This window comes from Kitasatospora sp. NPDC058046 (assembly GCF_042885595.1).
In the GTDB taxonomy this organism is placed as follows: domain Bacteria; phylum Actinomycetota; class Actinomycetes; order Streptomycetales; family Streptomycetaceae; genus Kitasatospora.
The window spans coordinates 60,407-154,311 of record NZ_JBHVRS010000025.1 but is presented as its reverse complement, the minus strand read 5'-3'; the positions used below and the strand labels follow the sequence as shown (position 1 = coordinate 154,311).

The following is a 93,905-nucleotide window of genomic DNA, read 5'->3' as shown; positions in this document are numbered from 1 at the left end:
ACGGCGCAATGCGGCGGCCGGGCGCCGCCACCCGGTCCGCCCAGCCGGAGCGTCCCCTTTTGGACCGTACGGCCCGTCCCCGCACGTCAACCGGGCGCCGCCGGACGACCCCTCCGGCCCGTCGCCGCATTGGCCGGTTCCCCCGGATAGGTGAATTCGGCGGCCCGTCCCCGCCGCCCCGGAAACCCGTTGCCGCCCCGCGCGGGACGCCCCCAGCCTGGCCCCGTCCGTACCCGCACCACCCAGCCGAGGAGCCACCCGTGACCGTCCGGTACAGCGCCCACCCCACCGCCCGCCCGTACCGCCGTCCGCGTGACACCGGCGGCTGCGACCCGGCCGGCCGCCGCCCGCGCCACCCGCGCGCCGCCTGCACCGGCACCCCCGCGCCGCACTCGGGGCCGCACCCCGGGCCGGCCGCCGGGGCACTGGCCGCCCGGTTCGCCCGCCAGCTGGTCGAGGTGCTCACCGGCGCCCGGCCCTCCGGGAAGCGCCTGCGTCCACGGGGTTCACGGTGTCTCCAGAGGGTGGTCGCCGCCCTGGATCAGCCGGGCACTGCTGCGGATGACAGCCAGGGCCTGATCCAGGTGTTCGGGACGGAGGCGCTGATCGAGCAGGCACAGGCGCAGGACGTAGCGACCGTCGAGTTCGGCGCCGCTGAGGAATAGGTCGCCGGTGGCGTTGATGTGCTCCAGCAGAGCCCGGTTGGCTGTGTCGTCCGCGTCGCGGAGGCGGAAGGGGACGACGGTCAGGTCCGGGGCGTACGGGAGGGTCTCTGTCAGTGAGTCCCGGGCAAGGGCCTGGTGGGCGTACAGAGCAAGGTCGAGCATCCGGTCCAGGACGGTGCGGAAGGCCGCCAGGCCATGGAGGTGCAGTGGGAACCACAGGCGCAGGCCGCGATACTCGCGGGTGAGCTCGGGGCCCAGGTCGCTGTAGGTGGGTAGGTCCGCGACGGGGTGCAGGTCGACCAGGCAGTCGCCGTACAGGGAGAAAGCGGCGTGCAGGGAAGCGACGTCGCGGACGAGCAGGACGCCGGAGCCGTGGGGCAGGAAGAAGCCCTTGTGCGGGTCCAAGGTGATGCTGTCGGCGCGGTGGACGCCGTCGAGGCGGCGTCGGCCTCGGTCTGTGAGTTGGAAGGCGCCGCCGTAGGCAGCGTCGACGTGGAGCCAGAGCTCTTCGCGGGACGCGAGGTCGGCAAGCTCGGCAAGAGGGTCGATAGTGCCGGTGAGGGTGGTGCCCGCGTTGGCGATCAGCAGGAAGGGGCGGCGTCCGGCGCGGCGGTCCTCCCGGACGACAGCGGCGGCGGCGTCCGGGTCCATGCGCAGGTCGGCGGTGGTGGGGATGGTCCGGACGGCGTCGGCCGGCAGCCCGGTGATGCGCAGGGCCCGCAGGACGACGGGGTGGGTATGGCGGGTGGTGTAGGCGGTGGCGTTCGCGAGGTCGTCACCGAGGCGGTCCTGGCGGGCGGCGGTCAGCGCAGTCAGGGTCGCCAGCGAAGTACCCGTGTGGGTGGTGCCGACGGCACTGGGGGGCAAGGAGAAGAGGTGACACAGCCAGGCCATCACGCCCTGCTCGACGGCGACCATGGCCGGGTTCAGGTCGGGAACCCAGGTCACCCGGTTGAAGCCGGTGGTGAGCATGGCGGCCGCCATAGCACTGGGCAGGCCGCCACTCGGGACGTAGGCCATGTTCCGGGGCGACAACGGCTCCACCGAGGTGCGGGCGGCCCTCGCCGCGAGGTTCAGCAGGGCGTCGGCATCCCCCGGCTCCTCCGGCGGTGCGCCACTCAGCAGGTCCATCAGCTCGGGACCGGCCGCGGGGTAGACCGGGGCCCGGTCGGGTAGGTCCCTCTGGAAGTCTTCCAGGATCTCCGCAGCGCGCGCCAGCCAGTGCGCGTACTCCCGCGCGTTCGGGACCAGAGCGCCAGTGTCGTGAACGGGAGCGCCCCTTCCCGCGCCGACGTCCGTGCGCCGAGCGCGAACAGAACGGTGTCTGACGGACGACATGTCTCACCACCCGGTCGACGGTCCGGGGCATGCGCACCTCGCGCCCGCGTGGGGATGTCCAGCGGTACCAACAACCATGCTCATACGCTTGCGGTCCCCCCGCCATCGCAGGCCCGCCGTCCCTGCTCCGGAGTTCGGGGCCTTCACTGGCAGGACCGGTGAGGAGGGGCGGCCGCACGCCTCGCATCGAAGCCCGGCCAGCGGCCTTCTCGTGGGCCGCGCCGCCGCCGTCTCGGCCCGTCCGGAAACGATGTGGATCGCTGACTCGTGTCCGGTGTGCAGACGCGGTCGCCCACATGTCCTGGCGGGGATCAAGAGGCGGCGCAAGCACAGGCCCCAGGATCCGGCGAACCGGGCGGAAACCCCGGATGCGACAATGCCGCCCCGCTTCCCACTGTGGGAGTCGGATCGCACGACGACACAACTCAGATCACTCGTATCACTGACCAACCGCCTTTCACGACCGTCTTTCAGAGGCGCCCGCCTGCTTCTGCACCTCGCCCATGGAGAGGCCGTCTGCCGACGCCCACGAGCATCTCGCGACCAGAACGGCGGGGCCTGCGGCCTGAAGCGATTCGAATGCATACAGTGATAGTTAGCGCTTCCGTACCATCCGGTGCGGGGCAGTCGTGAGGCGCGGGCCCGCCCAGCCATAGACGCGTCGAGGGGCCGCGATCGCGCCGCATCCCGGTGTGAGAACGACGTACTCGCCGACCACAGTGAGGTCGCCTGGGCCCTGCAGGTCCGTGGGCCGTGTCATGACGGTTCCTGACCTGTGAGGACGGCGCCGGGCCGGGCGACGACGGTAGTGCCGTCCGAGGCCGCATCGGGCAGGACGCCAGCCGCGCCAAGGTCCGCGTCCTGATGCCGTCGCTCGGCCGGCCCAGACGGGCCCATCAACGGACGCGGCATCGGGTGCCGGCGCACGCCTCGCGGCGCGACGAGCGTTCGATAAAATCGATGTGGACCGATGATGACTACATTCAGCTGTTTGTCGTGGCTGCGGGTCACCCGCCGCTGGTTCCGGCATTGCTGCTGGGCCCCGCTGCTGCGGGAGAGGAAGTCCTCATGTCAGGTTCCCGCGCACTCCTCCCCCGTTCGGTCGATCCGTCGGGGCCACACCGGTACCACCCTGACGGACCGGATCTGTGGCCGCCTGACTCGATCGCCGTGATCGGAGTCGGGTGCCGACTGCCCGGAAACGTGGCGTCCCTCGACGCGCTGTGGGAGTTGTTGCTGGCTGGGCGCGACGTCGTCACCGACGCACCCCCCGAGCGGTTCCCGGCCGCCGACTACCTCGCCGCCGACGCTGAGCGGCCAGGGCGGACCTGCACCCTGGCGGGCGGGTTCCTGGACTCGCTGGAGGAGTTCGACGCCGCCTACTTCGGCGTCTCGCCGAAGGAGGCTGCCCAGGTGGACCCGCAGCAGCGCCTGGTGCTGGAGTGCGCTGTCGAGGCGTTGGACGACGCGGGGATCGACCCTGCCTCTCTCGCCGGCGGCGACACGTCGGTGGCCGTGGGTGTCTCGCTGCGCGACTACGGCCACCTGCAAGAGCGCCGCCCGCGCGGTTGGAACGCCTACACCATGAGCGGCACGATGCTGTGCAACAACGCCAACAGGCTCTCCTACGTCCTGGACCTGCACGGCCCCTCGACGATCGTCGACACCGCCTGTTCCTCCTCGCTGACGGCCTTCCACCAGGCCTGCGAGACGGTCCGCAGCGGCCGTAGCGGGCTGGCGCTGGGCGGCGGGGTGAACGTGTTGCTCGACCCGTGCGACTTCGTCGGGTTCGCCAAGGCCTCGATGCTCTCGCCGACCGGGCGCTGCCATCCGTTCTCCGCGCTGGCGGACGGCTTCGCCCGGGGCGAGGGCGCGGGGATCTTCGTCCTGAAACGGCTGGACGCGGCGCTCGCGGACGGCGACCGGGTTCACGCCGTGGTGGTGGGCAGTGCCCTGAACAGCGACGGGCGCACCGCGGGCCTGTTCCTGCCCAGTTTCCATGCCCAAGCGGAGTTGTTGGAGCGGGTCTACACCGCGGCCGGGATCAGCCCCGAGGAGTTGCTCTACCTCGAGGCGCACGGCACCGGTACCCAGGCCGGGGACTCTGTGGAGTGCGCCGCACTCGGGCAGGTGCTGGGCACCCGGCGCTCGCGGCCACTGCCGATCGGCTCGGTGAAGGCGAACCTGGGGCACCTGGAGTCGGCGGCCGGGGCGGCGGGACTGCTCAAGGCTCTATTGGTGCTGCGGCACCGGGTGATCCCGGCGACCCTGCATACGCAGCCGTTGAACGGCGGGATCGACTTCGCCGGACTGGGCCTGGCCCCCGTGGACGCACCGCTGTCGGTCGCCGCAGAGCGGGGCCGGCTGGTTGGGGTGAACTCCTTCGGCTTCGGTGGGTCCAATGCCCATGTGGCCCTCGGCGCGCCGCCCCCGGCGGAAGAGCGCGAGCAGGTGCTGCCCGCCGCGCGGCCGGTGGTCGTCAGCGGCCATACCCCGGCGGCCTGCGCGGCGGCGGCCGAGTTGCTGGCCGAGCGGTTGGGGACGGCGCCCAGTACAGGCTTCTACGACCTCGCCCACACCACCTGCCGCCGTCGCGGATTGCGCGAGTACCGCGCCGCTGTGCTGGCCGACAGCGCCGGGGAGGCGGCCGCCGCGCTGCGGGCGGGCGGCGAGCAGGCCGTGGTGGCGGCGGTGGCGCGCGGCACGGTCGGCTTCGCGTTCTCCGGCAACGGCTCGCAGTGGGCCGGCATGGCCGCCGACCTGCTCCGTCAGGACGCGGCGTTCCGCGCCGAGGTCGCGGCGGTGGACGCCGAGCTCGAACCCCGGCTTGGCTGGTCGGTGCGGGCCGTGCTGCCCCGGGTGTCCGAGGAGGAACTGGCGCGCACCGAGGTGGCACAGCCGCTGCTGTTCGCCGTGCAGGCCGGCCTGGTCGCCTCGCTCGCCGCCTGCGGGATCCGTCCGACGGCCGTGACCGGACACAGCGTCGGCGAGGTGGCGGCGGCATACTGTGCCGGCGCGCTGGACCGGGCCCAGGCCTGCCAGGTGATCGCCGAGCGCAGCCGGGCACAGGCTCGGACCGCGGGGTCCGGGCGGATGGCGGCCGCCGCGGTCCGTCCGGAGGAAGCCGACGCCCTGCTCTCCACCCATCGGGGACGCCTGGTGGTGGCCGGCGTCAACAGCCACCGGGACGTGACGTTCTCCGGGGATCCCGCGGCCATCGCCGAACTGGGCCGGACCCTCGACAGGCGCGGGGTGTTCTTCCGGGAGCTGCCGTTGGACTACGCCTTCCACAGCAGTGCCATGGATCCACTGCGGGGGCCACTGCTCGCCGCACTGGCGGGCCTGAAACCCACCGGGGGCAGGACCACCCTGATCTCCGCCGTGAGCGGTATGCCAGTGGCGGGCAGTGAGCTCGGCCCCGAGTACTGGTGGCGCAACATCCGGGAGCCGGTCCTCTTCGCCCGGGCCGCGCAGGAGTTGCTGCAGCGCTGCGACGTGGTTTTGGAGATCGGGCCGCATCCGGTGCTGGCCCCCTATCTGCGCCAGGTGGCGGCCGACTGCGACGACGAACGAATCGTGCGGGCGACACTGCGCAGGGCCGAGCCCGGAGTGCGGCACCTGCGTGCCTCGGTGGCTGACCTGCTGGCCTGTGGGGCCCAGGTCGATTGGCGGGCCTTCTTCCCGGTGCGCGCCCCGGTGGTCGACCTTCCCGGCTACCCGTGGCAGCGCGAGCGGCACTGGAGCGGCGGGCCCGGCTGGTGGCGGCAGTCGGCCGGTACCGGGGAGCACCCCGTGCTGGGCGGACGGCTGCCCGGTGCCGATCCGCTCTGGCAGCGGGGCTACGACCCGGAGCGTGACGCCTGGCTGGCCGACCACACGGTCGGTTCGGTGCCCGTGATGCCGGCCGCCGCCTTCGTCGACCTCGCCGTCAGCGCCGCCCGGGAGGTATCCACGGGCCCTGTCGAGCTCACCGACCTGGTCGTCGAACGGGCACTGCCGTTGCCGTTCGACGACCCCCGGGCAGAGCTGAGCGTGCAGACCTCCCTCGGCGAGGGCGGCCGGATCCGCGTCTTCGGCCGCGCCCGCGCGCAGGACGAGTGGCAACGGCACGCGACCGGTCGGGCCCGGCGCCTGTTCCGGGAACGGCCCACCGCCTTGGACGCGCACCCGGCGACCGCCGGCGGCGAGCGGTGGTCCTCCGAGAGGCACCACGCGCGGTGCCAACGGCTGCTGCTCGACTTCGGGCCGGCGTTCCGGCCGCTCACCGAGCTGTGGGTCGGCGAGGGCGAGGTCCTGGCCTGGTACAGCGCCCCGGCCGGGATGGCTTCCGGCCCGACGGCCCACCCCGCCCTGCTGGACGGCGCGTTGCAGGCCGGGATCCCGCTGCTGCCGACCGGTGATGCGGAGTCGGCGCCCTACCTGCCGGATCGCTTCGGCCGGGTCCGTTGGTGGCAGCCGCTACCGCCCGACGGACTGATCCGTGTCCGCGCTCGAGGCGGCACCGCACGGGAGCTCCACTGGGATGTCACCATCGCCGACCGGGACGGCACGGTCGCCATGGAACTGACAGACTGCCGACTGGTGCGCTTCGATGGTGCGCGGGCCGCGGCGCAGCCTGTACTGGCCGAAGTCCTACGGGCCGCCCCGCTGCCGTGCTCCGACGGTTCCCCCGCACCGTTGAGCGATCCGGCCTCCGTCGTGTCAGAGGCACTGGCCGTGCTCCCCCCCGGTTGTGAGGACCCTTCACGCTTCCGTGAGTACGCGCTCGACCTGACCGCGCACTGGACCGCCGCAGCACTGCGGGAACTCCTGCCTGGGCACCCGGTCGTGGGACCGGCCGACGCCGTCGCCAAAGGAGGAGTCGACCCCGGACGGCTGGACTGGCTGGCCGTCCTGTTCCGGGTCGCAGAGGAACGCGGCCAGCTGACGCCCGCCGGGCCCGACCGGTGGAGGCTGGGCCCAGAACCGGATCCCGACGCAGTCCTGCGCCGGGCCGTGCGCGATTGTCCGGCACAGGCCGCCCTCCTGCACGCGTACGCGTACTGCGGCGCCCGGTTCGCCGCCGGACTGCGCGGCCGTCAGGATCCGTTCGAACTCCTCTTCTCCGAGCCCGACGCGCTGGCCGCCCGGTTCTACGACCAGTCGCCGTACAGCCAGGCTGGCTACCTCACCGCTCGCCTGCTCCTGCGGACCGTACTCGCCAGCTGGCCGGCCGACCGACCGCTGCGGGTCCTGGAGATCGGTGCCGGCACCGGCGCGCTGGCCGCGCGGCTACTACCCGACCTGTCGGCCGACCGGACCCGCTACACCTTCACCGACGTCTCCGCCGCGTTCTTCCCCGCAGTGCGGGAGCGCCTCGCCTCCTACGACTTCGTCGACTACCGCACCCTGGACCTCGACCTCGGGCCCGAGGAACAGGGCTTCGAAGCCAGCGGTTACGACCTGGTCCTGGCCTCCGAAGCGCTGCACACCGCCACCGACCTGGCCGCCTCGCTCACGTCGGTGGCGCGGCTGCTCGCCCCACGCGGCCACCTGCTCGCCTTCGAGGTCCACGACGAACTGCTCGCCGCACCGCTGTTCGGTGCGCTGCCCAGCTACTGGAACCGGCGTGACCGGACCCTACGCCCCCGCGGGCCACTGCTGGACGCGGAATCCTGGCAGCCGCTGCTGCGCGAATGCGGTTTCGAGAGGACCGCGTGCGTGGACGGTTCGTCCATCGGCGCCCTCCGAGGGCATTCGGTGCTCCTTGCCTCACGGCCGGACGCCGAGGCCGCCGACCGGAGGCCCCCAGCCGCCCGCGACAGTGGCTGGGTGATCAGCTGGGCGGGCACCGCAGGCCCCGGCCCGTTCCCGCACCGCCTCGCCGAACTACTTGAGCCCGCCGCACCGGGCCGGGTCCAGGTCACTGGGCCCGCCGCCGACGTGCCGTGGCGGGAACTGTTCGCGCGGGAGCGCGGCCGTCTCGGCATCGTCCTGTGCACCGACGAACCAGCGGGACAGGACAGTGTACCGGCCCAGCGGCTCACAGAGGAGGCCGTCGTCGGCCTCGCAGGTCTGCGGGCCATCGCACGTGCCTGCGAGGACCGAGACGGGAACATTGAGCCCGCCCTCTGGCTGGCGGCCCGCAGTCCGGCCCTGGCCCCGGCCCTGCCGCCGGGCGGCGTGGTCACCGCCGCCATGTGGGGCGGGGCCCGAAGCCTAGCGAACGAACTGCCGGCCACCCCGCTGCGGCGGATCGCCCTGCTCTGCCCGGACGACGGACCCCGGGCGGCCCCCGGGCAGCCGGACTACGAAGCGCTGGCCCGGCGACTGCTCGACGAACTGCTCACCGAATCGGCCGAGGACGAGGTCCTGCTCACCCCCCCGGGACGGTTCGTGCCCAGGGTCCGCGAGTCGGCCCCACGCCCAACCCTGTACCGGGGCCCCCGGCGGCCACCCTTCACCGCGGAAACCAGCGACATCGGCCGCGCCTTCCGCGTCGCCTGGACAGCTGCCGAGCGGCCCGACCCGGGCCCCGGGCAAGTGCTGATCACGGTCGAAGCGGCCGCCCTCAACTACCGGGACATCATGACCGCCCGCGGGCTGGTCCCCGAAGTACCCGCAGCACCAGGCACCCCCACGGCCGGCGGCGTCGGCTTCGAATGCGCGGGCACGGTCCTGGCTCTCGGATCCGGTACCAACGACGTGCGCATCGGCGACCGCGTGGCCACGATCACCGCCGGTGCGCTGGGGTCGCACGTGCTGGCCCGCGCCGACCGCCTCCTGCCGGTCCCCGAGGGCATGACCTGCACCGAGGCGGTCACCCTCCCGGTCGCCTTCCTCACCGTCCAATATGGCTTGGGCGAACGGGCCCGGCTCTCCCCCGGGGAGACCGTGCTCGTGCACGGCGGCGCGGGCGGTGTGGGACTCGCCGCGCTCCAGTACGCCCACCTGATCGGCGCCCGGGTGATCGCCACCGCCGGCACTGAGGCCAGGCGGGACCTGGTCCGCCGGCTCGGTGCCGCGCACGTCCTGGACTCTCGCAGCCTGGCCTTCGCCGACCGGGTCATGGACCTCACGGACGGGCAGGGCGTCGACGTGGTACTCAACTCGCTAGCAGGCGAAGCCCAGGTCCGCGGTCTCCGGGTACTGCGCCCGTACGGCCGGTTCGTCGAACTGGGCAAGCAGGACTTCCTTGCCGACAACGCGCTGCCGCTCGCCCGCTTCCTCGATAACCTCGCCTTCCACAGTGTGGACGTAGCCGCCCTGATGGCCGGCACCTCCTCGCTCGCGGACCGCCAACTGGCCGAACTCGCGGCAGCGGTCCGCGACGGCTTCTACCGGCCGCTGCCGCACCAGGTGTACCCGGCGACGCGACTAGCAGAGGCGTTCGATAGCCTGCGGTGCTCCCGGCACCTCGGCAAGGTCGTCGTCGACCTGACCGGCCCCGCCCCGGTCCGGCAGCCCATCACCGCCCCACGCCTCGACCCCGAGGCCGTCTACCTGGTCACTGGCGGCCTCGGGGGCTTCGGCGCCGCCACCGCCCGGCACCTCGCCGACCTGGGCGCCCGCCACCTCGAACTAGTCGGCCGCCGGGGCGTCGACGCCCCGGAGGCGGGCGCACTGCTGGCGGATCTGCGCGAGCGGGGTGTGAGCGCGACCGCGCATGCCGCCGATGTCGCCGACGCCGCGGCCATGGAACGGATTCTCCACACGGCCATCGGCTCCGGGCGGCGACTGGCGGGCATCGTCCACGCGGCGATGGTGCTGCAGGACGCCCCGCTCACCCGCCTTGACGACGAGCAGCTGCGCGCGGTACTCGCGCCCAAGATGACCGGCGGCCTGGTCATCGACCGACTGACCCGGGGACGGGACCTCGACTTCCTGCTTCACTACAGCTCGACCAGCGCCCTCGTCGGCAACCTCAGCCAGAGCGCCTACGCGGCCGGCAACCTCGCCCTGGAACAGCTCGCCGGAGCCCGCCGCGCGGCCGGCCGCCAGGCCCTGGCCGTGCAGTGGCCGCAGATCACCGGCACCGGCTACGCCCACCGCACCGGCATCGCCCAGGCACTCGACCACCGAGGCTTGACGGGCATCCCCGCCGAGGACGCCCTGCACCAGCTGGACCGGGTACTCGGACGCGTTCCCGCGTCCTTGCCCGAGCACACTGTGAAGATCGGACCGCTCGACTGGACCACCGCGGCCAGGTCTCTCCCTGCCCTGGCCGCCCCGCGCACCGCCGACCTCCTGAAGGAGGACATCGACCAGGCACCGCCCGACCTTCGGCAACGCATCGCCCAGGCCTCCCCCGAGACCCTGCCGACCGTCGTCGAGGACACCCTGTGCCAACTGCTCGGCCAAGTTCTGCAAGCCGACCCGGACACCCTCCTGCGCGACCGCAGACTGGACCACCTGGGCGTCGACTCGCTGATGGCCACCGAGCTGAGCACCCTCGTCAGGCGGGCCTTCGACTGCGACCTGCCCGCCATCAAAATCACCGCCGCCGCTGGGGTGACCGCGCTGGCGGCCACCATCCTCAGCCGGATCCCGCGCTCCGCCCCTGCTCCGACGCCGCCGCGCGGCGGGCCACCGGACCACGAACGGCGGACCCGGTGAGCAGCGGGGCCATCCTGCTCACCGGTGCCACCGGCTTCCTCGGACGGCGGCTGTGCCGCGAACTCCTCGTCGCCTCCGAGGCCGATGTCCATTGCCTGCTGCGCGACTCCGACACCGCACCAGCCAGCGAACGGCTGCGCCGCGTCGCACCGGCCCGGTCTCGCCGCCTCATCGCCGTCCCCGGCGACCTGACCGCGCCGCTGCTCGGCCTGACCCCCGACCGCTACGACGAACTCGCCACCACCGTGAACGCCGTTTACCACTGCGCGGCCTCGGTCAATCTGGCCGCCGCGTACGGCCGCACCGCCCCCGTCAACGTGAGCGGCACCGAAAGGCTGCTCACGCTGCTCGACCGGCGGGCCGAACTGGGCCGACCGCCGGCCCGACTGCACTTCGTCTCCAGCGCCGGAGTCTTCGTCACCGCACTCGCCACCGGAACCATCACCGTGAGCGAAGGCACCGTCCCCACCCGCGCGACGGCGGGCCCCTCCGGATACCTACTCAGCAAGGCCGACGCCGAACAACGCGTCGACCAGGCCCTCGACAGAGGCACCGATATCACCATCCACCGCCCGGGAATCATCACCGGCGACTCCGCCACCGGCGCCACCTCACCCGACACCGACCTGCTGGGCTGCCTCCTGCGCGCCGCGGTCGCGCTGCACAGCATCCCGGTCGGCCCCGGCCACCTCCCCATGGAAACCGTGGACACCGTCGCCCGCGGCATCGTACGGCTGAGCCAGACGGCACCACGCGGCTCCGTCTTCCACCTCACGCGGCCCGTACGGATCGACGTGCCCTTCATCGCCCTCCAACGGGCCGGCTACCCGCTGCTTCCCGTCCCCGAGGCCGGCTGGTACCACCAGGTGTGGCAGCATGCCTGGGAGCCAGAGGTCTACCCGGCCTACGTAGTCTCGACCGCCAGCGGCCTCACCGAACACACCGCCCCCCGGCTGCCGGTCATCGACTCCACCGCCACCTACGCGGCCGCCCGCTCCGTCGGGATCGACGCACCGCCCCTCGACGCCCCGTACTTCGACCGCCTTGTCGCCAACCTGATCGCCGCCGGGGCGCTGCTCCCGCCCTGACGTCAACCTGCCGGCTCCCGGACTGGGCCCGTCCGCGGTCGGTCCCGTCATGGCCGAGGCTGTGGGCGCTGCCTCGTCGTACGGCCTGCGAGGTCCTGCGTGTCAGTCAGCGGCGCCCGGACGGGGCGCGAGGAGGGCCTCGGGGGCTCGTGGGGGATCCGGGCGCGCTTAACAGTGCGCCGAGCCGCAACGGGCCGGACCTCGCGTCGTTCGCAGGCCATGGCGTCGCTCGGAGTTCCCGTGACCACACTGTCTGACGGCGGTCAGAGGCGGGAAGGCACGTGCGGTGCCTGGTGGGACCGGGCCGGGAGCAGGGCGCCGGACTGGGCACGGCACCGGGGCCTGGTGCAGGGGGAAATGGAGGTGCGGCGGCTGTCGTCCTGTGTCCAAGGATGGATGGCCGGCTACATCGCGCCGTCCGCAGCCCCCAGGCGGGGTCGAACTGCTCGCCGATTGAGGTGCTCACCACGCGCTGGGGCCGTAGGTCTCGCCGTTGATGGTGACGGTCCCCTTGGTCGAAGGGACGCTCGGCGGCGGGATGGGGCCGGTGGTGGGCGGCGGTGGGGTGGGGGTGCGGGTGGTGATGTAGACGGGACGGCCTACTCCGAGCACCAGCGAGCGGGGGCGGGTCTTGCGGGCGACGCAGCCGCCGCAGCCCTGGCCGTAGGCGGTCACGCGGCGGCCTCCAGTTCGCCCTTCACCCAGTCGTCCACGCGCTCGAAGATCGTGACGGGGACGAGGGCGAGGGTGGTCTCCTCGCCGCTGCGGGAGACCTTGGTGTTGATCTCCTGGATGACGTACTCGGCGTCGACGCCGGGCCAGCGGGCCGTCCCTCGCTCGAACGCGGATCCTGTGGCCGACGCGCAGCTCGGCGGCGGAGTGCTCGCCGCCCGAGTGCAGCGTGACCTAAGGCACGACGATCGGGAACGCGCCGACGGCGACCAAGCGTCGGCCTGCGCGGTCAGCGTCTCGACCCGCACGACGGAGGTGTTGGTGGCGATGGCCGCCAGACGGGGGATGCGGCGGCCATCGCCGGTCTCCAGGACACCGTTGTACCACCGCGACTTCAGCTGTGACCAGCCTTCGCCCGCGCCGTTGACGCCGGTCTCGGTGCACATCTGGTCGCCGTCGGATGTCACGCTGGTGACGGTGCAGTTGGCCCCGTGCTCCAGGACGATGCCGGTGTCCTGGCCTCCGGCGGGGTAGAGGAAGCGGAAGTGGTTGCGGATCACGCGGGCGTCGATGTCCCAGTCGTGGTCGATCCGGAAGTCGAAGCCCTTGATCACCGCGCCGAGCTGTTCGACGGCCTCACCGCCCGACTTCCAGGCGAACCAGTCGTAGGTGCGTTCGCGCTTCATGGTGTCCAGGTCGGGGCCGAAGGTGAGCGCGCCGGGGCAGTTGCTGCCCCAGTAGCCGTACTCGCCGGGGGCGACGGGCGAGGGGTTGTCGGCGAACTGCTGGATCAACTCGCGGGCGATGGTGGTCTGTTCGCGCGGCGCCATGCCGGTGGAGTAGCCGAGGTTGATCGTATTCCTGCGGTAGCACTCCCACAGGCCAACGCAGTCGAGCGTCATCTCCTCGGCGGCCAGTCCACGTTCCAGGCCATCAGCGGGCCGCCCCACAGGACGCGGCTGCCGCGCTGGACGTGGGCGGTGATCCGCCACGGCGAGATCAGCGACCAGTCGAGTCCGGCGAGGGGTTCGGCGGCCAGCGGCACAGTGAAGCTCGCGGCTCCGCGGGCGTTGAGGATGGAGCGGTAGTTCAGGGCCGAGACGGGCAGCTCGGCGAGCAGAGCGCCGCCCTTGAACTCGGAGAGGATCACGCGGTAGCCATTGTCGTCCGTCATCAGGCCGCCTAGACGACGACGGCTTCGGCGTAGGACGTCCACGCGGTGGTGAGCCGGACATTGTTGTCCGAGTTGTCGGTGAAGACCATGGTGGAGACGTTGAGCGGGGTGCCGGCCGGCCAATGTCGCGGAGTTAGGGTTCGTCCGGGTCCGTCAAGAGAGTGATACTGGCCCGAACTGCGGGCATGAGGACGGGACCTCCCGTATAGCAAGTGATCGACCAAGATCTACTTGCTGAAGAGGTCCCGTTGGCTGACCAGTCTGCCATCGCTCGGCCGGATTGCCTTGCAAGAGAGGGAGATTCCGCTCTTGCGCCGGGTCATCTGGGCGAGCTCACCCGCTACCTTCCTGTTGAACTCGTTGACGCGGTGCTCGATGAAAAACCGCGCAGTGGAGCGTCGCCGGCGGCTCCTGCCCTCTCGTGTCGGGGTGTACTTCGTACTGGCCCTGTCACTGTTCCCCGCCCTGGGCTATCTGCGGGTCTGGGGCAAGCTGACGGCCGGACTCGCCGGGCCGGGCATCGCCCGTCCCAGCGAGAAGGCCTTGCGATGCCTGCGGCGGCGCGTGGGCACCGCCCCGCTCAAGGCATTGTTCGAGGTGGTCGCCGGACCGCTCGCCCAACCCACGACGCCGGGCGTCCGCTACCGGCGCTGGCGGACGGTGGCCTTCGACGGGTGCGCCTCCGTGAAGGTGCCCGACTCCGGGCGCAACCGGACCTGGCTCGGCAGGATCCAGACACAGTGGGGCTGGGCCGGCTACCCGGTCCTGCGACTGATGACGCTCTGCGAGACCGGCTCCCGCGGCCTGCTCGGGGCGGTGTTCGGGCCGACAGAGGAGTACGAGACCGCCTACGCGCGACGTCTCCTGCCGCTGGTGAACGCCGACATGCTCGTGCTTGCCGACCGGGGCTTCGACGGGGACGCCTTCCTCGCGGATATCGCAGCCACCGGGGCCCAGTTCGTCATCCGCGTCGGCGCCCACCGTCGCCCGGCCGTCCTTGCCCCGCTCGCGGACGGCTCGTATCTGACCCGGCTGGGCGGACTCAGAGTACGTGTGATCGATGCCGTGATCACACTGGGCACGGACAGCGGCCGGACACTGTGCGAGCGCTACCGCATCGCCACCACCTTGCTCGATCCTCGTAATGACCCCGCCGAAGCGCTGGTCCGCCTCTACCACGAGCGCTGGGAGATCGAGTCCGCCTACTACGCACTGCGACACACACTGCAGAACGGCCGCGTGCTCAGGTCGCAGGATCGTGCGGGCCTGGAACAGGAACTATGGGCTCAGTTGATCGTCTATCAACTTCTGCGGACCGCGATGGTCGACGCCGTGGAGTCGCGTCCGGGCACCGACCCGGACCGCGCCAGTTTCACCATCGCCCTTGAAACCGCACGTGACCAGGTCATCCTCGTCGGCACGATCACAGGAGAAAGCGCTCACGACCCACTGGTCGCCACCATCGGCCTGGCAGTCCTGGGCGGCCTCCTACCACCGAGACGGCCGCGCACCAGCGCCCGCTCGGCCAAGATCGGACGCACCCGATACGCGCACGGCTCGGCAGACCCCCGCCCGCGGCAACCCGAGACGATCACCAGCCTCGCAGTGACGCTCCGCCCGGCTCCCCGGACCCCACCCCTGCCCTCGGACGGCCACGAGGACCAGCACAAGGCCGTCACCAGGAACGGGTCCACGCGCACCGGCCTGCGAAACCGAGTCTTCCAACTCATGGCAGTCAATCCCGAACGATCCTGGCGGCCCCGCGAAGCATCCACCGCCCTGGGCATCCAAAACCACGCGAGCTTCGCGAGTCAGATGACCATGTGGGCCAATGAAGGCCTTCTCAAGAAGATTGCCTACGGGACCTACACGCTCGCCGACGCATGGAAACAGACCGCGTTGACAAGCGCGGAAAGCCCCTAACTCCGCGGCATTGCCCGGCCGGCACGCGGACGGTGGCGCTGCACCGGGCGTCGTGGGAGCCGCCGGCCCGCACGACAGCGCTCGCCGTGCCCGGAGACCACGGGCGTGATCCAGCCCTCGCCGAAATCGCCTCGGTAGGAGAATTCGAAGGAGACGGTCACCAGGCGCGGGTAGGGGGCGACCAGCTGCTCGGCAGGCTGGCAGACGGCCGCCTCGCCGCCCTGGACGAGGGCGGCGAGGACCGGCGGCAGCGCGTACTCGGCGGCGATCCGGTCCCGTATCGCCTGCTCCTGGAGCCGGGCGACCTCCGCGCGCAGTTCGTCCGCCTCGATACCGGTCTCGTCCGAGCGCTCGCGTGTCGCGTCCAGGTCGGCCTGCATCCTCTCGTACAGTTCCTTGTAGTCCGGCCCGTCCAGCGCACGGGCCGGGCCCGCCCCGCTGTCCACGGTTGACTGCCCGGAATCTGCAACATTCGGCAGGACGGACGGCGGGGCATCAGGCACAGTGGCGGGCTCGGTGTCCGGACGGGCCACCCCGCCCGGATCACCTCGGCGGCGGTTGGAGTATCGGGCGTCGGGGTGTCGGGCATTGCTCTCCCAGGGGGTGCGACAAGGGAGTTGTCGTACTAGTCGTGGATGAATCGTTTCGGCTTGGCCCGTGTGTGTGACACACCGGTGACGGCGGGCATGGCACTGAGTACCGTGCTGCACCTGACCTCCCTCGGAAGGACCTCTGATGACCAGGATCCGCAGTCTGGCCGCCTCCACCCTCGTGACCATCGCGCTGTCGGCCGGCAGAGTCGCCATCTCGGCGGGCACTGCCCCGGGCTGGAGCGTGGGTGTCCGGCGAAAGCAGGTCTTCGCATCCCGTACCGCACGAACATGGGCTGTACGGGGCCGGGTCGCACGGCGGCTGCACCAGGTCGCATCCGCCCTCGGAGGCGAGCGGTGAGACTTCACCCGGCAGTCGGCATTCACCTGACCGACCTGCTTTAACAGGCACGCCAGTCTGCCAGCCACCCGCCACCGAAGTCCCGCCAGATACGCGCGTACTTCGGGTTCTCGGCGGGGAGTTGGTAACAGCGGGAGAAGATTGGGACCGGCTGGCAGTGGCAGTGCGGGTACGCGCCGAACGCGGCCGTGCGCTTCGACTTGTAGACCGCGCCCCTGCCGGCCATGAGCGCAGAAGTTGCAGGGCGAGCTGTCGGTCTTGCGGTGGTAGCCGTTTGCCCCGGGATCGTCCTGGATCGCGGCATGGCTCATGTCCCGGCCACCGTCCTGGACGAGCATCGCGCCGGCCCCGGAGCTGCCGGTGCGCAGCGACTCCAGAAACTCCTTCTGCCAAGCGACCAGCTCGGCGTCGTCCAGCGCGGCCGAGCCCCGGCCAGCGCGTTCGCGGCGCTCAACGTGGTCGGCGACCTGGGGCCTGTGTGAGGTTGTGATTAATCTTCGGGTTCTGCCCCGCTCCGGGGCAGAACCCGGTAGGACTGTTGGATGTGACGCGCAGGCAACTCACCGACGAGCAGTGAAGTTTGATCGAGCCCTATCTGCCGATCGGCAGGTTCGGGCCCTACCCCGAACGGCTTCGTGACCAGTTCGAGGGTGTGATCTGGCGGTTCCGCTCCAGTGCCCAGTGGCGGGAGATGCCCGAGGAGTTCGGCCCCTGGTCCACGGTCTTCGGCCGGTTCCGGGTCTGGCGGGACGCCGGCGTGTTCAGTGCCCTGCTCGAAGGCCTGATCGCCGCGGCCGCCCGCGAGGGGAAGGCGGACCTGTCGTTGGCCAGCGTCGACTCCACGACCGTCCGGGCCCACCACGACGCCGCCGGGATGCTCGTCGACGACGATGTCATGCAGGCCCTGGAGGAGGCCACGCGCGAGCAGGAAACAACCCGGCAAAAGGGGGCCAGTCGCAGGAACAGAACGGACAGAACGAGCGCAGACGCACCCGACGGCGACGCGAACTCCGCTTGAAGCATGCCCAGCTCGGCAGGTCACGGGGCGGGCCCGCCACAGGCAACGGAAGCAGGCCTTTTGCCCTGTGGCGGGAACACGGCCTCGCCCCCACCCGTCCCCCTTCCGGAACGGGCGGGGCCGTGTTCCCCCGGTCCATCCCTGCCGGTCGCGGCCCGGGGCGACCTCGCACAGAGACCCCCGCTCCGGTGGATCGCGCTGGACGGCCTCACCACCGGGGCGGGGGCACCACAAGCCTCATCCCCCGGTGCCTGCCGGCCGGTAGCCGGTAGATCGCCGGGAGGCACCCCTTCCAATGGACGTCCGGCCGGAGAAAGGGGAAGCGGAAACGGGCCTCCGGACCCCGTCCCGGTGGCAGCGGCACGCAACGCCCACCGGGCGGGGTATCCGAGGCCCCTTCACTCCATGCTCCCGCATCACCCCGGAGCGTGCCACCCGAGCCGCCCGCCCACAACCCACCATCCATCGACGACCCACACATGAGCGGCAGTTCCGGCCGCGACCGTTTCCAGCCCCGCGGCAAGCCGTGGTGCGCCGAGTACGGGTTCCGGGGCCAGGGCCGGCTGGGCCCCCGCCCGGCCTCGGCGACGTCAGCGGCTACGCCGCGCGCGACTCCTTCGAGCGCGTGGCCGCCCACCTGATCGCCATCGCCACCCCTGCGACCAGGCGGCCGTGGACTTCGGCCGGGTGCTGCTGCCCCACGCCCGCCGCGTCGCCCAGGACATCGGCCACCGTCACCATCACCATCACCCGCAGGCCGACCTCGCCGTCACCGTAAACCTGCACCAGACCCGGTGCCGGATCGTGGCCATCGACGGTCACGGCGACGCACACATCAGCGAGCAGGACGCCAGGGACGAGCTGGAGACGAACGTCGAGGACGCCGTCAGGACCGTTCTCGGCGTCCCGCCGCGCGCCCCGCTCATCATCACCATCATCGACGACTGAACACCGGCACGAATACAACGAGGCGGGTACCCGGCACGCCGACATGCCAGGCACCCACCCCTCTCAACTCCCCTCCCCTGCACGGAAGGGATCCCACACCCCTGATGCTCCCGCAGCACCTACACTCCCCACCATCCCCCGCAGGGGTGACAGCCCCCACTCGCCCGTTGCCCACCCGACACCGACGAGGAGCCTCCGATGCCGATGAAGACCCCGTCCGCACCCCGCCCCAGCTCCGACATCCCCGAACCCACCCCCGAGCAGTGGGCGGAGATCGTCTGGTGAGCCGTGCCGTTCGACCACTGTCAGGACGGCTGGGTGGTCCAGTCTTGGGCCCAGGAGCCATTCCAGTGAGGGGTGGATCTGGGTGAGCAGGCCGCGCAAGCGGTTCTTGGTCCTGGTCGACTCGGCGGCCAAGTCGTCGTCGAATCCGACGATCATCTCCAGCTTTGCGACGGTCCTGTCGGACGGCGCCAGGTCGCGCGGTGTCCGCGATGATCGCCGCGTCGCGTGCGTCGGTCCTGGCCTCGCCCGAGTAGAGGTTGGCGATCCTTCGCATCGTCTGGCCGGGCAGGTAGGCAAATTCGGCAGCCCGTACCGCGGGCCACCGCAAGCGGCAGGGCTCCGATCGAGGCGGGCTGCTCGACATCCACCAGCACGGTGCCGTGCTTGGCCTGGAGCTTGCTGAACACCTCGCGTAGTCTCGGCTCGATGTTGGGTAGCCGCTTGTCGAGGACCCATTTCCCGGCCGGGGTCACAGCGGTGGCGTGCTGTTCGCCCTTACCTACGTCCAGGCCCAGGTAGACGTCGATGCCACCCGTGTCGATCACACGCACTCTCACCGCGGCCACGTCGTTCAAGCGGCTGGTGCGCCGCAGGTGGGTCATCGAACGGACGATGTCCTGGCTGACTGGCTACCGCAGACTCAACCACCGCCATGAACGCGACCCCATCAACTACCTGGCCTTCCTAGTACTGCAACGACACTCCGTAACGTTGCGTGTCCTCGCCTCGTTGAGTGTGTTCGTGCTGGAAGACATAACTGACGGATGGTCGGGCGAGTTTGCTGACTTCACGGCGCGGTTCGCCGGCCGCTTCGGTCGGGTGGAACCTCGGCGGCGGATGGTGTCCTACCTGCGGGGACTGCTCGGCGAGGCCGAGCGGAAGAACGGCTGGACCCTGGCCGAGGCCGCAGGCGACGATGGCCCGCAGGGGATGCAGCGCCTGCTGAACCACTACCAGTGGGACGCCGACGCGCTGCGCGACGATGTCCGTGATGCCGTTCTGGAGAACATCGGCGATCCCCATGATGGAGTTCTCATCCTCGACGAGACAGGGTTCCTGAAGAAGGGTGTCCGGTCGGCGGGCGTGGCCCGCCAGTACTCGGGCACAGCGGGCCGGATCGAGGATTCCCAGGTGGCGGTGTTCCTGGCCTACGGATCCAACCGGGGCCGGGCGCTGATCGACCGGGAGCTGTACCTGCCGAAGGCCTGGACCTCGGACCGTGAACGCTGCCGGGCGGCGGGCATCGGAGACGACGTCGAGTTCGCCACCAAACCCGATATCGGACTGCGGATGCTGAAACGCGCGGTGGAATCCGAAGTGCCGTTCGGCTGGGTGACAGCCGATGAACTCTACGGCCAGACCGGGCGCCTGCGGCTCTGGCTGGAGGAGAACGACATCCCCCATGTGCTCGCAGTTCCGAAATCCCAGATGGTCATGACCATGGAGTTCTTCGGCCAGGCCCGCGCGCACGAGCTGATCGGCCGCCTTCCGGACGAGGCGTGGCAGCGCTTGAGCTGCGGTGACGGCGCCCACGGCCCGCGGGAGTACAACTGGGCCGCGGCCCCGATCCGGCCCTGGCGGCGCAAGGGATGGGACCACTGGCTGCTCGCCCGGCGAAGCACCTCCGATCCCACGGAAATCGCCTACTACATCTGCTTCTGCCCGACCGGCACTCCACTTGAAAAGCTCACGGAGATCGCGGGGGCGCGGTGGATGGTGGAGGAGTGCTTCCAGACCGCGAAGAACGAGGCTGGCCTCGACCACTACCAGGTCCGCGGCTACACCCCGTGGTACCGGCACATCACCCTCTCGATGGCCGCTCTCGCTTTCCTCGCTATCCTGCGGGCCGAGACAAAAAAGGGGACGAGAAAACTCGAACTGATGAAGCCCTCGTGCCCGTCAGCATGAACGAGGCACGACGGCTGTTCAACCGCGTCTCCTCTCCGATACGCCACGGAATCCGGCACGCGCTCACCTGGTCCCACTGGCGCAGAAAATCCCAAGCCCGGGCACGCGCCAGCCACTACAAGCGAAGAGGGCATGTCGAAGTGTCGTTGCAGTACTAGACCTGCTTAGGGTGTTCTGCGAGTCTTGGGCGGTTCTCGTAGTCCTTGAAGGCAAGTTGTCCGGTTCCGGTACTTCACGGCGGGCCGTCGGCGCGGTGTGCTGACGGATGTGGGTGAGCGCCCTGCGTACCCGAGCGACCTGTCGGATGAAGCCTGGGAGCTGATCCGGCCGGTCCTCACCGCGTGGAAGGCGAGGCATCCCTCGGTCAGCGGCCATGCCGGCCGGTACGAGATGCGGGAGATCGTTAACGCAATCCTCTACCAGGCCCGCACCGGATGCCAATGGCGCTACCTGCCCCACGACCTGCCACCCAAGAGCGCGGTGTAGTACTACTTCGGCACATGGCGCGACGACGGGACCGCCGAGACCATCCACGACCTGCTGCGCTGGCAGGTCCGCGAAAGCCGCAGGCAACACGAGGACCCCACCGCGGTCGTCCTGGACTCCCAGACCGTGCGGGCCTCGACGAACGCGCCGAAGGAGACGACCGGACTGGATCCCGGCAAGAAGAGCCCGGGGCGCAAGCGGGGCATCGCCACCGATGTACTCGGCCTGGTCATCGCCGTCGTCGTGGTCGCGGCGAGCGTCCACGACAACGCGATCGGCGTCGCGCTGCTGGACAAGGTCGCCCGGAGCGCGCCGACCGTGACCAGGGCGTGGGCGGACGCCGGGTTCAAGAACGCCGTGGTCGAGCACGGCGCCGCCCTTGGCATCGATGTGGAGATCGTCCGGCGTGATCCCGGCGCACGCGGGTTCACACCCGAGCCGAGACGGTGGGTGGTCGAGCAGACCCTGGGCACTCTCATGCTCCATCGCAGGCTCGCACGTGACTACGAGGCGAAGCCGGCCAGCTCGGTGGCGGCGATCCACTGGTCCATGACCGACGTGATGCTCCGGCGACTCACCCGCGCCGCCACCCCGACCTGGCGTGACCCGCCACCGTGGCATCCGCAACCTGTGACCGGCAGGAGCATCGATGAGGGAACTCCTGGACAAAATCGAGTCCCGGCAGCGGCTCGTCCGCGAGACAGTCGAACAACTGCGTGAGCGGATCGCTCGTCTCACCGAACAACTCGCGGCCGCCGAGGACACCTTGAAGCGTCTTGAGATCACCCGGGAGACCATCCTGGAACTGGCGGCCGAGACCGGCACAGAGCCGCCGGAGTCGCTGCCGCCCGGATACCGCGCGATCCTGGCGGTCATCGAGGCATCGGAGGAAGGACTCCGGGCCAAAGACGTCTGCCAGGCGATCGGCCTCGCCCCCGAGCCACGGCATATCGAAGGCACCCGCGCCAAGCTGAAACGCCTGGTCAGCCGCGGCATCCTTACCAAACCCGAGCCCGGCCTGTTTACCCTTACCAACCCGACACCGGCCACCCAGACCTGAACTCCGGCGAAGCTTCACAGAACACCCTCTGAGATCTCCGGGATCGGGGAGCATGCGACGCGGCCGTTCCCCACGCTTCGAGTTGTCGAGTCACGAAGTACGACGGAACAGCCGCTGCTTATGAGTCTTGCAGCCAATGCGCCTGCGAACGGGGCATTGGGTGTCCCGTCCCGCTTTCGGGTCGAGTTCTACGACTGTCTGTACGCCCGTGCGGATTCGTCGCTCGAGCTCACAGATGCGATGCTGTGCACGGGCGGTCCGGTCAAGACTCTGATCGAACTGTCACTCGCCGTCGAGCACCGGCGCGAGCACGGCGCCTTGCATGTGGCGCTGGACTGTGGGCGACGCCCCGAGACGGAGCACCTGCCGACGTGCAGGTGCCCCGCCTGCAGTTCCCGGGTGCCGTCATGGGTGGCGGTGTTCGTGCGCGCTGGGCGTCTTCTGAACGTCCTCCAAGGCGAATCCCGCCAGTGTGGTAGCCCACTCATGAGGACGAGCCCTCAGAGTTACTAGTGTCGTTGCAGCCGGATCAGGGCGAACGCGGCTGGTCATGGCCCACGCACGCCTTGGTGGGTCGATAGGCACCGCACACTGCTGGCAATCGCACGCCGGCTAGGCGGAGTTGGCCGATTCGGGCGTGATAGGCGGCACCGGTGAGGAGTTCGCGGGCAACGGTCGCGGCGTGGCGGTTTCTCGGCTCGGCGAGGTCGGTGCCGGCCGTCCAGGCGTTGAAGGCGCCCATCGCGGGGCCGCACCAGATCTGGAAGTCGGCGACGCGGTCCGGGGTGCCTTCGAGAGCCCACCGGGAGGACTGGCCGAGGTACCAGCGGAAGACGGCCGCCATTCTGAAGCGACGGTCCGCGGCTGCACGCACGGCCATCTCCGGCTGGTTCTCCGCCAGCCAGGCCATCGTGTCGTGTTCGACCTCGGACAGGCTCCGTCGGAACAGCTGCTGTTCCAGCCGGTCTCGTTGGGCGGGTGTCAGGTCGTCGAGGCTGTCATGTCGGTGGTAGAGCCGGTAGAGCTGTCCGGCCCGGCCGGGGAAGAGGCTGCCCCGCTGAAGCACCTGAACATCGATGCCGAGTTCGAACATGTCGGCGGCCGGCGCCGTGGCGCAGTCGGCGATCCCGGCCCGGGCCAGCAGTTCCTTGACGGTGGTAGAGGTTCCGGCCTCGACGCATGCCTGGTTGACGGAACCGGTGACTACGTAGTCGGCGCCGAGGACGAAGGCGGCGTGGGCGGCGGTCGGGGTGCCGATACCGCCAGCCGCGCCGATCCTCACCCGGGGGGCAAGCCGGTCGCGCAGTGCTGTGAAGAGCGGCAGGAGCACGGCCAGCGGCCGGCGGTCGGTGTGCCCCGCCGAGTCAGCTTCGGCGGTGAGGTCGTCGGCGAGCGGCACCCGGCGGGCGAGTTCCGCCTGCTCCGCGCTGATGGCGCCGCGCTGGAGCAATTCGTCCAGGAGCTCGGCAGGCGCGGGCCGGAGGAAGTGCTCGGCCACTTCGCAGCGGGACACCTTGGCCATCACGCGGTGCTCGGAGTGCACGCCACTCCGGGAGTCCTGGCGAAGCCCGAGGGTGCGGAAGCGGACCAGTTCGGCGGTGGGGCGGACAAAGGCGGACGCCTCGATCCGCCGGACGCCATGGGCCAGGAACCGGTCGACGCAGTCGCGTTCGAGCCGGGGTGCAGTCGGCGTGTGAATCAGGTTGGCTGCCCAGGGCCGGCCGGACAGGGCCCGGCCGAGGCGGGCCAGGCCGTCCTCCGCACGGGCGGCGGGGAGACCGGCAGTTCCGAAGGAGGCCAGGTACCCGGCGCGCACCAGAGCCGTGACCAGTTCGACGGAGGAGATGCCAGCGGCCATCGACCCGGCCATGTAGGCGCCGCGCAGGCCTTGCTCGTCGATCAGTGTGGGCGACCCGAGCCGGTCCGGCGCCAGCGGGCCGACGGCGGCTAGCAGTTCGCCTTCGCTGCCGGACGGGAGGGTATGCCGGGCGCCGACCCGTCCGGCGACACGGACGATGTAGCAGGGCTGATCCAGGTGTAGCAGCATCTCGCGGACTGCATCGGCGTCGAAGGCCGTCGTCCGCTCGCGGATTGGTGCCGGTGTCATGGCGTCGGCCTGTGGTCGGTACCGGGCCGGGCAACGATGCTCAGGCCTGTTGCCTGGTACACGCGCAGGCCGTCGCGCCACAGTGCTCCGTCGGCGCGTGCGGTGAGCTTCCCTCCGCCGGAGATGAGGTCGGTCAGGTGCACTTCGGCCTGGACCGTACGATGCGAGGGCAGGATCTGCCCCCGGTAGCCCCAGGCGAGTTCGGTGGCGGTTCCGATGGTGAGGACGGGCGTCGGCATGGCGTCGAGTAGGCCGCTGTGCAGGAGGTACGCGCGCAGTGACTGGTGCATCATCTCGAGGCCGAAGGATCCGGGCATGACCGGATCGTGCAGGAAATGCTGGTCGAAGTACCAGGCGTGGGGGTCGATCCGGGCAGTTCCGAGAGCGTAGCCGAGGCCGTGTGCGCCGCCCTGGAAGACGACCGCTAGGTCATCGAGCAGGGCTAGGCGGCCAGTGCCGAGGCGGGCGTCGGAGGCGACGGCCGGGCGGGCAGTAGGGGGCGGGGCCTGCGGCAGGTGGAGCCAGGGTGACGGGGTGGTACCGGGCCCCGGGGGCCGACCGGGTTCCGCCAGAGAGGCCGCGGCGTAGCAGCCGTATGTGGTCTCTCCGGAGCAGAAGGCTTGGCCGTCCACGCTGAGTTCGAAGGCGTACCGCTGGATCTCGCAGTCGGGCAGGGCTGTATGAGAGAGCAGGGTGGAGCGCTGGGTGACGGTGCGGCCGGCGAGGTCTGGAAGGTGCCGAAGGGTCAGGCGGCCTTCCAGGTTGCGGACCGCCCGGTCCTGGTCCGGGTGTTCCAGGATCAGGCCGTGGGCGATGGCCACGATCGCCGCCCCTTGGAGGGCGATCTCGAGGAGGGCGAGCAGAGGGAAGGCCCTACCTCCGTTGTCCCGGAGGTACCACGGGTCTTTCGGGACGTCGTACTCAGTCGTCATCGCGGCGCCGGGGAGGTACTCGCCGTGGGGCCGTGCCGGGTCTGGGGAGCGGTGGAGCATAAGCAGTTCGCCACGGGGCAGCCGGGTGCGCATGCGGGCCAGTGCGAGGCCGGGAGTCCCTAGGGCCTCATTGATGTCGCCCTCGGCCAGCAGCGCCATGTGGAACTCGTTGACGCGCGCGGGCCGCCCGTCGGCGCAGCGGCGGGTGGCGACCGCGACTCCGCTCGGAGCTTCAGTGGCGGCTAGATGGGTGCCCGGCCCCTCTGTGATTTTGAGGCCAGCTCCGCGCACCTGTCCGATCGGGTGGTCGCCAGCCCGCAGGGTGACGTCGGCGATGAGGTGCGGCCGTGGGGTGAGGGCCACTTTGCGGGGAGCGATCTCGGCCATCACTGTCGTTCCGGGGCGGATGGGGTGGTGCAGTTCGACTCCGAATTCTGGTGCGTCGTGGGGACTGAGGACCGGTTCGGGCAGGTAGCTGGGCAGGCCGAGCTGGGTCGCGTACTCGGCGAGCATCAGGCGGACAGCAGGGAGGGGATCCGGCGCCGTGAGGTGGAGCAGAGCGACGGCCGGGCCGGGGCAGTCGCCCGGGTCGGACGGGTCCGGGCCGGTCAGCCACCGGAGTGCGGCGGGTTCCGGGCGGGGCAGGGTGGCTGGGGTCCGGCGCAGGAGGGTGAGGTAGGCCTGGTGCGCCGAGAGCGTGGCCGCGTGGGCTCGGCGCACTCCGGCAGTGAGGGCGGTGACGGGGTCGGCAGGGCCGGCGGCGTCCGGGAAGGGGGCAGGAACGGAGACAGGAGCGAGCGCAGGGATTTGGGGGTTGAGGGGTAGGAGGGGTGTGAAGGGCGTCCCGTGGAAACTGAGTTCCTCGTCCAGGGGTGTGGTGTCTGTCATTGCCTGGGCTCCTCGTCGGCGTGCGGCCAAGCGGCGCGTGCGGCCAGTTGCGGCACGGCGATGATCGTCTTGAGTCCGGTCCAGCGTTGCAGGACCTTTCCGCTGGGGGTGCAGGCGCTGACGGTGAACGAGATGGAGAGTGGGCTCTGTTCTCCGGCTTCGGCCACGATCACGAACGGTCTGCCGTCGGGCAGCGGCGCGTGCAGGGCGACGTGGTCGACGGCGACGGGCAGGCAGCGGTAACCGACCCTTTCGCGGCCGAGGAGTGCGGCGGCCTGGAGCAGCAGGTCCGCGCTGCCCGGGTTGTAGCGGCGGCCTGCGAAGGTACCGCCGGCTAGGAGGGGTTCGTCCAGTCGTGCGGCGATGACCAGGCGGTCGTCGTCCTGCTCAAAGACCTGGTAGAGCCCCTGGATGGCGGGGCCGTGGAACAGGAAGCCGTCCGCGTAGGCGGGGTGGAGCCGCGTGCGGGAAAGGTTCGCGCACTGTTCCGGGAGAGTAAGCGGACCGGGGGCGGGCGTACGGTCCTCGGTGAGCACCTGCCCCTCGTAGCGGGCTGGCTTTGACGGATTGTCATGGACGCCGATGGTGAGGCCGCCGGTCCTGACGGCCGGCTTCACTAGGTGGTGGAGGTGCTCGGGCTGGGTTCCGTCGAAGAGCAGTCCGCGCTGGATGGTGAAGTCGGTGCAGGCGACTGCACTGCGGCCGTCCTGGAGCTGCTCGGCGAGGTTGAGGCAGCCGCCGACGGCTGCCGTCATGGGCAGGACCGGGACGCCGTCGATCCGGTGGTGGTCCAGCAGCGGCTGGTCGGCCAGGCCAGCCAGGGGGCGGCGTACGGTCAGCGGGTTGGTCAGGACCTGGGGGCGGCGGCGGAGGACAGGCTCGGTCGGTCCGATGACGGTGACCAGATCGCTGGTGTGTGCGGGACTCATCTGTTGGACGAAGTAGTCGCCGCCCTGTTCCCGGGTCAGGAGCGGGACGCCGTGCTGGAGGAAGATGTCCTGCATTCCGGGTGAGGCCATCCCTCCCTGCCAGGGGCCCCAGGCGATCGCGGAGACCCGGCAGCGCGGGTGTGCGGCCTGCCAGGCGCAGGCGAAGCGGTTCAGGGCTTCGTTGGCCAGCGCGTAGTCGGTCTGCCGGGCGTTGCCGAAGATGCCCGCGATCGAGGTGAAGACGACGAGGTGGCGCAGCTGTTCGGGGTCGAGCGTGGCGAGGACGGTGCGCAAGCCGGTGAGTTTGGCGTCGATGACGCGGGCGATGCTGTGCGGGCTCTTGGTGGCGAGCGGCTCGTCCGCCAGGACACCGGCGCCGTGAAGCAGGCCGGTGATGCGCGAGCGGTGGGGCGCGAGGGCGATCCGGACCGCCTCGGGGTCGGCGAGGTCTGCTGCCAGGTATTCGGCGGTGGCGCCGTGGGCCCGCAGGGTGGTGAGGGTTGCCCGGATCTCTTGTCGGCAGGCGAGGTCGGCGGTCTGCTGGTCCAGGGTCGTGCGGGCGGCGGGGAGGTCGGGGTCGCGGCCCTCCTCACGCATCCGTTGGGCCAGCAGTTCGCGCAGCAGCGCCGGGTCCGTGGTGTCGCCGACCCATCCGGGGTCGTCGGTGAGGGGTGTGCGGCCGAGTAGTAGGAAGCCGGCGGGAGTCTGCTGGGCGAGTCGCTCTACGCACCAGGAAGTGATGCCCCGGGCGCCGCCGGTGACCAGGAGTAGATCCTGCGGCCGGACCTCGGTGTCGGGCGGTGTAGGCGTCAGCGGGGCCGGGGCCGGGGTCAACTCCGGTCTGCGCCGGGAGTGGGAGCCCACCGCGACCTCGATGTGGGCGGTGTTCGGGTCGTACAGCTCGGTGAGGAGCGCCTCGGCTGTGGCGGCTTCGTCCAGCTCCGGGTCCAGGTCAACGGCACGGCAGAACAGGGTCGGTTCCTCGAGCGCGAGGGTCTTAACCAGGCCGCCGAGGCCCGCGGCCTGTGCGGCCCACGGGCGAGCGCCTGAGCCGGCCAGGCCGAGCGAGCCGTCCAGGTCGGTGACGGTCACGAACCCCGCTCGGTGGCTCTGCTCGTGTGCAGTGGCGCGCAGTACGGATGCGCAGTGCTTCGCCAGCAGGACGGCATGCCGCAGCCGGGCGATGACATGTTCCGGGTCGGTGAGGGACTCCTGTCCGGCGGGCAGCAGGCACAGGTCGAAGGTGCCTGCCTCGCAGACCGCTGCGGTTACCTCTTCTTCGGACCAGTCTGCCAGTGCTCGGGCGGAGCCGGTCACGGGCACCTCAGGCAGGGCGGCCGTGCGCACCTGCCAGCCTTCCCGGTACAACGCCGCAGAGAGGTTGGCAGCCAGTCCGCTGCCATCGTCGATGAGCAGCGCGGCCGGCTTCGGCCCGTAGGCGTCGAGGAGCCGGTCAGCGACGGGGAGGTCACACAGGGAGAGGAAGGCACGGCCGAGTGGTACGGGGTCGGCGATACTGAGGGCCGTGGTGGTGGTGGTGAGCACTTCGCGCAGCAGGGCCGACAGCTCCCGGATGGTGTGTGCCTCGGCGAAGCGGTAGATCTCCTCGCGGGGGATGACGGGGTAGCGGCGCCAGGCTTCGGCAGCGACCTCGACCTGCTTGAGGGAGTCGATCCCGAGGTCGGCGCGGATTTCCAGGTCGGGGTCGACCATGTCGAAGGCGTAGCCGGTCTTCTCGGCGACGATTTCCCGCAGGACCCGTTCGACCTCTTCGAGGTCGACCACGGCCATCGGAGCGTCGAGGGCGGCTGGGGACGCGCCGGACGGGCCCGTCACTCCGGTCGTGCTGGCCCGCAGCAGGTCGGCGGTGGCCGGGCGGGCTGCTGGTAGCTGCGCGGGCCGAATGCCCGTCTCTCGGGCGGCCCCGGAGGCCGGCGGCCCCTCCTCCCGGGAGGTGTACGGCGGGGTGCCCGGGTACGGGGCGTCGCCGGTTGGGGGGTCCGTGTCACTCGGCCGGGAGGGGGCCGGCGGCGCGGCGACGGCGGCAGCGGCGGCGCGGCTGGGGAACGGCAGGTGCAGCAGTCCGGCAAAGAGCTCGCTCGCACGGGTGTGGGCTTCGCTGAGCGCCAGGCTGTGGCGCTGTACCAGCTCGGCGCGGGCTGCGGCCTGGGGGTCTGGATCGGGGTCCGCAAGGGCGGTGGCCAGTTCCCGGGCGATGTCCAGTTGGCCGCTCAGGAAGCGGTTGTGCATGGTGAGGTGCTCGGTGGCTGCGTCGGCCAGGTGGCGGGGTACCGGTGGGGTCGGTGGCTGTGGAAGGTCTGCGCTCTGGACCGGCCGGACGGCCGACGGCTGCTGGTCAGCCTCGACGGCGGCTGGCACCGGGAGTCCTGCCCGGACCGCGTTGACGGCGAAGTTCGGCCCTCTCAGGACCTGTGCCACGGCGGAGGGCTCGGCCGGCGCCGACGCCTCGTCGGCATCGTAGCGGTTGATGTCCTCGATCGGTAGGCCGAGGACGGCCAGTCGCACCGCCGCCAGTTTCAAGGCCAGGGCAGAGTCGGCGTCCTCGCCGATGTCGGTCGGGACGGCCTCGACCTCCGCTGCCTCGAAGCAGCGCCGTACCAGGCCGCTGAGCACCTGCCGGGGGCCGAACTCGACGAACACCCTCACGCCGTCCTCGTACAGCTCCCGCAGCCGGGCGGCGAAGTTGATTGGCTGGCCGAGCTGCTCGGCCAGCACGCGGCGGTTGTGCTCCGGATCGGGACCGTAGGAGGCGCCGCTGGTGTTCGCCAGGACGGGAACGGTCGGCGGTCCGATCCGCTCCTTCGCGAGGGACTGCGCGAACGCGCCCACGGCCGAGCGGACGTGGCTGGTATGGAAGGCGGCGGCCACCGGCAGGCGGTACGCGGGGATATTACGGCGCTGGCACTCCTCGACGAACGCGACGACGCTCGCGGTGGGACCGCCCAGCACAACATCGTCCTGGGTGTTGCGGTTGCAGACCACCAGCCCGGCGAATTCAAGGGCAAGTTCGACGGCCTGCGGCTCCGGCAGGCGGACGGATACCATCGCCCCGGGGTCGCCGTCCTCGGTGGCGGCCTCCATCGCCCGTCCGCGCGCGGTCGCCAGCCGGGCCATCGCCAGGTCGTCTCGCAGGCTTCCGGCCGCCCACAGCGCGGTCAGCTCGCCAAAGCTGTGGCCGAGCATTGCGTCTGCGGTGAGGCCGAGCTCGGTGAGGTAACGGAACTGGCCCATGCTCAGGGCGGCGATGGCGGGCTGGGCGTAGGCGGTGCGGCGCAGGCGGGCGGTATCGACGGCCCGGTCTCCGCCTGGCGGGGGGAAGACCACCCGGGCCAGCGGTTCGCTGTCGTCCCACTGGGCGTTGACGGAGTCGAAGGCGGTCCGCAGTGGGGGGATCGTCAGCAGTGCTTCCAGGCCCATGTTCACGTACTGGCTGCCCTGGCCCGCGAACAGGGCTGCCACCTTGGTGCCAGCCGGAAGGGCCCGCCGACGGTAGTGGATCCCCTCGGCGTGGTGCCAGTCCTGGTGGCCGGGCTGGGCGCGCAGCTGGGCCACGGCCAGGCTTCGCAGGCGCGCCACGGTGTCGCAGTCGACGGCGACATAGCCGAGGCGCGCGTGGTCGGCCGGGATCGGGCCACTGTCCGGCCCGGCATCGGATTCCAGCAGGCTCAGCAGGGACTCGGGGTCGGGGGCGTGCCAGAGGTGGGCTCGAGGGGCCGGGTGGGCGATCCGGGCGTGGCCATGGCTGGCGGGGTGTTCCTCGAGGACTGCGTGGAAGTTGATGCCGCCGAACCCGAAGGCAGAGACGCCGGCGCGGCGGACCGGGCGGTTCGGGTCCTGGATCCACGGGCGGGCCCGGGTGTTGAGGTAGAGGGGCTGGTCCTCGCCCGGCGCGAACGCCTCGGAAGGGTGGTCAACGCCGATGGTCGGCGGCAGCAGGCGGTGGTGCAGGGCTAGGGCCGCCTTCATCAGCCCTGCGGTGCCGGCTGCGGCCTTGGCATGCCCGATCTGAGACTTGACGCTGCCCACGGCGGCGAAGCGGCGATCTCCGGGCGCTCTGAGGAAGGTGGCCAGCGCGTTCGCCTCGACGGTGTCGCCGACAGAGGTCCCGGTGCCGTGCGCCTCGATCAGCTCGACGCTGCTCGGGGCTACGGCGGCGTCCGCGTAGGCGGCGCGCAGTGCGGCGAGCTGCCCGTCACCGCAGGGGGCGTAGACGCTTCCGGTGCGTCCGTCGCTGGAGGAGCCGAGGCCGCGCAGGACCGCGTAGACGCGATCGCCGTCGCGTTCGGCGTCGGCCAGCCGTTTGAGGGCGAGCATGCCCACTCCCTCGCCCAGCAGGGTGCCGTCGGCGTCCCGGTCGAAGGGCCGGGAGCGGTCACTGGGCGACAGAGCCGGGGTCTTGCTGAAACACAGGTATGTGACGATGGAGTTGTCAGCGTCACAACCGCCGGTGATCATCAAGTCGGCCCGGTGGTCGAGAAGCTCGGCGACGGCGCCGCGCAGAGCGGCCAGCGAGCTGGCGCAGGCCGCGTCCACGGTGTAGTTGGCCGCGCCGAAGCCGAATCGGTTCGCGACCCGGCCGGCGACAATGTTGCCGAGAAGCCCGGGGAACGAGTCCTCTGTCCACTCTGGATGCAGTTCGAGGAAGTGCCGGATGAACGTGTCGATCTGAGGTTCTCTCAGCCCACTGGCTCGGGCCGCCCGCCGCATGTCCGGGGCGAGCAGGCGCGAACCGAGCGGCATCATGCTGGAGTTGGCACCACACACGCCCAGCACCACCCCGGTGCGGGACGGGTCGTACCACGGGGCGCCTGGGCAGCCGGCATCACGCAGGACGTCGCGGGCAACCACCAGGCCGAGCAACTGCACCAGGCCAACCGAGCTGACTGAGGCCGGGGGCATCGCAAACTCGAGCGGGTCGAAGGTCACCGCCGGTAGAAAGCCCCCACGCCGGGAGTAGGTCTTGTCCTGGGCGAACAGATCGGGATCGTAGTGGTGGGCAACGTCCCACCACTGCTTGGGGACGTCGCCTGTGCAGTCCTCGCCGGTGACAACGTTGCTCCAGAACTCGCGGGCGGTACGCGCACGGGGGAAAATTCCCGCCATCCCAACGATGGCAATCGGGGTCCGTGCCATGGCCCGGTCGGGCACCGCATCGACATCAGCGCCTAGATTTGTGGCGGCCGCACCGGCCTGACTGCTCATCCGCATCAATTTCCTCCGGCTGTTTCTCCGTCGCTTTATACTTCGCCCGCCAAACGGTCTTTGCACATACAAGCCGCTATGACCACCCGACTGGTTCAACCGGGGCCTTGCACCGGAGGGACGACTGTGCGCATCCCGCTCCGGACGACCTCGTTACACGAATCAACCCATCCAACCGACGGGAGCGGGCAGTGACGCCGAGAACGGTTCCCGAACACCGGAGGGCGACGGCCGCACACCGGCCGGGCAGCGCCATCGGCCACGACCGATGCCGCGATCCGGCCCCTGCCCGCCCCCATCGTCCGGCTCGCCCGCGGCCGTGCAACCAGCCTCGGCCTGAGCGCGGAGCATGCCCGCCCCGAACACCCGAGCATCTCCACCACCGACACCGGGAGTCCCCTTGTCTTCTCGTAACCGCCGGAGCGTGCTCGGCCTCACCGCTCGGGGAACACTGGCCAGCCTGGGTATGGCTGTCCTCGGTGGGCCCGGCCCCAGGGCCACCGCCGCCGGCACCCGCACCGACTTCCACGCCCTGGTAGTGGGCTCCGGCTTCGGCGGATCGGTAGCGGCCCTGCGGCTGGGACAAGCTGGCGTCGACACCCTCGTCCTGGAACGCGGTCGCGAGTGGCCTGTCCTCCCGCAGGAGCCGGCGTTCGGATCCGCCAACGGCATCACGGATTCGATGTTCTGGTTCCGTCGCTCCACCTACTGGTTCGGGCTCCCGCCCACCCCGGTCAACCCTGCTCCCGGCATCCTGGAGGTCAGCGAGGAACGCGACCTGGCCGTAGCCTGCGGTGCCGCCGTCGGCGGCGGCTCCATGGTCTACACCGGCGTGACCCTGGCTCCCCCACGCCGCTACTTCGAGCGCCTCTACCCCGCCGAGCTGCCCTACCCCGAGTTCGAGCGGGTCTGGTTCCCCAAAGCCCGGACAATGCTGGGCTCATCCCCGATGCCCCGCGACGTGTACGAGTCCGCGCCGTTCACGCATTCCCGCTTGTGGGACCGGCAGCTGGCGAACGCCGGCTGCCGAACGTTCCCCCTGGAGTCCACCTTCGACTGGGAGGTGGTCCGTCGTGAACTGCGCGGTACCGCTCCCCTGTCGGCGACCATCGGCGAATCCGACTTCGGGTGCAGCAACGGCGTGAAGAGGTCCCTGACCCACACATATCTTCCCGCCGCACTGGCCACCGGCAACGTCCAGCTCCGGGCGGAGCACGAAGTCCGCTCTGTCCACCGTCGGCGGGACGGCCGCTACGCCCTGGAAGTGCGCCGCCCCGGCCCGGACGGCACCCTGTCGGACAGCGTCGAGTACACCTGCCGGCTGCTGTTCCTCGCCGCGGGCACCCTGAACACCAACCGCCTGCTGGTGGCCGCGCGCGAACGCGGGGACCTGCCCGAGCTGCCCGCCTCTCTCGGCAGCGGATTCGGCGACAACGGCGACCACGTCAACGTCCGCACCCAACCGCTCGCGTTCCACGGCGGTTCCCAGGGCTCCCCCAGCGCTTCGGCGTCGCTTTTCCCCCACGAGCACGAGATTCCGCTACTCGTGGAGAGCTGGGTCTTGCCCGGCTACCATGCAGCCCCGGCTGTAGTGACGCTGGCCATGACCGTCGACACCGACAACCGGGGCACCTTCCGCTACGACCGCGCCACCCGCCAGGTCCGGCTGGACTGGAGCCCTGACAGGTCCGCCGCCGCCGGGCGCGCCATCCTCGCCCACAGCGACCGGGTCGCCCTCGCCAACCCCGGCTGCCTGCCCGTAACCGTCAACATCCCGCCCGCGATCACCTCCCACCCGCTCGGCGGCTGCACCCTGGGCACCGTCACCGATCTTGAAGGCCGGATCAGGGATTATCCAGGGCTGTATGTCGTTGACGGCTCCCTCCTGCCGGGCAACGTCGGCGGCGCCAACCCGTCGCTCACCATCACTGCCATCGCCGAACGCGCCCTCACCGACATCATCGCCGCCGGCGGATGACGGCACCTGTTCCCCTACAGGCTCACGGATTCCGTGACGCCGTCGTGGATGAGGGCGAAGAGCTCCAGCCCTCGGCGTCGCCGAGGACTTCGTATTCGGCGTGGAGGAGCCAGCAGGCGTGAATGCCGGTGAAGTGGTCGCAAGCCAATCCCTACTTTGCCGATATCTCGCGCAATTTGATGATCCGACAGAGTCTCACAGTGGTCGCAAACCGGCCCATACGTCCCGCGCCGAGCGCTGGGACAACCAGGTCAGCGACCGCAGCACCACTGCCCTCGACGGCATCCTTCCTGTGCTGCCGAACCGTGCTATCCATCCCCGCGCGGAGCACCTGGACAGCCGGACTCCGCACGCCCCTCGGGCGGCACACTGACGAATCGTCAAGTCGTGTCGTGGTGGATTACGAACCTATCGCGACAGGGTCTCTGGACTCAGAACAGCACCCACGCGACGACCTCCCGCCTTCGGCCGAACATGATCGACCCCCGACCGGCCCTTCCCAGCACAGGGCGAAGCGGCCCGCGCTATGCGCGAAAGAAGACGGCCGGAATGTTCATGAAAGCCGGGATATCCGCCATGATCTCGAACCTGCCACCAGTTCGGATCAGCTCACTACCAGGATCGTAGACGAAATCCTGCTCGCCTTCGACGTGGCCCACATACAGCTCTTCGAGCATCCTGTTGAAGCCGTAGGGGCGAACGCACAGGGTGACGTCTGCGGACATCGGCTCTCGATGCTCGCTCGGACCCTGCTGCAGCAGCACTGTCCCCTGAATCCGCTCATCAGGAAGGAAGTAATCGCCGCTCAGCTGCACCTTGGACCGGTACAGCGGGCCCAGCAGCGTGTCGATCGTGTACCGGTTCTCGCCAGTCCCGAACTCGGCGCGTTCACGCAGAAAAGGCTGCCCGTCGTGGTCGGTCACGTAGATATCCGGTTCACCGGACGGCTCCGTACGGCTGGTCACGTAGGCAGCCCAATAGCTGGTCAAAGGGCTCGCCGGGTCATCCTTGACGTCCACCTGCAGCGACTTGCTGAACGGCAGTGCGATGCCCAGGCCCCCGTTCGCTGCTGTCACCTGCGCGTTCGATCCGACCAGCAGATCCGATACGACCTGGGTTCCGTCGATGGTGATCTGGACGTAGTGATAGTTCTTACCGCTCGCGACACCCACCGCGGTCAGAATTCCGTCCACGTCGTTCACATTGACCAGATTCACGTAGGAGGTTGAATTCGGCGTGCTGGTTGCGACTCGCGAACTGGTCATCGTAGGCCTTCCCCTCAGCATCTGAGAAAATACTCCTCGTGGCCCGGTAGATGTCCCGATACTCCGAGGTCTTACAGATCCTTCCGCAGTTGGCAGCACCCTGCACCGGCGATGCCGCTGATCGGGGGATCGCCCGTCATATCCGGCCGCGAACGCGAAGGAGGACACCCATTACACGGGCTCGGTGTCGACGACGCTCGGAAACATGGGTGACGTCAACTAGCACGGCCGCACCCACTTGGCCGCCTCCCTCTCAGCCTTCCTCGCGGGCCAGCCACTCTTCCTCGCACGCGGCTGAGGTGCTTGTCCCTGGCGGCCTGCTCGTACGGCAGCAGCCAACGCCCGCATCCTGTGCATTCGGAGCCGGGAGATCCACGATGCGGACGACACCGGCCCTTCCCCGGCCGTTCCTGTCCGGCGCCTACACATCGGACAGGAACGGTGCCCGAGGTACAAGGTGATCACCATCTGTCAATACCCCCAGGGAAGGTATGTCGCGAGCTCGCGTCCACGCCTCCGGCGGGCCGAGGCAGTTGCCGAGCACACTGGTCCCGCGGCACACAACCAGCTCGAACCGGATGACGCGGCAGCACCGACAGCCAGAGCCAGGTTTGTACACATTCGGGGCATGCGCCATCGTAGGCCCGCCGGCCCGCCACCGAGACGCTCGCGAGCGATGGTGGACGGCCGCTTCATGGGCAAGGTGCAGGATCCCACACCGTTCGCGGGCGGTTGCGAAAGGCGGTTAGCTGGCGATACGAGCGACCTGAGCTGCGTCGTGGTGCGGTCTGATGCCCAGAGTGGGAAGCAGGGCCACATCTTCGCGCTCGGGACCTCCGCCTGGTCCACGGGCTCCCCGGGCCTGTGCTTGTACCGCCTCCTGATTCCAGCCGGGACGCAGGGGCGGCCGTATCTGCACGCCGGACACGAGTCGGCGATCTACATCGTCGCCGGACGCGCCGAAGCCTGGATCGGGCCGGAGCTGCACGAGCACCTGGTGGTGAAGGCGGGCGACTTCCTCGTACGTTCCCCCGGGCGTCCGGCACATGCCGGTGAACACCGACAGTGAGGATGTAATCACCATCGTCGCCCGCACCGACCCCACCGAGCAGGAGGGGCTGGAGCTGATCGACCTGCCCGACCACGTGCGGACCACCGTATGCGCCTTGCCGATGGCTGCCCCGGCCTGAAGCTCCCGTGGCCATGTTGCGATTGCGAGCCGGGCCCGACGGCGAAGGCTCTCCGTGGGGCCGGCCGCCGACCGCAGGTGCCCGATCTCGGGCGATAGCATGTCGCGCACGCACCGGCACCCAAACCGGTCGACACCACCAGCCCCCGCAACGGTCGAGGGACGCCGCACCGGCGAGGATTAAGGCGACGAGTCGGACGGGCCCCGTGCTGGCGCCGGCCGCCGAGGTGACGCCCACCGGCGCGACGCGCCCCGCGGCCTGGTCCGCGATGTCAGCGACCCGCACGCCTTCAAACTGGTGGACACCGACAACGGCGTCGCCGTACGGCTTGACCCCGCAGAGTGGATTTTCCCCAGCGTTGACCTGACGGTCAACTTCCACCGTCGCCCCGAGGACCACTGGGCTGGCCTGGACGTCAGCGTCACTTTCGGCCTGGCCGGTCGCGGCGTCACCAGCACCGTGCTGCACGACATCCACGGCTCGGTCGGCCGGGCCGAGCAGACCCACACCATCCGCCCGTTGAAGGGACGTTAACGTGTGCTCTGCGGCAGACGCCGAGCCGTCAACACCAAGATCATGCTCCTCGGCACCGTCCACAACCTCAGCAAACTCCTTGCTGGCGCCGCAAAATCGCGCTCTTGAATCGCAAACGGGGTAGTCGTGGACAGCCTCGTGGCTGTCGCGCGATGTCGCGAAACCCCCGACGGACGCGGGCAGGGTGAGGCGGAGGGCACCGGACCGAACGCCTTGCTCAACGTTCACGGCCGCCCGAGCCCTATCCCGTCGGCGAGCGGGGTGAGGCCGGCCGGGGAGGGTTCCCGCACCAGTGCTGTCCCGTAAAGGCGACAGCGTTGCGGTGAGCTCCTCCTGGAGGCAGCGCAGGACGTGCTCCGCCGTGGCCGTCGCCCGCTCGGCAGCGGGATGGGCAACGTCGGCCGTCCCTGCCGGCGCCAGCAGCATCAGCAGTTCCATGAGGTACCGAACTGGGTCGGCGAGACATCCACCGGGACGCCGCGCACCACCCGGTACACCAACCCCACCGCTGGGCGGCTCCCGCAGCAGTCACGTCCCGCTCCCGGATTGACGGGGGAAGGAAAGTGCCTGCGGCGGAGGTCCTCCGGCCCGGTGACAGGTTGGGATCCGTCCACGTCGTCGGCCGGCGGCGCGGGCTCGCCCCAGCGGAATGTCCGGTCGGTCTGACGTCTATCGCACCGCAGCAGCCCACCTGGAGGAAGTGTCGGATAGTCGACAGTCGGAGGACTCGGCTGTCCGAAGGCTCGCGGAAGGAAGTCGCCGCGTGTGTCACAGATCGGTGGCCGCCGGTGTGCTTGCCTCTGCGTGTACGCAGCCCCGGCCGGGCGCCACCCCGCCGTCCACGAGGGCGCCCGGGGCACCCCCCGGTATCGGATGCAGCCACCGCTCCGCGCGAAGACCCAGCGCGGACCTCAGCGAGCCGCACCGGCTGTGTTCCCCTCCCACACTGAACAAAGCCGCATGCAGAGGAGTCCTGCGTTGAAGACCAGACGCCGCCTGGGGTCCGCCACTGTGATGGCAAGCGCGATCTTCGTAGTCGGTTGTCCCGCAGTACACGCGGCACCGAGCGATGGCATGCCACCCGAATGGTGCAAGCAGCATCCGATGACCTGCGGCGTGACGGACCCCCCAGTCAGCGCCTCACCGACCAAGCCCCCTGCGGCCACCAGCACGCCAGCCGACCCCGCACCGTGCGCCCGAACAACTGGCCAGACGCTGCTCCTGGACCCTGCCGCGGCCCATCCTGGCGGGAGCGTGCGGCTGGCCGTCCCGTTCACCTGCAACCGCACCGACCCGCCGGTGACCGCGTCCTCACCGGCCTTCGCCGACCCAGTCGCGCTCGCCCTCCTCAGCGAGAACCTCTACGTCGGCGTCGCGCGAGTCGCCGACGGGACGAAGCCGGGAAGCTACCCGGTGACCGTCCGCTATCTGGATCAGGAGATCGCCACCGCCACCCTCACCGTCACCGACTCGGGCCCGATCGCCGCCGGCGGCGGCTGGGCAGCCCGGCAGGCCGCCGTGCTTGGTTCCTCCCACCCCGGCCTCGCCCTGACCGCCTACGGAACCTTGGGGCTCGTCGCGGCGGCCAGCGGCCTCAGAGTCATCAAGTCCACCCGAAACAAGCGGGCGCACCCCAACAGTGAATAGCCACTGCGTGCGCTGGATGTGGCTGATCGCCGCAGCCGCATCCAGCGCGGTGCTGCTCGTCCCGCTCGTCCTGGTACCCGCGCACAGCAGCGCCACCGGCGCCGGGCAGCATCAGGCCGCCCCGGTCAGCAGCGCCGGGTCGGCCGACGACACGCACGACCCCTTGTCCCCCTCCACACCGCTGCGCGTCCACATCGGGGTGGTCAAGCTCGACGCGCCCCTGATCGCGCTCGGCACCGACAGCTCAGGGCAACCCGAACTCCCGCCCTACTCCATGCCGATGACAGCCGCCTGGCTCCGCAGCACCCCCACACCGGGCTCCGCCGGAGCGGCGGTCCTGGCCGGCCACGTCGACACCCCCACCGGACCAGCCGTCTTCTGGGGCCTGTCCGCTGTCCCGAACGGGGCCACTGTCGACATCACCCGCCTCGACGGATCAACCGCCACCTTCACCACCGACCGGGTACAGGTCTTCCCCCGCACCCGGTTCCCCACCGCCCTCGTCTATGGGCCCACCCCCCGCGCCGAACTCCGCATGGTCACCTGCGGCGGGCCCTACGACCATACGCGTCACGAGTACCTGAGCAACGTCGTCCTCTTCGCCCACCTCACGGCGGCCACCGCGGCCGCCTCCGGCGCTCAGGCCGAAGGCTGACCGGTTGCCCGCATGAGGCCGGTCCGGAGCAGCGGCGATGTCCCGGGCGCGTCGGACGATCACCGGCATGCCGGACGTGAAGTAGTACGCCCCACGCTTGAGGTCATCCAGGGCAAAGAGCCGAGGAGGGAATGCCTTCGACTCAACGAGCCTGCTCGTCGGGGGATCCACACGCAGTCCTCCGAACAGGTTGGCGACCGCCATCCCCTGCTCCAGCAGCCCGGCCACCAAGTCCCGTGACTCGGCGCGGATCACATGCGTAGTGCTCGTACCACCGCTGACCACCGTGTCGGCGCGCAGGGCCACGTGCTGTGTACCGTCCCCGGCGCGGGCGGTGATGCCCGCAGGCCCCAGTGCACTTCGAGCCAGCCGGTCTGTGCCGACATCAGCAACCGCTCGCCGGAGACCGAGGGCATCGGGCAGCACAAGCTCGTGATCGTCGTGTGGTGGCGCGGCACCCGCGCCGCCTTGTCCCGCCGGGGCAGCAAACACCACAACTCCTGACCGATGTACGGGACCGCCTGCTGGAGCACACGCAGTGCCACAGGCGGACCATCCCGTGGTGGCCGAGACCGACCAGCCCCGATTCCGCGTCAACAGCCGTCAGCCCGGTGCCGATCACCGTAACCGATGCGTCCTGTGGAACACCGGCCAGCACATCCACGGTCGGGAACGGGTCAGCGATTAAACCAGGCCGGCCTGCCAGCCCGAACGGATTCGTCCGGTGCTGATCTTTGATACACAGCACGACCGCAGTGCTCCGTACTGCCCGGCCGTCGAACATGACCAGCGTGCTTCCGCCGGGCGGCCTCCAGCCGGTGAACCCGCTCCCGCACCACGGTCACCTGCCAGCCGTGCGACAGCAGCATCCGACGGGCCAACGACGCTTCTCCAACGAGGTCGGCCCCGAAGCAGCGTCGGGGGATGAACTCCCGCATCGTCCGGCGCCAGCCGCAGCTGGCCGACCGCCCACCGGCCGGGACGATCGGGCTCGTCGGCGCACACCGACATCGCCCGATCGGACTTGCTGGTGACGATGACATCCTGATCCCGGCCGTAGGCCCGTCCACGCCACAGACGGTCGTCAGGTTCGAACACCGCGATGTACTGCCCGCCCCCCGCGTCGGGCAGTAACGGCGACAACGCCGCCAAAAGGCACACACTGGGCGGTTCCACCACCGGTGACCGCGATCGACACCCGGTCGGCGCGGTCACCGTGGTCGCTGCGGTGGCCCACTACGACCGGGAACGCGCCGCCATGCTGTCCCCATAGGTGTCCGGCTCCGCCTGGCGGGCCTGGTGCCGGCCCGGGCGAAGAGCCCCTGTCTCACAGCAAGGACACCTTCGAGAGCATGTCCTACACGGATGCCGTGGACATGCACGTACGCCACCTGTCCGAGAGATGCTCGCCGGAGTGCTGCACACCGAACCCACCCTCCTGGGCCCCCGCCGCAGGGGCGACGACTACGGCACAGACTCACTGATAGCCGCCGACCTCTTGGTCGGCCTGCACCGGCACTTCGACGTCGACATCCCGCCAATAGAACTCCTGAGCAGCAATGGCACCATCGTAGGCATCATAAAGATCGTACACGCTCGGCTGGAGCTGGGTGGCGACGCCGACGCTCGCCCGTGCCTGCAGGCCCAGGGGCCGCATGGGAACCACCCGCCGATGGCCCGTCCGTACACCTGCCGCACCAAGAGGAGAGTCCCGGCTCGAGTTCCCACACCTGACACGACTCGCCGACCCCGTACCGGCCAGGTGCCCCGCGGTGACGACACCGCCCGGCCGCCCGAACTCAACCGCCCCCGGGCGGTCCGGCACACTGCGATCCCCAGCCCAGGACCATGCCCAGGCCACGCAGTTCGTCTGCGTTCAGCGACACACCCCATCCGCGAACCTGCGTCAGCCGCACGTAGGGCAGCGGAACGGGCGGCAGAGCCCAAGTGGACACGACGACGGGCAGCAGCCCGAGAACGATCCCGCTCGCCCACTCCACCGCGAACCGCACTGACCCTCGGACGACCAGCCGGGCCGCCGCAGTACACAGCCCCGCTGCCTCACCCGAACGCAGGACCACGTCGTCGAGAGTGATCGCGTCGGCGCGACACGTTCCCGGCATCGAATCGGACGCCGGACAGAGCAGACCGGTCACCGTCATGCTCCGGGCCTCAAGAACGACGGGACCGCCACGGCGGCCCACCGTCCGGTCCACAACGTCCTCACCCACCGGGTCCAGGCATCTCGCCAGGGCGGTCGCGGCCCCGACTACATCCGTGTCTCCAGTGGGCAACAACCGGGGATCGCATGATCCGTCCGGCCCCGCCGGCCGCAGCGATGCGTGCGTGCCCTCGGGTAGTGCGTGAGGGAGCTGGACGGGGTAGCCCGACGGGGCCGCCGCCACCAGCGTCGCCGTCTGGGCCAGGATGACCAGCGCCGCGGCCCGCCGGCGATTCATCCGCCCTGCTCCGGGGCAGACGACGGCACGACCCGCCACGCCATCGCGAGCGCGCCACCCAGCGCCGCGAGCACCATGCCCAGCAGGAACCCACCTAGGTTTGCCAATGGCACCGACACCAGGCCCAAACCGACCGCCACGGCCCCCACCGGGCGCGCACGCCTTGGGCGCGCAAGCAAGATCACCGCACAGCCGACCAGGCCACTGCCCAGGAGCAGAGAGGACGTCGCCCCCATCCCCTGCATTGGCAGCAGATCAGGACGTCGCAGGGGAAAATAGGCGATCTCCATGCCGGCACTCGAAATCATCGCCGCAGCGCCCAACGGGCGCTCACGGACTCGAATCCACATCATGGCCCACATCGGGTTCCGGTGACCACCGCGGTTCCGGTTCACGGGCACGACTGATCCCCCAGCCGGATGGACATGGTGGCATTCTTCAGGCTGAACGAGCCCGCCGTAATCGACCACGCGGATACTCGCAGGCCCTCCACCTCCAGTGTCTGGGCCTGCTGCCCGTACTGGCCCCGTTCCCCCCGAGCCCCTTCGATGACGTCGAGCGTCGCGGCGTCACGTCCCATCTGCACCTTCCCGAACGTCAGATTCCCCTCCAGCCGTTCCAGGTCGATGACCATGTCGACCGCTTCCACCGGTGCTGTGCCCGCCGACCGGATGGTCAGCGTGACGTCACCGAGTGGCGTGTGGGCCACCGCCGACTGGCACAGGCCCGTGATCCGGGCATGCTTGATGCCCGCGACCGCAACCGGACGACGAGTTCCGTCCGAGTCGGTGGTGTAAGAGGCGAACTGTGCCGCACCCGTGCCGGACAAATGGTCCCCGCTCACGCGGAACGTACTGCCCGACACCGCGAACGTGGTCGGCACACCAGACGCGACCGTCGCCCACACCGTCGTCGCCGACAACCCCGCTGCCGCCGTACCCAACAGCGCAAAGCTGCCCCAGGCGGTGTGCGAACGTACCCGTCTGCCCGCGCGGGGCCGATGCCCGTATGCCGCCACGACGGAATCCGTCACGCGACCACGCCGAAATGCCGCCATTGAGTCCTCCGTCGAGTCGTTTACACGACCGACCCAACGAATCCAACAGTCATCTGGACACGACTCACCGCCCGTCCGGCTGCAGGACCGGTGACCGCGGCCATCTCGGTGACCATCGGATCCGTGACCGCGCCGGAATCCTGCTGACTCCGCCTATCACACCGGCCTCAGCGAAGGCGGGGGCCACGCCGTTGCAGTGGTCGTCTCAGCTGCGCAGGGACTATCACGATCTAGGTGTACGACACCCGGTTGGCCTAGGTGTTGATCTTCCTGGTGGGTGTGGGCCGGGTTGCCTACGCCCGTCCGGCTGACAGGCGCCCGTCGAAGGCGATGTCGAAGGCGTTGAGGGCGGCCATCCAGCGCTTGCTCCAGCGTTGCCGGCCGCGTCCGGTGGGGTCGAGCGCGAGGGTGGCCAGGTAGAGCCGTTTGAGGGCGGCCTGCTCGTTGGGAAAGTGACCGCACGCACCGGCGGCCCTGCGGTAGCGGGAGTTGAGACTCTCGATGGCGTTGATGGTACAGATGATCTTCCGGATCTCGGCGTCGAAAGCGAGGAAGGGCACCATCTCGGGCCAGGCCTTCTCCCAGAGTTTCACCACGGCCGGGTAAGGTCGCCTCCCAGGCAGCGGCGAAGTCCGCGAACCGCTCCAGGGCCGCGGCCTCGTTCGGCGCGGTGTAGACGGGCTTCAGGTCCCGGGCCACGGCTGCCCAGTCCCGCTCGGAGGTGTAGCGGAAGGAGTTCCCGAGCAGGTGGACGATGCACGTCTGCACCACAGTCTGAGGCCAGACCTGGGCGACGGCGTCGGGCAGCCCGGCCAGGCCGTCGCAGATGAGGATCAGGCAGTCCTTCACTCCGCGGTTCTTGATCTCGGTCAGGACGGACTGCCAGTACTTGGCGCCCTCGCCACCGCTGGAGGTCCACAGGCCCAGGATGTCGCGGCAACCGTCCGCGGTGACGCCAAGGACCACGTAAACGGGCCGGTTGGCGACCTGGCCGTCGCGGACCTTGACGTTCACCGCGTCCACGAACAGGACCGGGTAGACCGCGTCGAGGGGACGCGTGCGCCAGTCGGACATGCCCTCCAGTACCCGGTCGGTGATCGTGGAGACGGTCTCCTTGCTGGTGGCCATGCCGTAGACCTCGGCCAGGAGTGCAACGATCTCACCGCTGGTCAGGCCCTTCGCGGTCAACGAGACCACGAGGTTGTCCAGGCCCTCGGTGCGGCGCGCGTGCCGGGGCACGACCTTCGGCTCGAACGTGCCGGCCCGGTCCCCGGGCACCTCGAGCGTGACCGGGCCGGCCTCGGTCATCACGGTCTTCATCCGGTAGCCGTTGCGCGCGTTGCCGCCCTTGCGCACCGACCGGCCCGGCTCCGCACTGGACGCCAGGTGCTCGTCCGTCTCGGCCTCCAAAGCCTCCTGGAGCAGGTGCCGGGTCAGCTGCTGCAGCAGCCCGCCCTCACCGAGCAGCTGCATCCCGCCGGCCCTGGCCTGCTCGGCCGCCAGCTCGGCGACCGACGCCAACACGTCCGACCCATCGGCTGTTCCCGACTCCGACGAAACCGACCCGTCAGGAACCGACCCGATCTGCTGATCCGTCCGCGAGCTCATCAGTGTCTCCCTTGATCAGGGTGTCCACCTGATTCATGGCACTCCCGCTGCGCACCCTGGTGATATGGAAGCGATTCGGATGTCCGAGGCGACGGCGCGCGTAGTGGGCGGGGCCTTGGCGCTGCCCGTCGAAGCAGTCTTAGAAGACACCCGCAGCACCCGGAGCCGGGCGATGCCGCGAGCGGCGCTCCTGACCGGGGCGACCGATCTCCTGGATGGACACCTCCTGGTGGATCTGCTGCGGGCCTGTTTGTGGCAGGTGCACTGCCTGGTGCGCGGGCAGGACCAGGCGGCGGCGCGTGAGCGGCTGGAGGAGATCCTGGCGGCGCATGGGTCCGGACGCGGAGGTGGGGCGGGCGTCAGCGGTCCGGGGGGGCGTTGGGACAGCCGGGGTTCGGGCTCCGCGAGGCGAAGTACGCGGCGCTGGCCGACGAGGTGGACGTGGTGTACCACTGCGGCGCGATCGTGAGCCTGGGCGCTCCGTACGAGACGGCGCGCGAGGCGAACGTGACCGGGACGGTCAACGTGCTGGCCTCCGCGACACAGGCGGGCGGCGCACCGGTGAACCACGTATCGACTCTGGGAACGCTGGTCCGGCGGTTCAGGGAGGGAGCCACCGGCCCGATCAGGGAGGACGAGCCGTTACCGGACCGATCGAAATCGGATACTGCCAGAGCAAGTTCGTCACCGAGGTACTGGCGGGCGAGGCGGTACGGCCGGGACTTCCGGTCACCGTGTACCCGCCGGGAGTGATCCTGCCGTCCACCCGCGGGCACGTCGCGCCGGGCGACTGGTTCATGCGGCTGACCAAGGCGAGCGTCCTGGCCGGACGCTTCTCTGCGCACGCGTTTCCGATGCCGGTGGCGGCCGTGGACCGGGTCAGCCAGATGATCACCCAGCTCTCCCTCGTGGCGCCCGCCCGGAGCGAGGCCCACGTGGTCGATCCGCAGCCGCTGGAACTAGACGAGCACTTCGGCCGGGGGGTCGGACTCGGCTTCCCGATGATGCCCCTGCCGCACGCTGGCTGGGAGGTGCATCGCGGAGTTGCCGGACGAACGGGGGGAAATGATACGGCTGGCCCAGTTGCGGCCGCAGCTCTTCCCGGTGACGAACCGCAAGTTCCTCCTCCTGCTGCTGGACAAGGAGGTCCTCGAGGGCCTGGACGTCCATCTGGTACTGGACAACTACGCCACCCACAAGACGCCAGCAATCAAGCCCTGGCTGGTGGCACACTCTCGCTTCCGCCTGCACTTCACCCCGACCGGTTCCTCATGGCTCAACCTGGTCGAGCGCTGGTTCGCCGAGCTGACGAACAAACAGATACGGCGAGGCGTCCACAAGTCCGTTCAGGCCCTCGAAGCCGACATCAAGGACTCGATCGCCACATGGAACACCGACCCGAAGCCCTACCCGCCGACGAGATCCTCGAACGCCTCGCCGGATATCTGAAGTGAATTCCAGACTCAGGACACTAGACATGCGGCTGATGTACGCGGTGGATGCCGTCGAGCAGCCACGATCGCGGTGGTGGTCGCCTCCGATCTCCCCAGGACCGCCGGGGCGGCCGAGGAGTTCCGGGAGGGCTGAAGCGAGCCCTGAGCCGCACCCTGATGGCCTCAGTACCTGTGGGGGCGACCGCGCCCCGGCATCGATGTGCAAGGCGGGGCGGGGCACTGCTCTCCAGCGGTGCCCCGCCCCGGTCGTACGGAGTGCTCCGCTACCTTCTACGCACGGCGGCGCCTGCGGAGTGTGACGAACAGGACGACAACGCCGCCGCTGATGGCCAACGCCGCTGCGGTGGCAGCCAGTTCACCGTTGGCGCCGGTGTGGGGCAGTTGCCCGTGTGCCGGGTTTCCGGTGTCGACGGTCGCGGTGGACGGGTCGGAGTCGGCTGTGCCTCCGCCGGGGGTGGTGGCGGTGGCGGTGGCGGTGTTGCGCAGGGCCGTGCCGAGGTCGGCGGCGACGACGGTGTACGTCGCGGTGCACTCCAGGTGCTGCCCTGGGGTCAGCGTCTGCCGGGGGCAGATGACGGGGCTGAGGGTGCCGTGGCCGGTGAAGGCGCCCTCGCGAACGGCCGGGTTGGCCAGTGTCACGTTGCCGGTGTTGGTGAGGGTGAAGGTGTACGTAATCCTCTGCCCGGCGCGGGCGGCGTACTCGCTGTCGGCCTTCTTCACCAGGTTCAGGCCCGGCTGCGGGTTGGACGGGACCTGGGTGCCGCTGGGCGGCGTAGTGATCCGGCTGCCGCCTGGCGGAGTACCGGTCGCGGTCGCGCTGTTGTCGACCTTGCCCGCGTCCACGTCGGCCTGGGTGACGGTATAGGTAGCGGTGCACACCACCTTCGCGCCCGGGGCCAGCGACTTCGCCCCCTCCGGGCATGTGATCGCGGACATCTGGCCTGCGCCGGTGAAGGTGCCCTCGCCGACCGCAATGTCCGTCACGGTGACGTTGCCGGCGTTGGTCACGGTAAAGGAGTAGGTGATCGTCTCGTCGACGACCAGTTCCTCCGTGTCGGCGCTCTTGTCGATCGTCAGTGCCGGGTGGGGCGGGGCGATGACGGTGCCGGTGGCGGGCGGTGAGGTGATCGGCGTACCGCCGCCGGGCGGAGTGCCCGTCGCGGTGGCGCTGTTGTCGACCTTGCCGGCGTCCACGTCGGCCTGGGTCAGGGTGTAGGTGGCCGTGCAGACGATCTGCGCGCCGGAAGGCAGCGCCTTGGCGACGTCGGGGCAGGTGATCGGGGACATGCTGCCTGTACCGGTGAAGGCGCCCTCGGTGACGGTCACGTCGGTGAGCGTCACGTTGCCGGTGTTGGTCACGGTGAAGGAGTAGGTGACCGTCTCTCCGGCCTTGCCGACGCTGGACGGGGAGACGTTCTTGCTGACGCTGATGCCCGGGCCGCTCAGCACTGGGATCTGCTCGGTGGCGGGCGGTGAGCTGACCGGGGTGCCGCCGGGCGGGGTGCCGGTGGCGGTCGCCGTGTTGGTGATGTGGCCGGCGTCCACGTCGGCCTGGGTCAGCGTGTAGGTGGCGGTGCAGACCACCTGCGCGCCGACGGCGAGCGCCCTGGCGGCCTCCGGGCAGCTGACCGGGGACATCTTCCCCGTGCCGGAGAAGGCGCCCTCGCCGACGGCGACGTCACGTACCAGCACGTTTCCGGTGTTGGTCACGGTGAAGCTGTAGGTGATCCGTTGGCCCGTCCGGTAGTCGGCAGCGGCGGACGGGTCGGCGCTCTTGGCCAGCGCGAGGGCCGGCCGCGGGGTGTCCACCGGCGTGGAGGTGCTGGACGGGTCGGAGGTGATCCGCTGCGTGGTGCCGGGCGGGGAGGCCGAGGCGGTGGCGGAGTTCTTCGCCGCTGCGTCGCTCTGGTCCTGCGCGGTGATCACGTACGGCGCGTCGGCGGTGCAGGTGATCGTGGCGCCCGGGGCCAGTTCGCCGGGCGGGCAGGTGATGTGGCCCGCCTTCGTGTCGGTGACGGTCAGGTCGGTGAGGACGGTGTCGCCGGTGTTGCTCAGGTCGAAGGTGTAGTCGATGGTGTCACCGGCGGAGATGATGCCGTCGCCGTTGACGTCCTTGGGCGTCCCGGCCTTCTTCTGCAGCGACAGCGCGGCGTTCTTGGCGGTGTTGGTGATGGTGCAGGAGACGGCCTCGCCGACGCCGACCCGTACCTGGTTGGCTGTCCCGGCGTCGCCGCTGGGCAGGGTGGGGTTGTCGACGTTGCTGGTGCAGTTCCAGGAGGCCGTGTAGTTGCGCGCGTCGCCGGACACGAGTTCCTCGCCGAACCCGAACAGGGCACCGTCCGCGCTGGTGACGGTCTTGTGCGCGGGGGTGGTGGCGCTGGTGCCGGCCGAACCGGTGACCGCCTCCTCCAGCCGCGCGCTGCCGTCCGGCTTCTCCACGAACACCCGGAAGTCGTCACCGTCGAAACGGGAGGCGACCTTCTTGGCGATCTGCACCTGGGAGATCAGCACGCCGAAGGCCACGGCCTGCTTGCCGCCGCCGTTCAGCTGCTGGCTGAAGGTATCCGGAGCCTGGCTCGCCAGGATGGCAGTGCCGGTCTTGACGGAGTTGGTCCGCGCCGAACAGGTCACCTCGGTGGTGCCGAGGCCGGTGAGGCCGGCATCACAGGCATTGCCCAGGCCCGTGTCGGAGCCGTTCGCGGTCAGCGAGTAGATCGGCTTGGAGGAGCGCCAGGTGATCGATTCCCCGGAGTCGGTGGTCTCGGCGTCAGCGCCGACCAGGGAGTAGCCGGTGATGACCTGGCCCTGAGCGTCGGTGACCTGAATGCCGCTCAGAGTCAGGGTGGTGACGGTCTTGTAGCTGGTCTGGTACAGGGCCGGCTCGCCGGGCACACCGGTGTAGTGGCCGCCATTGCCCAGGTAGGCGCCCGAGTAGGTCGGGAAGGCGTGCGGTGCGACCGTGCCACCACTCGCCTTGAGGCTGAAGCGCATGGTGGCCCCGTCAGGCAGGGCGATCTCCATCGCCTGGCCGGCCGGACCGACGGCCTGGGAGGCGTCCAGGGTGCTGAAGTCGAACCAGCACAGCGTGGGGGCGTACCGTCCGCTGCCCGCGTTGGCGTAGCCGCACGTGGTGGTCGTGGCAGCGTGCGCCGGGGTCGTGGCGGCGACGGAGCCGAGGGCCACGAGGGTGAGGGCGGTAACGGCGGCGCCCGCCCTGCGCAGCAGGCTGCGGGTCACCCGCCCGGGCCTGCCCGCTCGATCTGTTCGCATCGTGTGGTGTCCGATCTGGCTCGGTTGGTCCCCCTGCGTACTTCCGGACGTTTCGCATGATCGTCCGCGCGCGATGCTTCCACCTGCACTCCCTCCCTCAACGCACCGGCAGGACGTGATTCCCCCGTATGGCGGCCCAAAATTTGCGCCCCGGTCCCCACCGGCCTATCGTCGGCGCCAACCGCAGCGAGCAAGAGCATGTGGTTCGCCATATGGAGGTTCCTTTCCGAACGGGGCCCTGCGCCGGCCCCGGAAATGCGTCGAGGCGGCCAACGCTGGAGTGCCGGCAGGCCGCCTCCGGAAACCTTCCACGTCCCGGGAAAACCTCAGGTTTCATTTGGAGGGCCTGGACCAACAGGATCAGACCATGCTGGTCATGGACTCCGGTACCGCCCGCCGCGGCCGGCTCCCCAGCCCGTCCCCGGTCCGGATCGTGAACCGGCGGCGCACCGTCGACCTCGACAGCCCGAAGCACGGCGGCAGATGCCGTCACGCGCACCCGGAGGTCAGCACATGGACGATCGTGGCAAGCACCGCCTCGTCGTCCAGGTTTGCCCTCCCACCACCCTGCGTCCGCACTCGAGCCACCGACAGCAACAGCTCCACTGAATCCCACAGGCTGTCAGGAACGCTCCAACGATCCACCGCCACACAGGACACGCTGTTCATCGAATCCACGCTCAGCAGCACGAACTGCGGGAGCAGGAGAGCCAGCACGTCAGCGCAAACACCCATCGCGATCGACAATCATCAAGATCCACCGGCCGCGTTCACGGAATCGCGCAAAGTCCAGCGTTCAACGGCCGCTGAAAACCCAGCGCTTGACAATTCCATATAGGCGAGCCCTGACCGCGATTGTCAGGGGAGGCGCGGCCCGGGCTCGCGACCAGAGGATACCGACGGCTCGACGCCGGTCCTTGCCGACACCCCGCCCACCTTCGCCAGCTCACTCGATCGCCGGCCCCCGATCTCGCCGGAACGGCGCGAACTGGGACTGGCTCAGGCTGTGTGGCATGGTCACGGAGGAAGGCACCCAGGTACTACACGGTCCCGAGCAGCCGGATCGCAAACCCAGGCGTTTGCTTGAGCTGTTGGCGGCCGTGGCCCTGCACCGTGCGGTCCGGTCGACGAGAAGGGAGCCGGCGAGCCGGCCCTTGTCGGGTATCTCGGCTTGGCCCTGTCGGGACTTGGAGCCATCCCGATGTGCCGACCCGGTCAATGGGCAAGCTCGGGACTGATCGAAGAGCGTACAGTTGTCAAGATGTCAGCGGTGATCGCCCGCCCCTGGCCATCGCCCCGGACAGCGGAGCGGGATTCACCTGCCTGGTGCACACCGGCCGTGACCTGCTCTGTTCACGGCGGTCCTGGTGACCCGGGAGCCGTGGCGTCGGGGCCGGACACCGTCCCGGCCGGCGGGGCACACGAGGGGTCCGGCCGCCGGACGGGCGTCCGCCGAGAAGGTGATTCACCACCGGTCGCGCACGTGCCGTCAAGGGGCGAGCGGGCCCGCCGGATGAACTGGGCGGTATGCGAATTCCATTCCGGGTTGGACGGGTCGCCTCTGTCCTGGGCCTGGTGGCGGGCACACTGCTGAGCAGCAGCGTGCTGGCGCCACCGGCCCAGGCCGCGATCTCCTTCACCAAGAGCGTGGACAAGGCGACCGTCTCCCCGGGGGAGAACGTCACCTACACGCTGCGCTACACCTGCTCCATCACCGAGTGCACGGGCGGTCAGATCCTCGACACCCTGCCGTCGAACATGCAGTTCCTCGGCTGGACGCCGGACCCGTCCTCGGTCGACGTGGCCGCCTCCACGGTGCCCGCCGCGGGCGCGATGGGCGGCACGATGGACATCAAGCTGCAGAACCTGAGCCCGGGCACCACCGCCACCGTCACGGTGCTGATGAAGTACCCGAACTTCAGCACCCCGAACGGCACCACCTCGACCAACTCGGCCACCATGTCGGCCACCGGCGAGACCTCGCAGACCGCCACCGCGAACACCACGGCGCAGGTGCAGCCGCAGTACACGGTGACCAAGGGCGTCCAGACCTCCAGCAGTGACGGACGCACCGTCACCTACCAGTTCAGCCCCTGCGCCACCGACAACGTGCCCAACGTCGACCTGGACACCAGCCGGCTGCTGGACACCCTGCCGCCCGGCGCGGTGGTGGACACCAGCCGCTCGCCGGGCTGGACGCAGGTGCCGCCCGGCCCGAACACCTGGGGCTACGACATCGGCCCGTTCATCTCCGGCAACGGCCGCGGCGGCTGCCGCTCGCCCGGCGTGCTGGTGGTCAACTACCCGGAGGCCTCCTTCCCGAACGGGACCACCTCCCAGAACACCGTGGACCTGCTCGGCGCCCCGCTGGGCGAGGCCGAGCGGCAGCTCGACACCGCGAACGCCACCACCCCGACGTTCCAGCCCCCGGTGACCGGCGTGGTGGTCACCGCCAGCAAGACCTGGCGCGACACCACCACCAGCGGCGACCTCAACTCCTTCAGCCTCTCCGCCACCAACACCGCCGGCCCGGCCACCAGCCTGACCATCACCGACCCCGGAGCGGGCTCCACCGACGGCGTCTACAACTGGGTCTTCCCGCAGACGATCCAGCTGGAGCCGTGGAACCCGACCAGCATCCAGCTCACCCTGCAGTACCGCCTCAACGGCGACCCCACCTGGCACACCTTCACCCCGGGCACCCCGTTCAACGGCTCCACCGCCCGCGTCGTCACCTTCGCCGAAGGCGCCGGCAACCCCGCCGGCGACGTGCTCGGCATCCCCGCCGGACAGTGGCTGGACGGCCTCAGGCTCACCTGGAACGGCCCCATCCCCACCGGCTGGAGCCCCGGCAACGCCGTCCAACTGGTCACCCAGATCGCCACCCCCGGCCACGACGGCCGCCAAGCCCCCACCCCGCTCACCAACTGCGTGGACACCAGCGCCACCGACGGCACCAACACCTCCACCGCCAACGCCTGCGCCCAGACCACCATCACCCAGGCCACCAACCTCGGCGCCGCCAAGACCACCGTCGCCGGCGAACTCTCCACCCCCGGCGGCAAGGCCACCTTCCAAGTCATCCCGTACAACCGCAGCGCCCACGACCTCGACCGCCCGCTCGTCCTCTACGACCTGCTGCCCGCCGGCGTCGTCTACATCGACGGCTCCGCCCGGCCCGACCCCAACTACCCCGACGCCAAAGCCCCCTCCTCGATCACCGTGACCCCCGGCCCCGACGGCCGCCAGCTCGTCAAGATGGAATGGCCCGCCGGCGCCCCCGACTCCACCTACTACCACGACTCGCTGGCCTACCGGATGCTCTTCGACGTCCAGGTCGCCAACAGCGTCCGCGCCGGCGACCTCACCAACGACGTCTACGTCACCGTCGACCAGCCCACCCACCCCGTCGCCTGCATGTACTCCGGCTCCGACAGCGGCAGCACCCCCGACGTCCTCGACCTCAACGGCAACGGCGACACCACCGAACTGCTCTGCCACGCCTCCTCCCAGATCCGGGTGGACGCCCCGGCCGTGCTGCGCTCCTACAAGGAGGTCAAGGGCGACCTCGACGCCGACTACATGACCATCGGCACCGCCACCCCCGGCGGCCAGACGTCCTGGCGGATGACCGTCCGCAACGACTCCCCGGACCCGGTCACCGACTTCATCGCCTACGACAAGCTCCCCACCCCCGGCGACAACTACGTGCTCACCCAGGACGCCGCCCGCGGCAGCGCCTGGACCCCCTCGCTCACCCAGGCGATCACCGCCAGCGACCCGACCGTCGTCATCGAGTACAGCACCGACCCCAACCCCTGCGTCGAGGCCGTGATCGTCGACCGCACCGGCTGCAACAGCGCCGCGGTCTGGAGCACCACCTTCCCCGGCCCGGGCACGGCCACCTGGTTCCGCATCCACCGTCCCGGCGCCATGGCCCCCGGCGAGTCCTTCACCCTCACCTGGCCGATGACCGCCTCCTACGACGCCCCCGAGGGCGACTACGCCTGGAACAGCTTCGCCTACACCGCCACCGACAACGCCGGCCGCCAGCTGCTGCCGGCCGAGCCCGCCAAGGTCGGCGTCGCCGTCAAGCGCGTCACGCCCTCCAACAACGCGCTGGGCGACTTCGTCTGGCACGACAAGAACGACTCCGGCGTCCAGCAGGGCAACGACACCGGCGTCGCGGGCGTGACGGTCAACCTGCTGGACGGCAACGGCCAGCTCATCCGCGACAAGGACGGCAAGCCCGTCACCGCGGTCACCGACGCCAACGGCAAGTACCTGTTCGACAACCTGCCCGACGGCACCTACGAGGTCCAGTTCGACCTGTCGACGCTGCCGCCGGGCGCCAAGGTGTCCAAGCAGCGCCAGGGCACCGACCCGACCAAGCAGTCCTCCGCCGACCCGGACACCGGACGCACCCAGCCGGTGACGGTCTCCGGCGGCCAGCGCATCCTCGACCTCGACATGGGCGTCGTCGAGCCGCCCAGGAACAACAACGCGATCGGTGACTTCGTCTGGCTCGACCAGAACCAGTCGGGCATCCAGCAGGGCAACGACATCGGCGTCCAGGGCATCCGGGTCAACCTCCTGGACGGCAGCGGCAAGCCGGTGCTGGACGCCGACGGCAAGCCGATCACCACGGTCACCGACGCCAACGGCCGGTACCTGTTCGACGGCCTGCCGGACGGCAGCTACCAGGTCCAGTTCGACCTGGTGACGCTGCCGCCGGGCGCCTCGGTGTCCAAGCAGTCCCAGGGCACCGACCCCGCCAAGCAGTCCTCCGCCGACCCGGTCACCGGGATCACCCGGTCGGTGATGGTCTCCGGCGGCCAGCGCATCCTCGACCTCGACATGGGCATCGTCGAAGCGCCGAAGCCGGTCAACTCGATCGGTGACTTCGTCTGGCTGGACCGGAACGACTCCGGTATCCAGCAGGGCGACGACACCGGCGTGGCGGGGGTGAAGGTCAACCTCCTGGACGGCAGCGGCAAGCCGGTGCTGAACGCCGACGGCAAGCCGATCAGCACCGTCACCGACGCCGACGGCAAGTACCTGTTCGACAGCCTTCCGGACGGCAGCTACCAGGTGCAGTTCGACCTGTCGACCCTGCCGCCGGGCGCCAAGGTCTCCAAGCAGTCCCAGGGCACCGACCCCGCCAAGCAGTCCTCCGCCGACCCGGTCACCGGGATCACCCGGTCTGTCACCGTCACCGGCGGCCAGCACGTCCTCGACCTCGACATGGGCATCGTCGAGCCGCCGAAGAACAACAACGCGATCGGTGACTTCGTCTGGCTCGACCAGAACCAGTCGGGCATCCAGCAGGGCAACGACATCGGCGTCCAGGGCATCCAGGTCAACCTCCTGGACGGCAACGGCAAGCCCGTCCTCGACGCCAATGGCAAGCCGATCAGCACCGTCACCGACGCCGACGGCAAGTACCTGTTCGACAACCTCCCCGACGGCAGCTACCAGGTCCAGTTCGACCTGCTGACGCTGCCGCCGGGCGCCTCGGTGTCCAAGCAGTCCCAGGGCACCGACCCCGCCAAGCAGTCCTCCGCCGACCCGGTCACCGGGATCACCCGGTCCGTGACCGTCACCGGCGGCCAGCGCATCCTCGACCTCGACATGGGCATCGTCGAAGCGCCGAAGCCGGTCAACTCGATCGGTGACTTCGTCTGGCTCGACAAGAACGACTCCGGCATCCAGCAGGGCAATGACACCGGCGTGGCGGGGGTGAAGGTCAACCTCCTGGACGGCAGCGGAAAGCCGGTGCTGAACGCCGACGGCAAGCCGATCAGCACCGTCACCGACTCCACCGGCCGCTACCTGTTCGACAGCCTGCCGGACGGCACCTACCAGGTACAGTTCGACCTGTCGACCCTGCCCAAGGGCGCCAGGGTGTCCAAGCAGTCCCAGGGCACCGACCCGACCAAGCAGTCCTCCGCCGACCCGGTCACCGGGATCACCCGATCCGTGACCGTCACCGGCGGCCAGCACGTCCTCGACCTCGACATGGGCGTCACCCTCCAGAGCACTTCCCCCTCGCCCACCGCCTCCCCGTCCCCGACCGCGTCACCGAGCCCGACCGCGTCACCGAGTCCGACCAACTCCCCGGCACCGACGCCGTCCGGGACTCACTCCGGGCCCCCGTCGCACAGCCCGACCCACCACCCGACCGCGTCGCCGAGCGGCACCCTGCCGCACACCGGCGCCTCCTCCTCGAACACGCTCGTCTCCGTCCTGGGAGCCATCGCCGTCCTCGGCGGCGGCACCCTGTGCTTCGTCGCCTACCGCAGGCCGGGCCGCCACAGCTGACCCGACGATGAACAACTGAACAGCCGGCCACAGGTGGCGCCGCTCCCGCGGCGCCACCTGTCGCTTTGCCGAACGGCCCCGTCCGAAGCGCAGAGTGCATGCGTCGTCGACGAGTCCCCCGTCCGGAACCACCGGTCAACTCGACGCCGCCAGGAGATCCACGGCCTGCTCGAACCGCAGGAGGACACCCTCGGGACGGACACCGGCAGCGGGAGGCGCGAACCCCGCCTTCGTGGAGCGGGTGAAGGCGATTCGCTCGGACCGGCGAGGCATCGACGGGCCGCCGCCGACGGTGGCGACGGCGGTGGCGCCGAAGTTGCCGAGAGTGGAGTCGACCGCCCGGCACAGCATCGCCGGACCGGTCTCCCGTGCACCGAGGATCGTGAGCGAGGCACAGGTTCCGACTCCACAGCAACCGTGACGCTGTCGGCCCTGCACTCCGGCCGTGGGTCTCGTCACTGGCGGCTCCCAGGACACTCCGTCAATTCCCCACTTCCCGACTAACAACTTCGAGTGATCCCGGCCAGGTACCGGCGCGGCATCCGGACAGGTAACGCCCATGGCTCGGTAGAACATGTCCCGGGTCGGCATCTGCGGGCGAACTACGCTCCCTTCGGCCCATCAAGTCACCCTCTCCCAGAAAGATCTGATCGTCATGAGAATGGCCCGACGCATCGCTGCCGCCGGCGGCACCCTCTCCCTCGCCCTGGGCGGCCTCGTCGCCGCAGCCCCCGCCGCGAGCGCGACCGTGCAGGGGTGCACCAGCCACGTGACGAACAAGGAACCGAACGCCACCAAAGAACTCGTGGAGGACGCCTGCAAGACCGCCGCGGGCGGCGGCGAGGCGGCGTTCAAGGACTGCTACCACCTCATGAGGGACGACTACATCCCCGCCGTCACCGCGGCGGACGCCTGCCGCAAGGCCCCGAAGTAACGCAAACGCCCCTGCGCCCGGTGCGGAAGCCCGTACCGGGCCCAAGCACGACGGACAGACGCCTCTGCCTTGCGGCAGGGGTCCGCAAGGAGCCCCCTGAAGTCCGGAAGGTCGGGCGGGGACCAGATACTCGCCGAGCAGTTCACCACAGTGCTGGACTTCCGGCGAACCGAGTGCGACCAGAGATGGTGCCACTTCCGAGAACAGTACGAGGCGATCCAGGGAACCGTTGGCAAAAGGCCAGCCGAGAAGCCTGCACGCCCGCAGGCGAGCCTGATCCGAGCCTACGGAGGCGTCCGGGAGGTACCCGTTGGCCGCGGCCCCGAGGACCTGCCACGACGGGCGGGCACGATCCGCGACAGCCGGGCCCCGGGCAGATCTCCCTGGCGCCTCACGGACAATGGCAAGCAGTTCACCGGCCGCTTCACCAAGCCGTTTCCCGCAGAGGTGCTCTTCGAGCGGATCTGCCGCGAGAACGGCGTGACCGCCCGCCTCACCAAGCCCCGATCGCCCACCACCACAGGGAAGATCGAGCGGTTCCGCAGGAGTCTGCGACGCGAACTCCTTGACCAGGTCGGCCAGTTCGCCGACCAGGTGTCCGCGTACTCGTTGAAGTGCCCAGCCAGGTACAGATGAACGGGCTCTGTCGCTGATCTTGTGACGCTATGGCTCGGTCCCCGCCGGTCTGCCAATCAGCCCTTCTGGCCACGTGAGATCATCGCCGACATGTCCGAAGCCAAGCGCAGGGAACAGGCCATTGCGGCCGTCGAGTCGCACGTCCGCAACTTCTTCGCCGGTCATGAGATCCAGGCCCATGACTACGATCTGGGACCTGGTCACGGGCTGGCCCTTCCTGGCCTCCGCATAATCGCGGCCAGCCCGGGTCCACGCGGCAAATGCTGGACATACCTCACCGCCGGCTGCTGGTCCGCAGTAGAGAAGCACGGGCACGGACTGGAGTTTGCCCTGACCGCTCCAGCCGGCGACGAGAGCTTCGTCGACCTTCTCGCGAAGATCGCGTACTACCACGCTGGACACTATCTCGACCTTGAGCACAGCATGCCCATCGGCGAGCCGTGGATCCCCGGGTCCTCCTGCGACCACCTGCTCGTCAGCCTGCCCTACCTCCATGGGCCAGACCTCGAACGCTGCCCTCTGCCGGAAGGCCATGCGCGCATCCTCTGGACTCTCCCAGTGACGGCGGCCGAGATCGCGTTCCGCCGCGAACACGGCCACGAAGCACTTGAGCAACTCTTCGACGAACACGAGATCGACCCCGTGGATCCCAAACGGACTTCTGTAGTCTGACCCGCCTCCCACTCGTCCCTTCGGGGTGACCGGACCTAACTCGGAAGCACTCGAGCTTCGCCGACAACGGACGGCCAGGTCAGTTCCTCAGAAGGATGCGGGTGCGGAGGAGATCGAGCCCGGCCCGGCCGTAACCGGCCCGCTTGAGGAGCTTGACCCTGGTCACCTGGCCTTCGACCTGGCCGGAGCTCCATGTGCTCGACAGCCCGGCAACGACGGCGTCCCAGTCGTGGAGGAGGCCGTCGGCGAACTGCCGCATGGCGGGCAGATCGTGCCGTCTGACCTGCTCGATCCATCCTTCAAGGTCTTCGCCACGGTGCTTGTGCATGAGCGCGGCAAAGGCTCGGACGTGCCCAACGGCGGCATCGAGTTCGGGGCAGGCCGCCTGGACCTCCTTCAGGCCGATGGCCTCGTCGGGGCGAAGGTACTCGGGACGGGTCATGATCCAACGCAGGGCTCTCCTGGGTTTCGGTGATGCCGGGGGCAGTAGCGCTGTGACAATGCCCTGCTTCAGCAGACGGACATAGGAGTTGACCACGCTCCTGTCTCCGGGGAAGCCCTGAGCCCGTACCTCCCGGTGGAGCTGGCTGGCGTTGCGGCATCCCTGGGTGAGGCGCCGGTAGATGTAGGGCTTGTAGTCGTCCAGCAGGGTCCGGCGCTGGGTGACCTTCACCAGCAGCTCGTCGGCGTCCGCGGTCCGGGCGTATCGGCGGACGGTGTAGTAGTCCAGGTCCAGGTCACGGCTGATCCCGCGAAGGGACCGGCCCTGGGCGAGGAGTTCCTGGACCGCGCGGTGGCGTTCGCGGATGGTGGCGACAATCCGGCGGGGCCGGCCGCGGACATCGAGCATGCCGTCCGGTTCCGTTGGCGGCTGCGGCTCTCCGGGCTGGTGTGCGGCCTGGTGAGCGGCACGGCGGCAGCCGTAGTGACCCGTGACGGTCTTCTCCACGGCCTTGGCGAGGTTGTTCCACAGGTGCCAGGCGTCGGCGACCTGGACGGCCTGAGGAGCGGCCGTTCTGGCGGCTTCCGCGTAGGCGGAGGCACGGTCCCGGCAGATGATCTGCACCTCGGGGTGGTCGGCCAGCCAGCGGGCCACCGGTGCAGCCTCTCGGCCGGGTAGCACGTCGATCGGTCGGCGGGCCTCAAGGTCGACCAGCAGCGTGGCATAGGTGTGGCCCTTGAGCAGGGCGAAGTCGTCGATGCCCAGGACCCGGACAGGCCCCGGGCCCGTCAGCTCGGTGGTCCGCAGCAGCCGCAGCAGGGTGTCCTTCGCCGCGGTCATGCCCAACCTTCGGGCGAGCCGGGCACCGGGCCGTCCGGCCAGCGCCTGAGCGACCCGGCCGAGCAGGTCCCGCAGGACGGGCGTGTGCCGGGCGTGCGGCCGGGTCAGTCCCGGAATCTGCTCGGCGAAGGTGACCGCCGGGCACTCGGTCGTCAGGCACTTGAACCGCCGTATCAGCACCACGATCACCACTGGCAGCCCGCCCAACGGCGCGTCTGCGAGCCGCCGTTCGTACCGGCCGTGTATTCGACCCGACAGCCTTCCGCACCGCGGACACCGCGCCGAACACGTACGAGAGCGGGTACGCAGCACAACCACGCCCGCATTCCGGTGCACCGACTCGACCAGCACATCCGCCAGATGCGGCAAAACCTCGCGCAAACCCCCTGAACCGCACACCCATCCGAAACGACCGAACAGCTCCAGCGTCACAAGATCAGCGACAGAGCCCGTTCACTCGTACGTGGCTGAGCACATCCATGCGTACGCCGACAACGCCTACCGGAATCGGTCTCAGCTTCCGTCAGATTCCCGATCACCAACAGGAATCGGTCGAGCTGCTCTGGCGGCAGTTCCTTGAGTGCCGAGGCGGCGCTCTCCAGCGCCCTCACCGCAGAGTCGGCATCCACCTCGTCCTCATCACAGCTGTCGAGGAACCAGAGGTTGTCAATGAGAAGTCCGGCGAGGGCAGGAACCAGCGGGTCGATGTCGGTCACCCGGAGAATCTAGCCTGAGCCGAGTCGTGCGTTCATCGCACCGGCCGCGCCTCGGTGCGGCCCTCCCTCCACCACTGGTGCCACCGGTAGGTCGGCTTCGGGCTCACCCCCAACCGTCGCGCGACCTCCGGCGGCTTGACCTGCTGCTCGAACAGCTCGGCTTCCTGGCCCCGTATAACCTCCCGGCGCTCACACCACCGGATACAGCCATCGCTCCAGACCCATCAGGGACCTCGCGAAGGTTTACCCTGACGAGCCGAAGTCAGTACCCGGTGTTGTTGACGTAGGATTTCTGAACGCCTGGGCGGTCGTGTTCGGAGCGTGTCGTAGCTCGGGCGCCCGCGGTCAACTTCGGTCATCGCCCCCGGCGCCCCGTCAACAGTCTCTACGATCGCCGAGTGACAATCTGGAACGGCGACCGGGCGAACCTGCGACGCTTTGAGCTTCCTCAGGACGTCGACCTCGTCGTCTGCTACCCTGGTCCGGTTGACTACCAGCACTTCACCATCTGGGCCCCGCGCGACGACGGTTACGACCGGACAGTGACGATCCCACGGAACAACCGGCTCACCCCGGGCGCCGACAACCTCCTCGCCGCCCCCGGCCTGAGCTACTGGAAGCCTCGCTGCCTCTTCTCCGTTGCCCGATGCGCTGGCCCGCAGGACGGCCCCGGCCCGGCGTGGACGCATCGAGGCACCGAGCCGATCCGCACCGCCGCAGGGCGCGCCCTCTTCGTGGAGACGCCCACCCACGGCCCGATCATCGAGTTCCCTGCGCTCGAGCCCGGCACCTGGATGTGCGGCTTGTGGACCGCCCAGACGACAGAGCCGGACGGCGCAGAGCTTGACCTCTACGACATCCGGCTCTGGCCAGCGGGGCCGGGCTAGTCGGCGATATCCACGAAGAACGCGTCCTTGTCGAGGATCCGCTCATCCGCATACCAGGCTGACAGAGTCCCGCCGGCGCTCAGGTTGTCCGTCTTGTTCACCGGCATGACCGAGTAGTTGGTGTCGCCCTTGGCCGCACCCTCCCAGGTCGACGCGAACGGGTACTCGTCGCACTGGAGATCATCGGCCAGCTGCCCGTAGTACTGCGCGCACATCGCCGTCACGATCGACCGGTTCTGGTTGTACCGGTCCTGCTGCACGGTCCCGGCACCGGGAGCCAGGCGGGTCAGCGGGATCGCCGAGTGGATGCTGCCCGGGATCACCTTGTCCCCGTCCGTCTTCAACGGCCGCGTCCACACCCAGCTCTCCTGGGCCCACAGGATGTGCCGCGCCACCGTCCCCGCACTGCCCGAGATCACGTACCGGTCCATCACGTTGACGTGGCCTGTGAACACCGACCCCGCGTTCCGGTTCAGGTACGGCGCCTGGTCGAGCCGGACGTTCACGTTGGTGATCGGCCCCCACACCGGAATGTCCGAGTGCGCCTGCACCTGCAGGTTGCAGCGCGACGTCTTCTCCACGTCCGTCAGCCCGTCCGAGTTGTCGTACGCCGTGACGCTCATCGTCTCGCCGGCCTGCCGCTGCAAGCTGGAGACCGGGCTGAGACCGTTCTCCTGGATCAGGCATGCCGGGTTGCCGTTCCCGGTGCTGGTCCACCCGACGACAAGGGTCGACGGCGGCGTGATGCCCTCGAACTCCCAGTTGTCGAATCCGACCTGCGCGGTCACCGTACGGCTACCCGACCGCTTCGCCTGCCCGGCGATCGTGCACCTGTACTTCGTCAGCCCGGCCACCGCGCCGTCGATGATCGTGTAGAACCCGCAGGTGGCGACGAAGCACCAGCCGAACCGCGTGGTGGTCGCGTTGGCCGGGCCGTTCGGGAACAGGGTGCGGCAGTCGGCTAGGGTCGGTGCGTCGATCGCGGCCGCCAAGGCCGGAGAGGACGAGGCCGCCGGAGAGGCGGCGGCCATGTTCGGCTTCGCTGCGGCGGCCAGCGCGCTGGCCGCCTCTTCCCGTGTGCCCACGTGCGTGCCGATCGGCAGCGGGTGCGCGGCGTCCGCCATCTGGACGGTGTAGGTGTCCTTGGCTGGCGTGGCCTGGACGGCTTGGGCGCTGGTCAGAAGCAGTGCGATCGAGGCGATCACGCCGGTGAGGAGTCGAAGCGTTCCGGATCTGGGCAGGAGCATGCGCATGCGGGCGCCTCCGAGAAGCGGTTGAGGAGCAGCCGACGAAGCGTCGGGCACAATCGACATTATCGAACAGCTCAGCGAATTGGCGGCGTTCGTAGAGGCTCGTCAGGTAGCGGGGGCCGGAGCAGATCGCTCCGCCCCATGGCGGTTTGGTCAATGGCCATTACGCCGCGACGAACCGCCCGGGAAGGGCGTCCTCAGCCTTGGGACATCCGTGGTAGATCGGGACGCGCTGGCTGCGGTGGAGAGGTCGGCGCCCGGGTAGCGGACGTAGGTGACGTGGTCGGCCGGGCGTTGGAGGGCCACGCGAACTTGCCGGGGGTGGCCCGGGAAAGACAGCGCGGCACTCGGTCATTGCCCCAGCCGAGGCCCGAGCGGCCCTGTGTGTGTGGAGTCCGTGTGGCCCCGCCAACGCGCCACACACCACCTGGACACTGACTTCGCCCTCGCCCTGAGCCGGCACGGGGCCATCGCCGACGACGGGCTCTCCGGCGGGCTCGGCGAAGAGGGTGCGCGCCCGGTCGGCAGGCCCCTCCGGTTCGATGGCGAGGGCGCGCGCTCGCCTGGTTTACACCGGCTGGCCTCAGCACCGGCCGCCCTGCCCGCGCGCCGTACGAGGGACTGTATGGCCTCGGCGAGCGTGCGAGCCTGGCGGAGCCGCTCACCGTCTACTCCCGGATCATACGACCCTCCCCGGGGCCGCCTGGCCTAAAGAAGTCCCGGCCGGGGACCTGATCCGTTCCGCCTCTGATCCCACGAACTCCCCAAATCGCTCTCTACCGCTGTGCGTTAGACCGTGCTCTCATGAGGGGTCAGCAGAGATTCGACTCCTGGTGGGGGTGGTCTGTGTATGGACCGTCGCGAAGGCGTGTTCAAATCGGACATCAATCCAGGCGCGCTGATGCGGGCAGGCAGACGGCGGCCGGCTCTCCCGCACCGCTGACTTCGGACGTCTCGACGGTCCCTCATTGAGGGCCCCAGGACCGACCACCGACCCGGGTAGGCCTTTCCGACGGCGCGTGTGAGCGTCGTCGCGATTCCGTCCAGGGTCGGCGGGCCACGTCCATGACACAGTGTGGACGTAAATCAGTCTGGACTGAATTCAGTCCGACCGCTACGATCGGCACCATGGACATCAACGTCGAGATCGACAACTACCTGGGCGAGAAGCGGGCGATCGTGGCCGCCATGGTGCGCGAGCACCGCCAGGGCACCCCCGCCATGGAGATCAGCCGACACATCGCCCGCGCGGGCACGCCGTTCGGCAGGGACGTCGTCAAGGAGTTCCTGGCCTCCGTCGACCGCCACGACCGCGCGAAGAAGGCCTTGGAGCGGGCCGGCCTGCTCGGCCCTGTCTGCGTGGGGATGCCCCCCGTTCGACAAGCCCCGGACCGCAACCCTCTCCCTCGCCATGGACCCGTTGGAGATCCCGGACCTAGCCGGCCTGCCCGTCCGGGTCCGCGAGGTCCTGCGCGACATCCACATCGTGCTCCGCCTCGAGCCGAAGGATGACCGCAACGCCGTTCTCACGGCCAAGCTCACCGACAGCCTCCTCCTCGACGGCGAGGTATTCCACCTGGTTGCGCTGAAGCCGGCCGACTGATCCGCCGGAACCGTGGCCCTCGACCCCGGACCTGACCGCACTGCCGCGCAGCTTGACGGATGCCCACGGACCACCCATACGATCACCCAGGAGTCACCGCATGAAGCCGCCCGCAGTCCGCAAAACCAGCACCGACGAAGTGCACCGCCTTCTCACAGCCCTCGGCCTGCCGGTCTACGAGCCCGAGGACCGTCCCGCGAACAGGACTGCTACCAGCGGATTCGTCGCCAAGGCCTGGGGAGGCCAGACGGGCGGGCGCACCGTGAAGGCCGCCATGACGGTGGAGGTCGGCTACCGATTCGCGAGCGGGCTCAACCTGACCGGCGGTGAGCTGAGGGAAGGAGCCCACCCCGCCGTCCGCCAGCAATTCGCACGGATCGCCGCCGAGGCGGACCAGCACGGCTACACCGCCGACTGGAACCCGAACACCGCCCAGATCACGATCTGCCGGGCAGTGCGTCCCTCGACTGCGCCGGCGAATCGGCCCGCGACCCCGAAGACCGTGACCGCGGAGGGCGCCCCGTACGACCAGCGCCCGGGCACCACCTCTTTCCACGCACGGGCCCATGAGCATGCCGCCGCCGCCCTGCGGGCCGCAGCCGTCCGGATGGCACAGCCCGACCCACACCCCACCTTCGTCGTCGTGCGCTGCGGCATCCCCATCCAGGCGGCCGGCACCCTGCCCCGAGCGCAGGAGGCGGCGATCACCGCCGACACCGAATTCCTCCCTGCCGACCGTCCGCGCGAGCACCGCTGGGTCACCGAGGAGGAGAACACCTTCACGCTCAAGACCCGGGGCCCCGGTAGCGCCCGGTGGACCAAGAGCGGCTATACCGTCGTCGCCGTACCGACCCCCGCGTCCTTCGACCCGGCCCCCGCGCTGGAGGCCACCGAGCTCCTCCTCGCGTTCGTGGACCGCAGCGCCCGACAGGAGGTGCACGTCACCGCAGCCGGGCTGCACTCCACGCTGGGCCTAGCTCTTCGCACCGCCGCCCAGGCGCACGGGGCGGCCGCCGTCGCGCTCACCGCCGGCCGGCCGGATCTGGCACTTGACCCCTTCGCCGACCTGATCGAGACCGCCCAGCGCTGGAAGCAGCTTCCCGACTACCCCGGCAACGCCGTCGACGTCCTCCGTTCCATCCTCGTGCACGCCACCGAGGCCGCCGAACGGTCCGTGGAGCGCCTGTGACACCTCTGACTGGCGGCGGCACGGCCGAGCAGAACCTGCTGGCCTTCCTGCAGGCCCAGGTGGAAGTGGAGCGTCTGGCCGGCCGGGACGCCACCGTCGGGTGGACGTACCGCCTCCATGTACGAACTCGTCCTCGCCCGTGGAACGTGGTTCGCCCCCAACCTCTCTGACCGCCCGATCCGGCCCATGCCCGAGCGCCGATGCTTCGTCAACGCCGCCACCCTCGAACGCACCCACCCCGGTCCTCCTGTACCTCGCTGCGCCGTCTTACGCGGCCGCGGCGTGCATCTCGGTGATCGCGGAGTAAAGCCAGGCTGGCAGCAACCGCAGTGTGTCTGATTTTGTCGGGTCATATGAGGGTCTGGCCCAGGTTGTGTGGCCCCAGGGCCTGGACGTTCCGGTGGGCACCTCGCAGTGTCTGCTTGTCCGTCAGCAGTGTGAACCACCGCTCGACTCGGTTGAGTCAGGAGGAGCTCGCGGGGTGAAGCGCACATGGGAGCGGTGGTGTGCGATCGGCCGTAGCTGGATGGCGGCGGTCCTGTGCGTCGATGCATCGCGCCGGTCAGGTGCACGTACAGGCCGGCGGGTGCCTCCTTGCCGATGCGGGCGAGGAATCCCTTGAACTCCACGGTACGGTGCTGGCGGTGGTTCGCCCGCGGCCCCGGGAAGTGAGCGCCATGTGTGGCATTGGAACGATCTGCAAGCGGTGCGGTTGCCGGAACGGTCCTGCTCACGAGACGGTGAAGCGGGCGGCCATCGCATCCGGGTAGGACTGCTGCAGAGTCCCCAACGACCTTCCCGTTCGGGCGGGTTGCAGGTTTTCCGCATTGCCCGCCGGCGCTGTGGCGTCGGTCAGCGGGTGCGGCGCCGTCGGCCGGTGGCCCCGGTGGTGCGGGCGATGAACGCCGCACGTCCTTCGCCCGCTTTGTCGACCAGCGGCGTCGTGGCCGGTCGGCGGTCGGCGCGGTTCAGCAGCCACGCGATGGCGGTGGCGCGGGCCAGGTAGAGGAGGCTGTCGGTGAAGTGGATGTCGGCGAACGAGGAGCCTTCCGGGTGGGCCCTTCGGGCCGTGGTCCATTCGGCGAGGGCGCAAGCGGAGCTTCTGGCCATCGACACGGTATCGAGGGCCAGGGCGCCTCGGCGTCCGCCGGTGGCGCGCCACCAGGTCTCCTGCATGGCAGCGACCACTTCGTCCCGCAGACGATGGAGTTCGTCCAGCGGGGTGTAGCAGAGCGTGTGGAGGCGCCTCTCTCCGTTCGTCTCCTCGAAGCGGCCCATCTGGCCCGCGTGGGTCGTGGCCGCGTACTGCCAGACGGCGAGGCGGGCGAGGCTGAACTCCTCGGAATCCAGGTCGATCGCGGCCTCCAGATCGCGCATGAGATCGAGGTCGTCTTCGGGCAGGCGGGCTGATTTGAGGTGGATCAGCACGCCGACCAGGCCGCCGTCGACCTCTTCCCGCGAGGCGCGGGCGAGGTCGGGCAGCCGGCGAAGGTTCGCGCGCATCTTCCGGATGGCCATCCCGCCCTCCTCGACGTCGAGGGCGGCTTCGGCCTCCGCCCAGTCGTAGAAGATGTCCCGCTCGGAGCCGGGGTCGCCAGGGACGGCGTCCGCGATCCTGGCCACCGCGTCACGGTGGCGCTCCCGCTGGGGGAAGTACGTCCTGACAAGTGCCGATTTCAGTGGGATCTCTGGGATTCGCGCGCTGTCGCAGAAGAAGGCGAGCAGGACTGTGTCGTCCAGCAGGCGGCCGGGCCGGTGCCGGCGCGCCATCACGCGGGCGAGGTCTTTCACTTCCTGCGGGTAGGAGGTGCGGGTGCCAGCCCGCCCCCCAAGGAACACCCTGTCGGGGGCGGGCAACAGGCCCAAGCGGCGCCAGCGTTCGAGCTGGGCAACACTGACGGGGTTCCCGTCAGCAGCCGTCAGGTCCATGAGTTCGCGATAGGCGCCCGTCGGCGCGGAGCGTGGCATGCGAAGACGCCACAAAACGGGTGGATCGATTCCTGGGCGCCAGACGCGGGGGTGCAGTTCGCCCGCCCGGCCACCGTCTCCGCGACGGCCTCCGGGAACGGGCGTTTCGCGCCTGGCTACCTCAACCGTGCGAAGCTCTCAGGGAAGCCCGCCCTGCACGTCGCGTACCTGCGGCAGGAGGGGTTGGCCGTGGTGGAGGTGCCGTCGGAGTCCGGGAAGCGGCAGGGCCTCCTGGCGGAGCACCTCGCCGCCGCTCAGGAGCGCCTCCGCTTTCGTGCGGAGTGACTCCGGCAGCCAGGTGATCGCGGCCTTGAGCCGTTGCGGACCGGTAGGTGCCAGGGTGCGAGGACGCATCTTGAGGAGCGCCTGGTAGAGCCCTCCTGCGGGTTCGACGGGCGGGAGCCCGGCTTCAACGGCTCTGGCGCTTGTCTGCTGGCCGCATTCGAGGCCGTCGATGTCGAGGTCCCCGTAGAGGAGGATGTCGGTCACGGGATGGGCGCGTTCTTCGAAGGCTTCGGCCGCGGTCGGGATGGATGCCACGAGCTGGTCGCCGGAGCCGTACGCCAGCCAGCCGGCCTGGGAGCGGTCCGGCCAGGCGCGGAGGGTCTTGCGCAGGCTGGTGAAGGCGGCGGAGTTCTCGACGATGAGCATCCACGGCGCCGGGCCGAGCTCGGCCATCGCGAGCGGCGGGGGTGTGGGGCGTGCACGCAGGTGCGCTGTGATGTCGAGCAGCCCGGCCCTGCCGAGGTGGTTCTTCTCGATTCCGTTCAGGCGCTTCTCGTCACCGTAGAGCTGGTAGGAACGTTCGGCGAGCGGGAGGATCTCCGTGTGGGGGTGTCGCGCAGCTGGGCGTTGATCGGGTCGAGGAGTTGCCGCTCGGCCGGGCTCAGGCGAAGCCGGCTGGCAAAGGAGAGTGCCGGAACCCAGGCCCTGGGGGCGGGAGGGGTCTGGCGGGGACGGGGGTCGGTGGTCCTGGCCACCCATCGGGGAAGGGGCGGGTCTGCGCCGGTGTCCCAGCCTTCTTTCCCTTTGGGCAGGGTCGCGAGGTTGCGCTCGGCGAGTTCACCGGCTGCCGCGGCGAGGATGCTCCGCCGGTGCGGGGAGGTCGAGAGGCTGCTGTCGCCCTCGTCGGCGGCGGCCGCCAGCAGGTCGAAGTCGACCCGCCGGCGGCCGTGCTGCGCGAGCCGCAGGGCCATGCGCTCGGCGGGTGTCACTCGTCCTCCGCCTCGTGGCTGCCGTGGCCGGCCGGTGCCGGCCGGGTGCGGCGCAGCAGTCGGGCGGTGGTCGTGGTGTCGGTGTCGGTGCGGGTGAGGGCGTCGGTGACGGCGCTTCCGTAGCGTTCTTCGATCTGGACGTAGCGCTGCTTAGTGCGGGCGGCGGCGCCGTTGCGCAGGCGCAGGATCAGGGGGAAGCGGCCGAGGGCGGGGAGGTCGTTGCTTCCGGTGGTGTAGACGAGCTGGATGCCGTGGGCTTCGGCGACTCGGCGTTGGAGGGCGACGAAGGGGAGGTAGTTGGCTTTGCCGAAGGGGTTGTCGAGGACGAGGGTACCGACGCCTCCGGGGATCTTCCGGTTGCGTTGGGCGGCCCGCATGCGGGCGAGGGTGCAGTAGAGGAGGACGGATGTGGTGAGGAGTTCGCCTCCGCTGAACTTCTTGATCGCGGTGACGGATTCGCGGTCGACGGTGTCTGTGCTCTGGGTGGGTTTGATGACCTTGGCGACGATGTTGCCGTTGCCGCCGATGCCGGCCAAGGCCAGGCGCTTGGCCAGTTCCATGGCTTCCGGCAAGGGGACGGGCTTGCCGGTTTTGGGGGTGAGGGCGGTGGTGAGCCGCTCGATCTCCGCTGCGATCCGGCGGGCGAGTTCTTCGTCGGTGGGCTCGTGGCGGATCTCGAAGTCGAGGAAGCGCTTGTCCGTCCACTGTCCGAGGCCGCGGGGCAGTCGGGAGTAGCGGGAGACTTCTTTGAGGTCGTCGAAGACGGACTTGACGAGGGTGAGGCAGGCTCGGACGACGAGGATCTGGTCTTCGTCGATCTCGGCGAGTTGCTTGGTGACGACGTGCTCGCGTTCGTGGATGTCGTCCAGGAGGGCTGCGAGGCGGGTGGGGGATTCCAGGTCGTCGGTCAGCTGGGCGAGGAGTCGTCCGTTGACGACCTGGTTGTACTCGGGCTGGTTGGCGAGGGACTCGACGGCGCGGGTGGCGCGGTCGAGCGCTTTTTGGAGCCTGTCGCGGGCGCTGGCCGCTTCGTCGAGTGCGGTGGTCAGTTTCGCTTGGAGGGTGCGGGCCTGCTCGGTGCTCAGGGTGCTGGCGGCCTGTGCGGTGAAGTCGTGGTACTCGGCCAGCAGGGCGTCCGTGGACAGGGGTGAGTCGTTGTCTTCTTGGCCGGGGGCGTCGCCGCGGTAGCGGGCGGCCGCCGCCGTGAGGCTCTGTTCGGCCTGCGCGAGCAGGTCTGCCCGGTTGGCCGTGGCGCCGGCCATACGGCGACGGCGTTCGGCGGCGAGTTCGCGTTCGTGGATGCCGTCCTTGGCCTTGTCCAGCTTCTGGCGCGCGGTGTCGAGGGCTGAGCGGGCCTCGACGGCGGTGGGGAAGGCGGGGAGGGCGGGCGGCTCTGCGAGCCGGGCCAGGGCGGCTTCGGCCTTCTCGAGTCGCGCCTCGGCTTGCCGATGGAGGATCTTGGCCTCGGTGCGTGCCTCTTTCGCCGCGTCCAGTTCCTGTTCCGCGTGTTCGCGGCGGTCGGTGCGGCGCTGGGGTTCCGCCGCGTCCGTGTCAGTGGCGATCTGTGCGGCGCGGGTGCGGGCGGGCTCGCTGAAGCGGTCGAGGGCGGCGCTGAGTTCGGTGATCGCCGTCTTGCAGGTGTCGAGGCGCTGTTGGAGGCTCTTGTCGGTGACTCCGGAGTTCCAGTCCTGGAGGGCCTGGCGCCAGCGGGTGCGCAGGTTGCCCAACGCGACCTTCGGCTCGGCACCGGCGGGTGCGGCGGTGGGGGCGTCCGCAGGAGTGGGGGTGTCCGCAAGCTCGGCCCGGATCTCGGCGAGGTCGTTCTGCCACCTCGTCCGCGTGTTGGTGCAGCACTGGACCTCGGCGGCGAACGTCGCGACCCTCGCGAGCGCCTGGTCACCGCGTCGCCGGTGCGCTTGGCCGGCGCGCCGGTGCTCTGCGGCGTCGTGTACCGCATCGGTGATCTCCGATTCGAGACCGGGCAGGGCAGCGGCGTCTGCCGCCAGCCGCAACGCGCGCTCGATCAGGGCGGCCAGGTCGACGAGGTCCTGGTGGAGGGCCCGGATGCGACTGTGGGCGTGCTGCTGGGCGGCTTCGGCGTCCTGGGCGTCCTGGGCGAGCTCGCGTTGCCGGTTCTGCAGGGCGGTCTTCTTGTCGTCGAGGCGGGCGAGTTCGGCTTCCAGGGCGGCATGCGGCCGGGGCCCCAAGTCGGTGAGGTGCTCGCTGAGGCGCTGGGAGAGCAGGCGGTCGTCCTCCCGGCATTTGACCAGGGCGTGTTGGCGTGCTGCGAGGCTGTCCAGGCGGCGGTTGACCTACAGCAGTTCTTCGTCCGCGGCATCGCTGTCGAGGGCTCCGGCGTGCAGGGGCATCACCACGTGCTGCCGGTCGGGCCCGCCGGCCAGCAGTTCTTCCGCGTCCGTGTGCGCCGCCACCGCGATCACCGAGGTCAGCGCGACGTTGGCACGACGCGCCAGGGCCGCCAGGTCGTCGCCCGGGACCCGGCCGCTGACCACGATCCCTCCGGCCAGCTGCGGGTGCGTGGCGATGACTTCGGTGTGCCGCTCGGCGGGGACGGCGTCGCGCAGGTACTGCAAGCCCGTCAGCGCGGGGGCGCCGAGGCTGCGCAGGCTCTGGACGGCCCTGTCCACTTCGGGGGCGGCCGGCAGGTAGCCGGTGTCCTGCACAGCCCTGCTCACTCGCCTGTCCTCTGCTGCCGCCGCGTGTTGCGAGGCGATGGCGTCGTCCGCGGCGCGGCACTGGTCTTCGAGGAGCCCCACCAAGTCGTCGCCGACGGCATCCAGGTCGAACGGTTCGTTGCTGTCGATCCCGGCCACTTCCTTGAGCCGGGGCTCGGCGGCCAGCGCGCGGCGTCTGGAACGAAAGTCGTCGATCCGGTCCCACACCTGGGTGTGCCGCTCGCAGACCTCGCCGAGTTCACTGCCCAGGTGCTGCCGCTCGATGGCGATCTCACCCTGTCGGAGGCGGGCTTGCTCCATCCGGTCCTCGAAGTCGGCGAGTTGCTTGCCGGTGCTGTCACGTGCGCCCCGCAGGCGTCGGAGGGCCTGGTCCGAGTTCTCGGCCTTCTGGAGGACTCCTTCGGCGCGTGCGGACGCGACGAGGGCGGTGATCTCGTCGCGGCGGCGGGTGGCGTCCTGAGCTCTGCCGTTCGCTGCCGCAGCCGCCTCGCAGGCCGCGGCGTGCTCGCTCCGGGACTCCTGGGCCTCGGACTCGGCGCCGGCCTTGCCGGCCTTCGCGGCTTCGAGGTCGGCCGTGATGCCTGCCAGCGACTGGGTGAGAGCGGTGTGCAGCAGCGCGCCGGCGCGTTCCAGGGCAAAGCGTTGCGGGGCTCGGCTCTCGTCTTGCCGGGCGAGGAGCTCGGCGGTCTCCTTCGCCTCGATGGTCCTGGCATTCAGCGCGAGAAGCGGCTCGACGGCCTCCCAGGCCTCGTGCTCCAGCTGCGCGGCTTCGACCGCCCTCGAACGGTCGGCCGCCGTGCGTTTGGCCTGGTCCGTCTCGAGTCGTTCGACGTGGGCGGTGAGGGCGGCCACGTACGTGCGCTGCCCGGAGATGCGGCCCTTGGCCTCTTCCGCTTCCCGTTCGGCGGCCTCGGCCTCGGCCCCGATCGTCTGGGCCTCCTGCCGCAGCCCGTGGACCTGCTGGGCGATGTGCTCGGCGGCCCGGTCGACGACGTGCACCTGCTGTTCCAGGTGTCGGCGCGCGGTGGTGAGCGCGGCCGTCCCCTTCTGGACCGGGCGCAGCCGCAGGACGGCTTCGGCGAGGAAGCGGCCTTCGGTTTCCCGGTCGGGGCGGGTGGCGAGCTTGTCGGCGTGCTCTTTCAGTGCCTCGCGTGCCGCGATGGGACCGTCGGTGTTGGCGACCATGCCGATCAGGAAGTTGACGAAGTCCTCGCAGGTGGCGAAGCGGAAGAGGCTGGTGATCCCGCCCTCCCCCTTGTTCATGTCCCGCTGGATCTTGAACAGCTGCGGGTCGAGTCCGTACTGCTCCAGCTGCTCGGCCCAGTTCCACTGTTCCTCCGCGCTGTAGCCGAGGGAGAACTGCTCGGCGGCTTCGTGGTCGTTGAGCAGCTCCCTCAGAACGAACCGAGCGACCGCCACATGCTCGGCACCGTCGCGATCGGGTGCCGCTCTTCGGGCCAGCTCCGCCAGGAAGACGACCACCTCTTCGGTCGTCGCCTCGCGTTCCATGCCCTGCTGGCTCACCACAGCCTCCAGCACCGCCAGGGCCATCGTGCGCGGGTCGTACAGACCGGTCGGGAACTGCTGCCACGCCTGCCGCTGATCGATGCGGTGCAACGGCGCCGAGTGTGCCAGCACCGTGCACTTGCGTACGAAGCCCGCGTCGCAGACCAGCCCGAGCCAGCCGTCGCCGGGCTCCGACTCGCAGGCTTCGGCCAGAAGCCGGTTCTCCTCGCGGTCCAGCAGGCGCCGAACGATCGCGTCCTGGTCCTCATCGTCCAGGGGACGCACTCCCCGGCGGATGGTGCGTGTACTTGTCATGCGCCGAGTGCAGCATTCAGATAAGACAAATCATCAGAAAGCAGGGCGAATATTTCATTCGAATGCAGGCGTATGAATGATTGAACTACTTAAGTCAACGTGGGTCTCGGCTGCGTTTCACACCACTCGCCACACACCCAACCAAGCACCTTTGGAGAAGAGTTGAGGCCGTGAACGTGCTACCGCAAGCGCGACTGTCCCGCTCTGCAGCCATTCAGCGCCGAAGCCGGCTACTCCTGGTGTTGCCCGCCCGGACGGGCGGGCGACCCGGTTGACGACGTGCCGCCGGGGCCGGTCAGAGGGACTGGTGAGCCGACGCGGCAGGGCTGCGGGATCGCGGAGTTGCGCTGGATGGCGGTCATCTCCAACGTTCAGCCGTGCGACCCTGGTCGAAGCGAGCGGTAAGCTCAGGGGCTATGCCGGACCAAACTCTGCTGCCCGACCCGTTGATCACGATCACGTGGGTCGTGCAGGCCGCGGCCGACGGCCGCTGGCGGACGGTCAGCGTCCCGACCGACGACCGCTCGGCCGCACGCGAGGATTTCAACTGGCGACGCCAGTTCGCCCCGGACTCGATCACCTACCGGCTGGTGCGTACCACCACGACCGTCACCACTGAGATCGAGCAGAACTGACCGCAGGAGCCGACTCGATGAGTGGGGGACTGCGCGCTCACTGCCTGAAGTCGCAGGCCCGGCCGGCGACACCTGGCCAGTTCGCTGCCGCCGGTCAACCGCATGATGCTGCGGCCGAGTTCGCCTGACGGTGGAAGAAATCCACCATGACAGTGTCGCGCGGTGGCCTCAGTCGCCGAGGACGAGCTGGCGCCACGGCGGCTCCAGGCGCTTAAACGCAACACGGCTGCCGGAGTAACGGGTGCTGCTGTGGAGACCGAGCGTGTCCGCAAGGAAACCACAGCGGCCCGGATCCGAAGTACCGTGCACGCGACGATGGACAGCCGCGTAATCGGCCTGAGAGGGCTAACCGGCTCCACGCCACCAGTGTGTTCAGCCGGCCGGGGTAGGACAGGTGAGCAGCGGTCGCCCCCGGTCCCCGGTGCCGTCACGGATCCTGCGGCTCAGACTTCGAGAACGGCCGCCAGCACCGCGTCAGCAATATCGACGGCCACGGAATCCGGGAGCTGGCCGCTGTGCCGACCTGCTCCAGGTTGAGTTCTCGAACCAGCACCGCGCCTCCGTTTTCGGGGTGCGCGAGGTCACCTCCTTGTTGGGGACGCCCGCGTCCCTGGCCACGGTCGGCGGCCGGGCTGCGCTGGCTGCCGCCGCCCGGCTCGCGCACGCCGTGCAGCGCGCGCTGTACGGCGCGGGGGCGGATGCCTTCCGTCAGCAGATCAAGGACATCGCGCCCCGTCAGAGCGCCTCCCTCGCCCGGCTGGAGACGAACGACCACGCCTGGGAAGACATCGCCCGCTCTCCCGAGACCGGCCTCGACCGCTGGGTCGCAGGTCTGCGGCGGGCCCTGGACGGCGTCGGCCAGGGCATGGCCACCAGCGACACCATGGCCACCGCCCGCTTCCAGGTTGAGGCCGAGAGCATCCTCTTCCGGTGTTCCCGGCGCGCGAAGAAGGCGGCCACGCAGGCCGCGGTGCCGCCACCCGCTCCGCCGCCTGAACGGCGCCGGTGGTGCAGTTCCTCGCGACGGCGCTACACCACCGGCACCATCGACCTCTCGTCGACGGGTGCCTGCTGTTCTCTACGGCGCCTTCGGGGCTGTGGCTTCGGCGGCTTGCGCCGCGCGGCGCGTCGCAATGATGGCGTAGTCCAGCGCCAAGCCCACCCCGGCCAGCACCGCGCTGGAGCACCGCGGATCCTGTACGTCAGCCGCCGCGACGACGTAGGCGGCGGGGAAGACCATCTCCGGGCGCGGATTGGTCATCTCCCACTCGACGTGGCCGCGCACGGAGGCAGTCATCGTGTCGGTGGCCAGAAGGACGGCATGAGCACGAACCGGGCGCTGCCCTTCGGCTCGACCCGGACGTCCGCCAGCGGGTGGCCCACGCTGAACGGATGTACCTGGCGCAGGCCGGGGTAGGCGGCCTTGACGGCGGCGGCGGTCTCTTCGGCAACGGCAAGTTGCTCGGTCCCGGCAGGAATTCCTCTCGGCAGGGGAGACACAGCTCTGCGCACCCCAGCTCGCCGGGGCGCCGTCCCCGCACCGCGCAGGGGGAGTTGCCGGCCACGGGAGCCGGTGTACCCCCCCACGCGGGGAGAGGTTGCCGGACACCACGTTAGCGTCCCGGCCACGGGAGGCGGGGCCCTTGCCGAAGCCCGGAACGAGGGGCTGAGGCCCGGGTTGATCCGGCGAGCCGCCGCCCAGCACACTGGCCTGGGGAGGATGCCGGACCTCCCCATGGTGGTCCTACCCGCTCTGCGGGTATCGCGGCCCGACCCGGCACGGTCCGCCTCCGCGCCGCACTCCCGCAGGCGTGCGTCCGACCACCCACGAGGTACCCATGCCCGAGCCCGCTCCGCACACCCCGGCCGTACACTCCAGAGCCGTCACCGTCGCCACCCGCTCGGGGCCGGCAGCCCGGTGGGTGGTGTGGACCGACCGCGAGGCCCTCTTCTGCTACGGGTGCCACGACCTGGTCGGCCTCGCCGTCGACGAGCCCCCGGTGCACCTGACGCCCCGAACCCTGTCCGCACCGCAGCCACGCCGGTCCCTCCAGCACTCCTGCGGCACCTGGAACGTCCCGCCCTGGCATGTGGTGACCACCGCGGAGGCCGTGCCGGCCGCCGCCGCCGAACTCGCGACGGTGCGTAGCCGCAACCTGGCCGCCCTACGCGCCGAGTTGCGCCGCCGTACTGCTGTCGTCCTGCGCCGCGTGGTGGAGAGCCAGCTGCCGCCGGTCCGGGCGGGGTACCCGCTCGACCTCTGCGGACTCCACGCCCACGTCGAGACGGACGACCGAGGCTGGCACGCTTCGTGCATCGACCCCGAGAGCCCGGGCCCCGACAGCATGATCGAGGTCCGGACCGTCGACCTGCCCTGCCTGCTCCCGGGCTACCTGCCGGCGTCGCCACCGAACGGACCGACCGTCACCAGGCTGCCGGGCAGCAGCGCCTGCCCGCAGCCGTACGAGGGGCCACGGTGGGCGATCAGCGACTTCGCGCCCAGCTACCAGGACTGCCTCCCCCCCGACCCCTGGCGGGTGGGGGACATCCTGCGGGTCGAGGTGCTGGACCGGATCCCGCGGACGGACGACCCGCAGGCCTGCGGTGGGCTCGGCAACAGCGACCTCGGCCTCGACCAGCCACTTGGCAGCTGCCTCCACCAACCGACTGAACCTCATGTCCCCGCAGACGCGCCGGGGTACGAGCGGCTCTCCCCCGGGCTGGTCACCATGACCGCCACCGTGGTCGAGATCGAGCCGCCGGAATGGTGCGACGTGGACGAAGAAGACGGCTACCCGGACGAGGAGATGAGCGGCTGGATGCGACGCGCCTGGGTACGCCCCTCTACCACGGAGGAAGCCGATGCCCTGCTCGCCTTGCATCGCGGCGACGCCGGCCTGGGGGCAGTACAGTGATGAGTTGCCGAGCCAGCCGGGCCCGCACCGCCTCGATTCCGTGCGCTGTTCTGCGAGATCCACGACGCCTTCCGCGAGAACCGCAGCAGCGAGAAGCTCGATGGCACACCGACCGAGGTGACATGGCGCTCCGGCTTCGCCCAGGAGTACGTTGCCTGCCCGCGCGACGACAAGATCAAGATGAACAACGAGGCCGATTCCGTGGAGGACTCTCCCGGGGCCTGAGCCGATCGGCGCTCCCCGGCTCTTGTTTCGGCGCGGCTTCGTCGCCGTCTTGGGGTGAAGGCCGGGCCTCGATGTCAACGGCCATCACGCTCGCCCCGCTGGCGTCCCGCGATCTGCCGACGTGGGGCCTGCCGGATACGGCCCCGGCCGTCAGCCTGGGACCGGCCTTGCTGCTGGCCTGACGCACCAGGACCAGGTCGGCGGGCAGGGTGGCGCACGTGGCAATGGGCAGCGCCCGGTGGAAGGCGTAGGGGGAGGTGGTGTGGCTCTGCGGCAGGGGTGAGCCTTCACGTGAGGCCGTCCTTCCTGCCGGACAGGCTCCGCACGGGCCGTCGTCCGGCCGTGATGCCTTCGTCGCCGACGTTCCTCAGGACCTGGGCGAGCGCGGGGTAGCCCGTTGCCGTCGAATCGTTGAGCGGGTGCACGCGGACCCGCCAGTCCTCGCCCATCACCGGCACGGTGCGCCGCCACAGGTCGGCCAGTCCCGCCTCGACCGGGTTCTCCGGTTTCGGCAGCTCGGCGGCCGGGTCGGCCGGCATGAACAGCGGCAGCCGGTCGAGGTGGGCCTTGCCCGCCCTGCGGTCGTTGGTGCGCTTGTACATGTACGCGACCTATTCGCCGGGCAGAGTGGCGATTCACCTGTCAGCGATTGCCGAACTGATCGCAGCCCATGGGCTGGGCGGTAGCGGCAGGTGCGCCGGGGTGGCACTCAGGTCGAACTGTCGGAGTGCGCTGTCGCACCGCTGGAATAGCACCTACCGCCCCGCCGGCCACATCGGAGTGGCCCGCATCACGCGCGCCATGGCGGCGGAAAGGTGACCTCGGCCGTCGCGGTGGCCAGGCCGAGACGGATGCCACTCGGCCGGGATGGGCAGGGCCGGCAGGATCGAGGCACGAGGTAGCTGACCCGCCACAGGTGCCCCTCGCCTCCTTCGGCGACGACGAATCCGGATCGTCGGCGCACCACGCCGTTCGCGGCGTCCCGACCGGCCTCCCGGCGAGCGGTCAGCCCTGCGCCCGTGAGCAGCTGCGCCACCGTCTGCCGGTCAGGGCGGAAGCGGACGACCGCGGGAGCATCAACGGACACGGGTGCCATCCCCGACTCGGCGGCAGCGTATGCCGCGTGCTGGCCTGTGGCCGGCGCCTGAACGCCGGTTCGACCCCCACCGTACGGTGAACCGGTTGTGCAGGCTGGCCGCTTCGCCGCAGAACCACCAGAAGGGGTGACACTGAGCCCTGTGAACAGCAGCGAAAGTCAGGCAAGTTGACAGGCTGGGCCTCTCAGGGCTATAGGGGTCACGGTGTGTCTTGGTGGTGGATGTCGACTCAGCTCGACGGCTCACCACGGACTCTCCGCCGGGCATCATCTGAACCACTTCGCCGGCCCATGCGGCCTCCGCGTTCCCTGGTCCAGCACCGGGCCGAGGGACGTAGAGCCAGCGACGAAGCGGGCCGCTTGGTCGCATGGGTGCGCGCTGGCCAACTGCGGGACCACGAACCCCGGCTGACCGCCCGGACGTCCGCCGGCACCGGCATCCCGAGCCGGGGCCTGTCGTCGCTCTCGTCCTGGCCGAAGCCGGGAGTCCGGGCACACTGCCTCGACAGGGTGCGGCACACTGGAGCGTCCGCTGAACTGCCGGTCATACGAGCGTGGTCGGCAGCAGCTCACCGAAGTCAGCCTGATGCTCCGATGCCCCTTGCCCTTGAGGCGGTGGGCACCGCAGGAGGGAGAGACCCGCACCATGCCAATCGTGAACGTCGAGGCGGTCGAGCACGCCTTCACCGACGCGCTGCTGGCGGATGCCGCCACCTGGGACCGGCCCAACCTCATGGGGCTGGTCGAGCAGCGCGACGACGGTCGGATCGAGTTGCTCACGTTCGACATCCCCGGGCCCACCTGGACCTACGACGGTGGGAAACCGCATCAGGTTCTGCTCGCCCTCGCCCAGATGCTGGCCTCCAGTCCCGCCGAGCTGAACCAGGACCAACGAGAGACTCTGCACCGCGACACCGAGAACACCGTCGGCGTGTGGTTCTACAACGATGCGTGGGAGACCCCTGCCGGCGGGAGCCCGGATGCCGTCCGCCGGGTGAAGACCGCAGGAGCGGACCCGCCGATCGGCGAGGACCTCGACCACATCGAGTCGAAGGCCATCAACGCGGTCCTGTTCGGCCACATCCATCGTGCCGTACGGCTGCGACGAGGGAACACCAACACGGACGTCTTCCCCCACGTCGATGGGCCTGTCGCCTACCCCCTGGCCATGGCGTGCCTGGCCATCGAACAGCGACGGACCCGGGCATGACCACGGCCGTCCCTGGCTCCCTTTTCACGCCGGGGGCAAGCCGGGGCCTCCACGGCGGTTGATCCTCCACCGCCGCCACAAGGCCAGTCGAGCCCAGCGTTCACGGGCCACACGCAGACCCTCCTCGGTCAGGGCCATGGTCACGGTCCCGTTCGGCCTGAGGTCCAGGACACCCTCGACCATCGCGGTGGCCCACTCGTCCAGGAGCCGGAACCCGGGCGCCGGCTGCTCCAAAGGCTCTCGACTCCAACCCGGAGGCGTGGTCCACCCCGCGAGGCCGAGATCGAAGAGCACGGGGTCGCCGATCGTGAGGTCCAGCTCGAGCCCGAGCAGCGCGCAGGTGTCCGGGGTCTCGGTCTCGGAGATGGTCATGGGGAGCCATGGATGGTCCTGCTCGAAGAAGCCCCGGTAGCCCCCTCCTGGACCCGCCGCCACTGGGCCTCTCCCAGAGACGACTTCATGCCCTCCTACCCCACAGCGCCTCCGCTTCCCGAGTCCGTTCCGACGATGCTCCCACAGCCCGCGCGCGCACCCGCAGTACGGCATGCGAGAGCGGAACGCAGGCGGCCGCACCGGTGTACGCCGGCCCGCGACGAGGTGATCGTCGTCGGCCTCGCCATCGCCACCCCGCCCTTACACCGACCGGGAGCGCCTCGAAGGCGCCGGTGCTCCAGCCGCGGCGGGACCCTGTGGCGCTGCGCCCAGCCGACCACCGCATTCCCGCTCCAGATTCCACCGCCCGCCACGGCTGCCCGGCTCCACCCGCCGGTCCCTACCGGCCGGTCCAGATACCCAGTCGCAGATCGCAGCCCGTCTCAGCGCGCCCGTCACGCCAGTGCCTAGACTCACGGACGGTAACGTCCTGGCAGCGACGAGGGGAGCATCGTGGAAGACCTTGCAGGCACCGACCCTGATCACCGCACCGATCAAGCTAGGGGGACACCCGCCGACCCGGGCAACCGCGGGTACATCTCCCTGCGGGCCTTCTTCGCCGACCCGGACAACCACGCGCCGCGCGCCTGCGCGCCCGCAGGAGCGGCACCGGCGGCGACCAGGGACGAGCCGCCGGCCCCGTCGGTGATCGACTCGGCGACCGGCAAGGTGCGCGTCATGTCGAGCCGCTGCGGCACGTGCATCGGCCGCCACGGCAACCCCGTCGGCCTCAGCCCCCAACGACTGCGCGAACTCGCCGGACTCCAACCAGACGGCACCTACGACGAGGGCCACACGGTCTGCCACATCACCCTGGAGGGCAACCCCGACCATCTGCCGGCAGCCGTGTGCGCGTGGGTTGCCGAGCACCCGCAGGCGGCCCCGCGCTCGCTCGTGATGCGCCAGGCAGCCTCCAAGGGAATCCTCTACATCGACCCGCCCGCACCTGGCCGCCCGTGACCCGGCGCCAGGACACCCGTCGGCCTGGCCCGGATCCGCGACCGAGCCCACGAGGCGCCGCGGCGGCGGTCAGCTGAGGAGTTCGTCCAGGACGGTCGCAGGGTCCGGGTGCGGGAACCCGGCCGGCCACCAGTCGCCGTGCTTGCGCCGGTACGGGTACCAGAGGTGCCGGTCGGTGCCGAGCCGCAGCTGCGCGTCGTGCCCGAGGACGGTGAGCCAGCTGCCGGACACCCGGATCCTGGGGGCCCCTACACCGTCCCAGGCGCTTCTGAGGCGCTCGCGCACCGCACCCATCAACTGAGGGTCCGCGGTCCAGGACTTGTCGAGGACGGCCAGGGCAGCGAGCCCGCCGTACTGCCAGGCCCGGGCGGAGCGGGTCAGGGAGGCGGGGGTGCGGCGCCCGCCGAAGGCCAGCCGGGTGAAGATCCCGTCCGGTGGCCGGGCCGCGGCCAGACGGACCAGGTCGTCGGCGACGTCGAGCGTCACCGGGCCGATGGGCTGGGCCTGATCGCCAGCGGGGAGGAGGGCCTGCCGCAGCAGGTACACGGCACGGGCGGCGGTGTCGGAGGCCAGGAACTCCAGGGCGGCCGGGTCGAGTCCCGGGACGGGCTCGGAGGCGGGACGCAGCTGGGCGATCTGGCCCGGCTCGTCGACCGGAGACGGCGGTGCGGGCAACAGGGGCAGGCCGGTGCGGGCGGCGGCAAAGGCCTCCCTAGCCGGAGTCCCGGTCGCGGCTGTCGGCGGCGCAGCAGGGGCGGTGGCGTCGTGGTCGGCGTTGCGGCGGTGCAGCTCGGCCATGAGCTCGCTCTCGCTGCGGCCCCTGAGCAGGAACAGCACGAACGGGTCGGTGTCGAGGAGTCGCGCGACCTGGTAGTAGAGCGCGGCGGCGTGCTTGCAGGGATCGCCCCAGTCCGGGCAGGAGCAGTCGGCCTGCATCTCCCGGGGGGACGGCAGCAGACGCGCGCCGGCCTGGGCGGCATCGTCGGCCAGGGCGGTGGGCATGTCGCGATCCAGCAGGGCGGCGATGTGCCCGGCCTGGGCGGCGACCGCATCAAGCAGCGCGTCCCAGGCTGATGGGGTGAGCGTGGGGATGCTCATCGAGGTGCGGTAGGGGGTGGGCCGGCTGCCCTGGATGCGTGCGGTGGCACGGCCGGGGGTGACGGTGATCTCGCCGACGTTGCCGGACCGGGCGTAGGTGCGTCCGCGAGCCAGGCGGCCGGTCGCGGAGCGGGACGGACCCTCCAGGGCCCGTACCCAGGCGTTGCCCCACCAGGTGTCAGCGAAGGAGCGGCCGAGCCGGGCCGCAGGCAGGGGAGGGAAGACCAGCCGGCGGTTGCCGTCCTGGCCTGGCCGCCGCGTCGGTTCGGGGGTCATCGGGCCACCTTCCGCAGGCGGACGAGATCGGCGAGTTCGGAATCGCTGAGCTCGGTGAACGCACGCTCGCCGTCCGTGCCGAGCACGGCGTCCGCCAAGGCCTCTTTCTTGGCGAGGAGTTCGGCGATGTTCTCCTCGACGGTGCCTTCCGTGATGAGGCGGTGCACCTGGACCGGCTGGGTCTGGCCGATGCGGTAGGCGCGGTCGCTGGCCTGCTTCTCGACGGCGGGGTTCCACCAGCGGTCGTAGTGGATGACGTGGCCGGCGCGGGTGAGGTTCAGGCCCGACCCGGCGGCCTTGAGCGACAGCAGGAACACCGGGACCTGGCCGGCCTGGAAGCGGTCGACCATCTCCTCGCGCCGCTTCACGGGGATGGAGCCGTGCAGGAACTGCACCGGCACACCCCGGTCCGACAGGTGACGCTCAAGCAGTCGGCCCATCGAGACGTACTGCGTGAACAGGAGCGTGGACCCGTCCTCGGCCAGGATCGTGTCCAACAGCTCGTCGAGGAGCTCCACCTTCCCCGAACGGCTCGCCGTCGCGCCCGGCCCGGCGTCGTCCTTGAGGAACTGGGCGGGGTGGTTGCAGATCTGCTTCAAGCCGGTCAACAGCTTCAGAACCAAGCCACGCCGCTCGATACCGTCGCTGGCCCGGATCGCGGCCATCGTCTCGCGCACGACCGCCTCGTACAGCGCCACCTGCTCCTTGGTCAGAGTGACCGGATGGTCGGTCTCGGTCTTCGGAGGCAGCTCCGGAGCGATCTTGGGATCCGACTTGCGCCGGCGCAGCAGGAACGGGGTGATCAGTGCCGATAGGCGCCGCGCGGCCTCGGGATCGCTCCCGCTCTCCGCGCCGCGCGCGAACCGGGCACGGAATTCCTTCAGCGAGCCGAGGAGTCCCGGGGTGGTCCAGTCGAGCAACGCCCACAGGTCCGACAGGTTGTTCTCCACCGGGGTGCCGGTCAACGCGATCCGCGCCGGGGCCCTCAGCGTGCGCAGGGCCTGCGCCGTCGAGGAGTGCGGGTTCTTCACGTGCTGGGCCTCGTCAGCGACGATCAACCCGTAGCTGTGCTCGGCGAGTTCGGAGGCCCGCAGCCGCATGGTGGCGTAGGTCGTCAGGATGAAGCCCGACCCGGCGCCGGCCAGGGCGCGCTTGCTGCCGTGGAAGCGCACCACGGACGTTCCGGGTGCGAACCGCTCGATCTCCCGCTGCCAGTTGCCGAGCAGCGAAGTCGGGCACACCACCAGTGTCGGCAGGCTGTGCGCGCGGTGCAGGTGCAGCGCGATAAGCTGGAGCGTCTTTCCCAGGCCCATGTCGTCGGCCAGGCAGCCACCCAGCATCAGGTCCGTCATCTGGACCAGCCAGGTCAGGCCCCGCAGCTGGTAGTCACGCAAGGTCGCGTTCAACGCGGCCGGCTGCGGCACCGGGCCGCGGCGCGCGGCAGCCTGCGGGTCGGCCAGACGCTCCCTCAGCTCCGCCAGCCACCCGAGCGCCGTCACCTCCACCTGCTCGCCGGCGACCTCGGCGCGGCCGGACAGCACGCTTCCCAGCGCCTCCGTGGGCGTGAGCGGGCCAAGGTCGCGGCTGCGGGCCCGGGCGAGGACAGCCGGGTCGATCAGCACCCACTGGTCCCGCAGACGCACCAGCGGCCGCGTCGCCTCAGCGAGCCGGTCCAGTTCGGCGGCATCCAGTTCCCGGCCCGCCAGGGTGATCTGCCAGCGGAACGACAGCAGCGCCCCGGCCGACAGCAGCGACGGCAGGTCCGACTCGGTCTTCTCCGTCGGCCCCACCACCGCGCGGGCCAGCAGCCTCTTCGCCAGTTCCTTCGGCCAGTGGACCTGAACGCCCGCTCCCGCCAGCGCGGCTGACGCCCCGCCCAGCAGATCGGCAAGCTCGGCGTCCGACAGGTCGAGCCCCACCGGCGCGGCCGCCTCCAGCAGCCGGCCCATCGGCGGCCACGCCCGCGCCGCCCGGCGCAGCCCCAGCAGCGCCTGCGCCCGCGCCTGCGGGCCGAACGAGGCACCGGCCGGCGACCGTCCCGACCACACGTCTCGGACGTCGGCGACCACACCGTCCGCCAGCTGGTGCAGCTGGACCACCGCCCGGCACCCGCCCGCATCCCAGCCGTCCGCGAACTCCCCCTCCCAGCCGCCCAGACCGGTACCTGGCAACTCGATCCGCAGGGACACCCGCACCCCGGCGTCCAAGCCGACGGCGACGTCGGCGGCCCACTGCCGGTGCTGCTCACCCACCAGCTGCGGCAGCGCCGCCGTCCAGAGCGGGCCACCAGCGGCGAGAGGCCCGGCCGGCGTGCGGGCCAGCGAATCGGCCAGCGCGTCCGCGAACGCCCGCACCAAGGGCTCGGCCTGCGGCAGTTCCACCGCGGAGCGCCCGGCGAGCGGCACGGCCCGGGCGTTCGGCGGCATCGCCGCCGCCAGCTCCCGCACCGCCGCGAGATCGTCGCGCTCGTAGGGACCGATCCGCCACGCGTCGAACCCGGCCGGGCTGACCCCGGGCAGCAGCCGTCCCCGCGCGAGCAACTGCAGCGCCTGCACCGCGGCGGCCCCCCAGAACACCGCCGCCGGGTCCGCGTCCGACATCCGGCGTGCCTCGACGAGGACCTGCAGCGCCCGCCCGACCGGTACAACCGCGGCCGGCACCTGGCGGCGGCGCACCGACGCACCGTGCGGGCGTACCACCGTCACCTGCCCCGTCGCCCCAGGCACGGCGCCGCCGCCCGGGCGCCAGAACACCACTGTGCTGGTGCGCGGCGGATCCGCAGGCACGAACACCGCAGCGCACCCCGCCAGCTCCTGCACCTGGGCGGAGCTCATCGCAGCCTGGCCGGCTTCCGCCCCGGCGGCAACGGCCGTGCCGGCCGGCGGATCAAGCACCACGCGCCATGCCCTCCGTTCCACCGCGGGCCGCACTGGCCCGCGCGGCGGCGAGCCTACCAACTGGTGTCAGCCGGCCGCCGGAGAACGGCGACAGTCCACCCTCACCAGGGACGCGCATCCACGGGAAGCTCGCGGCCGGGTGACCTGCCGACCGGTCGGGACGAGCACCCGGCGGGCAGGACGACGGGCCGGGGAACCAGGCGTCGCCAGGCGCGCCCCACGAGCAACCTGCGGCGGTGCCGCACGCCGTTGCCGGGCCGGCCGTGATCTGCGGCGCCGCCCAGGAAGGCGGATCGCTACGCCACGCTGACCCGCTCCGGCGCCGACCGCCGGAGCCTCGCGACGCCGTGCCCGCCAGCGCAGCAAGCCACCGCGCGCCGCCGACACCCCGGGGCACGGTCGGCGGGTTGCCCCGGCTTCGCCCTGCCGCGGCCATGTTGCCGAGTCCCGGCGGCGCAGGGACCGGTGACCTTCACGGTCGCCGGCACCCACGGCCCGCGAGTGTGCGAGGTACTCCTGCCGCACCCGGCTCAGCTCACCGGCAGGTCCTCGGTCACCGCGATCCCTGCCATGGGCTGCCCGTCGCGGTCTACCAGCTGCGCTCAGATCCCGGTCCACGGCGAGCCGGTGATCGGGTCGACGAGCTCCGGCATGGCGCTCTGCCCCTCCGCAGTGGCCCGCACGACCTCCGCGACGACCCGGTCCATGGTTCCGTCGATCCTTACCAGGCCTGCTGAACGGGCGAGCTGCACCAAGACAGGCGGCAGCGCCGTCCCGTGACGAGCCAGACGAATGACGCCGAGCAGTGCGTCGCGCCCCTCACGGCCGGCCCCCTCCAGGAACCGTAGTCCGCCGACGGTCCACCTGATCACCGGCGTGTACGCGCGGGCCCCGGTGCGCAGCAGGTCCCGGCCGTCATGATCCATGGCGGGCTGGGGCCGGGGCGAGGTCTGCAGGTCCACCAGGACGGTGTCGGCGATCAGGTCCGCCAGCCGTTCCTCCTCCAGGAGGTCCCTGCCCTCGATCACCCGGCGGTTCTGCGGGTCCGGAGCGGCGGCCCGCACCATCAGGTGGTCGAACGGGCCGGGGTCAATCACCCCCGACAGGCCTGGACCCCGTTCCTCCCCGGGACGCGGGAACCGTGGTGGGTCCCGGTCCAGAATCTGGCCGTCGGCGTCGGCGGCGGCCACCGTCATCGCCCACGGGACCGTCGAGTTCCGGATCAGGGTCCAGACTGTGCAGAGGTTCTTGTGCGCCCTGCTCTCGCCGTCGACGCCCGTGTACACGACCTTCAGGACAGCATCGGTGTCAGGAAGACTGTGGACCTCGACCGGCAGTGCCCACAAGCCGAGAAACTGCTCCAGCAGGAAGGCGTCAGGGAAGGGCACATCACGCCGGAAGACGGACGTCGGGAGGCCCAGCAGCTCCCGCAGCCAGGCCGCCGAACCCACCGGATCGGCACGCTGCATCCGGTCGACGAGGTCCCAGACGACGCTGCGCATGGCCAACTCGACGAGCGGCGCCGGGCGGACGGTGACACTGCTGTGGTCGGGGCCCACTCGCAGGGCGCTCAGGCTCGGTGACGGCCAGCCGTTCTCCAGCTCGTGGACGACCCGGTGGAGTATCTGCGGGGTGATCCGGCCCTCGGCGGGCAGGCGCCCGGTGGTCACGGCCTCGACGGCGTCACCCAGAATCCGCTCCTTCAGGTCGCCGAAGTCATCTGCTGCGGTGCCGCCGCAGTCCCAGACCGAGAGGGGCTTCTCGTCGGGGTCGAGTACGACCTGTAGGTCCCACGGGCACCACGCCTCGATCAGGTCCACGGCCGTGCGCAGCCCGGTGGAGCCGTCGGAGCACGTGAGGACCAGCGCCGCACGGTCCGCGGCGTGCACGGTCAGGCTGCGGACTCGGCGCCCGAGCCACTGCTCGAGGGCGGCGGGAGCCGGAATTTCGGGTGCGATGGACATGTCCCTCCCCGGGATGGCAAGTGGGCGCGCCTCGAAGTCGGCGCCGCCCCGCGCATGCGGGGAAGGTGGCTCTCCTGGTCACGGTAGCAGCCGAACGCGCAGCGGGTGCCCGGACCTGACGGTTCTGCATGCACCACCGCGCGCTGCCGGGAGCTTGATCCGGGCCGACCAGGGCTCACGAGGACCAGGGGCTCGGCGGTCGTTGGTCCTAGGGCCTGTGTGAGGTTGCGATCAGTCGGTGTCTCGCAGGAGGTCGTCGACCCAGATCATCGAGGCGCGGAGGTGGAGGCCGGCGAGGTAGCTTTCGGGCTTCTTGTCGCAGCGGGTGGCGATGCCTCGCCAGGCCTTCAGCCTGTTGATCAGGCGCTCGACGGTGTTGCGCTCCTTGTAGAGATCCGCGTCGTGGCCGACCGGCCGGCCACCCCTGCTGCCCTTCCTCTTCCTGCTGGCGGCCTGGTCCCTCTTCTCCGGGATGACCGCCTTGATCCGGCGTTTACGCAGGTAGGCGCGGTTGCCGCGGGACGAGTACGCCCTGTCCGCGGCGACCGCGCCGGGCCGCGTGCGAGGACGGCCAACGGGCAGACGGACCCGCACCTTCTCCAGCACGGGGACGAACTGCGGGCTGTCACCGGCCTGCCCCGCGGTCAGCACGAGTGCCAGGGGACGGCACCTGCGGTCGGCGGCCAGATGAACCTTGCTGGTCAGCCCGCCCCGGGACCGTCCGAGGAGGGCTTCCTTCAGGCGGAGCCCACGACGGAGCCGGGCGCGTCGCCGCTCGTCCTGTCCGTTCTGTTCCTGCGGCTCGCCCCTTTTTGTCGGGTCTCCTCCTGCTCCCGCGCGGCCTCCTCCAGGGCCTCCATGATCTCCTCGTCGACGAGCATCCCGGCGGCGTCGTGGTGAGCCCGGACGGACGTGGAATCCACGCTGACCAGCGACAGGTCCGCTGTCCCCTCACGAGCGGCCTTGGCGATCAGGCCTTCCAGCAAGGCGGTGAAGACGCCCGCGTCCCGCCAGACACGGAATCGGCCGTAGACCGTCGGCCAGGGACCGAACTCGGAAGGCATCTCCCGCCACTGGGCGCTGCAGCGGAACCGCCAGATCACGCCCTCGAACTGCTCCCGAAGCCGCTCGGGGTACGGTCCGAACCTCCCGATCGGCAGATAGGGCTCGATCAACTTCCACTGCTCGTCCGTCAGTTGCCTGCGCGTCACAGCCAACCGTTCTACCGGGTTCTGCCCTCAGGCGAGGGCAGAACCCGAAGACTGATCGCAACCTCACACAGGCCCTAGGCCACGGCAGCGATCCGTGTTCCGGAGCCACGATGGATCCGCCCTCGGCGCACACGTCCACCTGCCACCCCAACACCGGCCCGGATCCGGCGTTGCCCACCGAACCACGCCATCTGGTGCGGGCCGGGACCCGGAACCACAGACGGCGCCTCCGCCGGGCGTTCGCACCACCAGAGTCGCACCGTCCGCACAGATCCGCCAACAACCGCAGGACATCCACCCGGTCGCGCCCGCCCTGCACCTGAACGGAAACCAGATACCACCCCAGGAACAGACGGTGAATCTCCGGCACCGGACCACCGTGCCGGTCCACGTCCACCACCCGGCCCGCAGGGCCCGTCGCCACCGCCCCACCACGCCGCAGCACCGACCACCACCGGTGCACAAGCACCGGATCGCACGTCGCCGCACAGAAACCCGTGGCACCACCCGCCCTCGGCGAGGCAGCCGCACTCCAGCGCTGAATGCGTCACGTAGCCCGGACTCCTCCGGCTACACCGCCCGCAGCCGGCAAGGGACGTCTTACGGTTCGACGCGAGCGGGAACACCGGCATGTCCCGGGCCGCGAACCACAACACCAACAGCAGACCCTCCTCCCGGCCCGCGCTCACCATGCCACCACCTGGCATCGCATCACGCCGCCCCAGCACACCGAACCGCCTCGCCAACCCAGACCGGCCGGCCGGGGTCACGCACGTCCCAGCCCGCCCAAGCCTCATCCAGCAGCACCCCTGACACCACATCGACCACACCCTCGGGCACCAGCCGCAACGGCGGCCGCGCCGGCGCCCGGCGCTCCTCCCGCTGCTCCAGCAGAATCCGCCAAGCCTCCCGCTGCGCCGCGTGGGCGTGGCGGCGGCGCTTGCCAAAGCCGTCCGTTCCCCGCGCCCGGGCCACCGGGCGCAGCAGGTCCTCGTCCGCCCGTACGCCGCCGTCACCGGCGAGCGCGGCGGGCAGGTAGACCAGCCCGTCGGCCTCCACGACCAGGCCGTCGGCGCCCAGCCGGTCCAGGCGCCGGCGCACCGTGGTGCGGTGCACACCGAGGGCCGCCGCCAGGTCCTGCGGAGTGCGGCCCTCCACCGGGTCCAGACAGGGCAGCAGGCGCGCGCCTGTTCCGGCGCTGCACGACCATCGTCACCGGCACCGGCGGGAATCCGCAGCGTCCACGCCCCACTCGCGTGCGGGCCGCCCTGCGAGGACCTCCGTACCAGCCAGCCCGCCTTCTCCAGCCGCTCGTTGCTGTCCTCCGTGGTCGAGCGGGCGCACCCGATCAGCTCTGCCAGCTGCCGGACCGATGCGTGGTGCTCCAGCCCGCCGGCCCGCTGGGCCAGATCCAAACGGGCCGTCAGGTTCCGCTCGTCCACCCCACCCTTGGTCCCCCGCCATACCGTCCGCTCGACCGCCTCGCGAACCCGCGCGATCTGCACCAGCGCATCCGCACGGCACGTGACGGCACCCGACCGGCCGACGAACGCCCGCGCCCGCACCAGCATCTCCCCCAGCTTCGCCTCGGCGTACCGGTCACCCTTCGACGTCCGCAGCGACCGCGCCCACGCCCCACCCACAGTCGGACGCAGGACCAGTGCCTCCCACCACTGCGCCGACGTCCACTCCCGGCCCGGCTGGCTGACCGCGACCGCGAGCGCCATCGTCAGCCGGTAGCCGCTGTCACCCCCGCTGCGCCCCTGGTAGCGACCCTCGACATCGCCCTCCAGCAGCAGCCGGCGCGCCCGCACCGAGAGCCCTGGAAGCCCTTCCACCCACGCCGTGAGCCGCCGCCCGGCACGCCGCCGACCCGGTCCTGCAGAGCCATCAAAATGCCCGTCGAAGTGCGAGCGCCGTCGTCCTGCCGTCTGCCCGCTCACGCCGCCCGCACCTCCTCCGACAACGGCCGAACCGCCCACCCCGCCAGCCGAGCCCCCCAGTCCACCCGCTCACGCGCAGCCGCCCGCTGCCCCCGTTCCGCTGAGACCCGCTGCTCCAGGAGGGTCTGCGCAGCCCGGACACGAGCGGCATCCCCGGCCGCTGCCGCCTGCGCGCGCACCCAGCCCGCATCGCCCATCCCGGCCAGCCGCCGGCACTCCGCGGCGACCACAGACCGCACCTCCGCCTCAACCTCGACGCAGCCACCAAGCCGCTCGCGGACCTCACGGCGCTGGTCCTCCAAGAGGTCCCGGGCAGCGGTCCAGCGAGCAAACGCCACCTCACCCTCGTCCGCACCCACGGCCAGCGACTCAGCCGCCCGCTGCTCGAGACCCACACTCAGCCGACGTTCGACCGCCGACCGCTCACCCCCGCCACCAGCCACCACCAGGTCGACAACTTCCGCCAGCAGCTCAACAACCTCGGCCCGCCACCCGCACACCGCACACCGCCCGGCCATCCCCGGCAACCCGCAACCCGTGCACGGCACAGCCAACCGCTGCTCCTCACGCACTCGCGCCTCGTCCCGCCGCAGCTGAAGGGCCGCCGCCGCCTGAGCCTGGACCTGGAGCTGGAGCTGGCCCTCACGGCGCACGGCCGCGGCCGCCGCCCGGACCTGAACGGCATGGTGGACCGCCGCGTCCAGGTCACCACGCTCCACACGACGCCCGCCAGCGGCCAGGTCCCGCAGCACCGCGCCCCGCACCGCACGGGACTCCCCGCGCTCGGACTCACAACTCGCGCAGGCTGCTGCGGAGTCGATGCGCACACCCTCGTCGCACAGCTCCGACCAGCAGTCAACACGCTGCCGAAGTCCACGGCTCAGCATCCAGCCGATCGGATCGGCCACCGGAACCGAGCCCTGCTGACCCATGCGACGAACGAACCGCGCCCGTAGTGCCCGCCCAGCACGCTCGCGGCCTACCAGGCCCGACAGGTGCTCAAGCTCCCCCACCACCAGCGAGCTGAGGAACTCACGACGCTCCTGCCGCGGCAGGCGGGACCACAGCCACACCACCGGCTCCACCACCCAGGCAAGCTCCCTGGGCACTGCCTCCGACGACGCGAAAACCGGCTGTTCCCTGCGAAGCGGGCCCGGTCGGTCCTCGCGCTCACGCGCACGAACCCGCCACAGTGGCTCACCCCCACCGGCATCGCCGGAACAACCACCAACCAAACCAGCACCAACACCATCAGGAGCAACCACCACCGCGTGGAGAGCGTGGAGCCCCGCACCACCGGCGCGCACCACAACACCGGGCTCCGACCCCTCCCCACCAGAGGCGGACCTAGGCCCCGCAAGGCCATCGGGCACGAACCCGACTTCAAGATCGCCAACCGCACCAGCGGAGCGCTCGCTGACCTCCACCTCCGAGAACCCGCCACCGGCAGCCAGACCGTCCTGCGGCGCAGCGGTGTCTGGGGCCTCGCCCGCTGCCTGGGCATCGTCAGGGGCGCCACCCGGGATGTCACCAACGGGCGTCCGGGGACGGGGAACCGCCAGCGGCACGCGATGCGCGGCCGCCACGGCTGGAACCAGCAACCGGCTCTTGCCCAGAAGCCCTGAACTCTGCTCCTCCCGGCACACCATGACGACGCCGGCCCGCACAAGACGGCCAAGAACCTTGGCGCCACCACCCGCCTTGCACCCCAGCACCTTCGCGACGGTCGCCGCGCACCGTCCACGACCGCGGGCCACCGACCCACCGACCAAAGAGGCCCGGCCGTTCTTCTGGGTCTGCAGGACAAGCAACAGGAGGGCGAGACGATCCGTAGCAGCGCCGGGGCCCTGACGGCCAGCCAGCAGGCCCGGCTCGGTGACCGGCCCGTCCTTCGGCGCCCAACCAGGGCCGAGTACCTTCTCGCACAGCCGAAGCAGCGTGGCGAGGTCCTGGCGTAGCAGGCGCAGCGGATGATCACCGCCGCCTTCCCGGGCAGCCCGAAGCGCCGTCAGCTCGCACACCAGCCCGGTGACCTGACCCAGGTCGTCCGTGGTGACCCGGGACTCGACCGCACCTGCCCGGCGCAGCAGCGGCAGGACGTTGTGCTCGATGTGGGACGTCCCGACCCCAAGCCACCGTCCGAGCTCAGCCTGGCGGATCCTGACACCGCAACGGCTCGCCGGCGACTTGGCCAGAAGAACAACGGCAGCCAGGCGCACAGCATCCGAAGCATCAGCAAGCTCGGGGCTGTCGAGAATGAACCGGACAGCCTTCCGCAAACGGTGGCGCATTGCAGGACTGAGCTGAAGTGCGTTGAAAATAGTGTCACTTGACCGTGACTGTGCCGCGAAGGGCGGGGGTGCGAGGTGCGACAGGGATGAGGAGCGACCTGAGTGGAAGCCAGCAGAGCAGACCTCTGGTTCTGGCAACACTGATCCGCCCCGTGGACTAGTACTGATGGCCTACTCCAGGGCTGAAAGTGGCAAAAACCATCTAGAGCCCGAGCGTCAGGAGCTAGATCGGGCACTGGTGGTGCAGCATTTGGTTAGGGGTTTGACTGGGGTGGTCCCTACCTTCGACCGGTCACGTGAGGCCGGGCACGGTCGTGCCACAGGAAGTCCCGATGGCAGAACGGCACCAGGCCAAGCCGAGGCGACGCCATAGAAGGCCGACCTGGGCGCAACTCTGCGGTGCGCCAGACCTCCGCAATGAGCGGAGCATGCAACGACCACAGGGTGAGACTCGCCTGCGCGGGATCGTGGGTGCCAAGGGGCTCAGTGGGTGAGTGAGACACAGATAGCCGAGGCTCCACCTCGTGGAGACGACTCGGCTGGGGGCTCTGGTAACCTCGGCTTTGGCGAGTAAGGCTACGAGCCTGCACGAAGCGGCGCCCACCCTGTTTGCGGCAGTTGGTGGGTGCCGTTTCTTTATGCTGCTATGTCCATCTGACCGTGGTTCTCCGGTTCGGCTAGGCGCCCCTGCAGATCGATGTGCCAGGCGCCGATCGGTAGGACTTGGAAGGGTTCATGCGAGATCGCGTCGTCCTCGCAGAACTCAAGAAGCTGGTAGTCATGAGTGATGAGCTTGGCGCCAGCAGGGTGCACGATGAGGCGGGACCGCTTGGGCAGCGGCTCGTCTGTAATTCTGAGTAGACGCTCAGCAACTATCGCGAGCGCCTCGTAGTCGCGCCGGATCGCAGCGGTAGTGCGCTCGTCCTGCTGCGAATCTCGATTGGTGGATCGAGTCGAGCCAAGCGCGTGCGCGATCCGGGCGAGGACCACATCGTTAGGCCGGAGCTGGCCGGCTTCCGGTAGCAGCCCGATGCGCGCCAGATTCTTCAGTGTGCCAGGACTCACACCTGACCACTCCGAAACCGTGCGCTGGGAGATAGTCCCGTCAGAGCGCACTGGTGAGCGGCGTGCCAACTGATCCTCCGTCCTTCCTCGATCGGTCGACCGTCCTGCGGGCGCGCTAAAGACTGGCAGCGCTGTGCCTGTGTACAAGACCGTCGTTCATCTTCTGACGAGGATCATACGACCCTCGCGCAGTTGAGATGACACCACCTAACGCGGTGTGTCGCTTCACAGTCAACGATCCTGGGGTCGACACGCCGTGAGAAAGCTACAGCTCGTCACCCCATTGCAGAGAACCTGCAGGTCAGGAACATTGCGCCTGGATCTGGGGCCTCATGTGAGCTTGATGCGCGAGGCGCTCGATGGATAGAGGGTACGGCAGACGGTCGGCCAGGCGGGGACCTGCGGGACAGGACATGCACGAGGGTCGTTCAGATTGCTGTCGGTGCGGCTGCGTGAGTGTGGCACCGTCGGATGCACTGGACCGGAGTCGTGGAGAAAAGTGGCCCTGCGGATGCGAGGGGGCCAGGTGTTGGCAGAAACGCGTTGAGGCGGTCTCCAATCGGAGACCGCCTCAACACCTACAGGCCCGCTACGCGGAGCCGGGTGGGCTGAGCTCGCTGAGGTATGCCTCGATGATGACGTTGATCATGTAGCCGTGAAGGCCATTTGCCTTGGCGAGGGTGAGCTCATCGAGCATGTCGTCGAGCCAGCTGTTGTTGGCGGCAGTGATGGTGTAGTGATTCGGGTCCTCGAATGGGTCGTCCTCGCCCAGCCAGCGCTCACGGAAAGCATCCGCCTGCGCGATCAGGGTCGCGACATCGGCGGTGCGACCGTACGTAAGGGCCGCGTCGACGTAGTGGCTGGGCTTGAGGTCCTTGATACCCAGCAGGCGTTTGTCGGTCAGCATCTGGCGGGTGAGGGCATCCGCGACCTCAGTGTTGAGCCGCATGTTGCGCTTGGTACGGGCCGTCTTGCTCGGAACCGCAGACTTGGCGATTCGGTAGCTGGTTGCCAGGAGAAGGTAGCCATTCGGCAATCCATGCACCTTCTTCGCCAGTGCTGGGGGAAGGGCGTTCGGGGCCGGGGCAGCGAGAGGGGCGCTGCTGATCTTGAAAGTCGGTGCAATCGCAGCGTTGTGTGAAGTGGTCACAGCAGGCAAGGTCGCGGCGACCGGTGCGGCGACCGGTGCGG

At 70.2% G+C, this 93,905-nt stretch carries 61 protein-coding genes and 13 pseudogenes; 34 read left to right on the top strand and 40 right to left on the bottom strand.

The window, feature by feature from the left end:
* Positions 1–506: 506 nt before the first annotated feature.
* Positions 507–1,796: a pyridoxal phosphate-dependent decarboxylase family protein gene (locus ACFVU7_RS37090; RefSeq protein ID WP_388050061.1), complete on the bottom strand. Its 1,290-nt coding sequence runs from the start codon at positions 1,794–1,796 to the stop codon at positions 507–509.
* Positions 1,797–2,867: 1,071 nt separating this feature from the next.
* Between ACFVU7_RS37090 and ACFVU7_RS37085 the strand changes: the two genes are divergently transcribed.
* Positions 2,868–10,598, top strand: a complete 7,731-nt coding sequence (locus ACFVU7_RS37085; protein ID WP_388050058.1) for an SDR family NAD(P)-dependent oxidoreductase — start codon at positions 2,868–2,870, stop codon at positions 10,596–10,598.
* On the top strand, positions 10,595–11,686 hold the full coding sequence (locus ACFVU7_RS37080) for an SDR family oxidoreductase (protein WP_388050055.1): 1,092 nt from the start codon (positions 10,595–10,597) through the stop codon (positions 11,684–11,686). Before ACFVU7_RS37085 ends, ACFVU7_RS37080 begins: the two co-directional genes overlap by 4 nt.
* 462 nt (positions 11,687–12,148) lie before the next feature.
* Here ACFVU7_RS37080 and ACFVU7_RS37075 read toward each other — a convergent pair whose 3' ends face one another.
* Genes ACFVU7_RS37075 through ACFVU7_RS37065 form a run of 3 tightly spaced genes read right to left on the bottom strand, consistent with a single transcriptional unit; the run spans position 12,149 to position 13,532 of the window.
* Complete coding sequence (locus ACFVU7_RS37075) at positions 12,149–12,361, bottom strand: hypothetical protein (protein ID WP_388050052.1); 213 nt, start codon at positions 12,359–12,361, stop codon at positions 12,149–12,151.
* Positions 12,358–13,260: a hypothetical protein gene (locus ACFVU7_RS37070; protein WP_388050049.1), complete on the bottom strand. Its 903-nt coding sequence runs from the start codon at positions 13,258–13,260 to the stop codon at positions 12,358–12,360. Before ACFVU7_RS37070 ends, ACFVU7_RS37075 begins: the two co-directional genes overlap by 4 nt.
* A complete protein-coding gene (locus tag ACFVU7_RS37065) occupies positions 13,257–13,532 on the bottom strand; it encodes a hypothetical protein (RefSeq protein WP_388050046.1) in 276 nt (91 codons plus the stop codon). Before ACFVU7_RS37065 ends, ACFVU7_RS37070 begins: the two co-directional genes overlap by 4 nt.
* Positions 13,533–13,780: 248 nt before the next feature.
* Here ACFVU7_RS37065 and ACFVU7_RS37060 point away from each other — a divergent pair.
* Positions 13,781–15,455 (top strand): annotated as a pseudogene (locus ACFVU7_RS37060) (IS4 family transposase).
* Here ACFVU7_RS37060 and ACFVU7_RS37055 read toward each other — a convergent pair.
* Positions 15,452–15,901, bottom strand: a complete 450-nt coding sequence (locus ACFVU7_RS37055) for a hypothetical protein (protein ID WP_388050043.1) — start codon at positions 15,899–15,901, stop codon at positions 15,452–15,454. The pseudogene ACFVU7_RS37060 and the gene ACFVU7_RS37055 sit on opposite strands and share 4 nt — an antisense overlap.
* An 807-nt stretch (positions 15,902–16,708) precedes the next feature.
* Between ACFVU7_RS37055 and ACFVU7_RS37050 the strand changes: the two genes are divergently transcribed.
* Positions 16,709–16,888 carry a hypothetical protein gene (locus tag ACFVU7_RS37050; RefSeq protein ID WP_388050041.1) on the top strand — a complete coding sequence of 60 codons (180 nt, stop codon included), beginning with the start codon at positions 16,709–16,711 and terminating at the stop codon, positions 16,886–16,888.
* A gap of 98 nt (positions 16,889–16,986) precedes the next feature.
* A pseudogene (locus ACFVU7_RS37045) lies at positions 16,987–17,669 on the top strand (transposase); the annotation flags it as partial.
* A 352-nt stretch (positions 17,670–18,021) separates the two neighbouring features.
* On the opposite strand, the gene ACFVU7_RS37040 reads toward ACFVU7_RS37045, so the two are convergent.
* Positions 18,022–18,246, bottom strand: coding sequence for a hypothetical protein (locus tag ACFVU7_RS37040; RefSeq protein WP_388050039.1), 225 nt, complete (start codon positions 18,244–18,246; stop codon positions 18,022–18,024).
* Here ACFVU7_RS37040 and ACFVU7_RS37035 point away from each other — a divergent pair.
* Positions 18,229–18,372, top strand: a complete 144-nt coding sequence (locus tag ACFVU7_RS37035; protein ID WP_388050036.1) for a hypothetical protein — start codon at positions 18,229–18,231, stop codon at positions 18,370–18,372. The two genes, ACFVU7_RS37040 and ACFVU7_RS37035, sit on opposite strands and share 18 nt — an antisense overlap.
* A 63-nt stretch (positions 18,373–18,435) precedes the next feature.
* On the opposite strand, the pseudogene ACFVU7_RS37030 reads toward ACFVU7_RS37035, so the two are convergent.
* Together ACFVU7_RS37030 and ACFVU7_RS37025 are read right to left on the bottom strand one after the other, a co-directional pair.
* Positions 18,436–18,931: pseudogene (locus ACFVU7_RS37030) on the bottom strand (transposase).
* Between the two features lie 91 nt (positions 18,932–19,022).
* Positions 19,023–19,259, bottom strand: a pseudogene (locus ACFVU7_RS37025) (transposase); the annotation flags it as partial.
* Here ACFVU7_RS37025 and ACFVU7_RS37020 point away from each other — a divergent pair.
* From ACFVU7_RS37020 to ACFVU7_RS37005, 4 genes and pseudogenes are all read left to right on the top strand, one after another.
* The gene (locus ACFVU7_RS37020) at positions 19,183–20,565 is read left to right on the top strand and encodes an IS701 family transposase (RefSeq protein ID WP_388050033.1); all 1,383 of its coding nucleotides are present in this window, start codon (positions 19,183–19,185) and stop codon (positions 20,563–20,565) included. The pseudogene ACFVU7_RS37025 and the gene ACFVU7_RS37020 overlap by 77 nt on opposite strands.
* A gap of 267 nt (positions 20,566–20,832) precedes the next feature.
* Positions 20,833–21,654 (top strand): annotated as a pseudogene (locus ACFVU7_RS37015) (IS5 family transposase); the annotation flags it as partial.
* Positions 21,655–21,700: 46 nt separating this feature from the next.
* The gene (locus ACFVU7_RS37010; protein ID WP_388050030.1) at positions 21,701–22,111 is read left to right on the top strand and encodes a hypothetical protein; all 411 of its coding nucleotides are present in this window, start codon (positions 21,701–21,703) and stop codon (positions 22,109–22,111) included.
* A 120-nt stretch (positions 22,112–22,231) separates the two neighbouring features.
* Positions 22,232–22,624: a transposase gene (locus tag ACFVU7_RS37005; protein WP_388050027.1), complete on the top strand. Its 393-nt coding sequence runs from the start codon at positions 22,232–22,234 to the stop codon at positions 22,622–22,624.
* Positions 22,625–22,640: 16 nt separating this feature from the next.
* On the opposite strand, the gene ACFVU7_RS37000 is transcribed toward ACFVU7_RS37005, so the two are convergent.
* From ACFVU7_RS37000 to ACFVU7_RS36990, 3 genes are all read right to left on the bottom strand, one after another.
* A complete protein-coding gene (locus ACFVU7_RS37000; protein WP_388050024.1) occupies positions 22,641–24,218 on the bottom strand; it encodes a PfaD family polyunsaturated fatty acid/polyketide biosynthesis protein in 1,578 nt (525 codons plus the stop codon).
* Complete coding sequence (locus ACFVU7_RS36995; protein ID WP_388050021.1) at positions 24,215–25,663, bottom strand: hypothetical protein; 1,449 nt, start codon at positions 25,661–25,663, stop codon at positions 24,215–24,217. Before ACFVU7_RS36995 ends, ACFVU7_RS37000 begins: the two co-directional genes overlap by 4 nt.
* A gap of 371 nt (positions 25,664–26,034) precedes the next feature.
* On the bottom strand, positions 26,035–32,121 hold the full coding sequence (locus ACFVU7_RS36990; RefSeq protein WP_388050018.1) for an SDR family NAD(P)-dependent oxidoreductase: 6,087 nt from the start codon (positions 32,119–32,121) through the stop codon (positions 26,035–26,037).
* Positions 32,122–32,656: 535 nt separating this feature from the next.
* On the opposite strand from ACFVU7_RS36990, the gene ACFVU7_RS36985 reads away from it, so the two are divergent.
* Complete coding sequence (locus ACFVU7_RS36985; RefSeq protein WP_388050015.1) at positions 32,657–34,168, top strand: GMC oxidoreductase; 1,512 nt, start codon at positions 32,657–32,659, stop codon at positions 34,166–34,168.
* Between the two features lie 524 nt (positions 34,169–34,692).
* On the opposite strand, the gene ACFVU7_RS36980 is transcribed toward ACFVU7_RS36985, so the two are convergent.
* The gene (locus tag ACFVU7_RS36980; protein ID WP_388050012.1) at positions 34,693–35,370 is read right to left on the bottom strand and encodes a hypothetical protein; all 678 of its coding nucleotides are present in this window, start codon (positions 35,368–35,370) and stop codon (positions 34,693–34,695) included.
* Between the two features lie 739 nt (positions 35,371–36,109).
* Between ACFVU7_RS36980 and ACFVU7_RS36975 the strand changes: the two genes are divergently transcribed.
* The 6 genes and pseudogenes from ACFVU7_RS36975 to ACFVU7_RS36950 all read left to right on the top strand — a co-directional run.
* Complete coding sequence (locus ACFVU7_RS36975) at positions 36,110–36,502, top strand: cupin (RefSeq protein WP_388050009.1); 393 nt, start codon at positions 36,110–36,112, stop codon at positions 36,500–36,502.
* Positions 36,486–36,623, top strand: a complete 138-nt coding sequence (locus ACFVU7_RS36970; RefSeq protein WP_388050006.1) for a hypothetical protein — start codon at positions 36,486–36,488, stop codon at positions 36,621–36,623. Before ACFVU7_RS36975 ends, ACFVU7_RS36970 begins: the two co-directional genes overlap by 17 nt.
* A 258-nt stretch (positions 36,624–36,881) precedes the next feature.
* Complete coding sequence (locus ACFVU7_RS36965) at positions 36,882–37,157, top strand: hypothetical protein (RefSeq protein ID WP_388050074.1); 276 nt, start codon at positions 36,882–36,884, stop codon at positions 37,155–37,157.
* A 1,254-nt stretch (positions 37,158–38,411) separates the two neighbouring features.
* Positions 38,412–38,804 carry a hypothetical protein gene (locus ACFVU7_RS36960; RefSeq protein WP_388050003.1) on the top strand — a complete coding sequence of 131 codons (393 nt, stop codon included), beginning with the start codon at positions 38,412–38,414 and terminating at the stop codon, positions 38,802–38,804.
* A 16-nt stretch (positions 38,805–38,820) separates the two neighbouring features.
* Positions 38,821–39,459: a class F sortase gene (locus tag ACFVU7_RS36955; protein ID WP_388050072.1), complete on the top strand. Its 639-nt coding sequence runs from the start codon at positions 38,821–38,823 to the stop codon at positions 39,457–39,459.
* 1,402 nt (positions 39,460–40,861) lie between these two features.
* Positions 40,862–40,981, top strand: a pseudogene (locus ACFVU7_RS36950) (hypothetical protein); the annotation flags it as partial.
* On the opposite strand, the gene ACFVU7_RS36945 reads toward ACFVU7_RS36950, so the two are convergent.
* The 5 genes and pseudogenes from ACFVU7_RS36945 to ACFVU7_RS36925 all read right to left on the bottom strand — a co-directional run bounded on the left by ACFVU7_RS36945 (position 40,937) and on the right by ACFVU7_RS36925 (position 44,583).
* Positions 40,937–41,116: a hypothetical protein gene (locus ACFVU7_RS36945; RefSeq protein WP_388050080.1), complete on the bottom strand. Its 180-nt coding sequence runs from the start codon at positions 41,114–41,116 to the stop codon at positions 40,937–40,939. The pseudogene ACFVU7_RS36950 and the gene ACFVU7_RS36945 overlap by 45 nt on opposite strands.
* Positions 41,117–41,258: 142 nt before the next feature.
* Positions 41,259–41,615, bottom strand: coding sequence for a hypothetical protein (locus ACFVU7_RS36940; protein WP_388050077.1), 357 nt, complete (start codon positions 41,613–41,615; stop codon positions 41,259–41,261).
* A gap of 299 nt (positions 41,616–41,914) precedes the next feature.
* Positions 41,915–42,268: a DUF6114 domain-containing protein gene (locus ACFVU7_RS36935; protein ID WP_388050069.1), complete on the bottom strand. Its 354-nt coding sequence runs from the start codon at positions 42,266–42,268 to the stop codon at positions 41,915–41,917.
* Between the two features lie 41 nt (positions 42,269–42,309).
* Positions 42,310–42,951 (bottom strand): DUF6230 family protein, encoded by a 642-nt coding sequence (locus ACFVU7_RS36930; RefSeq protein WP_388050000.1) that lies wholly within the window; start codon positions 42,949–42,951, stop codon positions 42,310–42,312.
* 317 nt (positions 42,952–43,268) lie between these two features.
* Positions 43,269–44,583 (bottom strand): annotated as a pseudogene (locus tag ACFVU7_RS36925) (IS256 family transposase).
* 64 nt (positions 44,584–44,647) lie between these two features.
* On the opposite strand from ACFVU7_RS36925, the gene ACFVU7_RS36920 reads away from it, so the two are divergent.
* From ACFVU7_RS36920 to ACFVU7_RS36905, 4 genes and pseudogenes are all read left to right on the top strand, one after another.
* Positions 44,648–45,052, top strand: a complete 405-nt coding sequence (locus tag ACFVU7_RS36920; protein ID WP_388049997.1) for an SDR family oxidoreductase — start codon at positions 44,648–44,650, stop codon at positions 45,050–45,052.
* Positions 44,962–45,336 (top strand): SDR family oxidoreductase, encoded by a 375-nt coding sequence (locus tag ACFVU7_RS36915; RefSeq protein WP_388049994.1) that lies wholly within the window; start codon positions 44,962–44,964, stop codon positions 45,334–45,336. Before ACFVU7_RS36920 ends, ACFVU7_RS36915 begins: the two co-directional genes overlap by 91 nt.
* Positions 45,279–45,410 (top strand): annotated as a pseudogene (locus ACFVU7_RS36910) (reductase); the annotation flags it as partial. The gene ACFVU7_RS36915 and the pseudogene ACFVU7_RS36910, both read left to right, overlap by 58 nt.
* Before the next feature lie 289 nt (positions 45,411–45,699).
* Positions 45,700–46,032 (top strand): annotated as a pseudogene (locus ACFVU7_RS36905) (transposase); the annotation flags it as partial.
* 275 nt (positions 46,033–46,307) lie between these two features.
* Here ACFVU7_RS36905 and ACFVU7_RS36900 read toward each other — a convergent pair.
* On the bottom strand, positions 46,308–49,274 hold the full coding sequence (locus ACFVU7_RS36900) for a hypothetical protein (RefSeq protein WP_388049991.1): 2,967 nt from the start codon (positions 49,272–49,274) through the stop codon (positions 46,308–46,310).
* Between the two features lie 522 nt (positions 49,275–49,796).
* The gene (locus ACFVU7_RS36895) at positions 49,797–50,054 is read right to left on the bottom strand and encodes a hypothetical protein (protein ID WP_388049989.1); all 258 of its coding nucleotides are present in this window, start codon (positions 50,052–50,054) and stop codon (positions 49,797–49,799) included.
* An 828-nt stretch (positions 50,055–50,882) separates the two neighbouring features.
* Here ACFVU7_RS36895 and ACFVU7_RS36890 point away from each other — a divergent pair.
* The 4 genes and pseudogenes from ACFVU7_RS36890 (at position 50,883) to ACFVU7_RS36875 (ending at position 57,870) form a co-directional block, all read left to right on the top strand.
* Entirely contained in the window at positions 50,883–55,628 is a 4,746-nt protein-coding gene (locus ACFVU7_RS36890) for an SdrD B-like domain-containing protein (RefSeq protein ID WP_388049986.1), read from the top strand.
* Between the two features lie 661 nt (positions 55,629–56,289).
* Entirely contained in the window at positions 56,290–56,562 is a 273-nt protein-coding gene (locus ACFVU7_RS36885) for a hypothetical protein (protein WP_388049983.1), read from the top strand.
* Positions 56,563–56,952: 390 nt separating this feature from the next.
* Positions 56,953–57,150 (top strand): annotated as a pseudogene (locus tag ACFVU7_RS36880) (integrase core domain-containing protein); the annotation flags it as partial.
* Between the two features lie 138 nt (positions 57,151–57,288).
* Positions 57,289–57,870: a suppressor of fused domain protein gene (locus tag ACFVU7_RS36875; RefSeq protein ID WP_388049980.1), complete on the top strand. Its 582-nt coding sequence runs from the start codon at positions 57,289–57,291 to the stop codon at positions 57,868–57,870.
* Positions 57,871–57,949: 79 nt separating this feature from the next.
* On the opposite strand, the gene ACFVU7_RS36870 is transcribed toward ACFVU7_RS36875, so the two are convergent.
* From ACFVU7_RS36870 to ACFVU7_RS36860, 3 genes are read right to left on the bottom strand one after another with little or no spacing between them, the layout of a single operon-like run.
* Positions 57,950–59,584, bottom strand: a complete 1,635-nt coding sequence (locus tag ACFVU7_RS36870) for an ISL3 family transposase (RefSeq protein WP_388049978.1) — start codon at positions 59,582–59,584, stop codon at positions 57,950–57,952.
* The gene (locus tag ACFVU7_RS36865; protein WP_388049975.1) at positions 59,581–59,868 is read right to left on the bottom strand and encodes a hypothetical protein; all 288 of its coding nucleotides are present in this window, start codon (positions 59,866–59,868) and stop codon (positions 59,581–59,583) included. The genes ACFVU7_RS36870 and ACFVU7_RS36865 overlap by 4 nt, the downstream gene beginning before the upstream one ends.
* Positions 59,869–59,900: 32 nt before the next feature.
* On the bottom strand, positions 59,901–60,044 hold the full coding sequence (locus tag ACFVU7_RS36860; protein WP_388050066.1) for a helix-turn-helix domain-containing protein: 144 nt from the start codon (positions 60,042–60,044) through the stop codon (positions 59,901–59,903).
* A 222-nt stretch (positions 60,045–60,266) separates the two neighbouring features.
* Here ACFVU7_RS36860 and ACFVU7_RS36855 point away from each other — a divergent pair, with 222 nt between their 5' ends.
* On the top strand, positions 60,267–60,755 hold the full coding sequence (locus ACFVU7_RS36855; protein ID WP_388049972.1) for a hypothetical protein: 489 nt from the start codon (positions 60,267–60,269) through the stop codon (positions 60,753–60,755).
* On the opposite strand, the gene ACFVU7_RS36850 is transcribed toward ACFVU7_RS36855, so the two are convergent.
* Positions 60,752–62,008, bottom strand: a complete 1,257-nt coding sequence (locus ACFVU7_RS36850; RefSeq protein WP_388049969.1) for a NucA/NucB deoxyribonuclease domain-containing protein — start codon at positions 62,006–62,008, stop codon at positions 60,752–60,754. The two genes, ACFVU7_RS36855 and ACFVU7_RS36850, sit on opposite strands and share 4 nt — an antisense overlap.
* 1,151 nt (positions 62,009–63,159) lie before the next feature.
* Complete coding sequence (locus ACFVU7_RS36845; RefSeq protein WP_388049966.1) at positions 63,160–63,285, bottom strand: hypothetical protein; 126 nt, start codon at positions 63,283–63,285, stop codon at positions 63,160–63,162.
* Between the two features lie 131 nt (positions 63,286–63,416).
* On the opposite strand from ACFVU7_RS36845, the gene ACFVU7_RS36840 reads away from it, so the two are divergent.
* Both ACFVU7_RS36840 and ACFVU7_RS36835 read left to right on the top strand, forming a co-directional pair.
* Positions 63,417–63,608, top strand: coding sequence for a hypothetical protein (locus ACFVU7_RS36840; protein ID WP_388049963.1), 192 nt, complete (start codon positions 63,417–63,419; stop codon positions 63,606–63,608).
* Positions 63,609–63,708: 100 nt separating this feature from the next.
* Positions 63,709–64,797, top strand: coding sequence for a hypothetical protein (locus tag ACFVU7_RS36835; RefSeq protein WP_388049960.1), 1,089 nt, complete (start codon positions 63,709–63,711; stop codon positions 64,795–64,797).
* Positions 64,798–65,649: 852 nt separating this feature from the next.
* On the opposite strand, the gene ACFVU7_RS36830 is transcribed toward ACFVU7_RS36835, so the two are convergent.
* The 5 genes from ACFVU7_RS36830 to ACFVU7_RS36810 all read right to left on the bottom strand — a co-directional run bounded on the left by ACFVU7_RS36830 (position 65,650) and on the right by ACFVU7_RS36810 (position 72,496).
* On the bottom strand, positions 65,650–66,726 hold the full coding sequence (locus tag ACFVU7_RS36830) for a hypothetical protein (protein WP_388049957.1): 1,077 nt from the start codon (positions 66,724–66,726) through the stop codon (positions 65,650–65,652).
* A gap of 177 nt (positions 66,727–66,903) precedes the next feature.
* Positions 66,904–67,443: a hypothetical protein gene (locus ACFVU7_RS36825; RefSeq protein ID WP_388049955.1), complete on the bottom strand. Its 540-nt coding sequence runs from the start codon at positions 67,441–67,443 to the stop codon at positions 66,904–66,906.
* An 89-nt stretch (positions 67,444–67,532) separates the two neighbouring features.
* Positions 67,533–67,979: a hypothetical protein gene (locus ACFVU7_RS36820; protein ID WP_388049952.1), complete on the bottom strand. Its 447-nt coding sequence runs from the start codon at positions 67,977–67,979 to the stop codon at positions 67,533–67,535.
* Entirely contained in the window at positions 67,976–70,186 is a 2,211-nt protein-coding gene (locus tag ACFVU7_RS36815) for a hypothetical protein (RefSeq protein ID WP_388049950.1), read from the bottom strand. Before ACFVU7_RS36815 ends, ACFVU7_RS36820 begins: the two co-directional genes overlap by 4 nt.
* Positions 70,187–70,291: 105 nt before the next feature.
* Positions 70,292–72,496 (bottom strand): hypothetical protein, encoded by a 2,205-nt coding sequence (locus tag ACFVU7_RS36810; protein ID WP_388049947.1) that lies wholly within the window; start codon positions 72,494–72,496, stop codon positions 70,292–70,294.
* A gap of 416 nt (positions 72,497–72,912) precedes the next feature.
* Here ACFVU7_RS36810 and ACFVU7_RS36805 point away from each other — a divergent pair, with 416 nt between their 5' ends.
* The 3 genes from ACFVU7_RS36805 (at position 72,913) to ACFVU7_RS36795 (ending at position 76,046) form a co-directional block, all read left to right on the top strand.
* A complete protein-coding gene (locus ACFVU7_RS36805) occupies positions 72,913–73,131 on the top strand; it encodes a hypothetical protein (protein ID WP_388049944.1) in 219 nt (72 codons plus the stop codon).
* Positions 73,132–73,702: 571 nt separating this feature from the next.
* Positions 73,703–74,548, top strand: coding sequence for a hypothetical protein (locus tag ACFVU7_RS36800; RefSeq protein ID WP_388049941.1), 846 nt, complete (start codon positions 73,703–73,705; stop codon positions 74,546–74,548).
* 421 nt (positions 74,549–74,969) lie between these two features.
* Complete coding sequence (locus ACFVU7_RS36795) at positions 74,970–76,046, top strand: hypothetical protein (protein WP_388049938.1); 1,077 nt, start codon at positions 74,970–74,972, stop codon at positions 76,044–76,046.
* A gap of 629 nt (positions 76,047–76,675) precedes the next feature.
* Here the strand turns inward: ACFVU7_RS36795 and ACFVU7_RS36790 are convergent.
* Positions 76,676–76,873: pseudogene (locus ACFVU7_RS36790) on the bottom strand (hypothetical protein); the annotation flags it as partial.
* A 1,140-nt stretch (positions 76,874–78,013) separates the two neighbouring features.
* Here ACFVU7_RS36790 and ACFVU7_RS36785 point away from each other — a divergent pair.
* Entirely contained in the window at positions 78,014–78,577 is a 564-nt protein-coding gene (locus ACFVU7_RS36785; protein ID WP_388049936.1) for a hypothetical protein, read from the top strand.
* Positions 78,578–78,601: 24 nt separating this feature from the next.
* Here ACFVU7_RS36785 and ACFVU7_RS36780 read toward each other — a convergent pair whose 3' ends face one another.
* Positions 78,602–78,949: a hypothetical protein gene (locus ACFVU7_RS36780; protein ID WP_388049933.1), complete on the bottom strand. Its 348-nt coding sequence runs from the start codon at positions 78,947–78,949 to the stop codon at positions 78,602–78,604.
* Between the two features lie 513 nt (positions 78,950–79,462).
* On the opposite strand from ACFVU7_RS36780, the gene ACFVU7_RS36775 reads away from it, so the two are divergent.
* Complete coding sequence (locus tag ACFVU7_RS36775) at positions 79,463–79,969, top strand: hypothetical protein (RefSeq protein ID WP_388049931.1); 507 nt, start codon at positions 79,463–79,465, stop codon at positions 79,967–79,969.
* A 69-nt stretch (positions 79,970–80,038) separates the two neighbouring features.
* On the opposite strand, the gene ACFVU7_RS36770 is transcribed toward ACFVU7_RS36775, so the two are convergent.
* From ACFVU7_RS36770 to ACFVU7_RS36745, 6 genes and pseudogenes are all read right to left on the bottom strand, one after another.
* A complete protein-coding gene (locus ACFVU7_RS36770) occupies positions 80,039–81,343 on the bottom strand; it encodes an SWIM zinc finger family protein (protein ID WP_388049928.1) in 1,305 nt (434 codons plus the stop codon).
* A complete protein-coding gene (locus ACFVU7_RS36765) occupies positions 81,340–84,177 on the bottom strand; it encodes an SNF2-related protein (RefSeq protein WP_388050063.1) in 2,838 nt (945 codons plus the stop codon). The genes ACFVU7_RS36770 and ACFVU7_RS36765 overlap by 4 nt, the downstream gene beginning before the upstream one ends.
* Before the next feature lie 665 nt (positions 84,178–84,842).
* Positions 84,843–86,204 carry a hypothetical protein gene (locus tag ACFVU7_RS36760; RefSeq protein WP_388049925.1) on the bottom strand — a complete coding sequence of 454 codons (1,362 nt, stop codon included), beginning with the start codon at positions 86,202–86,204 and terminating at the stop codon, positions 84,843–84,845.
* 231 nt (positions 86,205–86,435) lie between these two features.
* Positions 86,436–87,415 (bottom strand): annotated as a pseudogene (locus ACFVU7_RS36755) (IS5 family transposase).
* 112 nt (positions 87,416–87,527) lie between these two features.
* A pseudogene (locus ACFVU7_RS36750) lies at positions 87,528–87,959 on the bottom strand (bifunctional DNA primase/polymerase); the annotation flags it as partial.
* Between the two features lie 167 nt (positions 87,960–88,126).
* Positions 88,127–88,573, bottom strand: coding sequence for a hypothetical protein (locus tag ACFVU7_RS36745; protein ID WP_388049922.1), 447 nt, complete (start codon positions 88,571–88,573; stop codon positions 88,127–88,129).
* 366 nt (positions 88,574–88,939) lie between these two features.
* Here ACFVU7_RS36745 and ACFVU7_RS36740 point away from each other — a divergent pair, with 366 nt between their 5' ends.
* Complete coding sequence (locus tag ACFVU7_RS36740; RefSeq protein WP_388049919.1) at positions 88,940–89,155, top strand: hypothetical protein; 216 nt, start codon at positions 88,940–88,942, stop codon at positions 89,153–89,155.
* A gap of 199 nt (positions 89,156–89,354) precedes the next feature.
* Here the strand turns inward: ACFVU7_RS36740 and ACFVU7_RS36735 are convergent, their stop codons facing one another.
* From ACFVU7_RS36735 to ACFVU7_RS36725, 3 genes are all read right to left on the bottom strand, one after another.
* A complete protein-coding gene (locus tag ACFVU7_RS36735) occupies positions 89,355–91,649 on the bottom strand; it encodes a hypothetical protein (RefSeq protein ID WP_388049917.1) in 2,295 nt (764 codons plus the stop codon).
* Positions 91,650–92,285: 636 nt separating this feature from the next.
* Positions 92,286–92,714 (bottom strand): hypothetical protein, encoded by a 429-nt coding sequence (locus ACFVU7_RS36730; RefSeq protein ID WP_388049914.1) that lies wholly within the window; start codon positions 92,712–92,714, stop codon positions 92,286–92,288.
* A 589-nt stretch (positions 92,715–93,303) separates the two neighbouring features.
* On the bottom strand, positions 93,304–93,905 hold a 602-nt coding region (locus ACFVU7_RS36725), incomplete at its 5' end, for a hypothetical protein (protein WP_388049911.1).

What these genes read in the sequence shown, in the direction of transcription:
- ACFVU7_RS36830 (WP_388049957.1), bottom strand. Translation starts at nt 66,726, where the DNA reads ATGGACCTGACGGCTGCTGACGGGAACCCCGTCAGTGTTGCCCAGCTC.
- ACFVU7_RS36975 (WP_388050009.1), top strand. Translation starts at nt 36,110, where the DNA reads ATGGTGGACGGCCGCTTCATGGGCAAGGTGCAGGATCCCACACCGTTC.
- ACFVU7_RS36765 (WP_388050063.1), bottom strand. Translation starts at nt 84,177, where the DNA reads ATGAGCTCCGCCCAGGTGCAGGAGCTGGCGGGGTGCGCTGCGGTGTTC.
- ACFVU7_RS36995 (WP_388050021.1), bottom strand. Translation starts at nt 25,663, where the DNA reads ATGCTCGCCGAGTACGCGACCCAGCTCGGCCTGCCCAGCTACCTGCCC.
- ACFVU7_RS36795 (WP_388049938.1), top strand. Translation starts at nt 74,970, where the DNA reads ATGCCCGAGCCCGCTCCGCACACCCCGGCCGTACACTCCAGAGCCGTC.
- ACFVU7_RS36770 (WP_388049928.1), bottom strand. Translation starts at nt 81,343, where the DNA reads ATGACCCCCGAACCGACGCGGCGGCCAGGCCAGGACGGCAACCGCCGG.
- ACFVU7_RS37065 (WP_388050046.1), bottom strand. Translation starts at nt 13,532, where the DNA reads ATGACGGACGACAATGGCTACCGCGTGATCCTCTCCGAGTTCAAGGGC.
- ACFVU7_RS36850 (WP_388049969.1), bottom strand. Translation starts at nt 62,008, where the DNA reads ATGCGCATGCTCCTGCCCAGATCCGGAACGCTTCGACTCCTCACCGGC.
- ACFVU7_RS36955 (WP_388050072.1), top strand. Translation starts at nt 38,821, where the DNA reads ATGTGGCTGATCGCCGCAGCCGCATCCAGCGCGGTGCTGCTCGTCCCG.
- ACFVU7_RS36835 (WP_388049960.1), top strand. Translation starts at nt 63,709, where the DNA reads ATGAAGCCGCCCGCAGTCCGCAAAACCAGCACCGACGAAGTGCACCGC.
- ACFVU7_RS36840 (WP_388049963.1), top strand. Translation starts at nt 63,417, where the DNA reads ATGGACCCGTTGGAGATCCCGGACCTAGCCGGCCTGCCCGTCCGGGTC.
- ACFVU7_RS37020 (WP_388050033.1), top strand. Translation starts at nt 19,183, where the DNA reads ATGCCACCCGTGTCGATCACACGCACTCTCACCGCGGCCACGTCGTTC.
- ACFVU7_RS37005 (WP_388050027.1), top strand. Translation starts at nt 22,232, where the DNA reads ATGAGTCTTGCAGCCAATGCGCCTGCGAACGGGGCATTGGGTGTCCCG.
- ACFVU7_RS36920 (WP_388049997.1), top strand. Translation starts at nt 44,648, where the DNA reads ATGGAAGCGATTCGGATGTCCGAGGCGACGGCGCGCGTAGTGGGCGGG.
- ACFVU7_RS36825 (WP_388049955.1), bottom strand. Translation starts at nt 67,443, where the DNA reads ATGGCCGAGCTCGGCCCGGCGCCGTGGATGCTCATCGTCGAGAACTCC.
- ACFVU7_RS36780 (WP_388049933.1), bottom strand. Translation starts at nt 78,949, where the DNA reads ATGACCATCTCCGAGACCGAGACCCCGGACACCTGCGCGCTGCTCGGG.
- ACFVU7_RS36760 (WP_388049925.1), bottom strand. Translation starts at nt 86,204, where the DNA reads ATGTCCATCGCACCCGAAATTCCGGCTCCCGCCGCCCTCGAGCAGTGG.
- ACFVU7_RS36810 (WP_388049947.1), bottom strand. Translation starts at nt 72,496, where the DNA reads ATGACAAGTACACGCACCATCCGCCGGGGAGTGCGTCCCCTGGACGAT.
- ACFVU7_RS37000 (WP_388050024.1), bottom strand. Translation starts at nt 24,218, where the DNA reads ATGACACCGGCACCAATCCGCGAGCGGACGACGGCCTTCGACGCCGAT.
- ACFVU7_RS36785 (WP_388049936.1), top strand. Translation starts at nt 78,014, where the DNA reads ATGCCAATCGTGAACGTCGAGGCGGTCGAGCACGCCTTCACCGACGCG.
- ACFVU7_RS36885 (WP_388049983.1), top strand. Translation starts at nt 56,290, where the DNA reads ATGGCCCGACGCATCGCTGCCGCCGGCGGCACCCTCTCCCTCGCCCTG.
- ACFVU7_RS36945 (WP_388050080.1), bottom strand. Translation starts at nt 41,116, where the DNA reads ATGCGGCCCCTGGGCCTGCAGGCACGGGCGAGCGTCGGCGTCGCCACC.
- ACFVU7_RS36735 (WP_388049917.1), bottom strand. Translation starts at nt 91,649, where the DNA reads ATGCGCCACCGTTTGCGGAAGGCTGTCCGGTTCATTCTCGACAGCCCC.
- ACFVU7_RS37070 (WP_388050049.1), bottom strand. Translation starts at nt 13,260, where the DNA reads ATGACGCTCGACTGCGTTGGCCTGTGGGAGTGCTACCGCAGGAATACG.
- ACFVU7_RS36875 (WP_388049980.1), top strand. Translation starts at nt 57,289, where the DNA reads ATGTCCGAAGCCAAGCGCAGGGAACAGGCCATTGCGGCCGTCGAGTCG.
- ACFVU7_RS37050 (WP_388050041.1), top strand. Translation starts at nt 16,709, where the DNA reads ATGGCTCATGTCCCGGCCACCGTCCTGGACGAGCATCGCGCCGGCCCC.
- ACFVU7_RS36985 (WP_388050015.1), top strand. Translation starts at nt 32,657, where the DNA reads ATGGCTGTCCTCGGTGGGCCCGGCCCCAGGGCCACCGCCGCCGGCACC.
- ACFVU7_RS36935 (WP_388050069.1), bottom strand. Translation starts at nt 42,268, where the DNA reads ATGTGGATTCGAGTCCGTGAGCGCCCGTTGGGCGCTGCGGCGATGATT.
- ACFVU7_RS37010 (WP_388050030.1), top strand. Translation starts at nt 21,701, where the DNA reads ATGAGGGAACTCCTGGACAAAATCGAGTCCCGGCAGCGGCTCGTCCGC.
- ACFVU7_RS37085 (WP_388050058.1), top strand. Translation starts at nt 2,868, where the DNA reads ATGCCGTCGCTCGGCCGGCCCAGACGGGCCCATCAACGGACGCGGCAT.
- ACFVU7_RS37090 (WP_388050061.1), bottom strand. Translation starts at nt 1,796, where the DNA reads ATGGACCTGCTGAGTGGCGCACCGCCGGAGGAGCCGGGGGATGCCGAC.
- ACFVU7_RS36805 (WP_388049944.1), top strand. Translation starts at nt 72,913, where the DNA reads ATGCCGGACCAAACTCTGCTGCCCGACCCGTTGATCACGATCACGTGG.
- ACFVU7_RS36990 (WP_388050018.1), bottom strand. Translation starts at nt 32,121, where the DNA reads ATGGCACGGACCCCGATTGCCATCGTTGGGATGGCGGGAATTTTCCCC.